This is a genomic window from Virgibacillus sp. DJP39, assembly GCF_049310925.1.
Taxonomy (GTDB): domain Bacteria; phylum Bacillota; class Bacilli; order Bacillales; family Amphibacillaceae; genus Virgibacillus_F.
In genome coordinates, this window is record NZ_JBMERP010000002.1 from 1 (window position 1) to 115343 (window position 115343).

At 36.6% G+C, this 115343-nt stretch carries 116 protein-coding genes, 1 riboswitch and 1 other annotated feature (1 of these 118 running past the window's edge); of the genes, 109 read left to right on the forward strand and 7 right to left on the reverse strand.

Annotated elements, in window-relative coordinates:
* Window positions 1–72: 72 nt before the first annotated feature.
* The 4 genes from ACOI1D_RS00960 (at window position 73) to ACOI1D_RS00975 (ending at window position 2645) form a co-directional block, all read left to right on the forward strand.
* A complete protein-coding gene (locus ACOI1D_RS00960; RefSeq protein WP_422498440.1) occupies window positions 73–603 on the forward strand; it encodes a YceD family protein in 531 nt (176 codons plus the stop codon).
* A gap of 53 nt (window positions 604–656) precedes the next feature.
* A complete protein-coding gene (gene rpmF / locus ACOI1D_RS00965) occupies window positions 657–830 on the forward strand; it encodes a 50S ribosomal protein L32 (protein WP_404452492.1) in 174 nt (57 codons plus the stop codon).
* A 476-nt stretch (window positions 831–1306) separates the two neighbouring features.
* A complete protein-coding gene (locus tag ACOI1D_RS00970) occupies window positions 1307–2068 on the forward strand; it encodes an enoyl-CoA hydratase/isomerase family protein (protein ID WP_422498442.1) in 762 nt (253 codons plus the stop codon).
* A 91-nt stretch (window positions 2069–2159) separates the two neighbouring features.
* Window positions 2160–2645: an RsfA family transcriptional regulator gene (locus ACOI1D_RS00975; RefSeq protein WP_422498444.1), complete on the forward strand. Its 486-nt coding sequence runs from the start codon at window positions 2160–2162 to the stop codon at window positions 2643–2645.
* Between the two features lie 153 nt (window positions 2646–2798).
* On the opposite strand, the gene ACOI1D_RS00980 is transcribed toward ACOI1D_RS00975, so the two are convergent.
* Entirely contained in the window at window positions 2799–3278 is a 480-nt protein-coding gene (locus tag ACOI1D_RS00980) for an N-acetyltransferase (protein ID WP_422498446.1), read from the reverse strand.
* A gap of 158 nt (window positions 3279–3436) precedes the next feature.
* Between ACOI1D_RS00980 and ACOI1D_RS00985 the strand changes: the two genes are divergently transcribed.
* The 37 genes from ACOI1D_RS00985 (at window position 3437) to pyrE (ending at window position 45103) form a co-directional block, all read left to right on the forward strand.
* Entirely contained in the window at window positions 3437–4315 is an 879-nt protein-coding gene (locus ACOI1D_RS00985; RefSeq protein WP_422498448.1) for a 2-dehydropantoate 2-reductase, read from the forward strand.
* 195 nt (window positions 4316–4510) lie between these two features.
* Window positions 4511–6136: a bacillithiol biosynthesis cysteine-adding enzyme BshC gene (bshC, locus tag ACOI1D_RS00990; protein ID WP_422498449.1), complete on the forward strand. Its 1626-nt coding sequence runs from the start codon at window positions 4511–4513 to the stop codon at window positions 6134–6136.
* 281 nt (window positions 6137–6417) lie between these two features.
* Window positions 6418–6849, forward strand: a complete 432-nt coding sequence (gene mraZ / locus ACOI1D_RS00995; RefSeq protein ID WP_422498451.1) for a division/cell wall cluster transcriptional repressor MraZ — start codon at window positions 6418–6420, stop codon at window positions 6847–6849.
* Between the two features lie 27 nt (window positions 6850–6876).
* Complete coding sequence (gene rsmH / locus ACOI1D_RS01000) at window positions 6877–7854, forward strand: 16S rRNA (cytosine(1402)-N(4))-methyltransferase RsmH (RefSeq protein ID WP_422498453.1); 978 nt, start codon at window positions 6877–6879, stop codon at window positions 7852–7854.
* Window positions 7854–8225, forward strand: coding sequence for a cell division protein FtsL (gene ftsL / locus ACOI1D_RS01005; RefSeq protein WP_422498455.1), 372 nt, complete (start codon window positions 7854–7856; stop codon window positions 8223–8225). Before rsmH ends, ftsL begins: the two co-directional genes overlap by 1 nt.
* 16 nt (window positions 8226–8241) lie before the next feature.
* Entirely contained in the window at window positions 8242–10470 is a 2229-nt protein-coding gene (locus tag ACOI1D_RS01010; RefSeq protein WP_422498456.1) for a penicillin-binding transpeptidase domain-containing protein, read from the forward strand.
* Window positions 10471–10564: 94 nt separating this feature from the next.
* Window positions 10565–12493 (forward strand): stage V sporulation protein D, encoded by a 1929-nt coding sequence (locus ACOI1D_RS01015; protein ID WP_422498458.1) that lies wholly within the window; start codon window positions 10565–10567, stop codon window positions 12491–12493.
* A gap of 142 nt (window positions 12494–12635) precedes the next feature.
* Entirely contained in the window at window positions 12636–14105 is a 1470-nt protein-coding gene (locus tag ACOI1D_RS01020) for a UDP-N-acetylmuramoyl-L-alanyl-D-glutamate--2,6-diaminopimelate ligase (RefSeq protein WP_422498460.1), read from the forward strand.
* Window positions 14106–14107: 2 nt separating this feature from the next.
* The gene (locus tag ACOI1D_RS01025; protein WP_422498462.1) at window positions 14108–15475 is read left to right on the forward strand and encodes a UDP-N-acetylmuramoyl-tripeptide--D-alanyl-D-alanine ligase; all 1368 of its coding nucleotides are present in this window, start codon (window positions 14108–14110) and stop codon (window positions 15473–15475) included.
* 44 nt (window positions 15476–15519) lie between these two features.
* Window positions 15520–16506, forward strand: a complete 987-nt coding sequence (gene mraY / locus ACOI1D_RS01030) for a phospho-N-acetylmuramoyl-pentapeptide-transferase (protein WP_422498464.1) — start codon at window positions 15520–15522, stop codon at window positions 16504–16506.
* Entirely contained in the window at window positions 16503–17852 is a 1350-nt protein-coding gene (murD, locus tag ACOI1D_RS01035; protein WP_422498466.1) for a UDP-N-acetylmuramoyl-L-alanine--D-glutamate ligase, read from the forward strand. The genes mraY and murD overlap by 4 nt, the downstream gene beginning before the upstream one ends.
* Before the next feature lie 75 nt (window positions 17853–17927).
* Entirely contained in the window at window positions 17928–19040 is a 1113-nt protein-coding gene (spoVE, locus tag ACOI1D_RS01040) for a stage V sporulation protein E (protein ID WP_422498468.1), read from the forward strand.
* A gap of 175 nt (window positions 19041–19215) precedes the next feature.
* The gene (locus ACOI1D_RS01045; protein WP_422498470.1) at window positions 19216–20007 is read left to right on the forward strand and encodes a cell division protein FtsQ/DivIB; all 792 of its coding nucleotides are present in this window, start codon (window positions 19216–19218) and stop codon (window positions 20005–20007) included.
* A 241-nt stretch (window positions 20008–20248) separates the two neighbouring features.
* Window positions 20249–21526, forward strand: a complete 1278-nt coding sequence (ftsA, locus tag ACOI1D_RS01050) for a cell division protein FtsA (protein ID WP_422498472.1) — start codon at window positions 20249–20251, stop codon at window positions 21524–21526.
* 67 nt (window positions 21527–21593) lie between these two features.
* Window positions 21594–22727: a cell division protein FtsZ gene (gene ftsZ, locus ACOI1D_RS01055; RefSeq protein ID WP_422498474.1), complete on the forward strand. Its 1134-nt coding sequence runs from the start codon at window positions 21594–21596 to the stop codon at window positions 22725–22727.
* Between the two features lie 311 nt (window positions 22728–23038).
* Entirely contained in the window at window positions 23039–23959 is a 921-nt protein-coding gene (spoIIGA, locus tag ACOI1D_RS01060) for a sigma-E processing peptidase SpoIIGA (RefSeq protein WP_422498476.1), read from the forward strand.
* Between the two features lie 70 nt (window positions 23960–24029).
* Window positions 24030–24749, forward strand: a complete 720-nt coding sequence (sigE, locus tag ACOI1D_RS01065) for an RNA polymerase sporulation sigma factor SigE (RefSeq protein WP_422498478.1) — start codon at window positions 24030–24032, stop codon at window positions 24747–24749.
* A 125-nt stretch (window positions 24750–24874) separates the two neighbouring features.
* Window positions 24875–25654 (forward strand): RNA polymerase sporulation sigma factor SigG, encoded by a 780-nt coding sequence (gene sigG, locus ACOI1D_RS01070; RefSeq protein WP_422498480.1) that lies wholly within the window; start codon window positions 24875–24877, stop codon window positions 25652–25654.
* A 406-nt stretch (window positions 25655–26060) separates the two neighbouring features.
* A complete protein-coding gene (locus tag ACOI1D_RS01075; RefSeq protein ID WP_422498482.1) occupies window positions 26061–26336 on the forward strand; it encodes a YlmC/YmxH family sporulation protein in 276 nt (91 codons plus the stop codon).
* Between the two features lie 56 nt (window positions 26337–26392).
* Window positions 26393–27199, forward strand: coding sequence for a peptidoglycan editing factor PgeF (pgeF, locus tag ACOI1D_RS01080; protein ID WP_422498484.1), 807 nt, complete (start codon window positions 26393–26395; stop codon window positions 27197–27199).
* Between the two features lie 28 nt (window positions 27200–27227).
* Window positions 27228–27908: a YggS family pyridoxal phosphate-dependent enzyme gene (locus tag ACOI1D_RS01085; protein WP_422498764.1), complete on the forward strand. Its 681-nt coding sequence runs from the start codon at window positions 27228–27230 to the stop codon at window positions 27906–27908.
* A gap of 9 nt (window positions 27909–27917) precedes the next feature.
* Window positions 27918–28355: a cell division protein SepF gene (locus ACOI1D_RS01090; RefSeq protein WP_422498486.1), complete on the forward strand. Its 438-nt coding sequence runs from the start codon at window positions 27918–27920 to the stop codon at window positions 28353–28355.
* Between the two features lie 6 nt (window positions 28356–28361).
* The gene (locus ACOI1D_RS01095) at window positions 28362–28637 is read left to right on the forward strand and encodes a YggT family protein (protein ID WP_422498488.1); all 276 of its coding nucleotides are present in this window, start codon (window positions 28362–28364) and stop codon (window positions 28635–28637) included.
* 3 nt (window positions 28638–28640) lie between these two features.
* Window positions 28641–29417, forward strand: a complete 777-nt coding sequence (locus ACOI1D_RS01100) for an RNA-binding protein (protein ID WP_422498490.1) — start codon at window positions 28641–28643, stop codon at window positions 29415–29417.
* 109 nt (window positions 29418–29526) lie between these two features.
* Entirely contained in the window at window positions 29527–30030 is a 504-nt protein-coding gene (locus tag ACOI1D_RS01105) for a DivIVA domain-containing protein (protein WP_422498492.1), read from the forward strand.
* Window positions 30031–30091: 61 nt separating this feature from the next.
* Window positions 30092–30321: a binding site (T-box leader), on the forward strand.
* Between the two features lie 211 nt (window positions 30322–30532).
* Window positions 30533–33286, forward strand: coding sequence for an isoleucine--tRNA ligase (ileS, locus tag ACOI1D_RS01110; protein WP_422498494.1), 2754 nt, complete (start codon window positions 30533–30535; stop codon window positions 33284–33286).
* Window positions 33287–33416: 130 nt separating this feature from the next.
* A complete protein-coding gene (gene lspA, locus ACOI1D_RS01115) occupies window positions 33417–33887 on the forward strand; it encodes a signal peptidase II (protein WP_422498495.1) in 471 nt (156 codons plus the stop codon).
* Window positions 33884–34795 (forward strand): RluA family pseudouridine synthase, encoded by a 912-nt coding sequence (locus ACOI1D_RS01120; protein ID WP_422498497.1) that lies wholly within the window; start codon window positions 33884–33886, stop codon window positions 34793–34795. Before lspA ends, ACOI1D_RS01120 begins: the two co-directional genes overlap by 4 nt.
* A gap of 204 nt (window positions 34796–34999) precedes the next feature.
* A complete protein-coding gene (gene pyrR / locus ACOI1D_RS01125; RefSeq protein WP_422498499.1) occupies window positions 35000–35542 on the forward strand; it encodes a bifunctional pyr operon transcriptional regulator/uracil phosphoribosyltransferase PyrR in 543 nt (180 codons plus the stop codon).
* A 128-nt stretch (window positions 35543–35670) separates the two neighbouring features.
* Entirely contained in the window at window positions 35671–36609 is a 939-nt protein-coding gene (locus tag ACOI1D_RS01130) for an aspartate carbamoyltransferase catalytic subunit (protein WP_422498501.1), read from the forward strand.
* Window positions 36557–37840, forward strand: coding sequence for a dihydroorotase (locus ACOI1D_RS01135; protein WP_422498503.1), 1284 nt, complete (start codon window positions 36557–36559; stop codon window positions 37838–37840). Before ACOI1D_RS01130 ends, ACOI1D_RS01135 begins: the two co-directional genes overlap by 53 nt.
* Entirely contained in the window at window positions 37833–38936 is a 1104-nt protein-coding gene (locus tag ACOI1D_RS01140) for a carbamoyl phosphate synthase small subunit (RefSeq protein WP_422498505.1), read from the forward strand. Before ACOI1D_RS01135 ends, ACOI1D_RS01140 begins: the two co-directional genes overlap by 8 nt.
* Entirely contained in the window at window positions 38929–42129 is a 3201-nt protein-coding gene (gene carB / locus ACOI1D_RS01145) for a carbamoyl-phosphate synthase large subunit (RefSeq protein ID WP_422498508.1), read from the forward strand. Before ACOI1D_RS01140 ends, carB begins: the two co-directional genes overlap by 8 nt.
* Window positions 42126–42881, forward strand: a complete 756-nt coding sequence (locus ACOI1D_RS01150; protein ID WP_422498510.1) for a dihydroorotate dehydrogenase electron transfer subunit — start codon at window positions 42126–42128, stop codon at window positions 42879–42881. Before carB ends, ACOI1D_RS01150 begins: the two co-directional genes overlap by 4 nt.
* A complete protein-coding gene (locus ACOI1D_RS01155; RefSeq protein ID WP_422498512.1) occupies window positions 42878–43792 on the forward strand; it encodes a dihydroorotate dehydrogenase in 915 nt (304 codons plus the stop codon). Before ACOI1D_RS01150 ends, ACOI1D_RS01155 begins: the two co-directional genes overlap by 4 nt.
* The gene (pyrF, locus tag ACOI1D_RS01160) at window positions 43789–44505 is read left to right on the forward strand and encodes an orotidine-5'-phosphate decarboxylase (protein ID WP_422498514.1); all 717 of its coding nucleotides are present in this window, start codon (window positions 43789–43791) and stop codon (window positions 44503–44505) included. Before ACOI1D_RS01155 ends, pyrF begins: the two co-directional genes overlap by 4 nt.
* A complete protein-coding gene (gene pyrE, locus ACOI1D_RS01165; protein WP_422498517.1) occupies window positions 44489–45103 on the forward strand; it encodes an orotate phosphoribosyltransferase in 615 nt (204 codons plus the stop codon). The genes pyrF and pyrE overlap by 17 nt, the downstream gene beginning before the upstream one ends.
* Before the next feature lie 22 nt (window positions 45104–45125).
* On the opposite strand, the gene ACOI1D_RS01170 is transcribed toward pyrE, so the two are convergent.
* Together ACOI1D_RS01170 and ACOI1D_RS01175 are read right to left on the reverse strand one after the other, a co-directional pair.
* Complete coding sequence (locus tag ACOI1D_RS01170) at window positions 45126–45992, reverse strand: hypothetical protein (protein WP_422498519.1); 867 nt, start codon at window positions 45990–45992, stop codon at window positions 45126–45128.
* Between the two features lie 113 nt (window positions 45993–46105).
* Window positions 46106–46867, reverse strand: coding sequence for a class I SAM-dependent methyltransferase (locus ACOI1D_RS01175; RefSeq protein ID WP_422498521.1), 762 nt, complete (start codon window positions 46865–46867; stop codon window positions 46106–46108).
* A 121-nt stretch (window positions 46868–46988) separates the two neighbouring features.
* On the opposite strand from ACOI1D_RS01175, the gene ACOI1D_RS01180 reads away from it, so the two are divergent.
* The gene (locus ACOI1D_RS01180; protein WP_422498523.1) at window positions 46989–47849 is read left to right on the forward strand and encodes a LysR family transcriptional regulator; all 861 of its coding nucleotides are present in this window, start codon (window positions 46989–46991) and stop codon (window positions 47847–47849) included.
* Between the two features lie 66 nt (window positions 47850–47915).
* Window positions 47916–48335 (forward strand): organic hydroperoxide resistance protein, encoded by a 420-nt coding sequence (locus ACOI1D_RS01185; RefSeq protein ID WP_422498525.1) that lies wholly within the window; start codon window positions 47916–47918, stop codon window positions 48333–48335.
* A 151-nt stretch (window positions 48336–48486) separates the two neighbouring features.
* Here the strand turns inward: ACOI1D_RS01185 and ACOI1D_RS01190 are convergent, their stop codons facing one another.
* Window positions 48487–50220: an Rqc2 family fibronectin-binding protein gene (locus tag ACOI1D_RS01190; protein ID WP_422498766.1), complete on the reverse strand. Its 1734-nt coding sequence runs from the start codon at window positions 50218–50220 to the stop codon at window positions 48487–48489.
* A 123-nt stretch (window positions 50221–50343) separates the two neighbouring features.
* Between ACOI1D_RS01190 and ACOI1D_RS01195 the strand changes: the two genes are divergently transcribed.
* The 14 genes from ACOI1D_RS01195 to spoVM all read left to right on the forward strand — a co-directional run bounded on the left by ACOI1D_RS01195 (window position 50344) and on the right by spoVM (window position 65829).
* Entirely contained in the window at window positions 50344–52998 is a 2655-nt protein-coding gene (locus ACOI1D_RS01195; protein ID WP_422498527.1) for a calcium-translocating P-type ATPase, SERCA-type, read from the forward strand.
* Window positions 52999–53329: 331 nt separating this feature from the next.
* Window positions 53330–53590 (forward strand): extracellular matrix/biofilm regulator RemA, encoded by a 261-nt coding sequence (gene remA / locus ACOI1D_RS01200; protein ID WP_422498529.1) that lies wholly within the window; start codon window positions 53330–53332, stop codon window positions 53588–53590.
* A gap of 14 nt (window positions 53591–53604) precedes the next feature.
* Complete coding sequence (gmk, locus tag ACOI1D_RS01205) at window positions 53605–54225, forward strand: guanylate kinase (protein WP_422498531.1); 621 nt, start codon at window positions 53605–53607, stop codon at window positions 54223–54225.
* Complete coding sequence (rpoZ, locus tag ACOI1D_RS01210) at window positions 54222–54419, forward strand: DNA-directed RNA polymerase subunit omega (protein ID WP_422498533.1); 198 nt, start codon at window positions 54222–54224, stop codon at window positions 54417–54419. The genes gmk and rpoZ overlap by 4 nt, the downstream gene beginning before the upstream one ends.
* Window positions 54420–54599: 180 nt before the next feature.
* Window positions 54600–55814, forward strand: a complete 1215-nt coding sequence (gene coaBC, locus ACOI1D_RS01215; RefSeq protein ID WP_422498535.1) for a bifunctional phosphopantothenoylcysteine decarboxylase/phosphopantothenate--cysteine ligase CoaBC — start codon at window positions 54600–54602, stop codon at window positions 55812–55814.
* Window positions 55811–58216, forward strand: a complete 2406-nt coding sequence (priA, locus tag ACOI1D_RS01220) for a primosomal protein N' (RefSeq protein ID WP_422498537.1) — start codon at window positions 55811–55813, stop codon at window positions 58214–58216. Before coaBC ends, priA begins: the two co-directional genes overlap by 4 nt.
* A 52-nt stretch (window positions 58217–58268) precedes the next feature.
* A complete protein-coding gene (gene fmt / locus ACOI1D_RS01225; RefSeq protein ID WP_422498540.1) occupies window positions 58269–59222 on the forward strand; it encodes a methionyl-tRNA formyltransferase in 954 nt (317 codons plus the stop codon).
* On the forward strand, window positions 59212–60555 hold the full coding sequence (gene rsmB, locus ACOI1D_RS01230; RefSeq protein ID WP_422498542.1) for a 16S rRNA (cytosine(967)-C(5))-methyltransferase RsmB: 1344 nt from the start codon (window positions 59212–59214) through the stop codon (window positions 60553–60555). Before fmt ends, rsmB begins: the two co-directional genes overlap by 11 nt.
* Window positions 60556–60681: 126 nt before the next feature.
* A complete protein-coding gene (locus tag ACOI1D_RS01235; RefSeq protein WP_422498544.1) occupies window positions 60682–61443 on the forward strand; it encodes a Stp1/IreP family PP2C-type Ser/Thr phosphatase in 762 nt (253 codons plus the stop codon).
* The gene (gene pknB, locus ACOI1D_RS01240) at window positions 61437–63497 is read left to right on the forward strand and encodes a Stk1 family PASTA domain-containing Ser/Thr kinase (RefSeq protein ID WP_422498546.1); all 2061 of its coding nucleotides are present in this window, start codon (window positions 61437–61439) and stop codon (window positions 63495–63497) included. The genes ACOI1D_RS01235 and pknB overlap by 7 nt, the downstream gene beginning before the upstream one ends.
* Window positions 63498–64379 carry a ribosome small subunit-dependent GTPase A gene (gene rsgA, locus ACOI1D_RS01245; RefSeq protein WP_422498548.1) on the forward strand — a complete coding sequence of 294 codons (882 nt, stop codon included), beginning with the start codon at window positions 63498–63500 and terminating at the stop codon, window positions 64377–64379. It abuts the gene before it with no gap.
* 1 nt (window position 64380) lies between these two features.
* Window positions 64381–65043: a ribulose-phosphate 3-epimerase gene (gene rpe / locus ACOI1D_RS01250; protein ID WP_422498550.1), complete on the forward strand. Its 663-nt coding sequence runs from the start codon at window positions 64381–64383 to the stop codon at window positions 65041–65043.
* A gap of 3 nt (window positions 65044–65046) precedes the next feature.
* The gene (locus ACOI1D_RS01255; protein WP_422498552.1) at window positions 65047–65694 is read left to right on the forward strand and encodes a thiamine diphosphokinase; all 648 of its coding nucleotides are present in this window, start codon (window positions 65047–65049) and stop codon (window positions 65692–65694) included.
* A gap of 51 nt (window positions 65695–65745) precedes the next feature.
* Entirely contained in the window at window positions 65746–65829 is an 84-nt protein-coding gene (gene spoVM, locus ACOI1D_RS01260; RefSeq protein ID WP_422498769.1) for a stage V sporulation protein SpoVM, read from the forward strand.
* Window positions 65830–66033: 204 nt separating this feature from the next.
* On the opposite strand, the gene rpmB is transcribed toward spoVM, so the two are convergent.
* Window positions 66034–66222 (reverse strand): 50S ribosomal protein L28, encoded by a 189-nt coding sequence (gene rpmB, locus ACOI1D_RS01265; protein WP_089062798.1) that lies wholly within the window; start codon window positions 66220–66222, stop codon window positions 66034–66036.
* A 330-nt stretch (window positions 66223–66552) separates the two neighbouring features.
* Between rpmB and ACOI1D_RS01270 the strand changes: the two genes are divergently transcribed.
* The 3 genes from ACOI1D_RS01270 to ACOI1D_RS01280 all read left to right on the forward strand — a co-directional run bounded on the left by ACOI1D_RS01270 (window position 66553) and on the right by ACOI1D_RS01280 (window position 69499).
* Entirely contained in the window at window positions 66553–66915 is a 363-nt protein-coding gene (locus ACOI1D_RS01270; protein WP_422498555.1) for an Asp23/Gls24 family envelope stress response protein, read from the forward strand.
* A 37-nt stretch (window positions 66916–66952) separates the two neighbouring features.
* On the forward strand, window positions 66953–68617 hold the full coding sequence (locus ACOI1D_RS01275) for a DAK2 domain-containing protein (RefSeq protein ID WP_422498556.1): 1665 nt from the start codon (window positions 66953–66955) through the stop codon (window positions 68615–68617).
* Between the two features lie 94 nt (window positions 68618–68711).
* A riboswitch (cobalamin riboswitch) is annotated at window positions 68712–68895 on the forward strand.
* A 133-nt stretch (window positions 68896–69028) separates the two neighbouring features.
* On the forward strand, window positions 69029–69499 hold the full coding sequence (locus tag ACOI1D_RS01280) for an acyl-CoA thioesterase (protein ID WP_422498558.1): 471 nt from the start codon (window positions 69029–69031) through the stop codon (window positions 69497–69499).
* 45 nt (window positions 69500–69544) lie between these two features.
* Here ACOI1D_RS01280 and ACOI1D_RS01285 read toward each other — a convergent pair whose 3' ends face one another.
* Window positions 69545–70822, reverse strand: coding sequence for an NCS2 family permease (locus tag ACOI1D_RS01285; RefSeq protein WP_422498560.1), 1278 nt, complete (start codon window positions 70820–70822; stop codon window positions 69545–69547).
* 136 nt (window positions 70823–70958) lie between these two features.
* Between ACOI1D_RS01285 and sdaAB the strand changes: the two genes are divergently transcribed.
* The 9 genes from sdaAB (at window position 70959) to rnc (ending at window position 79193) form a co-directional block, all read left to right on the forward strand.
* Complete coding sequence (gene sdaAB, locus ACOI1D_RS01290; RefSeq protein WP_422498562.1) at window positions 70959–71621, forward strand: L-serine ammonia-lyase, iron-sulfur-dependent subunit beta; 663 nt, start codon at window positions 70959–70961, stop codon at window positions 71619–71621.
* Window positions 71622–71644: 23 nt separating this feature from the next.
* Window positions 71645–72529: an L-serine ammonia-lyase, iron-sulfur-dependent, subunit alpha gene (gene sdaAA, locus ACOI1D_RS01295; RefSeq protein ID WP_422498564.1), complete on the forward strand. Its 885-nt coding sequence runs from the start codon at window positions 71645–71647 to the stop codon at window positions 72527–72529.
* Between the two features lie 6 nt (window positions 72530–72535).
* A complete protein-coding gene (gene recG, locus ACOI1D_RS01300) occupies window positions 72536–74569 on the forward strand; it encodes an ATP-dependent DNA helicase RecG (RefSeq protein ID WP_422498567.1) in 2034 nt (677 codons plus the stop codon).
* A gap of 112 nt (window positions 74570–74681) precedes the next feature.
* Window positions 74682–75275 (forward strand): transcription factor FapR, encoded by a 594-nt coding sequence (fapR, locus tag ACOI1D_RS01305; RefSeq protein WP_422498569.1) that lies wholly within the window; start codon window positions 74682–74684, stop codon window positions 75273–75275.
* Complete coding sequence (gene plsX / locus ACOI1D_RS01310; protein ID WP_422498571.1) at window positions 75259–76260, forward strand: phosphate acyltransferase PlsX; 1002 nt, start codon at window positions 75259–75261, stop codon at window positions 76258–76260. Before fapR ends, plsX begins: the two co-directional genes overlap by 17 nt.
* On the forward strand, window positions 76257–77195 hold the full coding sequence (gene fabD / locus ACOI1D_RS01315) for an ACP S-malonyltransferase (RefSeq protein WP_422498573.1): 939 nt from the start codon (window positions 76257–76259) through the stop codon (window positions 77193–77195). The genes plsX and fabD overlap by 4 nt, the downstream gene beginning before the upstream one ends.
* Before the next feature lie 2 nt (window positions 77196–77197).
* Complete coding sequence (gene fabG / locus ACOI1D_RS01320) at window positions 77198–77938, forward strand: 3-oxoacyl-[acyl-carrier-protein] reductase (RefSeq protein WP_422498575.1); 741 nt, start codon at window positions 77198–77200, stop codon at window positions 77936–77938.
* A 249-nt stretch (window positions 77939–78187) separates the two neighbouring features.
* The gene (gene acpP / locus ACOI1D_RS01325) at window positions 78188–78424 is read left to right on the forward strand and encodes an acyl carrier protein (RefSeq protein WP_422498577.1); all 237 of its coding nucleotides are present in this window, start codon (window positions 78188–78190) and stop codon (window positions 78422–78424) included.
* 85 nt (window positions 78425–78509) lie between these two features.
* A complete protein-coding gene (gene rnc / locus ACOI1D_RS01330) occupies window positions 78510–79193 on the forward strand; it encodes a ribonuclease III (protein ID WP_422498579.1) in 684 nt (227 codons plus the stop codon).
* Window positions 79194–79258: 65 nt separating this feature from the next.
* Here rnc and ACOI1D_RS01335 read toward each other — a convergent pair whose 3' ends face one another.
* Window positions 79259–79483, reverse strand: coding sequence for a DUF1128 domain-containing protein (locus tag ACOI1D_RS01335; RefSeq protein ID WP_422498581.1), 225 nt, complete (start codon window positions 79481–79483; stop codon window positions 79259–79261).
* Between the two features lie 202 nt (window positions 79484–79685).
* On the opposite strand from ACOI1D_RS01335, the gene smc reads away from it, so the two are divergent.
* From smc to fliM, 40 genes are all read left to right on the forward strand, one after another.
* Window positions 79686–83246, forward strand: a complete 3561-nt coding sequence (smc, locus tag ACOI1D_RS01340) for a chromosome segregation protein SMC (RefSeq protein ID WP_422498583.1) — start codon at window positions 79686–79688, stop codon at window positions 83244–83246.
* 20 nt (window positions 83247–83266) lie between these two features.
* Window positions 83267–84265 (forward strand): signal recognition particle-docking protein FtsY, encoded by a 999-nt coding sequence (gene ftsY, locus ACOI1D_RS01345; RefSeq protein ID WP_422498585.1) that lies wholly within the window; start codon window positions 83267–83269, stop codon window positions 84263–84265.
* A gap of 126 nt (window positions 84266–84391) precedes the next feature.
* A complete protein-coding gene (locus ACOI1D_RS01350) occupies window positions 84392–84721 on the forward strand; it encodes a putative DNA-binding protein (protein WP_422498587.1) in 330 nt (109 codons plus the stop codon).
* Between the two features lie 13 nt (window positions 84722–84734).
* Entirely contained in the window at window positions 84735–86078 is a 1344-nt protein-coding gene (gene ffh / locus ACOI1D_RS01355; RefSeq protein ID WP_422498589.1) for a signal recognition particle protein, read from the forward strand.
* 155 nt (window positions 86079–86233) lie between these two features.
* Window positions 86234–86506: a 30S ribosomal protein S16 gene (gene rpsP, locus ACOI1D_RS01360; protein ID WP_422498591.1), complete on the forward strand. Its 273-nt coding sequence runs from the start codon at window positions 86234–86236 to the stop codon at window positions 86504–86506.
* Between the two features lie 14 nt (window positions 86507–86520).
* Window positions 86521–86748 (forward strand): KH domain-containing protein, encoded by a 228-nt coding sequence (locus tag ACOI1D_RS01365; RefSeq protein ID WP_422498593.1) that lies wholly within the window; start codon window positions 86521–86523, stop codon window positions 86746–86748.
* Window positions 86749–86872: 124 nt separating this feature from the next.
* Window positions 86873–87262 (forward strand): YlqD family protein, encoded by a 390-nt coding sequence (locus ACOI1D_RS01370; protein WP_422498595.1) that lies wholly within the window; start codon window positions 86873–86875, stop codon window positions 87260–87262.
* Window positions 87263–87273: 11 nt separating this feature from the next.
* On the forward strand, window positions 87274–87789 hold the full coding sequence (rimM, locus tag ACOI1D_RS01375; protein WP_422498597.1) for a ribosome maturation factor RimM: 516 nt from the start codon (window positions 87274–87276) through the stop codon (window positions 87787–87789).
* A complete protein-coding gene (trmD, locus tag ACOI1D_RS01380) occupies window positions 87789–88532 on the forward strand; it encodes a tRNA (guanosine(37)-N1)-methyltransferase TrmD (RefSeq protein ID WP_422498599.1) in 744 nt (247 codons plus the stop codon). Before rimM ends, trmD begins: the two co-directional genes overlap by 1 nt.
* 158 nt (window positions 88533–88690) lie before the next feature.
* Window positions 88691–89044 (forward strand): 50S ribosomal protein L19, encoded by a 354-nt coding sequence (gene rplS, locus ACOI1D_RS01385; RefSeq protein WP_422498601.1) that lies wholly within the window; start codon window positions 88691–88693, stop codon window positions 89042–89044.
* A 139-nt stretch (window positions 89045–89183) separates the two neighbouring features.
* Window positions 89184–89753 (forward strand): signal peptidase I, encoded by a 570-nt coding sequence (lepB, locus tag ACOI1D_RS01390; protein WP_422498603.1) that lies wholly within the window; start codon window positions 89184–89186, stop codon window positions 89751–89753.
* 64 nt (window positions 89754–89817) lie between these two features.
* Window positions 89818–90663, forward strand: a complete 846-nt coding sequence (gene ylqF / locus ACOI1D_RS01395; protein WP_422498605.1) for a ribosome biogenesis GTPase YlqF — start codon at window positions 89818–89820, stop codon at window positions 90661–90663.
* Window positions 90664–90813: 150 nt separating this feature from the next.
* Window positions 90814–91587 (forward strand): ribonuclease HII, encoded by a 774-nt coding sequence (locus ACOI1D_RS01400; RefSeq protein ID WP_422498607.1) that lies wholly within the window; start codon window positions 90814–90816, stop codon window positions 91585–91587.
* A 15-nt stretch (window positions 91588–91602) separates the two neighbouring features.
* Complete coding sequence (locus ACOI1D_RS01405; RefSeq protein ID WP_422498609.1) at window positions 91603–93432, forward strand: hypothetical protein; 1830 nt, start codon at window positions 91603–91605, stop codon at window positions 93430–93432.
* Window positions 93429–93713: an EscU/YscU/HrcU family type III secretion system export apparatus switch protein gene (locus ACOI1D_RS01410; protein WP_422498611.1), complete on the forward strand. Its 285-nt coding sequence runs from the start codon at window positions 93429–93431 to the stop codon at window positions 93711–93713. Before ACOI1D_RS01405 ends, ACOI1D_RS01410 begins: the two co-directional genes overlap by 4 nt.
* A 255-nt stretch (window positions 93714–93968) precedes the next feature.
* Window positions 93969–95129 (forward strand): ADP-forming succinate--CoA ligase subunit beta, encoded by a 1161-nt coding sequence (gene sucC, locus ACOI1D_RS01415; protein WP_422498612.1) that lies wholly within the window; start codon window positions 93969–93971, stop codon window positions 95127–95129.
* Window positions 95130–95231: 102 nt separating this feature from the next.
* On the forward strand, window positions 95232–96134 hold the full coding sequence (gene sucD / locus ACOI1D_RS01420; protein WP_422498614.1) for a succinate--CoA ligase subunit alpha: 903 nt from the start codon (window positions 95232–95234) through the stop codon (window positions 96132–96134).
* 73 nt (window positions 96135–96207) lie between these two features.
* Window positions 96208–97107: a DNA-processing protein DprA gene (gene dprA / locus ACOI1D_RS01425; protein WP_422498616.1), complete on the forward strand. Its 900-nt coding sequence runs from the start codon at window positions 96208–96210 to the stop codon at window positions 97105–97107.
* A gap of 123 nt (window positions 97108–97230) precedes the next feature.
* On the forward strand, window positions 97231–99309 hold the full coding sequence (gene topA, locus ACOI1D_RS01430) for a type I DNA topoisomerase (RefSeq protein ID WP_422498618.1): 2079 nt from the start codon (window positions 97231–97233) through the stop codon (window positions 99307–99309).
* A 103-nt stretch (window positions 99310–99412) separates the two neighbouring features.
* Window positions 99413–99727 (forward strand): hypothetical protein, encoded by a 315-nt coding sequence (locus ACOI1D_RS01435; protein WP_422498620.1) that lies wholly within the window; start codon window positions 99413–99415, stop codon window positions 99725–99727.
* Between the two features lie 328 nt (window positions 99728–100055).
* A complete protein-coding gene (gene xerC / locus ACOI1D_RS01440) occupies window positions 100056–100964 on the forward strand; it encodes a tyrosine recombinase XerC (protein ID WP_422498771.1) in 909 nt (302 codons plus the stop codon).
* Between the two features lie 16 nt (window positions 100965–100980).
* Window positions 100981–101526 carry an ATP-dependent protease subunit HslV gene (gene hslV, locus ACOI1D_RS01445; RefSeq protein ID WP_422498622.1) on the forward strand — a complete coding sequence of 182 codons (546 nt, stop codon included), beginning with the start codon at window positions 100981–100983 and terminating at the stop codon, window positions 101524–101526.
* 17 nt (window positions 101527–101543) lie between these two features.
* Window positions 101544–102947: an HslU--HslV peptidase ATPase subunit gene (hslU, locus tag ACOI1D_RS01450; RefSeq protein ID WP_422498624.1), complete on the forward strand. Its 1404-nt coding sequence runs from the start codon at window positions 101544–101546 to the stop codon at window positions 102945–102947.
* 27 nt (window positions 102948–102974) lie between these two features.
* Window positions 102975–103754 carry a GTP-sensing pleiotropic transcriptional regulator CodY gene (gene codY, locus ACOI1D_RS01455; RefSeq protein WP_422498626.1) on the forward strand — a complete coding sequence of 260 codons (780 nt, stop codon included), beginning with the start codon at window positions 102975–102977 and terminating at the stop codon, window positions 103752–103754.
* A 281-nt stretch (window positions 103755–104035) separates the two neighbouring features.
* Complete coding sequence (gene flgB, locus ACOI1D_RS01460; RefSeq protein ID WP_422498628.1) at window positions 104036–104434, forward strand: flagellar basal body rod protein FlgB; 399 nt, start codon at window positions 104036–104038, stop codon at window positions 104432–104434.
* Between the two features lies 1 nt (window position 104435).
* On the forward strand, window positions 104436–104885 hold the full coding sequence (gene flgC / locus ACOI1D_RS01465) for a flagellar basal body rod protein FlgC (protein ID WP_422498630.1): 450 nt from the start codon (window positions 104436–104438) through the stop codon (window positions 104883–104885).
* A 19-nt stretch (window positions 104886–104904) separates the two neighbouring features.
* Window positions 104905–105207, forward strand: a complete 303-nt coding sequence (fliE, locus tag ACOI1D_RS01470) for a flagellar hook-basal body complex protein FliE (RefSeq protein ID WP_422498632.1) — start codon at window positions 104905–104907, stop codon at window positions 105205–105207.
* 61 nt (window positions 105208–105268) lie between these two features.
* Entirely contained in the window at window positions 105269–106864 is a 1596-nt protein-coding gene (fliF, locus tag ACOI1D_RS01475; protein ID WP_422498634.1) for a flagellar basal-body MS-ring/collar protein FliF, read from the forward strand.
* 12 nt (window positions 106865–106876) lie between these two features.
* Window positions 106877–107890: a flagellar motor switch protein FliG gene (gene fliG / locus ACOI1D_RS01480; protein WP_422498636.1), complete on the forward strand. Its 1014-nt coding sequence runs from the start codon at window positions 106877–106879 to the stop codon at window positions 107888–107890.
* Window positions 107883–108644 carry a flagellar assembly protein FliH gene (fliH, locus tag ACOI1D_RS01485; RefSeq protein ID WP_422498638.1) on the forward strand — a complete coding sequence of 254 codons (762 nt, stop codon included), beginning with the start codon at window positions 107883–107885 and terminating at the stop codon, window positions 108642–108644. The genes fliG and fliH overlap by 8 nt, the downstream gene beginning before the upstream one ends.
* The gene (gene fliI / locus ACOI1D_RS01490) at window positions 108645–109964 is read left to right on the forward strand and encodes a flagellar protein export ATPase FliI (protein WP_422498641.1); all 1320 of its coding nucleotides are present in this window, start codon (window positions 108645–108647) and stop codon (window positions 109962–109964) included.
* Window positions 109964–110410, forward strand: coding sequence for a flagellar export protein FliJ (gene fliJ / locus ACOI1D_RS01495; protein ID WP_422498643.1), 447 nt, complete (start codon window positions 109964–109966; stop codon window positions 110408–110410). Before fliI ends, fliJ begins: the two co-directional genes overlap by 1 nt.
* 5 nt (window positions 110411–110415) lie before the next feature.
* Window positions 110416–111024 carry a MotE family protein gene (locus ACOI1D_RS01500; protein WP_422498645.1) on the forward strand — a complete coding sequence of 203 codons (609 nt, stop codon included), beginning with the start codon at window positions 110416–110418 and terminating at the stop codon, window positions 111022–111024.
* 29 nt (window positions 111025–111053) lie between these two features.
* Window positions 111054–112370 (forward strand): flagellar hook-length control protein FliK, encoded by a 1317-nt coding sequence (locus ACOI1D_RS01505; protein ID WP_422498648.1) that lies wholly within the window; start codon window positions 111054–111056, stop codon window positions 112368–112370.
* Window positions 112371–112379: 9 nt separating this feature from the next.
* Entirely contained in the window at window positions 112380–112880 is a 501-nt protein-coding gene (gene flgD, locus ACOI1D_RS01510; protein ID WP_422498772.1) for a flagellar hook assembly protein FlgD, read from the forward strand.
* Window positions 112881–112882: 2 nt separating this feature from the next.
* The gene (locus tag ACOI1D_RS01515) at window positions 112883–113260 is read left to right on the forward strand and encodes a TIGR02530 family flagellar biosynthesis protein (protein ID WP_422498650.1); all 378 of its coding nucleotides are present in this window, start codon (window positions 112883–112885) and stop codon (window positions 113258–113260) included.
* A gap of 85 nt (window positions 113261–113345) precedes the next feature.
* The gene (gene flgG, locus ACOI1D_RS01520) at window positions 113346–114143 is read left to right on the forward strand and encodes a flagellar basal body rod protein FlgG (protein ID WP_422498652.1); all 798 of its coding nucleotides are present in this window, start codon (window positions 113346–113348) and stop codon (window positions 114141–114143) included.
* 59 nt (window positions 114144–114202) lie between these two features.
* Entirely contained in the window at window positions 114203–114421 is a 219-nt protein-coding gene (locus ACOI1D_RS01525; RefSeq protein WP_422498654.1) for a flagellar FlbD family protein, read from the forward strand.
* On the forward strand, window positions 114414–114836 hold the full coding sequence (gene fliL, locus ACOI1D_RS01530) for a flagellar basal body-associated protein FliL (RefSeq protein ID WP_422498656.1): 423 nt from the start codon (window positions 114414–114416) through the stop codon (window positions 114834–114836). The genes ACOI1D_RS01525 and fliL overlap by 8 nt, the downstream gene beginning before the upstream one ends.
* Window positions 114837–114871: 35 nt before the next feature.
* On the forward strand, window positions 114872–115343 hold the 5' portion of the coding sequence (gene fliM, locus ACOI1D_RS01535; RefSeq protein ID WP_422498658.1) for a flagellar motor switch protein FliM. It continues 524 nt past the right edge of the window; the window shows 472 of its 996 coding nt (coding positions 1–472); its start codon is at window positions 114872–114874; its stop codon lies beyond the right edge, outside the window.

A 115343-nucleotide genomic window follows, 5' to 3' on the forward strand; every position in this document is an offset into this window, starting at 1 on the left:
GTGTAAAGAAAATATGTTGACAAAAGTCTATTTTCCTTTTAAAATTACTCTTGTTGCCTAGAGGTGATAATTATGCAAATTGCTATTGGAAAGATTAAAAGAAGTTCATACAATGAACCCTTTCATTTCGAGGATAATGTTGATGTGTCAGAACTTGAGACATTAAACAATGATATACGTGAAATTGAACCCGTACATGTGAAAGGCAATTGTTATATTCAAGGAGATACTATTATTTCCTCTTTTAGGATAAAAGGTGAGATGATACTTCCGTGTGCAAGAACACTGGTAGATGTCCCGTTTCCCTTTATTATTCAAGCTGAGGAGACTTTTACTATATCTCCCTATTATGGTGATGAAGAAAGAGTTAATGAAATTCATCCTATTAATGGAGAAACACTTGACTTAACGCCGTATATAAAGGAAAATATTCTATTAGAGGTTCCTTTTCGTGTTTTTTCAGAGGATAAGGAAGCAACAGAAAATGCTCCTTTTAAGGGCAATGGTTGGGAATTTGTATCTCTTGAAGAAAAAAAACAAACCGTAGATCCTCGATTTAAGAAATTGGAGAACTTATTTAACGACAACGACAAAGACAAATAAGAATAGATTTTTTTTTCAAGTTTTGCTTTCGTCATTTGAAGGAGGTGTAAGTCATGGCAGTACCAAAAAGAAGAACGTCTAAAAAAGTAAAGAACCAACGTCGTACTCATAAAAAATTACACGTACCTGGCATGGTAGAATGTTCAAATTGTGGTGAATTAACTAAGTCTCACCATGTGTGTAAATCTTGTGGACATTATGGTGGAAAAGAAATTAAAGAAGCATAATTGATTAACAGGCTACTCGATGTAGTCTGTTTTTTTTATAAAAAGCTTTTTTCTAAAAATTGTTGTTGTGGACACAAAATCTATAGAATGCGACGTAGTAAAAATTTCTTTCGCCACCGTTTCGGCAGAATACTTCGCTTTCCATGGGCACGGCCTTAGTCTCCTCAGAAGCAAAGAACGCTTCTTCCGAGGTCTTCGGACGCGTGCTGTTCCCGTAGGAGTCTACGTATTCTGCCGGAACGACGTCACGAGGAGGCTGAAGCGTGCAACACAGAAAGCGAGTGTCTTTCCAAAGAGACGGTTGATATTTTTAGATAAAGGATGATATCTAGGCCATAACGGTTGATTCCTTGGAATGAGGACCTCCCGCGGAATGTGTATTTCCGTAGTTTTTACTACGTCGCAGTTTGTATCATCTGTGAAAATTAAAGAGCAACTTACGAAAAGAGTCTGTAAAAATAATTAGGGGGAACAATATGTTTAAAACGATACAGTTTGAAACGTTTTCAAAAGGTTATAGTGTTATTACATTAAATAGACCAGAAAAGAGAAATGCAGTTTCATTTGAAATGGTTGAAGAGCTTCGTGAAGCAATAAAGCAAGCTAGAGAAACGCAGATAAAGTTTTTGGTGTTCACCGGTTCTGGGGATAAAATGTTTTGTGCTGGAGGAGATTTGCAGGATTTACATGCAAACTTGACCCCACAGGATGCCTTTCACCACCTGTATGCTATGAAGGAAGTCCTATTTGATATTATATCTTTTCCAGTCCCGACGATTTGTATGTTAAATGGCGACGCGTTGGGTGGTGGTTGTGAACTTGCAACTGCGTGTGATTTCAGGATAGCTAAAGAAAGCACTAAATTTGGTTTTGTTCAAACGAGCATTGGTATAACTCCAGGTTGGGGAGGTGGAGTCATTCTTTACGAAAAAGTTCACCCATCTTTTGCTTATTCATGGTTGGTAGAGGCTGAAATACATGATGGATCTTTTTTACAGCAAATGGGATGGCTTCATAGAATTGTATCTATTGACATGTGGGATGACCGTGAGGATGTATTGTCTTCCTTTATTTCTAAGACATTACCTCAAATGGAGATACTGAGTAACCAATACAAACAAAAAGTCAGCGTACTTGGCTTATCTGCTTTGATGGATAATGAGGTGCGTAATTGTGCTAAATTATGGGATTCGAAAGAACATATTGAAGCGGTTAACCATATTTTAGCTAAAAACTGATTAGTAAAGAATCTAATGAAAATAGTCATCACTTAGTCTATCATCGCTACCTTTCGCATACATTTATAGCAAATAGTTAAGGAGTGGTGGTATGAATCGTACGCGACAGGATGCATGGTCGAGTGATGAAGATGTTATCTTAGCTGATACAGTTCTTCAGTATATAAGAGAAGGTAAGACACAACTAGAAGCGTTTAAAGATGTAGCTAAACAATTGTCAAGAACGTCAGCAGCTTGTGGATTTCGTTGGAATGCAACTATTCGGAAGAACTATCAGGACGTTGTTAACGTTGCAAAGGAAGAGCGCAAGAACAAAGCACATAAGGGCTCGACTGGCTTAAAAGGTAATATGCTAGAAGGTAACCAGGACACAATAGAGACAGCAATTCTATTACTGGAAAATATGAGGAATTCCTATTCAACTGAGCATAGTGTTCATAAGAAGGAACAGGAGGATGCTATAAGGAAATTAGAAGAAGAAAACAATCATCTTAGAACAGAACTACATCGATATGATGAAGCATGGAAAGAAATGGGTAACCTCTGGAGTTGGGTCAGATCCTCTGTGAAGAGCTAGTGGTGAGATAGATGCTTTGTATTCAAATATTTACCCAAAGAATATACAAAAGTGGCATGAATGATGTACTTCCATCAATCATGCCTTTTAGTAGTCTTTTAGTAAAAGAAGTAAATTACAGGATTATAGTTAAGTGATTTTTACTATAATGGATCAATCTTTTTTCTTTTCCTTTACTCCCTCAGGAAGCCAAATATATGGATTTTCGCCTAAATCTCGTTCCATATCATACTTTGCTTTTTGAAAGCCCATTTCTTCCCAGAAACCCTGTGAATTTATTCTTGGATTTGTCTTGATAGGTAGCTCATCCTGTTTAGCAAATTCTACTAAAGCTTTTCCATATCCTTTGCCTCGATAGTCTGGTAAAACTTCCAATTTCCAAAGTTCAAGATAATCGTGGGAAGGTTTAAAATATGCATCGTATTTAGCATTGACTTTGTATAAACTCATCCTGGCAACAAGATTATTTCCGAAATAAATACCATAGAATGGAGAGTCACTATCGTTTTCTACAATATTGCTTTCTAAGTCCTCAAGCATGGAAAGTTCTTGATTTCCGTATGCTTTAAAGTGTTTAAACTTTTCTAATGTTTTATAATTGATTAATAACTTTTCCACTTTAACATATTCCATAATTAATCTCCCTTTACAATAGAATTTCTCTTCATACTCTAATTATAGTATAAAAGGTAAAAGAATGAAATGAAATTGAAAAGGTAACCGATTTCGTTACAAGAGGGCATTTGTTTGCTACAATAAACAAATAAATGGATTTGGGAGGTTAGAGATAAATGAAAATTGGTATTATAGGTGGTGGATCGGTGGGGCTTTTGGTGGCCAGATACCTGTGTGAATATCATGATGTAACGGTTTATGTTAGGAATAAAGCACAAAAACAAAAACTTAATGATCATGGGTTATTTCTATCAAGTTGTACAACTCCCTGTAGAGTAAATGCACTATTGACATCAGAATTCGAGCAAGAAGATTGTGTTATTGTTTGTGTAAAACAACCGGAAATTAGTGCTGTTCTCCCGTTAATAACTCATCTAAATGAACAAACCCCGATCCTGTTTTTGCAAAATGGAATGAGTCATATAGAATTTATACAAAAAATCACACGACCAGTATATATTGGAATTGTTACGCATGGAGCGTTGCGTAAAAGCGATCATATTGTCATGCATACAGGAAAAGGTGTGATTAAGCTTGCAAATTTTAGTGGCAATGAAGAAGATTTGTTTGATTTGGTACAAAAGCTCAACAGTGAAGCTTTTCCATTCACAACCGAAACTAACTGGCACGAGATTCTAGCCAAAAAATTGGTTGTTAACGCGGTAATCAACCCCTTGACTGCTATTTTTGAGGTGCCTAATGGAGAAATAATACATAATACATATTTAATGCGGCTCGCGAAAGAATTGTGTCGCGAAGCATGCTTAGTTTTACAGCTAGATTTTATGGATCAGTGGAACACCGTGCAATCGGTAGCGGCTAATACGAAAGAAAACATAAGTTCTATGCTGCGAGATATAAAGACTAATCGAAAATCGGAAAATGATGCTATTTCAGGTTACCTAATCAAAAAATCAATTTCAGATATACCATACACTACATTTGTTTATAACAGTATAAAGGTATTAGAGATAAAAAAGGGAATTATTGAGTGAAAGTGTTGACCTTTGTTAGTTATGGTGCAATTTTTGTCCTTGTAATTTCTTTTAGTATTACTTATTTCACTACGTACTAAAGTGGAATACACGACTATTTATAAGCACTGTCAAACAGATTGCATGAAATATAATCAAAAATTATGTAGAATACAGAGAGCACAGTATGATTAACATTAAAGGAGCATGCAATTTATGCACGTTGATTCTATCAATTTACAAACAAAAAACAATTTAATCCAAGACTATAGAACTAAAAAAACATCTATCATGCAGTATTTTGATTATGACCCTTTTGAATCCGATGTTTTCAAAAAGCGTGCCCAGGATTTACAACATAAAAATGTTAATCGAGAACAATTGGCAGATGTATTACATATGATCAATACCGAATGGGATGCTCCTTCTAGTACAATAGAAAATATTAGGCGCTTTCGAGAGGGAAATACTTTGGTTGTTATCGGTGGTCAACAAGCTGGTTTATTGACCGGACCCATGTATACAATAAATAAAATAATATCTATCATTCAGCTTGCAAAACAGCAGGAAAAACAACTGAATACCCCGGTTATACCAGTCTTTTGGATAGCTGGCGAGGATCACGATTTTGATGAAATAAATCATATTTTCTTACAAGACAAGTCAAAGATGAATAAGTTTACATTATTACAGCGTGTTATTGAAAAGGAAGCTATATCAAATATTTCTATTCATAAGGAAAAAGCAAATGAATGGCTAAAAAGTCTTTTCCTGGAATTGGATGAAACACTACACACGAAGGAATTGTATGAAACATTAGCAACTTTTTTAAGCAAATCGGATACATACGTGGATTTCTTCGCACAGGTCGTTTTCTGGTTATTTGAAGAAGAAGGTCTCGTTTTAGTTGATTCCAATAATAGCCAGATAAGAGAATTAGAAAGCATCCACTTTACTGAACTTATATATAATCAAGCGAAGACAACAGGTGCAATTGAAAAATCTTTGAAAGAAGTTGAGGATCTTGGCTATTCACTTTCTGTAGAGGTTAATCGTAATGATGCAAATTTATTCTATCAAAACGGCAGTGAGCGAATTCTTTTAGTTCGTGATAACGATAATAATTGGGTTGGGAAAAATAGAGAAGTTAAATTTAGTACCGAAGAATTAGTATTTATTGCTGAAAACCAACCATATCTACTGAGTAATAATGTAATGACGCGACCACTTATGCAGGAGATGCTTTTTCCTTCTCTAGCATTTATCGGGGGACCGGGTGAAATTAGTTATTGGTCAGTTTTAAAGGGGGCTTTTCATGCGAATAATATGAAAATGCCACCAGTTATTCCGAGACTTTCATATACGTTTCTGGAACCAAATATAGAAAAATTGATATCAAAATATAATGTATCTGTTGAGAAAACGATAAATGTCGGTGTTACTGAAACGAAATGTAAATGGTTAGATGAGCAACAGAATCCACCCGTGAATCAATTGGCAAATAAACTTAAACAAACAATTGAGCAGGAACATCGACCAATTAGGGATTTGGCAAAATCAATCCGGGCTGATGTTGGGGGAGTAGCTGATAAAAACTTAGATTATTTAATGAGAGACATTGAATTTCTTGAAAAGCGGATTACAAAAACCCTTCAAGAGATATACGCCAGGGAATTGGATGAATTTAATCTATTACAAACTGCTTTGCATCCAAACGGGGGATTACAAGAAAGAATGTGGAATCCATTGCCGTTTATTAATCAATACAGCAAACGTTTTATTACCAACCTGGTTAATGAACCCTGTTCCTATGAAAATGAACATTATATCGTTTATTTATAATCAAGTTTTAATAAGACCCACTTTCCACCACATTTTTAAAAAGTGTTGATTTAAAAAGATTAAACAGAGTTAATATTCTTATGTTTTAAGATCTGCTAATTAAAGATCTTGAAATGTAGGAATATTTTTTTATGTAAAAAAAACCATAAAACAGCTATTTATAAGGATTATAGGGGACTTCATACTCATTTTTGATTTTGTTAATAAAAAGTTTAAAAATTAAGTGGTGAATAGTGGGGGAATGTGGTAACATGTTTATATGAAAGTGGGGGGAGAACCATATGTTCATGGGAGAATTTCAACATAACATTGACACTAAAGGAAGAATAATAGTGCCTGCCAAGTTCCGAGAAGATCTTGGGGATCGTTTTGTTGTTACTCGCGGATTAGACAAATGCTTATTCGCATATCCTATGAATGAATGGGAGATCCTTGAGGAAAAGCTAAAGAAACTCCCACTTACAAAGAAAGATGCTAGAGCTTTTACTCGATTCTTTTTTTCTGGAGCAATTGAGTGTGAGGTGGATAACCAGGGCAGAATAAATATTCCCCAGCCACTTCGTAATTATGCTGTCTTAAATAAAGAATGTGTTGTAATCGGTGTATCCAATCGAATAGAGTTTTGGGCTAATGAAAACTGGGAAGAATACTTTAATGATTCTGAGGAGTCATTTGCTGAGATAGCAGAAAATCTTATGGATTTTGATATATAATTTTTAAACTAAAAAGCGGGTGTATTGATGTTCAACCATTACAGTGTATTGAAGGAAGAAACAATTAGCGGGTTAAAGATAGACCCAAGTGGTACATATGTAGACTGCACAGTTGGTGGTGGTGGTCATTCTGAACAGATTGCAAGTAAGCTAAATAACAATGGGTTATTAGTCGCTTTTGATCAGGACGTTGAAGCGCTACATGCTGCAAAAGAAAAACTAGGTGATTATCAAGAAAGAATGCGTTTTATTCATACGAATTTTAGTAACTTAGAAACAGAACTAATTAAAAATGACATAAACCACATAGATGGATTTCTCTTTGACTTAGGTGTTTCATCACCGCAGCTTGACAGAGGGGAAAGAGGGTTCAGTTATCGACATGATGCATATCTCGATATGCGAATGAACCAGGATCAAACCCTTAATGCTCACGAAATCGTCAACACCTGGTCCTATCAAAGTCTGATAAAGATTTTTTATCAATATGGTGAAGAGAAGTTTTCTAAGCAAATTGCACGAAAGATAGAAGCATATCGTGAAAAAGAACCGATTAATACTACACACCAATTAGTAGAAATAATCAAGGATGCAATACCTGCTGCTGCTAGACGGACAGGTGGGCATCCCGCTAAGCGGATTTTTCAAGCATTACGCATTGCCGTAAACGATGAATTGGCAGTATTCAATGATGCATTACATCAGGCTGCTCGGATGGTAAGTGTTGGTGGAAGGATTGTAGTTATCACATTTCAATCGTTAGAGGACAGAATTTGTAAACAAGCCTTTAAGAGGTGGGGTACAACTAAACCGGTACCTAAGAACCTACCAATTATTCCTGAGACACATGAGGCGCCATTTAAAATCATTACAAGAAAGCCAATCATTGCAAATGAAAATGAACTAGAAGAGAACCGCAGATCAAGATCTGCAAAATTAAGGATAGTCGAAAAGGTTAAACCATGGGATTCAGAGTTTACCTATTTGGAAGGGTGGAAAAAATAATGAGTGCAAGTCATGCCCGTAGCTGGCAACAAACAGAAACTACCTCAATACCCCAAAAGGACAAGCAGGTTGTAATAAAAGTTAAAAAACAAAGCTGGATTTCTCAAGGTGAAAAAATTCTTTATTCTTTAGTAGGAACATGGTTGCTTGTTGCGGCGATCTACATGGTATCTTTTGCCTCAACAACAGATACAATGAACCGGGAATTACAGGCACTCCAAAATAATGTTCAACAGCAACATGTTCTAAATGAGAGTTTGCTTTTTGAAAAAAAAGAATTAAGCAGACCTGAAAGAATTATTAAAACTGCTAAAGAAAATGGATTGCAAATTCAAGATGCAGAGGTTAAGCAAGTTAGCGTATTAAATTAAGCAAGGTGGATTTGTGATGAAAAAAAATAAAACAACTCACTTAATGGCTGGTGTATTAATTTTTATATTTGTATCCATATTTTTAGTTTTAACAGGCAGGTTTATGTACATACAGGCTACTGGTGAAATTAATGGTATATCCTTGGAAGAATGGGCAGATAAAAAACGCACTTCTGCCTATACGCTTGATTCTGAAAGAGGGAAAATTTTAGATAGTAACGGAATGCCCCTTGCCTACGATCGACCAACATTTAAAATAAAAGCAATAGTAGATGAATCACACTCTAAAAATTTAGAGGAGCCACAGCATGTAAAAAATCCGGAAGAAACTGCGGATTTGCTGGCTCCTCTATTAGATATGAAGAAACAGGAGATACTTGACAGGATCAACTACGGAATTGATAATGATAAGTTTCAAGTCGAATTCGGAGCAAATGGAAAAGAACTTTCCCAGGAACTCAAAGAAAAAATTGAAAATCTTAATCTACCAGGTATCGAATTTACCAAGCAATCTATTCGTTATTACCCAAATGGTATGTTTGCCTCCCATATCATTGGTTTTGCTCAAAAAAAAGAAGGAGTAATAACTGGCATAGCAGGTATGGAAAGAGAAATGAATGACATTTTAAGTGGTAAAAACGGTCATATTTCCTATCAACGGGATAAATTTGGGGTAAAGTTACTTAACCCGAGTGAAGTGATTAAGCAACCACAGAATGGTGACAACGTATATCTAACAATCAATCAAAAAATACAAACTCTGTTAGAGGATACCCTAACACAAGTTAATAAGGAATATAGTCCAAAACGAATAACTGCAATAGTGATGAATCCTGAGACTGGTCAAATTGTTGCAATGGGTAACCGACCAAGCTATAACCCAAATAATCCATCAAATGTTGAGAACTGGTACAATGATGCCGTATCTACACCTTTTGAACCTGGATCAACAATGAAGATGTTCACTTGGGCCGCCGCGATAGATTCAGATAACTATAATGGCAACGCCTCCTTTTCATCTGGAAGTTATAGAGCTCAGCCGAACATTAAAAAAGTCGTGGATCATAATAGAAAAGGATGGGGAACAATCAGTTACGACGAAGGCTTCAGAAGATCTTCCAACGTAGCAGCTGCAAAATTACTTTGGGAAGTAATGGGTCCTGACGTTTACCTGGACTATTTCAAGTCATTTGATTTTGACCAGGAAACAGGTATTGACCTACCAAACGAAGTATCCGGAAAACTGGTATATAATTACCCAATTGAAAAAATTACTACTTCATTTGGTCAGGGAACTACTGTTACTCCTATCCAACAAATGAAGGCTGCAACCGCCATAGCAAATGACGGAAAGATGGTAAAACCTTATGTTATTAAAAAGATAGAGGATTCCAATACAGGTGATATATTAAAAGAGAAAACTTCAGAAGTCGTTGGTGAACCAATATCAAAAGAAACAGCTAAACAAGTAAGAGATTTGCTTGGAACCGTGGTAAACAGTGAAGGTGGAACTGGCTATAATTACAAACTTGATGACTACACTGTTGCAGGGAAAACAGGTACAGCTGAAATTCCTAATCCAGAAGGTCGTGGATATCTCTCAGGAAATGGGCAGTATATTTATTCATTTTTGGGTATGGCCCCTAAAGATGATCCCAAGTTGATGATGTATGTATCTGTTAAGCAACCAAAGCTAGATAACGAAGCTGGTTCTGTTCCGGTGTCATTTATCTTTAAGAACGTTATGAAGAATGGACTTCACTACTTAAATATTGAACCTGATAAGGATTATAAGGACAGTGCAACTACAGTAAAGATTCCACAATTAGTTGGACAGGATTCAAAAAAATTAAAAGACCTGTTATCAAAACTAGGTCTGACGCATACAATAATTATTGGTGATGGTAATAAAATTGTAGATGCCAGTGTAGAAAATGGCGAAGAAGTGTTATCCAATAGCCATATCCTGCTAATTACAAACAAACCTACTATGCCTGATATAACAGGATGGTCTATGCGGGAAGCGTATAAATTAGCAGACTTACTTGGGTTGAAGATTGAAACGGTAGGGAACGGTTATGTAGTTAAACAAAGTATTAAAAAGGGAATTGTTGTTAAGAAAAATGATAACTTAAGAGTTGAGCTTAAGATACCTGAAATTAAAAAAAATGTTAAGGAAGCCAAAAAGGAAAGTATAAAGGAAGAACAAAAAGAAGAAACAGAAAATGGGGCTTCCCAAGAGTAAATTTCAACAAATTTATGTAGTACAGACAGTGTTCTATTTTGTTTTTGTCAATCATATAGTTGATACAAGCCTACCTATGAAAAGGGGATGGAGTATGAAGCGTGTATCAACTGTAACAGTGAGAAAACGAATAGTCACTGTCTTTTTAATTGGCCTGTTAGTGTTTGTAGCGATTAATTTTCGTTTAGGTTATGTGCAATTTTTTCTCTCACATGAACTAATTGACAAAGCTAATGAATCCTGGAGTCGTGATATTGTATTTGAAGCGGAACGGGGGAAAATTTTAGATATTAACGGCAAGGTACTTACTAAAAATGTATCTGCTCCTTCTGTTATCGTTGTTCCAAGTCAGATTAAAGATCCAGAAGATACTGCTGGAAAATTAGCAAATGTTCTCGATATTTCTAAAGAAAAAGCTCTTGAATATGTAACGGAGAGAAGCAGCAAGGTTAGTATTCGTCCTCAAGGGATTAAGCTATCTAAAAAACAAGCGAAAGCCTTGCAAACATATAATATAGATGGTGTTTACCTGGCGAAAGATTCCAAAAGGTATTATCCACATGATGATTATCTTTCACATGTATTAGGGTTTACTGGAATAGATAACCAAGGATTAATGGGACTTGAGCTTTATTACGATGAGTATTTAAGTGGTACCCCGGGAAGTCTTTCGTATTTTTCGACCGCAAAAGGGAAACGTTTGGATGAACCTGCCGACGTATATAAACCACCTGTGGATGGATTAACGTTGAAGACTACTATAAATTCTAAGGTTCAAACGATAATAGAACGTGAACTGGATTTGGCTGTTGCAAAATATTCACCTGATGGCATATCAGCTATAGCTGTTAACCCTGATACGGGTGGATTAATTGCTATGGCATCGAGGCCCAATTTTATGCCAGGAAACTACAAAGAATTTGACCCTACTATTTACAGTAGGAATTTACCTATATGGAGTACGTACGAACCAGGTTCTACGTTTAAAATTATTACATTAGCAGCAGCTTTAGAGGAAGATATCGTTGACTTAACAGAGGATATATTTACTGACGACGGAGATATATCAGTAGGTGGTACTGAACTCCATTGTTGGAAATCAGGTGGACATGGGAAACAAACGTATTTAGAAGTTGTTCAAAACTCCTGTAACCCGGGGTTTGTAAACCTTGGAATGGAGCTTGGAAAAGAAAGATTATTTTCCTACATTCGTGAATTTGGATTTGGCAAAGAAACTGGTATTGATCTACAGGGAGAAAGCAGTGGAATACTATTTAAGCCGAAGCAAGTAGGCCCTGTTGAACTTGCAACTACTTCATTTGGCCAAGGTGTTTCTGTAACTCCGCTTCAGCAGGTTATGGCTGTTGCGGCTGCTATAAATGGTGGAGAATTAATGGAACCTCATATTGCTAAAGAATGGATTGATCCTGTAACCAAAGAAGTAGTAGAAACCATTGAACCGACTATAGTGGATAGTATAATCTCAGATGATACTTCAAAAACCGTCCGTAATGCTCTAGAAAGCGTTGTTGCAAAAGGAACTGGCCGTCCTGCTTTTGTTGAAGGCTATCGCGTTGGAGGTAAAACAGGTACTGCTCAAAAAGTAGGTCCTGATGGCAGATATATGCAAAACAACTATGTACTCTCATTCATTGGTTTCGCACCAGCTGATGATCCCGAAATTGTTGTTTATGTGGCAATTGACAATCCTAAGAACACGGTTCAATTTGGTGGGGTAGTTGTTGCCCCTATTGTAGGAACTATTATCGAGGATAGTCTAAGTGCAATGGGGGTTAAAAAACGGACTGACGGTTTGTCTAAGGAATACCTGTGGCCAGCCCAACCAAAGGTAACTGTACCTGAACTAATTGGTCTTAAGAAAGGTGAGCTAGTAGAGTTCCAAACAAACCTATCAATTAAAACAAGTGGTTCAGGCAACTATATTGTTGACCAGGAGCCAAGTGCTGGAACAAAGGTAGAGCAAGGTTCAAACGTCAGGATATATTTGTCAGATGAAAAGTAATCGTGATGTAGGTGAAATACTGTTATAATGCTCCTATACTAGGCCTTTATATATCGGGCTTTACTGGGTGAAAAAAGAGGGTGGGCTTCTACCCTCTTAAACACCTAATAGGATTAGAATATATATAGATAGGATGAATGCGATGAAGTTGAATGAAATTATTTCTATCATACCATTCTATGAGGTTGTGTATCTAGCAGAAGAAGTACTAATCAGTGAGATAAAAATGGACTCCCGAGCAGTTAAACCTGGCGATTTGTTTATTTGTATTAAAGGATTTACGGTAGACGGACATGATTACATTGAACAGGCAATTACTAACGGAGCTGTTGCTATTATAGCAGAAAAAAAAGTCCATACAAAAGTATCCACTATCGTTGTACCAGACTCTCTAAGAGCGCTTGCGATGATAGCAGCACATTTCTATGATTATCCCACCACGAAAATTCCACTTATCGGGATAACTGGAACAAACGGTAAAACCACCATAACTTATCTAGTTGAATCTATTTTAAATGAATACAAACGGAATACCGGGGTTATAGGTACAATCCAAATGAAAATAGGCAATCATTTATATCCAGTTCAAAACACCACACCAGATTCTTTATTTTTGCAAAAAAACTTTAATAAAATGGTAGAATGTAATGTGGAAGCTGCCATCATGGAGGTTTCATCACATGCATTAGACATGGGAAGAGTATATGGCTGTGATTTTGATATAGCAGTATTCAGTAATTTATCTCAGGATCACTTAGATTACCATGAAGATATGGATGAATATTTACGTGCAAAAAGTCTTTTGTTCTCACAATTGGGTAACACCTATAAGAAGACCAATCCAAAGTTCGCAGTCATTAATGCAGATGACCCGAATTTTGCCGTTATCGCTCGCAGTACAGCTCAACATATCATTTCTTATAGTTGCCAAAAGGAAGCCTCAATTACAGCGAAAGACATTCTGTTGGAAGCTAATCAAACTACTTTCTTATTAACCTGTCCTATGGGGGAGATAAGAATTAGCAGTAAGCTTATCGGAACCTTTAATGTATACAATATGTTAGCTGCGGTTGGAGTCGGTGTTGCACTCCATATACCTTTATTAACGATAAAAGCCGCACTCGAAAAAATAACAGGTATAAGTGGGAGATTTGAACCCATAGAAGGAGATCATTCATTTACAACTATTGTAGATTATGCGCATACACCTGACTCTTTAGAAAATGTTTTAAAGGTAATAACAGATTTTGCGAAAAATAATATCTATGTAGTTGTTGGTTGTGGTGGAGACCGCGATAAATCTAAAAGACCATTAATGGCGAGCATTGCACTAAAATATGCTGATAAGGTTATCTTCACTTCAGATAATCCAAGAACAGAGGACCCAAATGAAATAATAAAAGATATGGTTCGTGGACAAAAAGTAGGTAATTATGAAATAATAGAAGATCGAGAGCAGGCAATTACTCATATCATTAATCTTGCTCTTAAGGACGATATCATTTTAATAGCAGGTAAGGGACATGAAACGTATCAGTTAATTGGCCATTCCAAGTATGATTTTGATGATAGGCAAGTAGCGAAGAACGCAATACGATCTAAGGAGAAATAAATATGTTATTCAATACTAAATGGGTTTCCACTATTTTCCCTAACCACCAGGGGCTAGCGGAAGATAAAATACAAATTAATGAAATCGTTACGGATAGTAGGGTTCGCTCAAACAAGTCCCTTTTCGTCCCCATTCAAGGGGAAAACTTTGATGCTCATGATTATATTAAGCAAGCATTTGACAATGGTGCAGTGGCGGCAATGTGGAATAAAACAAAGGGACTACCTGCTTTTCTTCCAACTGATTTTCCTGTCTTTCTAGTAGATGATACATTAGAAGCATTACAAAATTTAGCTTCTAATTATCGAAAAGATGTTAACCCAACTGTAATAGGAATCACAGGGTCCAATGGAAAAACAACGACTAAAGATATTGTTGCTTCTATACTAAGCTCCTCGTACAGCACACATGCTACAAGTGGGAACTTCAACAATGAGGTTGGTCTTCCGTTGACCATATTGTCTATGCCCAGAGATACTGAAATGTTGGTACTTGAAATGGGTATGAGTAATTATGGTGAAATTGAAGCATTATCACGTATTTCTCAACCTGATTTTGGCATCATTACCAATATCGGTGAATCACATATTGAGTATCTTGGCTCACGAGCTGGAATAGCAAAAGCCAAATCTGAGATAGTGAAGGGTATGACAGGTAAGGGATTCTTATTAGTCGATGGAGATGAGAGTTTGTTAAAAAACTCCATCAAAGCAGGTGTTGCGGATGTTATAACATGTGGGTTTGAAAGTGAAAATAATGTGGAAATAACTAATGTAGCTATAACACATGATTATACAGAATTTGCTCTTTCAACTAGCAATAATACATATAGAATTCCTTTGTTAGGTAAGCATCATGCTTTAAATACTGCATTTGCAGTTACGCTTGCAAAAAAACTTGAAATTGATGAAAACAAAATTCAAGAAGCTCTTTTGACATTACAAGTAACGTCAATGCGATTTGAAATGATAGCTGGTAAAAATGGTATGTCTATTGTCAATGATGCATACAATGCATCGCCAACTTCAATGAAAGCATCCATAGAAGTAATAAAACAAATGGATGGGTTTGCTGAAAAAGTTTTAGTGTTAGGTGATATACTTGAATTAGGTGAACATTCACAAAGCATGCATGAATCAGTCAGTGAAGTAATCGATGAATCAATTTACGCTTTGTATACATTAGGAGATCAAGCAAAACATATTCATGATAAAGTGAAGTCTTTATCTGGTAATATAACTTGCAAACACTTTATTGATGCAGAAAATCTTATTCAGGATTTAGATCAATCCCTGAATAAAGATACACTAGTACTATTTAAAGCCTCTCGGGGTATGAAATTTGAGCAATTAGTTGAAAGAATTAAGTAATAGAAGTATTAATCTGGACGGTACATGTTTAAGGAGGGAAAACAGTGAATTTATCTGCATTATTACTAACTATCGCAATAGCATTTCTAATTACCGTCCTTTTATCCCCAATATTTATTCCTTTTTTAAGACGATTAAAATTTGGACAAAGTATACGAGAAGAAGGACCTAAATCACACGTGAAGAAAACAGGCACACCAACAATGGGAGGAATAATGATAGTTTTCAGCATTATTATTACTTCGCTAATTATGGGGTCGAAAGAAGAAACCCTGCAGTCCATTAACTATGAATTATGGCTTCTGATTTTTGTTATAGGTGGTTATGGACTTCTTGGATTTCTGGATGATTTTATTAAAGTTGCTCTAAAGCGAAACCTAGGCTTGAATTCCTGGCAAAAAATGCTCGGACAAGTAGTAATTGCATTGGTTTTTTATGTAATATTACGCATCAATGAGTTTGACACCTCGATTCATGTTCCTGGTACAACAATGGAATGGGACTTGGGATGGGGCTACGCAATTTTAATTATTTTCATGTTAGTTGGTACATCAAACGCTGTAAATCTAACAGACGGATTAGATGGACTCCTGGCAGGTACGGCAACTATCGCATTTGGAGCATTTGGAATACTAGCATGGTCAGGGGATCCCTTGAATATGGTAGCAATTTTTGCATTGTCGACAGTTGGAGCCCTTTTAGGGTTTTTAATTTTTAATGCACATCCTGCGAAAGTTTTCATGGGTGATACTGGATCATTAGCCCTGGGCGGGTCTTTAGCGGCTATCGCCATTTTAACGAAGCTTGAGATCTTGCTTATTGTCATTGGTGGTGTCTTTGTCATAGAAACCCTCTCCGTTATAATTCAAGTAATATCGTTTAAGACAACGGGTAAGCGAGTTTTTAAAATGAGCCCATTGCATCACCATTATGAATTAATGGGATGGACAGAATGGCGGGTAGTTACAACATTTTGGCTAGTTGGATTATTATTTTCCGCTTTAGGCGTTTATATCGAGGTGTGGTTATGAAAAAATTAACGAATTTTAATTATTCCCATGCGTTAGTATTAGGATTAGCAAAAAGCGGTACAGCTGCAGCAAAAATTTTGCTATCAAATGGCATAAATTTGCGAGTGAATGACAAAAATTCCAGTGAATCAGATGAAATAATTTTGCAACTAAGGGAAATGGGTGCTGAAGTAATTGTTGGGTCACATCCTCTAACAGTCCTAGATGATATAGATGTTGTTATTAAGAATCCAGGTATCCCATATGATAACCCTGTTACAGCAGAGGCTGTGAAAAGGGGTATTCCTGTGTTGACAGAAATTGAGTTAACGAATGGTTTAGTAGACGGTAATATTATTGGAATTACTGGATCAAATGGCAAAACCACTACGACAACCCTAATAACAAACATGATAGCTGAAAGTAACCTTCCAGTTAAAGCAGCTGGTAATATTGGCAAAGTTGCTTCAGAGGTTGCTCAAACTATGGAAGGTAATGAAACATTAGTTTTGGAATTGTCTTCGTTCCAGTTACTAGGAATCAAAGATTTTAAACCAAATATTGCAGTACTTTTAAATATCTATGAAGCACATTTGGATTATCATAAAACAATGGAAAACTATAAAAATGCAAAATATAATATATTCCTAAATCAAACAGCTGATGACTTTGTAATTTATAATGAGGATGACCCTTCATTAAGAGAAGCAATCAAGGCTTCTAAATCTATCAAAATACCTTTTTCTATTTCTGAGCGACTTGACAACGGGGCGTGGGCTGATGAAAATAGTGTTTATTTTAAAAATGAAAAGATCATAGATAAAAAAAATATTTTGTTAGTCGGAGACCATAATGTCGAGAACATCCTGGCAGCAATTTGTGCAGCTAAACTAAACGGTGCAACAAATGAAGCTATACAACACGTTCTAATGAATTTCACCGGTGTGGAACATCGCTTTCAATTTGTAGCTAGAATTGATGATCGTTTATTTTACAACGACTCAAAAGGCACAAATATCCTAGCAACCCAGAAGGCACTTGCCTCGTTTACACAACCAACTATCTTATTGGCGGGTGGTTTGGACAGAGGTAATGACTTTGATGAGCTACTTCCTTATTTAAAGCATGTTAAGGCGATGGTACTATTTGGACAAACGAAAGAAAAACTAAAACAATTAGCGGTTAAAGCCGGTATCAATAGTGTAGTAATAGCTGATGACGTTACAGACGCTGTTGGAAAGGCATTTACTTTATCTTTGCCAGATGAAATTATTCTGTTATCCCCTGCATGTGCTAGTTGGGATCAATATCGCAGTTTTGAAGAACGAGGGGACATGTTTGTTAAGGCTGTGCATACACTAGAATAGGGGCATAGAAAAATAGTTATAATCAATTTTAATTAAGATGCCCTAATTTCATGTATGTGGAAATGGGGTATTTGTTTGGTTCAAAAGTTAATTAAACAGCAAAATAAGCCAGATTATTTATTGTTAGGAATAGTTTTAGCGTTATTAATTATTGGAGTTATTATGGTTTATAGTTCTTCTTATGTTTGGGCTGATTATAAATACGGTGATTCACTATTTTACCTTAAACGCCAATTGCTTTTTGTTGGAGTAGGTATAGTAGCTATGTTTTTTCTAATGATGACACCCTATGGATTGTGGAAAAGTTATTCTAAGATAATATTGTTGGGATGCTTTGTTTTACTAGGTCTTGTAATGATCCCAGGGGTTGGTTTAGTTCGAGGCGGTGCCCAGAGTTGGATTGGAGTAGGCGCTTTTAGTATCCAACCTTCTGAATTTATGAAACTAGGATTAGTAATCTATCTTTCCACTTACCTTACGTTTAACCAGAAATATATTACATCCTTTAAAAAAGGTTTTTTTCCTTCGATTATACTTGTGTTTTCTGCGTTTGGGTTAATTATGCTTCAACCGGATTTAGGAACAGGTGTTGTTCTAGTCCTAACATGCATGGTATTAATCTTCACTGCTGGTGCTAAATTATCCCATTTTTTTGGACTAGCCAGTCTTGGAGTTGTAGCTTTTCTATTTCTAATCATATCAGCGCCATATAGAATAAAACGCATAACGGCATTTATAAATCCATGGGAAGATCCACTTGGGGATGGGTTTCAAATTATTCAATCGCTGTATGCTATTGGTCCTGGAGGTTTAATGGGTGTAGGTTTAGGTAATAGTATTCAAAAGTACTTTTATTTACCAGAGCCCCAAACAGACTTTATTTTTGCTATATTGGCAGAAGAACTAGGCTATATAGGCGGGACGGCAGTGATTGTTTTATTTGTCTTGCTTTTTTGGAGAGGGATTAAAATTGCACTAACCACACAGGATGAATTTGGAAGATATTTAGCCTTGGGTATTACCACAATGCTTTGTATTCAGGTGATGATAAATATCAGTGTTGTAATAGGGTTAATACCTGTAACAGGAATCACATTGCCATTTCTAAGCTATGGAGGATCGTCACTTACCCTTACACTTTGTGCAGTTGGAATTTTATTAAATATAAGCAAATCTTCATCAATCTAGTAAATTTATGGAAGAACCTAAATAGTTTACTACAATTTCTTAAAAAAAAACGGTTATTCTAGGTAATGTTTACTACATATTAGTTCGCGTAGTATGGTATAATTCATGTAACAAAAGCAAACGGCATTTAAGGTGCCGTTTAATTTTGCTAATTTGGAATAAAGGAAGAAATAGAATGAGTAAAAAGAAAGTTGTTTCGATTGAGGATCGTATTCCAAAGCTGAAACAAGCTCGTAAGAAAAAGGCAAACAGACGTCTAATAGTTTATCTTTCTATTTTTTTCTTATTACTGTCGGTTATTGTTTACTTGCAATCGCCTCTTAGTCATGTACACACAATTCAGGTAACCGGTAATCTTGCTTTATCAGACAAAGAAATTGTAAAAAAAAGTGGTCTGACTACTGATGCAAACATCTGGATGGTCAATCAAACTGAAATTAAAAATGAACTAACTAAAAACCCGATGATCGCATCTGTCCTGGTTAACAAAAAGTTACCGTGGACAGTAGAAATTACTGTTGAAGAGTTTAAAAGAGTTGGATACATAAAAAAGAATGGATTCTTTTATCCAATTCTTGGCAATAGTAAAGTATTAACTACATTAAAAAGTGATACAGGCAGTGGTGATGCTCCACTACTTATTGATTTTAGTGACAAAACCATTTTAAACAAAATGACTAAAGAATTAAAACAGTTGCCTCAAAACATTCGAAATTTGATTTCTGAAATTCACTGGAAACCAAAAGACTCAAATGAGAGTAAAATAGTACTCTATATGAGTGATGGTTATATAGTTGACGGTACCATTCGAAACTTTGCTGAAAAAATGAAAGTGTATCCTTCGATTGTTGCGCAGCTTGAACCTGGCAGCAAGGGTATTATACATATTGGAGTAGGCGTATACTTTGAATCGTTTGAGGATAGAACAAACAATGGAAAGAGTAAGAAGACAGAGACTCAAAACTAGATATTTTATAGTTGATTTTAATTTTAAGTCATATACTACTGTTTATTATCGAATGTCTCTGAATGCCAAAAGGTTAAATTAACATGAAAAACCAATAGAAAATTAAAGGATTTTCATAATTATTGTAGAATTACTCATTATATGTTTTAATTTTGCAGTATATTACGATAGAATAATAGATTATATAATCATATGAATTTTGAATAGTAAATTGCTGTTAGGAATTGGGAGGTGCCTTTCTTTGAATCAAAGTGAAATTTTAGTGAGTTTAGACATTGGGACGTCAAAAGTAAAAGTTATTATTGGTGAAGTTGTTAACGATTCTTTAAACATTATTGGAGTGGGTACTGCTAAATCAAATGGGATGAAAAAAGGTGCCATAGTTGATATAGATCAAACGGTTAATTCTATCAAGAATGCTGTTGAGCAAGCAGAACGCATGGTTGGTATGGAAATTGATAGAGTTATCGTTGGAATTAATGGTAATCACATTCAATTACAATCCTGCCATGGTGTGGTAGCCGTTCAAAGTGAAAATCGTGAAATTGGCAATGAAGACATTACCCGCGTTATTGATGCAGCACAAGTAATCTCCATTCCACCTGAACGAGAAATTATTGATGTTATACCAAAACAATTTATTGTTGATGGGCTGGATGAAATTACTGATCCGCGCGGAATGATTGGTGTTCGATTAGAAATGGAAGGGACAATTATCACGTGTTCTAAAACGGTCCTACATAATATTCTTAAATGCGTGGAGCGTGCCAATTTACAAGTCTCCGATATTTGTCTGCAACCACTTGCATCAGGATCAATAGCATTGTCAAAAGATGAAAAAAATCTTGGCGTAGCTTTGATAGATGTTGGAGGTGGATGTTCAACTGTATCAATATTTGAAAATGACCATTTAATCTCTACAAGTGTTGTTCCTTTAGGTGGGGACAATATAACAAAGGATCTATCAATTGGACTGCGTACTTCAACTGAAGAAGCAGAAGACATCAAAATAGATTATGGACATGCATTTTTTGATGAGGCACAAGAGAGTGAAACATTTGAAGTGTCAATTATTGGTAGTAACACGAAGCAGGTGTACAACCAGTTACAGATTGCAGATATGATTGAAGCAAGACTGGAAGAAATTTATGCCTTTGCTGAGCGTGAAATAAGAAAGTCTGGTTATCAAGGATTGCCTGGTGGTTATGTACTAACAGGTGGTACAATGAAAATGACAGGGGTACTGGAGCTTGCTCAAGACCTGTTCCAATCAAATGTAAGAATGGCTATTCCGGATTATATAGGCGTAAGAGAGCCACAATATACTGCAGGAGTAGGTATCTTGCAATTTGCCTATCGTAATGCGAAAATACAAGGGAAAGAATTGTACTCATCCGTAACCGAACGTGCTCTAGAACCAAAACAAAAACGCACCAAAAAAGAAAGCAATACAAAAGGATCGAATGAACCGAAAAAAGAATCAGGTATCGCTAATATATTCAAATATTTCTTTGATTAAAAAGTGAGTTTGATAGAAATCATTCAATAAATGACTCTTGTAATTTTGCAAATTAGGAGGAACAATAATGTTAGAGTTTGATACGAATATGGATCAATTGGCAACAATTAAAGTAATCGGTGTAGGCGGTGGTGGTAGTAATGCTGTAAACCGCATGATTGAGCATGGTGTAGAAGGTGTAGAATTTATAGCTGTTAATACTGATGCTCAAGCATTGAATTTATCAAAGGCTGAAATCAAAATTCAAATCGGTGGAAAATTAACACGTGGTCTTGGAGCTGGAGCTAATCCAGATGTTGGTAAAAAGGCTGCTGATGAAAGTAAGGAACAGCTTGAGGAAGTTCTGCAAGGTGCTGATATGATTTTTGTAACTGCTGGTATGGGTGGCGGTACAGGAACAGGAGCTGCACCAGTAATAGCGCAAATCGCCAAAGAAATAGGTGCTTTAACGGTTGGTGTAGTAACACGGCCATTTACCTTCGAAGGACGTAGAAGAGCTGTACAAGCAGTTACTGGAATAGACGCATTAAAAAATAGTGTAGATACATTAATTGTTATTCCAAATGATCGCCTGCTGGAAATTGTAGATAAAAATACACCAATGCTAGAAGCATTTCGTGAGGCAGATAATGTGCTGCGTCAGGGTGTTCAGGGAATATCAGATTTAATTGCTAAACCAGGCTTAATCAATGTCGATTTTGCCGACGTTAAAACTATTATGTTTGACAAGGGTTCTGCATTAATGGGTATTGGAGTCGCTACAGGTGAAAGTCGTGCAACTGAAGCTGCGAAGAAAGCAATTTCATCTCCTTTATTAGAAACGTCAATTGACGGTGCTCACGGTATTCTAATGAACATTACTGGGGGAGCTAATCTTAGTTTATATGAGGTACAAGAAGCTGCCGATTTAGTTACTTCTGCTGCAGACAACGAGGTAAATGTTATCTTTGGTTCAGTGATTAATGAAGAACTTAAAGACGAAATCATTGTTACAGTTATTGCAACTGGCTTCGATGAAAATCAAAAAAATGAAAATATACCAAAACAACGTCCTATTATTAACAAACAGGCACAATCTACTAATAGACAATTTGAGGAAAAGCCAAGGGAAGCTTCGCCACAACAATCAAATCGGGTAAAGCAAGAAGATGATACCCTTGACATCCCAACTTTCTTACGTAATCGCAATAGAAACAGATAAAACGTTAAATATAGTTTGAATAAACATTCTGGAAACCTCCAGAATGTTTATTTTTTTGGGCAGTAAGTAAAATATAAAAACTTTTTTTCCTGCATAATTGCAACTAAGGCCTGGCGATAAGCCAAGTTTTCTAACCTTCAAGTCTGAACTTGTATTCTACAATCTAGTTCTCCGACAATCTCCCCGATAAGAAATTAAAAAAAAACCCTTTTTGCTTACAAGAAGCGACAGACTTTTTTTAGAAACTCCCTTATACTTTTTAGTATTCAAGTGATTAAAAAAGAAATTTGAAATTGGAAAGGAAGGGAGAAGTGACAATTTATGTTGATGTAATCTGGTTACTCAATTTCCTATTTGACATGATGTTAATTATGCTGACACTTTTAGTAGGTAGAGAGAGTACCAGTAAAAGAAGAATACTATTAGGTTCATTTGTCGCTTCAATGATTGTTCCAATCTCAATCTATTTTCCCGAGTCGCTTTTTACAAGTGTGATAGGGAAATTCACTTATTCGATATTAATTATCCTATGTGTTTGTAGGTATCGATCCTTCTATCAAATTTGCAGGATACTTTTTTTATTTTACTTTGTAACGTTTACTGTAGGAGGTGGCTTGATTGCTTTACATTACATGTTGGAAAGCCCATTCGGCGTATCTTCTAATGGAATTCTAACGTTTAAGAATGGATATGGTGACCCGGTTAGTTGGGTGTTTGTAGTTATATGTTTTCCTGTCATTTGGCATTTTACGAAAAAGAGTATGGACAGGCACGCTATAGAAAAAATTCGCTATGATCAATTGTGCCCAGTTACAATGAAGATTAATGGTAAAACATTCTCGACGACTGGTTATATTGACAGCGGAAACCAACTAGTAGATCCACTAACTAAGAGTCCTGTAGTCATCTGTGATGAACCCTATTTAAAACAATGGTTTCTTCCAGATGAATGGGAAGCACTTAAGGAAGCATGTGATATCCTCGATTTTGATTCTATTCCAAAAAAGTTAGAGGGAAGAATACATATCGTTCCATTTCAAGGTGTAGATGGAAAACCTTCTTATATGCTCGCCATAAAACCTGATCACATCAAGATAGTATATGAACAAAAAGAAATTGTAACCAACAAATTGTTAATAGGGATTCAGTTCTCTAATTTAACAAAGGACCAACGTTATCATTGTTTACTGCATCCCCAAATTATAAAATTAGCAACTGTTCATTCAGCCTGACAATGAAAAGGTCATCAAGAAAAAAGGTAGAGTGATTCCGATACTTATTCGTGAAAAGGAGAGAATAACTTTGAAAATGTTGAAACTTCGTGTGCAATTATGGTGGTATAAAATATTAATTAAACTAGGTTTTAAAGCTGATGAAATATACTATATTGGTGGAAGTGAGGCATTACCACCACCACTTTCGAAAACTGAAGAGCAATCGTTACTAAAGAGGTTACCTACTGGTGATAAGGCTGCTCGCGCAGTGTTGATTGAACGGAACCTCCGTTTAGTCGTATATATTGCACGTAAATTTGAAAATACAGGTATAAATATAGAAGATTTAATAAGCATAGGTACAATAGGATTAATTAAGGCAGTAAATACATTTAAGCCTGAGAAACAAATTAAGTTAGCTACCTATGCGTCAAGATGCATAGAAAACGAAATTTTAATGTATTTGAGAAGAAATAACAAATTAAAATCAGAAATATCCTTTGATGAACCACTAAACATTGATTGGGACGGAAATGAGTTACTATTGTCAGATGTATTAGGTACTGAAAACGATGTTATAACAAAGAATTTAGAAAAAACTGTTGATAAAGATTTGTTGAAAAATGCTTTATCCCATCTAAACAGCAGGGAAAAACAAATTATGGAACTGCGGTTTGGGTTAATTGGCCAGGAGGAAAAAACTCAAAAAGATGTTGCTGATATGTTAGGGATTTCACAATCCTATATTTCCAGATTAGAAAAGAAGATTATTCGTCGTTTAAAAAAAGAATTTAATAAAATGGTATAGCCCTACTACCAGTTGAAATGCACTCATTTTTAACCCTTTTTAACACATTCGATTTTGCATAAAAAACCTTTTACGCGGAGATACTGTCCTTGAACAGCATCGCTAACTGGGAGGGCAGAATCGATATGATTAGACATAAGGTTGAGATATGTGGTGTTGATACATCGAAATTACCAGTACTAAAGAATGATGAAATGCGTAAATTATTTGTAAAAATGCAGGACGGAAATTTATCAGCCAGGGAAGAATTAGTAAATGGGAATTTACGATTAGTCCTAAGTGTTATTCAACGGTTTAACAATCGTGGGGAATATGTAGACGATCTATTTCAAGTAGGATGTATTGGATTAATGAAATCAATAGACAATTTTGATTTAGGTCATAATGTTAAATTTTCCACTTATGCAGTTCCAATGATTATTGGAGAAATTAGAAGATATTTAAGAGACAATAATCCAATTCGTGTATCACGATCATTGCGTGATATTGCGTATAAAGCATTGCAGGTCAGAGAGAGCTTGGTTAACAAAACATCAAAGGAACCCACATCAAAAGAAATTGCCGAGGAGTTGGGAATCCCTCAATCTGACATAGTTTTTGCATTAGATGCCATACAAGATCCTGTCTCATTATTTGAACCAATTTACAACGATGGTGGCGATCCGATTTTTGTAATGGATCAATTAAGTGACGATACGGATAAGGATTCCACCTGGGTAGACAAGCTTTCTTTAAAAGAAGGCATGCACCAGCTAAACGAACGTGAAAAGTTGATTGTTAACAAACGTTTTTTTCAAGGCAAAACACAAATGGAAGTCGCAGACGAGATAGGTATCTCACAAGCGCAAGTATCCCGTCTTGAAAAAGCAGCAATCAACCAAATGAACAAACAAATGTTTGAGTAAATAGAAAAGCGGAGGCGCCCGTTTAACGACGTATGGACTGGACTGACATGTTCAAGATAAAGGAAAGCCAAAAGTGCACTTCTTTTGTGCTTGACTTATCGAAGAACAGAGAAGGAAGTCCACTAGTCGTTGGGCGCAGCAGCTAGACAATAGAAAAGCGGAGGCGCCCGGTCTGAAGCGGACGCATAAGCAGAGAACCGAAGAACACATGGGTTTAAGTGTTCGAAGTGTTCAATGCTTATGACGACAGCTTCAAGGAGCAGCGATTTGGAAGTAATAACTGCAGCCTAAATAAGTGCTCTTAGAGAACAGATAACCTCGCATCTGTTCTTTTTTCTGTTTTACCGTATTTTTAATACAAAATATTGTTAGCCGTGCATATAGATTTAGTAAGGAAGGTGATTAAATGATAAAACTTTCAGAACTTCAGATGAAAGAAATTATCGTCATTGAAAATGGAACACGGCTAGGGCATATTTCAGATTTGGAAATCGATGCAGTAAACGGAAGAATCATAGCATTAATTGTGCTGATAAAAGAAGGAAAAAGTGGGATGTTTGCGAAGTCTGGTGAAATGATTATTAACTGGAACCAGATAGTCACTATAGGAGCAGATGTTATCTTGGTTCAGTTAAAGGAAAATAATACACTTCTTTTAAGTAGTAAACAAACTTGGAATTAAAGTAAAACATTAATTGTGATAAAATGAGTAAAGGACTTTTTTGTGGAGGAATTTAAATGGAAGCCTTTAATCAGGAAAATGAATCTTTTTTATCACTAACCAATTGGGAGCAAATAAAACCTTCTTTACGTGTTGGGTTTACCACGCGCCAAGGGGGGACTAGCAAGACACCCTTTGATTCACTTAATTTAGGGTTGCATGTACCAGATCGTTCACATGATGTAATTAGTAATCGGGAATATCTTGCACATAAACTGAATATACCGATTGAGCAATGGGTTAGCGGTCAACAGGTTCATGGGACTATTGTTGAGGTCATTAATGACAAAGTACAGGGTAGGGGTGGATTGTCTTATGAAGATTCTTTACCAGGAGTAGATGGTCTCATCACTAACCAAAAAGGAGTTTTATGTACAGCATTTTTTGCAGATTGTGTTCCGTTGTTCTTTTTTGATCCCGACACAGATTATGTTGGAATTGCTCATGCGGGTTGGAAAGGTACAGTAAATGAAATTGGTGTAGAAATGATTAAAAAGTTCCTTCAGTTGGGTGCTAATATCGAAACATTACGTGTAGCTGTTGGCCCTTGTATCTCACGAACCGCTTATGAGGTGGATGATCACGTTATAAAAAACCTATCTGCTGAACAGATAAAAAACACTACAGATAAACGAAACAATAGTCATTATCTGTTGGACTTGAAGAAATTAAATGTAGAAAATCTTTTACAAAGTGGTGTGTTACGTCATAATATAGAGATATCAAATTATTGCACATATCGTGAAAAGGATTTATTCTTTTCACATCGCCGTGATGAAGGCAAAACTGGAAGAATGCTTGGATTTATTGGTTTTCAAGAATGATTTTGTGTTGAAAGGAGATCTAGTAATCGTGCCAGTAGCTGATAATTTAAAAGAGATACGTGCCAATATAAACGCAGCATGTAAAAGAAGTAATCGAAATGCAGAAGATATTACGATTATTGGAGTAACGAAATATGTTACAATAGAAAGAACATTAGAAGCGGTTGGAGCTGGAATTAAAAATCTTGGTGAAAATCGTTTGGAAGGTTTTCAAGAAAAGTATAACCATTTCAGTGACAGCGTAAAATGGCATTTTATCGGTACACTCCAGTCAAGAAAAGTGAAGGATGTCATCTCCGAGATTGATTTTATCCATTCCTTGGACCGGAAATCATTAGCCAAAGAAATAGACAAGCGTTCTAAACGCCCAATTGATTGTTTTATTCAAGTAAATGTAAGTGAAGAGGAATCTAAGCATGGTGTGGCGTTAGGTGATGTTGAATTTTTTATTTCAGAACTTAAGAATTATTCAAACATTCGCGTGATTGGTTTAATGACAATGGCCCAACATACTGATGATGAAAATGTATTGCGACAAACCTTTGCATCACTTAGAGAAAAAAGGGATCAGATTATGTTAAAGGATTTATCCCATGCACCGTGTCAATATTTGTCGATGGGCATGAGTAATGATTATGAAATTGCCATTGAAGAAGGTGCTACTCATATACGCATTGGTTCAAAGTTAGTTGGATCAAAAAATCTGTGAGGTGTTAACGTGAGTATTAAAAATAAAATAAAAACATTTTTTACAATGGATGATGAGTATGAATATGTGGAAGAACAAGACGAAGAACAAGAACAGGAAGATAATTCTGCCAATCATAGTCAAAAACATTCACAAAACGTTGTGAGTTTAAAAAGTATGCAGCAAGCTTCATCGAAAATGGTATTAAGTGAACCAAGGTCATACGGAGAGGCTCAGGAAATTGCCGACAATATCGTAAACCGAAGAGCAGTTGTTATCAACTTACAACGGGTGGATAATGATCAAGGAAAGCGAATCATTGATTTTTTGAGCGGGACTGTTTACGCCATTAATGGTGATATTCAAAAGCTTGGCCCAGACACTTTCCTATGTACACCTGATAATGTAAATGTATCCGGTGTAATTACAGATACATATGAAGAAGACGAAATTGAAAAAGGATGGTAGCATACAATGGAAGCACTGTTTAAAATACTTTATTATGGATTAGAAATTTATAGTTTTGCAATTATCATATATATATTTATGTCATGGTTCCCAGGCTCTCGGGAAACAGCAATAGGTAAGTTCTTAACGAGCATAGCGGAACCATTTTTAGAACCGTTCCGTAAAATTATACCTCCACTTGGTATGATTGATTTATCGCCAATTGTTGCGATATTCGTACTATTTTTGGCTAGAGATTATGGTTTACCAGTATTTTTTAAAATGTTAGCAGGTTTATTCTAAAATATGGATATTTACCAACACTTTAGAAAAGAGGAACAGCCGTATATTGATCGTGTATTATCGTGGAAAGAACTAGTAGAGAGATCATATCAGCCGGTATTAACAGATTTTTTAGATCCTAGAGAGCAACAAATTATTAATTTGTTGGTTGGTGGAGATGACAACGATTTAAAACTCAATTTATTTGGTGGCGGAAATTTTTCCGAAAGAAAACGAGCAATAATCGTACCAGAGTATGAAGAAGTTGTGGAATCAGACTTTGGTATAATTATTTTACAGACAAATTATCATGAGAAGTTTGTTTCACTATCCCATGGAGATGTTATGGGATCTTTTTTATCACTAGGACTTGAACGAAAAAAGTTGGGTGATATCATTGTTAAGGACGGATTGGTCCAGATTTTATTAACAGATGATATCAGTACATATGTCGTAGCAAATCTAACATCAATAAAGAATACAAATGTAAATTTCGTATCAAAATCAATTAAAGAATTAGTCGAAAAAGAGTTGTACTGGATATCGGAAGACCACCTAGTTTCATCTATGCGATTAGACACAATCATAAAAAGTATATACGCTATTTCAAGGCAGACTGCTGCAGAAAGCATTTCTAAGAAATTAGTTAAAGTTAATTATCGAGTGGTAGATGATCGGTCATTCACTGTACAGGCAAATGATTTAATATCATTTAAAGGCAAAGGCCGCAGTAAGGTTGAAGGGATTAATGGAAAGACTAAGAAGGAAAAGCTTAAAATAACAACTTCGAAGTTAAAATAGTTTGAAAAACATGCAGGATTTCCATAGGAAACGTCGAATTAAGTCGTAATAGGAAAAATTTTAATTAATTGATATATTGTTTTCTAAATAAAGTAAGGAGGTGGCCCAAGTGCCATTAACACCACTAGATATCCATAACAAAGAATTCACAAAAGGCTTTCGGGGTTATGATGAAGATGAAGTTAACGAATTTTTAGACCAAGTAATTAAAGACTATGAAATGGTGATTCGGGAAAGAAAAGAACTGAAAGAAAAAATGGAACAACTAAATGAAAAACTAGGTCATTTTACTAATATTGAAACCACCTTAAATAAGTCAATTTTAATTGCTCAGGAAACTGCAGAGGAAGTTCGTGGTAACGCAACGAAAGAATCAAAGTTGATAATTAAAGAAGCAGAGAAAAACGCAGATCGTATTATTAACGAAGCACTTAACAAATCGCGCAGAATTTCCATGGATGTAGAAGAACTTAAAAAACAGGGTAAGGTATTCCGTACTAGACTAAGAATGCTTATTGAAGCACAGTTAGAAATGATTGGAACAGATGATTGGGATCACTTATTTGACGAAGAAATTGGCGAAGAACTTGAATTAGCAGAAAATAGATCTTAATTGTTGACGATTAAAGCAATATTAATCTATAATAAAATAAACTTAATTAATAAGTGAATAGTAACATACAAGGACGGAGACAGTATAATTGTTATACTCTGTTTAAAGCGAGCTGGGATACGGTGTAAGCCTGGTACAGAAAACATTTAGAACATCACTCCTGAGTATCCGATCGAATCTGTCAGAGGAGAATTGGACGTGTCGTTCACGTTACGAACTTCGAGTGAATTTAAGTTTTAATTAAGAATTTAAATTTATAAGGGTGGTACCGCGAGTCTTCTCGTCCCTTTTGGGATGTAGAGGGCTTTTTTTAATATTTTTAGAAAACTTGGCTTATCGCAAGCCTTTTGGCGAAAGCTTAGTGCAGCACTTATGCAGAAAGAAAGTTTATTGCTAAAAATAATTGCTACATAAAACTATTTCTTGATTACAATAACTATTTCTTGATTACAATAAATAAATGATCAAGGCTTATAGCAAGTTAACACTAGGAGGAACAATAATGGATTATAAAGACACATTACTAATGCCAAAGACAGAGTTTCCAATGCGAGGTAATTTACCAAACAAGGAACCTGTACGTCAACAGAAATGGGAAGAAGAAAATATATATGAAAAAGGGCAGGAACGTACAAAGGGCCGACCTTTATTTGTCTTACATGACGGACCACCATATGCAAATGGTGATTTGCATATTGGGCACGCATTAAATAAAATACTTAAGGATTTCATCACTCGTTACAAATCAATGACTGGTTTCAGTGCTCCATATGTGCCTGGTTGGGACACACATGGACTGCCGATTGAAACAGCTTTGACAAAGAAGAAAAAGATAAATCGAAAAGAACTTAGTATTGCTGAATTCAGAAAAATGTGTGCTGAGTATGCAATGGGTCAGATAGATAATCAACGTACACAGTTTAAACAACTTGGAGTCAGAGGAGATTGGGATAACCCATATATCACATTAAACAAGAACTATGAAGCAGCACAAATTAAGGTCTTTGGTGAGATGGCTAATAAAGGGTATATCTATAAAGGATTAAAACCAGTTTATTGGTCACCATCATCTGAATCAGCCCTTGCTGAGGCAGAAATTGAATACCATGATAAGCGTTCACCATCTATTTATGTTGGTTTTGAAGTAACGGATGGAAAAGGTCTACTCGATGGTGGAGAAAAGGTTATCATCTGGACTACTACACCATGGACTATTCCAGCAAATCTTGGGATTAGTTTACACCCAAAATTCGATTATGTTGTTGTAAAGGTAGAGAATGAAAAATTTGTTGTGGCACAGGATCTGCTTGAGACAGTGTCTAATGAATTGGATTGGGAAAATCCAGAAGTTATTAAAACATTTAAAGGCCAAGAGGCTGATAAAATCGTTACGAAGCATCCTTTTTATGACAGAGACTCTATTGTCATGTTAGGTGATCATGTGACAACAGATGCAGGTACAGGATGTGTTCATACTGCTCCTGGTCATGGTGAAGATGATTTTTATGTTTCAAAAGGATATGGACTAGAAGCATTATGTCCTGTTGATGACAAAGGTATTTTTACGAGTGAGGCTCCCGGATTTGAAGGATTATTTTATGATGAGGCAAACAAACAAATCACAGAAAAGCTTGAAGAGGTTGGGGCTTTATTAAAACTAACATTCATCACTCATTCTTACCCACATGACTGGCGTACGAAAAAACCAACAATTTTCCGTGCAACATCACAGTGGTTTGCGTCAATCAAGGACTTCCGCCAAGATATTTTAGAAGAAATTAAACGAGTTAATTGGTATCCAAGCTGGGGTGAAACACGATTATTTAATATGGTTCGAGACCGTGAAGATTGGTGTATTTCACGCCAACGAGCATGGGGAGTACCAATTCCTGTTTTTTACGCTGAAGACCAAACACCGATTATTACAGAGGAAACGATTGCACATATTTCTAAGTTGTTTGCTGAACACGGTTCGAACGTTTGGTTCGAGCGCGAGGCTAAGGATTTGCTACCAGAAGGATTTACATCTGATCATAGCCCAAACGGGAAATTTACAAAAGAAACAGACATCATGGATGTATGGTTTGATTCAGGTTCTTCCCATGAAGGAGTATTAGTTGGTCGAGATGACCATAGACGTCCTGCAGATATTTATTTGGAAGGAAGTGACCAGTATCGCGGGTGGTTTAACTCTTCCTTATCAACGTCTGTTGCGGTTACAGGGAAAGCACCATATGAGAATATTGTCTCTCATGGATTTGTTCTAGATGGCAATGGCCGGAAAATGAGTAAATCATTAGGCAACATTATGAGTCCATCAAAAGTTCAAAAACAATTGGGATCCGATATCCTTCGTTTATGGGTATCATCAGTGGACTATCAAGCAGATGTTCGTATTTCACAGGATATTTTAAAGCATGTGTCAGAGGCGTATCGAAAAATTAGAAATACATTCCGCTTTATGCTGGCAAACTTAGCTGATTTTAATCCTGAAACTGACCGTGTAAATGTAAGTGACTTGCAGGAAGTTGACCAATATATGCTACATCGTCTGCAGCAGATAAACAAAAATGTGAGATCAGGCTATGATAAATTTGAGTTTTCAACAATTTATCATCAGGTTCACAACTTTTGCGCAGTAGATCTTAGCTCATTCTATTTAGACTTTGCAAAAGATATTCTGTATATTGAAGCAGCGGATAACGCGCAACGCAGAAGTATTCAAACAGTTTACTATGATATCTTAACAACACTTGTTCAACTGTTAACGCCAATTATTCCACATACAACAGATGAAGTATGGGAATATATTCCTGGAACTAAGACTTCAGTGAACGTGCAGTTAACAGACATCCCAGATCCAATAGAGGTTTTTGACAATGAGGAACTACCAAAGAAATGGGATCACTTTATGAGTGTTCGCGACGATGTTTTCAAGGCATTAGAAGAAGCTCGAAACAAAAAAATCATTGGAAAATCCTTAGAAGCTAAAATAACCATTGTTGCAAAGGACGAAAACACGAAAGAAGTACTAAACGGTATTCAAAATCTGCATCAGTTATTAATTGTTTCAGAAGCAAATTTAAGTGAAGATAGTAATGGAACAACTGGGTATCGTTTTGTTGACGTTAAAGTCGAAAAACATCCAGGAGAAAAATGTGAACGTTGCTGGATTGCTTCAGAAACCGTTGGAGAAGATAAAGAACACCCAGAACTATGTACACGCTGTGCTGAAATAGTCAAAGAAAACTATTAAGTCAAAGAAAATGCCAATACGTTCAAAATTTTTGTGTGATTGATAGGAAAGAATCCTTCTCTTAAAGCAGAGAAGGATTCTTTATGATAATATGTTACTTAGAAACAAGTTTGGATTTGGGGGAAGATAAATGTACCCGTATTACATAGTTGCAGTAATTTTAGTAGTGATTGATCAAATCACAAAATGGATTGTTGTAAAAAATATGGAATTGTATGAACAAATTACAATTATTGAAAACTTTTTCTATTTCACTTCTCACCGTAATACAGGTGCCGCCTGGGGCATATTAGAAGGAAAAATGCTCTTCTTTTATATTGTAACTGTAATTGTTGTAATAGGCGTTATATACTATATGCAAAAGTATGCAAAGGACAACAAACTACTAGCAGTATCATTAAGCTTTATTCTAGGTGGAGCAATTGGGAACTTTATTGACCGTATTTTTCGCGGTGCAGTAGTTGATTTCCTGGATTTTATTATTATCAACTACGATTTTCCTATCTTTAATATTGCAGATTCGTCTTTAGTAGTTGGTGTTATTCTGGTATTAATAGCAACATTTATTGATGAGAAAAAGAAAGGAAATAAAACAGTATGACAGTAAATCAACATGAAGTGCAAGCCCATCAAAATAAGATTAGGTTAGATAAACTGTTAGCGGATATAAATCCGAATAATTCACGTTCACAAGTACAGACGTGGATTGCTGATGGTTTTGTCAAATTAAACAACGAAGAAGCAAAGCCTAACCATAAATGCCACACAGGAGATGTAATTGAATGGTCTGAGCCTCAACCAAAACCATTGGAAGTAGAAGCTGAAAATATTCCAATTGAGGTAATTTATGAAGATTCCGATGTTATTGTTGTAAATAAACCAAAGGGGATGGTAGTCCATCCATCTGCTGGACACGTCGGAGGAACACTTGTAAACGCATTGCTATACCACTGTAAAGACTTGTCCGGTATAAATGGGGTTGAGCGTCCTGGAATTGTTCACAGAATTGATAAAGATACGAGTGGTCTGTTAGTAGTTGCCAAAAGCGATATTGCACATACAAGTCTTGCAGAACAACTTTCAAGCAAGAAAGTAGAACGCAAGTATGAAGCTGTGGTTCACGGTGTTATTGAACACGACACAGGAATGGTGGATGCACCTATAGGACGAGATCCTAAGGACAGGCAAAGGATGGGAATTGTTGATAAGGGTAAACCAGCTGTAACCCATTTCAGCGTTTTAAATCGATATGATAACTACACACATGTAGAATGTCAATTGGAAACAGGAAGAACACATCAAATTCGAGTACATTTCAGGTATATTGGTTTTCCTCTAGTAGGTGATCCAAAATACGGTCAACGAAAAACATTGAAAGTTGACGGGCAGGCATTACATGCAAAATCTTTAGGCTTTACACATCCACGGACTAAAGAATGGATGAAGTTTGAGGTTAAACCTCCTCAAATATTTTTCGATCTTCTGGATCAGATTAAAATTATGTATTGACACATATACTGTAATTTGGCATACTTAAACAAATGAATAAAGAACCTTTAAAGATAGTCCTGAGAGACTAAAAAGGAGTCGGTTATGAGATAGACATAGGTCTGTCGTCTAAAAAATCCCTTTTTCTCTCATGAAAAAGGGATTTTTTTCTATTATAAACGCTTAAATCGATTCTTCTTATTTTGAAATGAGGTGGGCATAAACTTGGAAGAAAAAACAGTTGTATTAGATCAAGCAGCGATTAATCGGGCATTAACCAGAATAGCACATGAAATACTCGAGAAAAACAAGGGCGGAGAAAATCTAGTTCTTATCGGAATTAAGACTCGGGGTGTTCCAATCACGAAAAGATTACAGGAGAAAATAAAACAAATTGAAAATGTGACTGTTCCGATTGGAGAATTAGACATTACCTTGTATCGGGATGATTTGGAAAAAAGTGCACCTACAAACGAGCCAGAGTTAAAGGACACGAATATAAATGTAGATTTGACCAACAAAAATATTATTCTCATCGATGACGTTTTGTTTACGGGACGTACTGTACGTGCTGCAATGGACGCGGTCATGGATCTTGGCAGACCTGCTCAAATTCAACTAGGAGTTTTAATTGATCGGGGCCACCGTGAATTGCCGATAAGAGCTGATTATGTAGGCAAAAATATTCCTACCTCAGACAACGAAGTAATTGTAGTCAAACTAGATGAAATAGATCAACTCGATCAAGTTAGTATTTTTCAAAAATAAATAAGTAAACCTTTAATTGAATCCAGAGAGATTTAAAAGGTTGTCAATGTTACGTGACTGTACACGTATACCTCTTTGCGACCTTTTGCAAAGAGGTTTTTTAATGGAAAAAATTTGGAGGGTGGACAATGAAACATTTTCTATCAACAAAAGATCTTAGCTCAAATGAATTGATAAAGATTCTAGAGGTAGCGGAACAGTACAGTCAAAGTGGCCAGCCCAAATTTCAATGCCAGTTATTTGCAGCTAATCTATTTTTTGAACCAAGTACCAGAACTAAACTTAGTTTCCTTGTAGCTGAAAAAAAACTGGGTATAGAAACGTTGGATTTACAAATGGAAGCGTCTAGTTTAACAAAAGGCGAATCAATCTATGATACAGCAAAAACTTGTGAAGCAGTTGGAGCTAATCTACTGGTCATTCGTCATCAGGAAGACAACTGGTACGAGGAACTAGTAAACCACCTGCAGATACCCATAATCAATGCTGGTGCAGGTATAGGAGAGCATCCAACCCAATGTATGCTAGATTTGTTAACCATTTATCAGGATTTTGGGTACTTTAGTGGATTAAACATCGTTATAGTTGGAGACATCAAGCACAGTAGGGTTGCCAGGTCCAACGCACAAGCATTACACACTTTAGGTGCAAATGTATTTTTTGCTGCTGCCCCGGGATTTGAAGACAAGTCACTTGATTTTCCATATATCTCAATTGATGAGGCGGTAGAGATGTGTGACGTTTTAATGCTGCTAAGAATTCAACATGAACGTCACGAGGAAAAAAATTATGATTCAACCTCCTATCACGAAAAATATGGACTTACAATCAGGCGTGAACAAAAAATGCGGGATTCCGCAATTATCTTGCATCCAGCTCCAGTAAACCGAGGAGTCGAATTAGCATCTGAGTTAGTTGAGTGCAGCCGGTCAAGAATTTTCAAACAAATGAATAACGGTGTATATATAAGAATGGCAATAATAACAACATTATTAAAGGATTGGGGAATGCAAAATGAAATTATTACTCAAAAACGCAACTCGCTTAACGGAATCAAATGTAGCTGAAAACGTGGACATTTTAATTGTAGACAAATACATCAAGGAAATCTCCCGAAATATTTCAGATGATACTGCACAAGTTGTTGATTGCGAAAATAACATGGTCTTCCCTGGTTTTATCGATGTCCATATCCATCTCCGAGAGCCGGGTGGTGAGCATAAGGAAACAATTGAATCCGGTACGAAGGCTGCAGCCAGGGGTGGATTTACTACTGTTTGTGCTATGCCAAATACATCACCAGTTCCTGATAGTGAGGAATCAGTTAAAGCATTATTAAACAAAATTAATGAATCTGCAGTTGTACGAGTTTTACCATATGCAGCAATAACGAAAGACCTCAATGGTGAGGTATTGAATGATATTAAACAAATTGCCGATATGGGAGTATTTGCTTTTACGGATGACGGTGTTGGTATACAAACTGCCGACTTAATGCTCCGAGCAATGAAGGAAGCTGCTGCAGCTAATGTATCTGTTGTAGCCCATTGTGAAGATAATTCCATTGTATATAGCGGTGTCGTCCATCTAGGTAATGTAAGTGACCGTATAGATCTTCCGGGGATTCCGTCCCTAAGTGAATCAGTTCAAATCGCACGCGATGTATTATTAGCTGAAGCAACAGGAGCTCACTATCATGTTTGTCACGTAAGTACGAAAGAGTCTGTTCGTGTCATTCGTGATGCAAAAAAAGCAGGTATTCATGTTACTGCCGAGGTAACACCGCATCATCTGTTACTAAACGAAGATGCAGTATTGAAAGACGATACGAATTATAAGATGAATCCACCGCTTAGGAGCAAAGAAGATCAAGAAGCATTGCTAACAGGTTTATTAGATGGAACAATTGATTTTATTGCAACTGATCATGCTCCACATGCAGAATCAGAAAAAGCAAAGGGATTTTTAACATCTCCATTTGGAATTGTTGGATTAGAAACTGCATTTTCGCTTCTTTATACGTATCTAGTAAAATCAAATAAAATCACACTACGTCAATTAGTAGATTGGTTAACGATTAAACCTGCTGAAGTATTTGGGATGCCCTACGGAAAGCTTAAAGAGAAAGAAATTGCAGATATAACGATTGTAAATCTAGAAAAAGAAACCAAAGTTGATAAGCATAAGTTTCATTCAAAAGGGAAAAATACCCCGTTTGATAAATGGGAGATTACCAGTAAGCCAGTTTTGACTATTTCAGAAGGAAAAATAGTCTATAAGGAGGATATTCATGACTAAACGACAATTGATCTTAGAGGATGGAACAATATTTAGTGGAGAGGGCTTTGGAAGCTCCCGGAAAAGATCTGGTGAAATAGTATTTAACACGGGAATGACTGGCTACCAGGAGGTAATTACAGATCCTTCCTATTGTGGTCAAATCGTTATGATGACGTATCCTCTTGTTGGTAATTATGGAATTAATCGAGATGATTTTGAAACAGTAACACCGTTTATTCATGGATTTGTGGCAAAGGAAGTAACTGAATACCCTTCTAATTTCAGGAGTGAAGAAAGCCTTAGTTCCTATTTGGAAGCGAATGATATTCCTGGAATATCGGGAATTGACACTAGAAAATTAACAAAGATTATTCGTAAACATGGAACAATGAAGGCAATAATCGCTGATGCGTCAGAATCAGAAGAAGAGTTATTAAATGAATTAGCTAATGAGCCTGAAATGACTAATCAAGTGGAATTGACATCAGCTGTAAAACCTTATGTTGTTCCGGGGCGTGGACATCGTATTGTATTAGTAGATTTTGGTATGAAACACGGTATTTTACGCGAACTTACAAAACGGAATTGTCATGTTACGGTAGTCCCGTACAATTACAGCGCTGAAAACATACTAAGATTAAAACCGGATGGAATAATGCTGACTAATGGGCCTGGAGATCCGAAAGATGTTCCAGAATCGATTGAAATGGTTAGAGAGGTACTCGGAAAAAAACCACTATTCGGTATTTGCTTAGGGCACCAGTTATTCGCACTGGCATGTGGGGCTGACACAGAAAAAATGAAATTTGGTCATCGGGGTGCAAACCATCCAGTAAAAGATTTGAAATTAGACAAGACGTATTTAACATCACAAAACCATAGTTATGCTGTTAGAAAGAATACACTTAATAAAACGGATCTAATATTAACACAGATAGCATTAAACGATAATACTGTCGAAGGTATCAAACACAAAACCTTCCCTGCTTTTACGGTTCAATATCATCCAGAAAGTTCACCAGGACCAGAAGATACCAATCATCTATTTGATCAATTCATGACTATGATTGAACAGGTTAATGATAAACACGAGGAGGAGAAGACGTATGCCTAAGAATAAAGCAATAAAAAAAATTTTAGTAATTGGATCAGGTCCGATTGTTATTGGACAGGCAGCAGAGTTTGATTATTCGGGCACGCAAGGGTGCCAGGCACTAAAGGAAGAAGGATATCAAGTTATACTAGCAAATTCTAATCCTGCAACGATTATGACTGATTATACAGTTGCTGATAAAGTATATATGGAGCCATTAACGGTAGAATTTTTAACGAAAATCATTCGGAAGGAACAACCTGACGCATTACTGCCAACTCTAGGGGGGCAAACAGGTTTAAATCTGGCAGTAGCTCTAGAAGAGACCGGGATTCTGGCAGAATACAATGTTAATCTTCTTGGAACCTCACTAGAAGCGATTCAAAAAGCAGAGGACAGGGAATTATTTCGTTCACTAATGCATGAACTTAATGAACCAGTTCCTGAGAGTCAAATTGTAAATTCAGTTGACAAAGCTGTGGATTTTGCAAATGAAATAGGATTTCCACTTATAGTCAGACCGGCTTATACCTTAGGTGGTACTGGTGGAGGAATGTGTTATACCGAGGTGGAACTTCGTGATATTACACGTAATGGATTGTCATTATCACCGGTAAATCAATGTCTAATTGAACGAAACATTGCTGGGTTTAAAGAAATTGAGTATGAAGTAATGCGTGACAAAAAAGATCAGGCTATCGTTGTGTGTAATATGGAAAACGTTGATCCAGTTGGAATTCATACTGGTGATTCAATAGTCGTAGCACCATCCCAAACACTCAGTGACCGTGAGTATCAATTACTGCGGAATGCTTCACTTAAGATTATTCGTGCATTAAAAATAGAAGGTGGCTGTAATGTTCAATTAGCATTGGACCCAGATAGTTTTGACTACTTTATTATAGAAGTGAACCCACGGGTAAGTCGATCGTCAGCACTCGCTTCAAAAGCTACTGGCTACCCAATTGCTAAAGTAGCAGCAAAAATAGCGGTAGGATTAACTTTAGATGAAATCTTAAACCCGATCACAGGAAAAACGTATGCTTGCTTTGAGCCTTCTCTTGACTATGTTGTCACAAAAATACCGCGATTTCCTTTTGACAAATTCACATCAGGGGATCGTTATCTAGGGACGCAAATGAAAGCAACAGGCGAAATAATGGCAATTGGTCGCAACTTTGAGGAATCATTATTAAAAGGTGTTCGATCACTTGATATAGGTACAGAGGATTTATGGTTAAAATCATTAATTAAACTTTCCCTTGATGAATTAAAACACCGCTTAAAGAAAGCGGATGACGAACGTTTATTTGTTTTAGCGGAAGTATTTAGGCGTGGTATGTCACTAGATGAAATTTTTGACCAAACTAAAATTGATCGTTTCTTTCTCATCAAAATTAAACATTTAATCGAATTAGAAGAGAAATTAAGACTAAATATAAATAACCTTGAATTACTAGAAAAAAGTAAGAAATTAGGGTTTTCCGATTCCCATATTGCACGCCTATGGGAGACAACAGTGGATGAAATATATGAACTACGCATGGAGAGACAAATTAAACCAGTATACAAGATGGTTGATACATGTGCTGCTGAATTTGAATCTGAAACACCCTATTTTTATAGTACCTATGAAGATGAAAATGAATCAGTAAGATCAGACCGCAAGAAAATACTTGTTTTAGGCTCGGGACCTATTAGAATAGGCCAAGGAATTGAGTTTGACTATGCAACAGTCCATTCAGTATTAGCAATTAAAGAAATGGGCTATGAGGCAATCATTATGAATAACAACCCTGAAACAGTTTCAACTGATTTCAGTATATCGGATAAATTGTACTTTGAACCATTAACACTGGAAGATGTAATGCATGTCATTAATCTAGAAAACCCAGAAGGTGTTATTGTTCAATTTGGTGGACAAACGGCAATTAACCTGGCGGATGGGCTTCAACGACGCGGAGTTAATATATTGGGCACGAACCTGGAAGCAATAGATAAAGCAGAAGACCGAGACAAATTTGAACAACTGTTAAATGACCTTGACTTGTTACGTCCAAAAGGTAAATCTGTATTAAAATTGGATCAGGCCTTAGATACAGCAAATGAAATAGGATATCCGGTTTTAGTTAGACCATCCTATGTAATCGGTGGTAGCCGGATGGAAATTGTTTATAATGATGACGAACTAAATGCATATTTAGTAAAATCAAGTGATACTGAAGATAAGCATCCTATCTTAATCGACCAATATCTCACAGGAATAGAAGTGGAAGTAGACGCAATTAGTGATGGAGAAACAACTATCATACCTGGAATTATGGAACATATCGAACGTGCAGGTGTCCATTCAGGTGATTCGATTGCAGTATACCCACCACAAAGAATTAGTGAAACTGTCAAACAAAAGTGTATGGAAGCAGCAACGAAAATTGCACAGGAACTGCAGGTAAAAGGGTTGATCAATATTCAGTTCATTGTACGAAAAGATGATGTTTACGTGCTTGAAGTAAACCCAAGGGCAAGCCGAACCATCCCTTTCTTAAGTAAGGTAACTGGTGTAACAATGGCGAATCTCGCAACAAAATGCATACTAGGAGAATCGTTAAACGCAATGGGCTTCACTTCAGGAATTTTGCCAGAACAAGATAGTGTGTCTGTTAAAGTACCGGTGTTCTCGTTTGAAAAGTTGCGTAGTGTTGACACAATTTTAGGGCCGGAAATGAAATCAACCGGGGAAGCAATAGGCTATGATAAAACATTGGAAAAAGCGTTATACAAGGGACTGATTGCATCGGGTCTTAAGGTACCACAGGAAGGTTCTGTATTATTAACAGTTGCTGACAAAGATAAGGCAGAAGTTCTTGAAATTGCAGATCGCTTTCATCAGCTAGGTTTCCAACTGTATGCAACAGCTGGAACTGCTGACTTTGTAAAACAAAATGGGGTTCCAGTTAACGAGGTTGCGAAAATTGGATCAGATGAACCAAACGTGTTATCCATCATAGAAAATGGAGAGGTACAGTTTGTCATAAATACACTAACTTCTGGGAAAAAACCACGCTCAGATGGGTTTAGAATTCGTAGAGAAGCAGTTGAGCATGGAATTGCCTGTCTAACGAGTCTTGATACAGCTAATGCGATTTTAAATGTAATTGATTCAACAACGTTTAGTGCAAAACCAATGACGGATAAAAAGGTTGTATTAACATGAAACGAAAAGAAACATTGTTGATTAAAAGTGCGCATGAAATCGCCTATGAAACTACTGAAATGGTCCTGCAGAATGTCTATATTAGCGAAAATGCCAAGCCAGGACAGTTTTTACACATTGAAGTAGCAGGTCATACTCTCAGAAGGCCGATATCTATTGCAACAATTGATAAGGAGAATGAAACGGTGACGGTTTTATTCAAGCAGCTTGGAGAAGGCACGAAGGCGCTTGCAACGTATCAAGCTGGGATGGAAATCAATGCATTGGGTCCAAGTGGTAATGGGTTTCCGGATAGGGATACAACCGATACAACTGTTTTGTTAATTGGTGGGGGGATTGGTATACCCCCACTGTATTGCCTAGGTAAAAAGCTAGCTAAAGAAGGAGTGCAGGTAGTATCTGTACTTGGCTTTCAAAATAAAGCAAGCGTTTTTTACGAAGAAGCCTTCAATGAGTTGGGGAAGACTTTTATTACAACCAACGATGGTAGTTATGGAGAAAAAGGATTTGTAACCGATGTAGTAGAAAAAGTTGCAGACTTTGATTGCTATTATTCATGTGGTCCTCTCCCTATGCTTCAAGCAGTAACACAAAAGTTGAAAAATGAAAAAGGGTATATTTCACTTGAAGAGCGAATGGGATGCGGTGTTGGAGCATGTTTTGCATGCGTTATTCCGACGGATGATTTTGGTGGATACAAAAAAATATGTAGTGATGGTCCAGTATTTGACGCAAATGAGGTGAGCTTATGACAGATTTAGCGGTGAATTTACCTGGTTTGCAATTGAAAAATCCGATCATGCCAGCATCAGGATGTTTTGGCTTTGGTCGGGAATACAGTGAATTCTATGACCTGCAGCAATTAGGTGCAGTTATTATGAAGGCTGCGACCGGTACCAGTCGATTCGGCAACAATACGCCACGTGTAGCGGAAACGTCCGCTGGCATGTTAAACGCAATAGGATTACAAAACCCAGGCGTAGATAATATTATCGAAACAGAAGTATCTTTTCTTGCAAAATATAACATTCCGATCATTGCAAATGTGGCTGGTAGTACAATAGAAGAATATGAAAAGGTAGCTGAAGCGTTTAATCATACGAATTCTGTTCATGCGATAGAACTAAATATTTCTTGCCCAAACGTAAAAGAAGGTGGCATTCAATTCGGAACTGATCCGGAAATGGCTGCCAATGTCACAAGGGTCGTTAAAAAAGCTAGTAATCTACCAGTATACGTTAAACTATCACCAAACGTTTCGAATATCGTAGCAATGGCTAAAGCGGTGGAGGAAGCAGGGGCTGATGGTCTGTCAATGATTAATACGTTATCAGGAATGCAAATCCATCTATCTAGTAGAAAACCGATTCTTGCAAATAAAACTGGTGGATTGTCAGGACCAGCGATTAAACCAGTTGCTATTCGTATGATTTATGAAGTGAAACAACACGTTTCCATACCAATTATCGGCATGGGCGGTGTTTCTACAGTTGACGATGTGGTTGAGTTTTTGCTAGCAGGAGCAAGTGCGGTTGCGGTTGGAACAGCCAATTTCCAAAATCCATTAATTTGTCCAGAATTAATTGAAGCATTACCAGGAGCACTTGAAAAATATGGTTTCAGCTCAGTAGAAGAAGCGATTGGAAAGGGGCATGGAGCATGAATGGCAAAACGTATCTATCGTTAGACTTTCCCACTTGGGAAGAAGCAAAAAGATTTATTGATACACATAATTTTCGTGGTGTTCCAGTAAAAGTGGGAATGGAGTTATTCTACCGGGAAGGACCAAAAGTGATTGAGACACTAAAAGAAAATAATCATGCTATTTTTCTGGACTTGAAATTACACGACATCCCTACAACCGTCATGAAGGCAATGAAAAATATTGCTGCGCTTGAGGTGGATATGGTGAATGTACATGCTCTGGGTGGAAGTGAAATGATTAAGCGAGCTAAGGATGGATTAGTGTCAGGTTCCACTTCTAGCCATATCACTAAACTAATTGCCGTTACCATGCTTACGTCGATGGACGAACAAGAGATGAATGATGAGTTGAACATACCAGGAAAACTCCATGATAATGTACTTCACTTTGCAAATTTTGCTAACCAAAATGGTGCAGACGGGGTAGTATGTTCTGTCCATGAAGCAAAGGCCATTAAAGAAATTTGTGGACAAACATTTTTGACTGTAACACCTGGTATCCGTTTAGACGATTCTAATGCAAATGATCAAAAGCGTGTATCATCACCCGCATTTGCTCGAGAAAACGGATCAGATATATTGGTGCTTGGGCGTACTGTTACAAAAGCGGCAAATCCAAAAGAAGCCTACAATAAAGTTGTTGAGGAGTGGAAACATGGGATTAAGTCATGAAATAGCTAAGGATCTACTAGACATTAAAGCAATTCAAATTCGAACCGAAAATTATTTTACGTGGACATCTGGATTGAAATCACCAATTTATTGTGACAACCGTTTAACCATGTCCTATCCATCTGTTCGAAAGAAAATTGTTCAAGGATATAAACATCTGATTGAACAAATGGAAGTGAAGCCTGATCTGATAGCCGGGTGTGCTACTGCCGGGATTCCACATGCGGCCTGGCTTGCAGATGAACTTGATTTGCCAATGGTATATGTACGTTCAAAACCAAAAGGTCATGGAAATGGGAACCAAATTGAAGGACATATCAAACAGGGTCAAAAGGCCGTAGTTATCGAAGATTTAATTTCGACAGGGGGTTCTTCAATCGAAGCAGCTCAAGCACTTTTAAATGCAGGTGCTGAAGTTTTAAGTATATTGGCTATTTTTACTTACGGATTGGATAAATCAATTCAAAAATTTTCAGAAGCTGCGTTAACTTTTGCCACCATTACTAATTATGATGAAGTTCTTGCATTATTAGTAGGAGAGGGAACAATTAATGAGGCGGAGAAAGAGAAATTACAGGTTTGGAAACAAGAACTCTAATTAACAAAGATGACTATTATAGTCATCTTTGTTTCCTCTCAAACAAATCCGAATCAATCGATTCAAGCAAAGAATTTAGTTGGTCAAAATTAGTTGTTTTTTCCTTGTCTTCTTCGGTTAATTTGCCAGCATTTTCTATAATATAGGCTATCCATTCTGCTTCTAATTTTTCTGCTGGTTTACCGTATACATCCTGAAATTTCTTATTTAAATCGGCTTTATTATAGATTTGTTCAAATTTGTTTAATCCATAGGCATCAATTAAATAGGCTATAAATGAGCCGGCGTGAAGGTAGCTCATCGACCGGAGTAGATAATCACTTTGATCATTAATGACAGGTCTGAAAAAAGTATCATCATATCCTAAGTCTATTAATTTGTACAAGGGAATATTTTTATTTTTACTAATTAGATATTTCATGATTTTATTATTTGAAAGACCAAGATTAAGAGTTTTAGATTTATCGTGTTTATCTTCCAAGTACGTAGCAAATCCCTCTTGAGTGAAGAAACCTTTACTTCCATCATAATTATTCCCATAACCTAGTATGGTATGGCTCATTTCGTGTAAGATAGGATAATTATCTATGTCTGTTGCATACAACTTGATGTCTTCTCTATAGCCGGTAGATATTCCATTGCCCTTTAATAGATGAACGTTGACTTTTTCAGCTGGAACATAGTCTGTTTTAATCGAGTTTGTAACTATGTTGTATGACTTTACAATTTCTTTTTTTATTGTATCTAATTGCTGCTGTGAGGATTCTCTAGTATTAACGATTTTAAAGGTTAAACGACCATCTTCAGTAACCACTATGTTTTCTTTCGTTTTTTCCTTTGTCGGTTGTTCTTCTGGAGGTGAGGTCTTAGGTGAACATGCAAATAACACCAGTGTTAGAAAAATGATTCCAATAACTAGTCTGATAAATAGCCCTCCTATAAGAAATTTAATTGTTTTATATATACGGATAAAATTCTAATAAGTTTCACTGTTAGGATGATTTATTTTCTGCACAGAACCATCCACTCATCGATTGCAAATGATTGAATTCTATCATTTGTTACCTTCACTTGAAAATAGTCCTTTATTTCACTGGATGATTTTAATATATAAGAACTTACTTCATCTTTTTTCTGTTCAGTGTCTAGTGTCCGATTAATCCATTCTTTGTAAGGCAATGTCTTCATTCTGGTTTTTTCTTTAACTACAACTAATTTATATGTTGTTAGGTGTTCTTTCCATTCGCATACAAGTAGTGATCGTACATGACTATAATCACGCATTTTTTCTAATGTATTTACAAAGTTATTGAGTATTGGATCTCCAGGTGCAATGTTATCAATCAATATAAAATTTGCTCCAGGCTTTAGCACACGATAAACTTCAGAAATGAACTTTGCGGGATTAGGAAAATGGTGTGCAGCAATCCGGCAAGTCACGATATCAAAAGAATCATCTTCAAAAGGTAGCTTTTCAGCATCTGCTATGGAATAACTGATATTTTCATAGTCTTCTAAATGTTTTGCGGTATTTGTCAGCATTTCTTCTGTTAAATCCGAGGCTATTACTTTCGTAACATGGCTGGAAAGCTGTTTGGCAACATGCCCACCACCTGTTGCGATATCAAGTGCGACCATTGTTAAAGTAGGATTTAACCATTCAATTATTAATGGTAGATCACTCCCTGTTCCATGGGTGGAACTGGTTACATATGCATTATTATTTTTCCCAAAAGTTTTTTTCACATTTTCTTTTTCATTCATAAACGTTTCCCTCTTTCGTTTGTACAGTATACATGTATCATATGATTAAAGATGAAATAAGTAAAATATTCGTTTATAATCAATAGTAATAAACTATTACTTATCTATTCAGGAGGGAATTATGAAAATTGATGATTATATTTTGTTACTTAAGTTAAACGAAATAGGAACAATTCGTGGTACGGCTAAAGCCATATTAATTTCACAACCAGCTGTAACGCAACGCCTCAAATACATAGAAGAATATTTTGGTCAGATGATTTTTATTCGTACATCCAAGAGATTGATGCTTACACCTGTAGGGGAATTGATATTAAAACATGCAGAAACTGTAGTTGAGAGGGAAGAAGCAATAAAAAATAGTTTACTTGAGTCAAGCGACAAAGTTCAAGGAACACTATCTATTGCTTGCTCCTCACTTATTAGTCAACGCTACTTGCCTGCTATGCTTGCAGAGTATACCGGTGCATATCCCAATGTAGAAATTGACCTTGTAACTGGAATTAGTGAAGATATTAAACGTGATCATAAGAACTATCATGTATGCATTATTCGGGGAGAAAAATTAAAGGAAGGAATTTGTTCACCTTTATTTGAAGATCCCTTATACATATTTGATACTGAACCTTTTCCCGAAAAAAAACTCAAAGAGCGACCGCTAATTACATTTAAAAGTGATGATAGCATGCATGAACTGGTTGATAATTGGCTGTATCATCACCAAGATAATATTAAAGCATTGAAAACAATACGAGTTGATCAAATTGAAACCTGTAAACAATTTATGAAACAAGGGTTAGGCATGGCTGTGTTACCGAAAAGTGTCTCTGATACGATGATGGAAGAATATCCGCACGTAGCATTAATGTTAAACAATCAACGTGTGACGAGAAGTACCTGGCTTTGTTACCAGGACGATGTAAGGAAACTTCCTCAAGTCGAGAAATTTTTGGAGACGATTCTGAATAAGAAATATATATAATTGTTTAGTAAAGGAAACCTAGTGGAATAGTATGGATAGAGATGAAATTAAAAGGAGTGTTAAATTATGAGTAACGTAATATTTACATCAAAAGCAACAGCAAAGAACGGACGGGATGGTCATGTTAAATCTGACGATGGTTTAATTGATTTGAATTTGGTAAATCCAGCAAAAGACAAGGATGAAAAAGGCTCAAATCCGGAGCAATTATTCGCTGCAACATATGCCTCCTGCTTTGATGGGGCATTAAATTTAGTCGCCTCTAATCAGGATAAAAAAATTGATTCAGAAACAACTGCTGAAGTTAGTTTTTGCAAAGACGAAGAAGATGGTGGATTTAAAATTGCTGCAACCTTGAACGTTTCTATCAAAGGTGTCAGTCAAGAAGAAGCTGACAAGCTTGTGAAGGATGCACATAAAGTTTGTCCTTATTCTAAAGCAACACAAGGTAATATTGACGTAACCTTAAATGCAAAGGCTGTATAAAAATCTGAGAAAACTAGGCTTATCGCCAGACCTTAATGGCGGAAGCCCTGGTTACACTTATGCAGTAAGGAGAGTTTTTATCCTTTCCTTACTGCTAAAATGAAAACGGATGGCTCAAACTGAGTCATCCGTTTTTTCAATTGATTGCATCTTATTTATTTGCTTTTGATCTCTTGGCATTATCCCTTAAGAAGTCAACGATACCTTTGTCAGGTGTCACAAATAATGTTTTTTGGTTATCATATGTTACAAACCCAGGCTTTGCGCCATTTGGCTTCTTTACATGTCTGATCGATGTATAATCGACCGGAACAGAGGAAGATTGCTGTGATTTGCTAAAGTAAGCTGCTAAATGGGCCGCCTCTAACAATGTTTCCTCACTAGGTTTCATATCTTGAATGACGACATGCGAACCAGGGATATCTTTCGTATGTAACCATACATGATCACGGTGCGCTAGCTTGTTGGTTACATATTCATTCTGTTTATTATTTTTCCCTACAAGAATTGAAGTACCATCAGTAGCTTGATAGTTATCGGGTTTAGGCAACGTTTGTTTGTTTTTTTTCTTATTTTTCATACGCTGTCTTTTTAGATACCCTTCTTCCCGAAGTTCTTCACGTATTTCCTCTACGTCTTCTTCTCGAGCAACATCTATTTGCTGCAATAATTGGTCCAGATAATTAATCTCATTTTCTGTCTTTTTTATTTCTTTTTCTACTACTTTTTTTGACGTTTTTAACTTTTGGTAAGTTTTGAAAAATCCTTGGGTATTTTCACTTGGTGTCTTATTGGGGTTTAAATCAATAGTAATTTCATTTTGTTCAGGATCATAGTAATCTGTCACGATTACGGATTTATCGCCCTTTTTAACTAGGTGCATATTTGCAGTTAGTAGTTCACCCAAATGTTGAAATTTATCTGCATTTCCAGCTTTCTTTATGGTTTGGTTATGTTTTTTCATTTTACGTTCGTTTTTATCTTTCTCATTCTTTATAAATCGATATAAATCTTTAGCCTGTTGTTTGACACGGTCTCGTTCAGCTTTTCCTGAGAAAAAAGCATCAAGCATCTCGTTGGTAGTAGCAAAACTCTCTGAATCGCCTGATAAATTATTGAACTGTAACACATGGAAATCTTCTTTTTTGTTTCGGTAAATAGTTGGAGAAAAGTCATTGTTTGTAATCTTTTTTTGTAAATCTTTGAAAACATCCATGTATGTCTGCTGTGAACCAAGTTTTGCTCTTCCAACCATTTCACGAGCAACTAAGGGTGATACTCCGCTAAGTGCCTCAACTATCTGATTTTCTATTTTCCCTTGATTAAAGTCGATTTTTCGGATAAATTCTGACTCATTCGTCTCTAGAATATTTAGTTTATCCTGGTGTGGCGGAAGAATATATTCGTGTCCAGGTAAAATTGTACGGTGACGATTTTGTGCCAAGGACACATGTTTTAGACTATCAATGATATGTCCTTTTTCCTGATCAATCAGCATAAGGTTACTATGTTTACCCATTAATTCAATTACTAGTGATTTATGCGTAATGTCACCTATTTCATTTCTTGTTTTAAAGGTAAATGTTAGGATTCGCTCCATCCCATACTGACTAATGGATTCAATTACAGCTCCCGATAAATATTTGCGCAAAATCATGCAAAACATTGGCGCTTCTTTCGGATTTGTATATGTATCATTAGTGAAATGAATTCGAGCGTACATCGGATGAATAGAAAATAATAATGTATGATTTTTTCCATTACTTCGTATAGTGAAAACAATTTCAGTATCAGTTGGTTGATAAATTTTGTTTATTTTTCCGGGAACAATTTGTGTGTTCCACTCATTTGTTAATGCTCTTGTTACAATTCCATCAAATGGCATGTCAATCACCTCAGTGGTAATTATAGCATTTTTCAGGACAAGTCTGCATACATATCGATAAGAGAAGGCTGAAATTATCAATTAATTGGTAAGAATTTATAGCTTAAACTGGAGGGGTATGTTTTGCAGTGGTATCAATTAGACAAAGACACACTCGAACAAAAGCTGCACGTAACTACTGAACGTGGACTAACGGCTAAACAGGTAGAAAATAGGCGTAAACAGCATGGAACCAATGAACTAGAGGCAGGTAAACAAACTCCAAAATGGTTAATATTTATTAAACAATTTCAGGACTTTATGGTGTTGGTATTGCTGGCAGCGACTTTAATTGCGGGACTGTTAGGTGAATACATTGATGCAATAGCAATTCTAGTTATCGTATTTGTTAATGGTTTTATGGGATACTTTCAGGAACAGAAAGCTGAAAAATCATTGGCTAAGCTAAAAGAGCTGTCTGCACCATTTGCTTACGTTTTGCGTGAACAGAAATGGGAGCAGATACCGTCAAAGGATATTGTTGTTGGAGATGTAATTCAAATGAGAAGTGGGGATCGAATTCCTGCGGATATTAGAATTGTAGATTCGCAAAGCATGGAAACAGAAGAATCGACCTTAACTGGTGAATCGCTTCCCGTACCTAAATACGCTAAAGCTGTTAATAAAGAGGACTTGGGACCACAGGATCAATCAAACATGGCATTTATGGGAACTTTAGTTACAAGAGGCTCAGGAATAGGTATTGTTGTTGGAACTGGTATGAAAACAGTGATGGGCCAAATAGCTTCTCTTATGGTTAAGACGAAGAAGATTATTACGCCACTTGAAAATAAACTTGCTGAGCTTGGGAAAATACTGATTGTAATCGCTCTTGCTCTAACTGCTTTAGTAGTCATAGTTGGTGTTTATCAAGGTCAACCCGCTTACAATATGTTCTTAGCTGGTGTATCACTAGCAGTAGCAGCAATACCGGAGGGTCTTCCAGCAATTGTGACAGTTGCGTTATCTCTAGGTGTTCAACGCATGATCAAAAAGAATGCAATTGTCCGAAAGCTATCAGCTGTTGAGACACTTGGATGTGCATCAGTAATCTGTTCAGATAAAACAGGTACTATGACCGAAAATCAAATGACAGTTAAAGAAATATATGTTAATGACAACAAATTACATGTAACAGGTGATGGATATGATCTGATAGGGGACTTTTTTTCCAACAAGTCAAAAGTAAATGACTCGTTTCCCAACCTGCAGTCAATGCTTTTGTATGGAATGCTGTGCAACCATTCATCCATTATAGTTAAAAAAGGCAAAAATTTTATTAATGGTGATCCGACAGATGGAGCGCTTCTTGTAGCTGCAAGGAAATTAGGGCTAACACAAGCCGATGGGGAATCGTTTCGTGTTGTAAAAGAAATACCTTTTGATTCGACTAGAAAGCGCATGAGTATGGTAGTGGAAGATGAAAACAAACGACAATTTTTAATTACTAAAGGTGCTCCAGATGTTTTACTGCCAAGATCAACCTTTGTATTGACTAATAATGAAAAACGTCTGATGAAAGAAGCAGATCAAGATAGAATAAACAAAGTTATTAATGAAATGGGAGAAAAGGCTTTACGAACTATCGCTATTGCAATCAAGCCACTTTCATCAGGAAGCGAGCAGAGTGATGGCCTGTTAGAAAATGACTTAACATTTATTGGTTTGTATGGAATGATTGATCCTCCAAGGAAAGAAGTAAAAGCAGCAATAGAGGATTGTAAGAAGGCTGGAATTAAAACGGTAATGATAACAGGTGATCATGAGAAAACTGCTAGAGCCATTGCAACCAATTTAAACTTACTACCAAAAGATGGTCTTGTGTTAGATGGAAATCAACTAAATCAAATGTCTACTGAGGAGTTAAGAGAGATTATAGATCGCGTGTATGTGTTTGCACGAGTAACCCCAGAGCATAAGCTAAAGATTGTGGATGCCTTCCAACACAAAGGTCATATTGTAGCCATGACTGGCGATGGCGTAAATGATGCACCAGCCATAAAGGCGAGTAATATAGGAATTAGTATGGGGCGCAGTGGAACCGATGTAGCAAAAGAAGCATCTTCCTTAATTCTAATGGATGATAACTTCACGACAATTAAAGCTGCAATAAATGAAGGTAGAAACATTTATGAAAATATCCGAAAGTTTATCCGATATTTATTAGCTTCAAATGTTGGTGAAATACTGGTTATGTTGTTTGCGATGTTATTGGGACTTCCATTGCCTTTGGTACCCGTACAAATTTTATGGGTGAACTTGGTTACAGATGGTCTTCCTGCAATGGCTTTAGGGCTAGATCAGCCAGAAGCTGATGTAATGAGCCGAAAGCCAAGACATCCAAAAGAAGGTATTTTTGCCCGGGGGTTAGGCTTTAAGATAGTGAGCAGAGGTATTTTAATTGGTTTGGTTACCTTGGTTGCGTTTATGATGACCTATCAAAACAACCCGGATAACCTGGTTTATGGTCAAACAGTAGCATTTACTACGCTTGTAATGGCGCAGTTGATACATGTATTTGATTGTCGAAGTGAGCGTTCGGTATTTTCACGAAATCCTTTCGGTAACAAATACCTAGTACTTGCAGTGCTTTCATCACTTGCTATGTTGTTATGTGTTATTTATTTTGAACCATTACAACCTATATTCCATACTGTTTTCTTAGATCTTAGGGATTGGATCTTTATACTAGCATTAAGTGCAATTCCAACCGTATTCTTTGGTTTTACCAAAAAATAAGAAGCAGGAAAACAGGGATGATTAAAGTACACCTTGAGCTTAGAAAACTTGGCTTATCGCCAATTCTTATGGCGAATTCCTTAGTTGAACCTATACAGAAAGAAAGTTTTTATACTTTCTTGACTGCTTTAAAAAAGAATATTACTCTTTTCCTTAATTATTTTAGGAAAGGAGTTTTTCTTTTTTTAATAAAGTATGTATAATAGGTAGAGTTAGCAACGTTAAAAATTTGAGTTTTTCAGTCTTTATTGATTATACTATACTTAATAATTGGTAATATTGTATTTCAATGAAATACAGGCTTGATTGTACATACAAGGGGGAACTAAGATTGAGTTTGAGATTAATAAATATTGGTTTTGGTAATGTAGTATCTGCCAATCGTATTATTTCCATTGTGTCTCCAGAATCAGCTCCAATCAAACGGATTATCACTGTTGCAAGAGATACAAATAAATTAGTCGATGCAACCTATGGCAGACGTACACGCGCAGTAATCATTACTGACAGTGACCATGTTGTATTGTCTGCTGTCCAACCAGAAACAGTTGGCCAACGAGTACTAAGTCATGATGAGGTTTCAGACGAATAATAGGAGGAACTGCTTTGATTGATCAGAAAGGGATATTGTTTATACTTTCGGGTCCGTCCGGTGTAGGAAAAGGGACGGTTAGGAAAGAACTTTTTGACCAGGATACAGAGTTAAAATACTCTATATCTATGACAACGAGAAATATTCGACCAGGTGAGATAGATGGTATTGATTACTTTTACAAATCGAATGAAGAATTTGAAACCCTGATTCAACAAAAACAATTGTTAGAATACGCGAAATATGTTAATAACTACTATGGAACACCTAGAGAATATGTAGAAAAAACATTAGCGAACGGACACGATGTATTCTTGGAAATTGAAGTACAAGGAGCATTGCAGGTCAGGGAGAACTTTAAAGAAGGCGTATTTATTTTTTTGTTTCCACCAAGTTTGGATGAACTGAAAAACAGAATTGTAAACCGTGGAACCGAATCGCAGGAGCTTGTGATAAACCGATTGCGAGAGGCTAGAAAAGAAATTGAAATGATGGATGCATATGATTATGTAGTCGTCAACGATCGGGTTGATAATGCTGTTAGTAAGATTCAATCAATCATTCAAAGTGAGCATTGTAAGAGGGAACGTATTGAAAAACAATACAAACAACTACTGGAGGATGAAATCTCATGATGTTAGAACCGTCAATAGATAAGCTGCAAGAAAAAATTAACTCGAAATACACATTGGTTACACTGTCTGCTCGACGTGCTAGGCAAATGCTCGAATCTAATACTATGTTAATCGAAAATCCTAAATCATATAAACAGGTAGGAATTGCCTTAGAAGAGATTTTAGCTGACAAATTATACGTTACCAAAAATTAAGTAAAATCAAACCCCTCGCTTTAAAGCGAGGGGTTTTGGTTGTTTAAAGCTATTAATTTAAGGTTATAGATGGATTGTTCCAAAACCATTACTCAGATGCTTCGCTTTTTCTTTAGAAAATGCCATATTATATGGTATAACTGAAGGAGAACAAATAGTAGTAAAGGGGACTAGGTAAAAATGCAAAATAAAAATATTCTTTTAGGTGTATCTGGAGGAATTGCTGCCTACAAAGCTTGTTCTTTAACAAGTAAGCTTACACAGGCTGGAGCAAATGTCCGAGTAATGATGACTGAAAATGCCTCCGAGTTTGTTTCTCCACTAACATTTCAAGCTTTATCAAGAAATCCCGTTTATATAGACACCTTCGATGAAAAGAATCCTCAAAAAATTGCGCATATTGATGTCGCTGATTGGGCTGATATTGCAATTATTGCTCCTGCTACTGCAAACAGTATAGGGAAGTTAGCTAACGGTATAGCAGACGACATGCTTTCAACAACATTACTTGCAACTGAAGCAGATGTTTATATTGCACCAGCTATGAATGTTCATATGTACGCGCATCCAGCAGTAATTAAGAATATGAAACAGCTAGAGCAATGGAACTATTATTTTATCGAGCCGGGTTCGGGCTTTTTAGCTTGTGGCTATGTTGGAAAAGGACGTTTAGAGGAGCCAGAAAGCATTATAGATACAGTCGTCAATCATCAGAATTCAAAAAAAATTCAAGGCCCGATGAATGGTAAAAAAGTGTTGGTGTCAGCTGGTCCAACACGAGAGCAGATTGATCCGGTTAGATTTTTCACAAATCGATCCTCAGGGAAAATGGGTTTTGCTATAGCAGAGGCTGCTGCAGAATTAGGTGCTGAAGTAACGCTAGTAACAGGTCCTGTAAACCTAGAAACCAAAAATACTTCTATTAAAAGAGTAGATGTAATTACATCTGAAGAAATGTATCAAGCAATGCACGATCATTTCGATGATAAAGATGTGGTGATTAAAGCAGCAGCGGTTGCCGATTATCGTCCTAAGCATACATTTATTGAAAAGTTAAAAAAACAGTCTGGAAACTGGAATGTCGAAATGGAGCGGACTCAGGACATTTTGCAATCGTTAGGTGAGATAAAGAATAAACAATTTCTCGTTGGTTTCGCCGCAGAAACTACTCAACCATTAGAATATGGTCTAAAAAAACTACAAAAGAAGAATTTAGATGCGATTGTTATTAACAATGTTTCCAGTGAGGGAGCAGGATTTGAAGGTGACACAAATATCGCAACATATGTTAATGAGTCCCTAAACCCTGAGGAAATTCCCTTGACTACTAAAAAGGAAATGGCATTAAAGCTTCTCGAATTGATTTTACGTGATTTAAGGGATGATAAGTTGTGAGTATAGCAAAAGTTATCGTAGATGTGCCAGCAAAACAGATTAACCAGACTTTTGATTATACTATCCCCGCTAGACTTGAACATGTTATAGTACCTGGGATGCGCGTCACAGTACCATTTGGCCCAAGAAAAATCATGGGTTTTGTCATTGAGCTCACATCCACCTCATCACATACAAAGTTAAAAGAAATTGTAGACGTACTTGATCTTACTCCTGTGCTCACGGAGGAATTAGTAAGGCTAGGACAATGGCTTGCTAAAGACACTGTGAGTTTATATATTACGGCATTTCAGGTGATGCTACCACAAGCGCTTAAATCACATTACAAAAAAGAATTAGTGAGATTGGCCGAGGAACTTGATCCTATAATGGAATCATTATTTGCAGGTAGGGATTTCATTACATATGAAGAATTTTCAGAGTCAAAAGTTCGCTATCAGGAGCTAATTAAGGCTGTTAAAGATGGGGACATTGAGATAGAATACCTGGTTAAATCAAGAATTACCAGGAAGTTTGAAACGATGATTAAACCAGGAATGGCAGATTATTTATTAGAGGAAGCATACAATGATATGTCAAAAAAGGCAAAAAAACAACGTGAACTTCTCTCTTATTTCATTCAGCATAACGAGGCTATTCCAAAGAAAAAATTGATGGATAAAGTTAATACTAGTGCGTCTACAATAAAATCATTACTTGATAAGAAACTTTTGGTTTCAACTAAAATAGAAGTTTATAGAAATCCTTACGATGATGCTACCATAGTACAAACATCGCCTTTGTCACTAACGACTGAGCAAACAGATGCTATAAAACCTATTAAACAATCGATAGAAAACAATACACATGATGTATTTTTGTTACATGGTGTAACGGGTAGTGGCAAAACTGAAGTTTATCTTCAAGCGATTAGTGACGTAATTAAAAAAGGGAAGGAAGCAGTTGTTTTGGTTCCAGAGATATCTCTTACACCTCAAATGGTCCATCGATTTAAGGGGAGGTTTGGATCAGATGTTGCCGTAATGCATAGTGCTTTATCAAGTGGTGAGAAATATGATGAATGGCGCAAAATTTATCAGAAAGAAGTAAAGGTTGTGGTAGGAGCTAGATCCGCAGTCTTTGCTCCATTTGAAAATCTAGGTATTATTATTATTGATGAGGAGCATGAAACGAGTTATAAACAAGAGGATCAACCTCGTTATCATGCTAGAGACGTTGCGATTGAAAGAGGTAAGAATCACCAATGTCCAGTTATTTTAGGTAGTGCTACACCTACACTAGAAACATTTGCACGAGCTCAAAAAGGGGTATACAAACTTGCTACTTTAAGTAAACGGACTAATGAAAAAGCAATGCCAGAAGTAGAAATCGTTGATATGCGTAATGAATTGCATGAAGGAAACCGAACGATGTTTTCCAGAAGATTAAAAGAGAAAATTGAATTGTGCATAGAAAAAAAGGAACAGATAGTTCTTTTGTTAAACAGACGTGGGTATTCAACTTTTGTCATGTGCCGGGATTGTGGTCATGTAAAGGAGTGTCCACACTGTGATATAGCACTAACCTATCATAAAAACTCGAATAGGCTTAAATGCCACTATTGTTCTTACGAGGAGCCCATGCCAACAATATGTCCAGAGTGCTCAAGCGACCTAATTCGTTATTTTGGGACAGGCACACAGCGTGTTGAAGAAGCCCTCGCACAGCTGATTCCAGAAGCTAGGGTAATACGAATGGATGTAGACACAACACGCAGAAAAGGTGCCCATGAAAAGCTGTTGAACCAGTTTGGAAAAGGTGAAGCAGATATACTACTTGGAACACAGATGATCGCGAAAGGATTAGATTTCGAGAATGTTACATTGGTAGGTGTCTTAACTGCCGATTCCATGTTACATTTACCAGATTTTCGTTCTTCAGAAAAAACCTTTCAGCTGCTAACACAAGTAAGTGGTCGAGCTGGTCGGCATGAATTACCAGGTGAAGTTATTGTACAAACGTACACACCTGATCACTATAGTATTGAACTGGCGAGCACCTATAATTTTCCCGATTTTTACCAAAAGGAAATGGCTATGAGAAAGGCTTTTCATTATCCGCCCTATGTATTTCTTACATTAGTAACCGTTTCTCATCCTAATCAAGTAAAAGTGGTGCAAACAACCCAAAAAATTGTACAGGCATTATTGAAATCTGTTAAGGAAGAGACAGTTATATTAGGACCAACACCGTCACCAATGGCAAGAATCAAGGATAGGTATCGTTACCAGTGTATGGTAAAATACAAAAATGAACCAGGATTACGGGATATAATTCAAAACATATTAAATCAATTTGAGTCCGATATTCGTAAAGATGACTTGTTAATATCTGTTGATATGCAACCATATCAAATGATGTAAAGAAAATTAAAACCAGATGTAAGTAATGAAAGAACAGAAAGTAGGTTTTATGATGAAAAAAATCGTATTCATGGGTACACCAGATTTTTCAGTTCCAATCTTACGCAAGCTTGTTGAGGAAGCATATGAGATTATATTGGTCGTCACGCAACCAGATCGACCTAGAGGGAGAAAAAAAGTAATGACTCCTCCACCTGTAAAGACGGAAGCTGAAACACATAATATTCCAGTGTTTCAGCCGGAAAAACTAGCTAAAGATTATCAAAAAATTGTTGATCTTCAGCCCGATCTAATTATAACCGCTGCCTATGGACAGTTGTTACCAGCGTCATTGCTGGAAGTTCCAACATATGGATGTATTAATGTTCATGCTTCCTTATTACCTGAATTAAGGGGTGGAGCACCTATTCACCATGCAATTTTGCAGGGGAAAGAAGAAACAGGAATAACAATTATGTATATGGTAGAAAAGCTTGATGCAGGTGATATTTTAACACAGGAGAAAATTGCTATAGAGAGTAAGGACAATGTTGGTACAATGCATGATAAGTTGGCAGCTACCGGGTCAGCATTACTGATTAATACTCTACCTAAACTGTTCAGAGATGAAATAACACCAGTAGAGCAGGATCATGAGAAGTCCACATTTGCAAGCAATATTAAGCGTGAGCAAGAGGAAATTAACTGGCAAAAAGCAAATAGTGAAATCTATAATCAAATTCGGGGACTGAACCCTTGGCCTGTAGCATTTACGACCTATAATGGAAAACCTCTAAAAATATGGGTTGCTGAACTAGACCAGAATGAATATAACGGATACCCAGGTGAAATAGTAGATACTAGTAACAATGAATTTTTATTAGTAGTTTGTGGTAATAAAAAAGGATTAAGAATAACAGAAATTCAACCATCTGGAAAAAAGAGAATGGCGGTAAAAGATTATTTACTTGGCTCACCAGATCGTTTGAAAATTGGAACAGTATTGGGTGATAGTATTGAAAAATAAACTGCGTGAGACAATTTTAGATTTGCTGCTACGTATAGAAAGTGATAGTGGATTTAGTCATTTAATTATTGATCAGGAAATTAGAACGAATCAACTACCGGACCGAGACGTCAGTCTTTTGACAGAAGTTGTTTATGGAACATTGCAACGAAAACTAACGTTAGATTATTATTTAGAACCATATATGAATTCAAATAAAAAACCAAAGCCTTGGGTAACGATGCTACTGCGAATGTCAGTCTATCAAATGGCTTTCCTGGATAAGGTACCAGATCATGCAATAATTCATGAAGCAGTTGAGATTTCAAAACGAAGAGGTCATAAAGGTATAGCTTCATTAGTTAATGGTGTATTGCGCAATGTTCAAAGGAACGGCTATCCGGATACTTCTAAGATTGATAACGTGGTAAAAAGGTTATCGATTGAAACGAGTCATCCAGAGTGGCTTGTAGACCGATGGTTAAATATGTATGGAATTGGAACTACAGAGCAAATGTGCAAATCAAATCTTGCAAGGAAGCATACATCTATTCGAGTACAACCCTTGAAAATCACAAGGGATAAGGCAATAAGAAAGCTTGAGGAACTTGATTTTGATGTGGAAGAATCAGTGTTTTCCTCACAAGGAATAGTGATCACCAAAGGAAACATATTGAAAACCGATTTATTTAAAGAAGGGTTTTTAACAATCCAGGATCAAAGTTCTATGCTGGTCGCAGAAATGCTGGATGTTAAACATGACATGCAAGTATTAGATACATGCAGTGCTCCGGGAGGTAAGGTAACCCATGTTGCTGAAATAATGGGGAACAAAGGAAACATTTATGCTTATGATTTACACGCCAAAAAAGCAAGACAAATTAATGACAGAGCTGAACAGTTGGGTCTGACGAATATTGAAGCAAATCAAGCAGACGCTCGTACCTTACAGAATGTCCATGAGGATGAGAGCTTTGATCGCATATTAGTTGATGCACCATGTTCTGGTCTCGGGGTAATTCGAGGAAAACCGGAGATTAAATACAATAAAGAAGAATCCGATATTCATAACCTAGCACAAATTCAAGTTGATATTTTAGCAGGGGTTGCCCCATTACTAAAGAAAAATGGTCGATTAATGTATACAACTTGTACGGTTGATAAAGAAGAGAATAACGAAGTGGTAAAAAAGTTTTTGGAAAAACATTCAGACTATACTGTAGACCAAACATTCTTCGATGAACTACCTCAATTTTTAACTAATAATGAGGGTATTTCAAAAGAAGGTTTACAGATGTTTCCTCATACACATAATACCGATGGATTTTTTCTGACTCGTTTAATAAAAAACTAGTGGTAGTTCTTTTTTATTGATAAGCTTCATGTAATAATAGAAAAAGATAGCTTCATGTAAAGGATTGACTAGTTAGTTTTAGTTTTCAGCTCAAAGGCACTTACGCTTTTTTGAAGGGGTGAAAGAATGAAAGGGCAATATGCAACTGATCAGGGTCGCGTTCGAAATCATAATGAAGATGCTGGGGGTATATTTAAGAATAATTATAACCAGTATTTATCTATTGTTGCCGACGGTATGGGTGGACATCAAGCAGGTGATGTAGCAAGTCAGATGGCCACTTCAATTATTGAAGAAAAGTGGCAGGAAACGGATCAGATAAGTAAACCAGAGGAAGCTGAGATGTGGTTAAAAGCGACTATAGAGCAGGTTAACAAAGAAATATATGAAAAGTCAATAAAAGAAGAATCGTGTAAGGGTATGGGTACGACAGTTGTAACTGTTATTCATACCCAGGACTTCGTTACGGTAGCACACATTGGTGATAGTAGATGTTATTTAAAAAATGAAGCTGGATTCAGTCAAATAACTGAAGATCATTCTCTAGTAAATGAACTGGTTAGATCTGGTCAAATATCAAATGAAGATGCAGAACACCATCCTCGTAAAAACGTACTGTTAAAGGCGTTAGGAACAGAGGAAGTCATCTATCCTGATATTCAAACTGTTACATGGGAAACAGACAACATGATTTTACTTTGCTCAGATGGTTTATCAAATAAGGTTTCTGATAGCGAATTACAATCATTTATAACGGGTGATGAATCTTTAGTGGATAAAGTCCAGGGCTTAATAGCATTGGCAAATGAACGTGGAGGCGAGGACAATATTTCACTCGTAATTGTACATCATGAATTGCTAATGGAAGAAGGTGAGAAATCGTGTTAAACGGTCGCCTTTTAAATGAACGTTACAAGGTTAAAGACACCATTGGTGGCGGAGGTATGGCTAACGTTTATTTAGCAAGAGATATTATTTTAGAGCGTGATGTAGCGCTAAAGGTTCTTCGTTTAGAATATGTAAATGATGACGAATTTATCGCTCGGTTTGACCGAGAAGCACAATCAGCCACTAGCCTATCACATCCAAATATCGTTAACATTTTTGATGTCGGTGAAGAAGAACATATTTTATACATGGTAATGGAATATGTTGATGGATTGACTTTAAAAGAATATATTAAAAAATATGGCCCAATAGATGTGGATAAAGCATTAGACATAATGAAGCAAATTAGCTCAGCTATTGGTCATGCACATGCAAATAACATCGTACATAGAGACATTAAACCACAAAATATTCTAATTGATTCATACGGGCAAGTGAAAGTAACTGACTTTGGAATTGCAATAGCATTAAGTGCAACTGCTTTAACCCAAACAAATTCCATATTGGGTTCTGTTCATTATCTATCACCTGAGCAAGCCCGTGGAGGGATGGCAACTAAAAAGTCAGACATTTATTCACTAGGTATTGTTTTATTTGAATTGTTAACAGCCCGATTACCATTTTCCGGACAATCACCTGTTAGTATTGCTTTAAAGCATTTGCAAACTGATACACCTTCAGTAAGGAGATTCAATCAAAATGTTCCACAAAGTGTTGAAAATATAGTGCTAAAAGCTACAGCAAAAGACCCGTTCAATCGTTTTAACACTGTATATGATATGGAGGATGCATTATCCACTGCACTGGAGCCTGAAAGATTAAATGAGGACAAGTTTATACCACCTGTTGGAGTAGGTGAAGAAACAAAGGCAATACCGATTATTACAGATGACCAGATGCATGATAACAGTAATCAAAACACGATTATTCATCAAGCAAACGGTGCAACAAAAGCGTTTGTAGCAAATGATATGGATGTCACAAACGAAAACAAAAGTGATAAGAAAAATGGAAAGAAAAAGAGTAAGAAAAAGAAAATAGTTTTGATTGTTATTCTATTGTCAATTTTATTTGCTTCAAGTGTTGCTGCATTATTTATTGTTCCAAGTCTCATGCAACCTAAGGATGTCACTGTTCCTGATGTGACAGGAATGGAATATGAAAAAGCAGTTGAAAAAGTTGAAGCGTTGAATCTAGATACGGAAAAGGAACTGGCTTTCTCCGAGGATGTTAAAGATGGTGTTGTTATAAGAACAAACCCACCATCTGATAGAATAGTGAAAGAAGAAACAACGATTACGCTTTTTGTAAGTAAGGGTAAGGAAACTGTATCTTTTTCTGATTATGTTGGAAAAGATTTTAGTCAAATTAAACAACTACTAATAGATAAAGGTTTCAAAGAAGAAGAAATAAGTGCTTATGTTAAAACTTCTGATCGTTCACCTGGAATAATTATTGCTCAGGTACAACCTGCTCCAGAAACAGATGTTGTTCCAAGTGAAACTCGGGTAATATTTGAAATAAGTGGAGGACCTGAACTAATACAGGTTGCGAATCTTGAAGACCTCACCAAAAAAGAGGCAGTTGACTACTTACAGGATCAAGGCCTTGTGGCTAATGTAATTGAGGAGTATTCAGAGAGTACTTCAAAAGGTGAAGTGATTAGACAGGAACCTGTAGCAGGTACAGAATTAGAAGAAGGGAAAACGGTAAACATATATATTTCCAAAGGGCCAGAAGAAAAACCTCCTGTCTCACACACTGTAACTTTCACAGTTCCGTATAATCCTGATCAACAACCAGACGATGGTGATGGGGCAACAGATGATCCAAATAAAAAAGATGAGTCACCTGTTGAACAAACAGTAAAGATCTACATTAAAGATGCTCAACATCCATCTATAACTGAACTTTATCAGGAGGATACTATCACGAAGGACAAGGAGTATGAGATAACACTGACAATCGCACCAAATCAAACAGCTGAATACAAGGTTTTTCGTGATGATAAGTTATTTTTAGATAGAACAGTACCATACGAAGGAGTTGAATAAATGGTCGAAGGCAGAATTACTAAGGCGTTAAGTGGGTTCTATTACGTACAGTCCGGTGATGATGTTTATGCATGTAGAGGTAGGGGATTGTTCAGAAATCAAAACATTACTCCTCTAGTTGGGGATTTTGTGGATTTTGATATTAGAGATGGAATGGAAGGCTATTTGATTAACATCAAACCAAGGACTAATGAATTAATTCGTCCGCCTATCGCAAATGTTGATCGGGCTTTCATTATAAGTTCCGCAATTGAACCATCGTTTAGTACCTTATTATTGGATCGATTTTTAGTTCTAATTGAGTCCAAGGATATTCAACCTATTATTATTATTACAAAAATGGATGTCTTGTCTGAACAGGAAAGGGAAAGCATCGAGAATCATGTACAAGCGTACCTGGATATTGGCTACAAAGTTGAAAAAGTGTCGTCTAAGGAACCTTTTGATATTAAAGGAATGGAAAAACATTTCAATGAAGGCGTATCTGTGATTGCAGGACAATCTGGTGTTGGAAAATCATCCTTGCTAAATGCGCTCAAGCCAGAGCTTCAGATCAAAACTGATGATATCTCAAAAAGTCTGGGTCGAGGCAAACATACAACTCGACATGTAGAGCTATTACAACTTTTCGGAGGTTTGGTAGCAGATACCCCTGGGTTTAGCGCGTTGGAATTTAATGAAATTGATTTGGATGAATTAGGCGATTGCTTTCCAGAGATAAGAGACCGTAAAGGTGAGTGTAAATTCCGCGGCTGCATGCATAATAAGGAACCAAAATGTGCTGTCAAGCAAGCTGTAGAGCTAGGCGATATTTCACAATTTCGATATGACCATTATTTAAATTTTTATGAGGAAATACAATCTAGAAAGCCGAGGTATTAATATGACTAAAATTGCACCTTCTATACTTGCATCAGATTTCTCTAAACTTGGACAAGAAGTTCAAGATGTTGAAAAAGGTGGTGCAGATTATATCCACGTTGATGTTATGGATGGACATTTTGTACCGAATATAACCATAGGACCATTAATTGTTCATGCTCTAAAACCGATTACCAACTTACCTTTGGATGTACATTTAATGATTGAAAATCCAGATGCATATATCAAGGAATTTGCAGATGCAGGCGCGTCTATTATTACAGTACATCAAGAGGCCAGCCCACATTTGCATCGGACAATTCAACTGATAAAAAGTTATGATGTAAAGGCAGGAGTCGTCATAAACCCTGCAACACCAGCATTTATGATAAAGGAAATTCTCGCTGAAGTTGATCTAGTATTGCTGATGACAGTTAATCCTGGATTCGGAGGTCAGTCATTTATTTCCGCTGTTATTCCTAAGGTAAAAGAAATTGCAAAATGGCGTGAAGAGCTAGGCTTGTCCTTTGAGATAGAAATTGATGGTGGTGTGAATGTTGATACCGCTAAATTATGTGTTGATGCTGGTGCGGACGTTTTAGTAGCAGGGAGCGCTGTCTATAATAAGCCTGACCGTAAGCAAGCAATACAGGATATTCTTAAAGCAACTTTACAGCCGGAGTAAACAATGAAAACAGTAGGTATTGTTGCAAACGGCCCTTCAGAATTAATTCCCGATTTAACTGGGTATGAGGATGAAGTAGACATATGGATTGGTGCAGACCGCGGTGCATTAACTATTATTAAGTTTGGTATTGATCCTGATTATGCGCTAGGGGACTTTGATTCTATTACAATACAAGAAGAAAAAAGTATTAAAAATAGATCTAAGCATTTTACTAGATACCCTGTTGAAAAGGATCAAACGGACATCGAAATCGCGGTTGAAAAAGGAATGGAATTTGGAAGTGAATTGATTTATTTCTTTGGAGTGACAGGTGGCAGGTTAGATCATGAACTTGTTAATATTCAATTATTATATAGGCTAAAGAAGAGAAACTACTCTGCCATTATTGTTGACCAACTAAACCAGCTTGAAATTTTCACACCTGGAACATACCGAATTGATTCTAATGAAGCATTTCCATACATATCATTTGTTCCAATCTCTGAGCATGTTATAGGGATGTCGTTAGATGGCTTTTACTACCCGCTGAAAGATTTTACTTTGTCATTGGGTTCAACTCGTTGCATTTCAAACAAGCTTCTTTTAAATAATGGTACTTTTTCTTTCAGTGAAGGCATACTATTACTTATAAAGAGTCGTGATGGGTAGGATTAAACGATTCCAAATTAGTTGTGTTTGCAAATGGAGGAGGGGGAACTCATGAAATTTTATACTATTAAGCTCCCAAGGTTTGTCGGTGGATGTGTAAGGCTTGTGATAGGTATGTTTAAGAAAGATAAATAGTTACCTAGGCTTTTGTCATATGACAGAAGCTTCTTTTTTTGTAGACAAGTTTAGAAAATTTGTCCTATCGTCAAGCTTTGATGGTGAAAGCATTAGTCGCATTTAAACTGATATCCAAAAACGTGCTTATCAATGTAAAAAAGCACCCTAAAACATAGGGTGCTTTTTAACCATTTACTAATGTGGTTGTACTTAAAAGGTATATTATACGCGCTCTACTTTACCTGACTTAAGTGCGCGAGCAGAAACATAAACTTTTTTAGGTTTGCCGTCTACCATAATACGTACTTTTTGTACATTAGCTTTCCAATTACGCTTGCTGGAATTCATAGCGTGAGAACGTTGATTTCCACTGTGAGTTTTACGTCCAGTTACAACACATTTTCTAGCCATGTTAATCCCTCCTACTCATACATGTGTCATTTTAATTACTTATATAATTTATCATAATAACTGCAATAACGCAACGAAAAATAGTAGAAAGAGTATGTATAGCTAGAGAAACTAAAAATAACAGGAGTACATAATCTTAGACAAAACCGGTTTACATGCACTGATATAAGCAATGTATCAACCAACCCATCAAGAAAAATGTCTTGACAGAACAAAGGATTTCGTCCATTGTAATAAGAGGATTTGTGTGCTAAAGTACCTGTGCTTTAAAAAAATGCATATTTATAGTAGAATATCCTTAGTAATAGTGGGTATCAAAGGAGGATAACTATGTCCATTGAACTTAACACAAATGATGGTCAGGTAACAATTACAAATGATGTCATAGCAACAATTGCGGGTGGCACAGCTGTTGAATGTTATGGAATTGTTGGAATGGCGTCCAAAAATCAAATTAAAGATGGAATATCTGAGATTTTAAGAAAAGAAAATTTTGCACGAGGTGTTATTGTTCGTCAAGAAGAAGATCATCTCCATATCGACATGTATATTATAGTCAGTTATGGTACAAAAATATCCGAAATAGCACACAACGTGCAATCACAAGTGAAATATACAATGAATAAATCTTTAGGACTGTCTGTAGACTCAGTCAATATCTATATTCAAGGAGTACGTGTAGAAAAAGATTGATCCTTTGTTTATTTGTAGTGAAAGAGGAGGAAGTATAGTGACAGTACGCAAGTTAGATGGTATTGTTTTTGCACAAATGGTACGTTATGGAGCCCACCATTTAGCAAGCAATGCCAAACAAATTGATGCTCTAAATGTATTCCCGGTCCCCGATGGAGATACAGGTACAAACATGAATCTGTCAATGACCTCGGGAGCAAGTGAAGTGAAGAAGTTGGATAGCGCTAATATTTCTGAAGTATCTCTGGCCTTTTCAAAAGGCTTGCTTATGGGCGCCAGGGGCAATTCAGGTGTTATTTTATCCCAAATTTTTCGTGGTTTTGCAAAAGGAATAGATAAGAAAGAAAGCTTAACGACTAAAGATATAGCACATGCATTTGATATAGGTGTTGCTACGGCTTATAAAGCAGTAATGAAACCAGTAGAAGGAACAATCCTGACTGTTGCTAAAGATGCTGCAACAGCTGCGAATCAATCTGCAAAAACAGAAGAAGATGTAATCGCTTTAATGGAAGCAGTTCTAAAAGAAGCAAAAGCATCACTAAAGAGAACCCCTGATCTATTACCTGTTTTAAAAGAAGTTGGAGTAGTTGATTCTGGTGGACAAGGTCTAGTTACAATTTATGAAGGATTTCTATCAGCGCTAAAGGGGGAGGAACTTCCTGATGGTGTAACAACAGAAGTTCATATGGATGAAATGGTTAATGCACAGCACCATAAAATCGCCCAAGACTTCATGGATACAAGTGACATTGAATTTGGTTATTGCACTGAGTTCATGGTTAAATTTGAAGAAGACAAAACTAAAGCAAATCCATATGATGAAGATAACTTCCGCAACGAATTAAGCGAACTAGGTGATTCTTTATTAGTTGTTTCAGATGAAGATGTTATAAAAGTTCACGTTCACGTGGAATATCCTGGTGACGCCATGACGCTTGGTCAGCGTTACGGTAGCTTGATTAATATGAAAATAGAAAACATGCGCGAACAACACACAGCCTTAATTGGAGATGATCCTAAGCAAATAAAGTCTAAGGAAAAAGAACCTTTTGCCATTGTGACAGTTGCAATGGGTACAGGTTTAAAATCTTTGCTTAAGAGTTTAGGAGCCTCAGTTGTTATTGAGGGTGGGCAAACTATGAATCCAAGCACACAGGATATAACAAATGCAATTCTAGAAGCAAACGCAGAAAATGTACTTATTTTACCTAATAACAAAAATATCATAATGGCAGCGGAACAGGCAGCAGAGATAGCAGAGGTTAAAGCAGCTGTAGTTACTACCAAAACGATTCCACAAGGCATTAGTGCGATGCTCGCTTTTCATCCTGATTCTGATATTGAAAAAAATAAGGAAGCAATGCAGGATGCTGCCGGACAAGTCAAGACTGGACAAATTACGTATGCAGTTCGTGATACAAAGATAGATGGAATTACAATTGAAAATGGAAATTTTATGGGAATTGCAGACGGGAAAATAATCGCAACCCATCAAGATCAGGTTGAGACAGTTAAATTGCTGTTAAATGATATGATAACAGCAGAAGATGAAATCCTTACAATTCTTCAAGGAGAAGATGTAAGTGACCAAGAAGTAAGTGAATTGGTACATTATGTAGAGGCAACATATGAGGACATAGAAGTTGAAGTTCATAATGGAAATCAACCAATTTATTCGTATATTTTTTCAGTAGAATAAATTTAATATGATACGTTACTTAACAGGCAGAGGGTAAGCTCTATGCCTGTTTTTTGTTTTTGGATGCTTGCGTTTATAATCTGTTATAATAAATTGAATGAATATACTTTATGGTGACTTGAAAAAGTTGAAAAGGGAAGTTGGTGTGAATCCAACGCGGTCCCGCCACTGTTAATGAGTAGAATCTTTTGCTGACCACTGTTTCTGGGGAGAAATGGGAAGGGAAAAAGATTCAATTACTTATAAGCCAGGAGACCTGCCATAAGGAAGTACATTTTGTCCTACGGGAGATAGGGGGGTGTTTACGTACATAAACTTTCAAGGAAACAAGTTTATTAATGTAGCCATTTTAACATCTTCTTTTTGTAGAGGGTGTTTTTTTGTGTTTAATTTCAAAGAGGGGGGATTAACGTGGAAAATCTAGCTTTACCAACTTCAAAGACGATTCAGACTCGCTTGGTATTACCGCCTGATACAAATCATTTAAATACAATATTTGGAGGTAAGGTACTAGCATATATTGATGAAGTTGCAGCATTAACAGCAATGAAGCATTCAAATAGTGCAGTGGTTACCGCGTCCATAGATTCTGTTGATTTTCTTTCTTCTGCTAAAGTAGGTGATTCGTTAACAATTGAAGCATATGTGACCTATACCGGGATAAGCTCAATGGAGGTCTATGTTAAAGTAATAGCGCGTGACTTGATCAATAACAATGAAACATTAACAACCGAGTCATTCCTAACAATGGTTGCTGTTAATCAGGCTGGTAAACCAATTCCTGTACCAAGGGTTCTGCCACAAACGGATGAAGAAAAACAATTGTATGATACGGCTCCAGCAAGAAGAGAATACAGAAAGAACCGTTCATCACTGCGTTAATCTAGATCAAAAAAACGAGCCTGGTAGAATTACCAGGCTCGTTTTCTAATACCCTATAACCTTCATGAAAAAGTCAAACAGGAATAGGGAGGATATAATCATTAATGCAAAAGAAAGTTCTTTTTGCTTTCCAAGTGCTATTTTTACAATTGGATAAGCAATAAATCCGAATGCCATACCATCAGCAATGCTGTAGGTAAATGGAATCATAACTGCTATAAGAAATGCCGGTAATGCCTCTGATAAATCGTCTAAATAAATGTGACGAATATTTTGGGCCATTAATACACCTACAATTATTAAAATTGGACTTATGGCCGTATTTGGTATGACCGATATCCAAGGAATAATAAATATAGTTGCAAGAAACAGGAGGCTTGCAGTAATGGCTGCTCTTCCTGTTTTTCCATCTGAAGCTATTACTGCTGCATTTTCAGCCGCAGAGACAGTAGGTGACGTACCCAGGAACGCACATGCTAGAGAAGAAAAAGCAGTGACATGATATGCTTTTGTATAACTTTTTTCTCTTTTTAGCATATGAAGCTGTCCATGCAACAGTCCCATATTTTCGAAAATAAGAATCATAGCCAATGGGAAAATTGCTAGCCAAAAGGACAGTTCATCTATAGCAGAAAAAGACGGCATAAATACTAATTCAGATGGATTAACGTTGACTGGATCGCCCTTATTGGAATCCAGAATACCAAAAAAGTATGCCAGGACAGTTCCACTTATCATCGTAATCAGAAAGTTTGCAGGAATATTTTTAACAAATAAAAATATTGCCAGAAATAGTGTTAGTAAACTAACAATTACTGTCGGAGATGAAAAGTCTCCAATTGCTATAATGGTATGTTCACCACTAACAACAAGTCCACTTTTTTCCAGACCGATTAAAATCAAGAAAAATCCTAAACCAACTGTAATAGCGTGTTTAAGTGAACCTGGAATAGCTTCCTTTAATATTAATCCCAAACGACTAAAGGCCGTAATGACAAATATTAGGGATGCAACACATACAACTGCTAGCCCTTCCTGAAAACTTAGCCCTGCACCTTCTACAATAGAATATGCGAAAAGTGCATTTATTCCCATCCCAGGTATTAGAATTAACGGTAGCTTAGCATATAGTCCCATTACGATTGTTCCTACAAAGCTTGCTAAAATAGTTGCCATCATTCCGCTTTCTACCGAAATCCCAGCTTCACTTAGGATAGACCCATTGACGGCTACGATATATACTGTAGTAAGATAACCAATTAACCCTGCAATAATTTCCTTACGCCATGTTCCTTTGGATGTTGTGTTCTTGCTATAAGGCATGTAATCTCCTCATATTCTTTCTATCCCTCTCCCACCCGATTATAAAATTCATAATCCACAAATGATTATTATAAAGGTTTTTGGTATAATTGACAATAGAGCATTACGCACAAATAAAATTTAGGTGGTGGCAGTTATGAAATTTAATTCAGTATTCGATATTATTGGCCCAGTTATGATTGGGCCGTCAAGTTCACATACAGCCGGCGCAGCTAGGATTGGTAAGGCTGCACGTAATCTATTTGGCGAAGAGCCGAAATGGGCGAGGATTTATCTATATGAATCTTTTGCCAAAACTTATAAAGGGCACGGTACTGATTTTGCGTTAGTTGGTGGTTTACTAGGATTTGAGACAGATGATACAAGGATGAGCCAATCACTTGTAATTGCGAAAGAACATGGTATGGAGATAGAGTTCGTGGAGGAAAACATCGCTTCGGAACACCCAAACACTGCTAGATTAGTTATCGGAAATGAGAAAGATGAAATGGAACTTGTTGGGATTTCCATTGGTGGGGGGAAAGTTGAGATTACCGAGTTAAATGGTTTTGAATTGCGGTTATCTGGTAATCATCCTGCAATTTTAATTATGCATAATGACCGCTATGGAGCTATTGCTTCAGTTACTAAGATTCTAGCAAAATATGAGATTAATATTGGTCATATGGAAGTGAATCGTAAAGATGTTGGAAAACAAGCGTTAATGGTTATAGAGGTTGATCAAAATGTAGAAGATGTGGTTTTGAAAGAATTGGAAGATGCAGATCACATCATTCAAATATCTAAAATTGTAAGTTAACATCACAGAAGGAGGATAAAATCATGTTTCGTACAGTTGCAGAATTAGTAGAAATCGCTAAAAAAGAAAATATATTAATATCTGAGGTAATGATCCGACAAGAGATGGATGTCAAGAACATTTCCCGTGAAGAAGTTTTTGCCAATATGGAAAGAAACCTAGACGTTATGGAAAAAGCAGTTGAGGAAGGATTGGCTGGGGTCGAATCAGTCACAGGATTAACTGGTGGAGATGCCGTCTTAGTTCAAAAGTATATGAAAGAAAAAACGCCATTATCTGGTAATCTAATGATGGATGCTGTCAGCAAAGCTATGGGAACGAATGAGGTAAATGCTGCAATGGGAACTATCTGCGCAACACCAACAGCAGGTAGTGCCGGCTGTGTACCTGGTACATTATTTGCAGTAAAAAACCAGTTGAATCCAACGCGTGAACAAATGGTTCGTTATTTATTCACATCAGGTGCATTTGGTTTAGTGGTTGCAAATAATGCATTTATTTCGGGCGCAACTGGTGGTTGTCAAGCGGAGGTAGGGTCTGCTGGAGCAATGGCCGCTGCAGCTATTGTAGAGATGGCTGGTGGAACACCACAACAATCATCTGAAGCTTTTGCAATGACGCTTAAGAATATGCTTGGTCTTGTTTGTGATCCAGTTGCTGGGTTAGTGGAAGTACCGTGCGTTAAACGAAATGCTGCAGGTTCATCTTTAGCGATTGTATCTGCCGATATGGCACTGGCAGGTGTCACAAGCAGAATACCTTGTGACGAAGTAATTGGGGCCATGTATAAAATCGGAAAGTCAATGCCCTCTGCTCTCCGCGAAACAGGTGAAGGGGGACTGGCCGGAACACCTACTGGTCAAGCTATTAAGGAAAAAATATTTGGAATGTCCTCCAAGAAAGTGTGATCGACCTTGTTAAATGAACCTGTTACAACTGTTAAAGGTGTCGGTGGAAAGTTTGCGGAAGCGTTGGCACTTGTTAATATTTATACAATAGAAGATCTATTTTACTATTTCCCGTATCGTTACGATGTCTTTGAAATTAAACCTCTGGGTGAACTAATTCATGAAGACAAAGTAACCATTGAGGGAAGGATAATTCATGATCCTTCCCTTTCTTTTTTTGGGAAAAAGAAATCACGCCTGACATTTATGGTGGAAACAGAAGGTGTGGCGGTTAAAGTGGTTATGTTTAACCGGGCATTTGCTAAAAAACAACTGAATCAAGATGATGTTGTGACCCTTACAGGAAAGTGGGACGCACACCGACTGCAAATTACCGTAAGTAATTATAAAGTAGGGCATGCAGAAGAACAGGCGACTATACAGCCTATGTATTCTTTGAAAGGCGATTTAACCAACATCAAATTAAAAAAAGCAATGAGTACCGCTGTCAGAGATCACATAAATGACATAGAGGAAATTATCCCTGATACTTATTTAAAAGCCTACAAAATTCCGGATCGTAAACACGCTATATTAGCTATGCACTTTCCAAAAGATAGACAACTTCTGAAACATGCCAGAAGAAGGTTTACATATGAAGAATTTTTGATATTCCAACTAAAAATGCAGCTAATCAGAAAGCTTAACCGAGAATCTACCACAGGGAACACACAACATTATAATCCTAGTAGTTTGCAGGAATTCATACAGTCTTTTCCCTTTGAACTTACTAAGGCTCAAACACACACCTTAAACCAGATATTGGCTGATATGAAATCACCTTATCGAATGAACCGGCTTTTGCAGGGAGATGTTGGATCAGGAAAAACAGCCGTTGCGGCTATCTGTCTATATGCAACAATTACAGCTGACAGACAGGGAGCTCTAATGGTACCCACAGAAATCCTAGCCGAGCAGCATTACAAATCGCTATCTGAAATGTTTGGGGATCGAGCCTCAATAGTTCTTTTAACAGGCTCAGTGAAGGGGAAGAAAAGAAGAGAAATAACTGAAGCAATAAAGTCTCACCAAATTGATATTGTGGTTGGAACCCATGCTTTGATACAGGGAGATGTTATTTTTGCAAATCTAGGCCTAGCTATTGTGGATGAACAACACCGCTTTGGAGTGGAACAGAGAAGAGTTTTAAGGGATAAAGGATTACAGCCAGATGTCTTGTTTATGACTGCGACCCCGATCCCTCGAACATTGGCTATAACAGCTTTCGGTGATATGGATGTTTCTGTTATCGATGAAATGCCACTGGGAAGAAAAGAAATAGATACGTACTGGACGAAAGAAAACACTTTAGACAGGGTGCTTAACTTTATAGAAAAGCGAGTTTCGGCAGGGGAACAAGCATATGTTGTTTGTCCACTAATCGAAGAATCCGACAAGCTGGATATTCAAAACGCCGTTGACCTTTATAATCAGCTACAGGTTTTCTATCCTTCTACAGTACAGGTTGGGTTAATGCACGGTCGATTATCTTCTGCTGAGAAAGAAGAAGTGATGAATAAGTTTGCTGCTAATGAGCTACAGGTTCTTGTGTCAACAACAGTCGTTGAAGTAGGGGTGAATGTGCCGAATGCAACGGTAATGGTTATTTATGATGCAGAACGTTTTGGTTTATCGCAATTACACCAGCTTAGAGGACGAGTAGGCAGGAGTGATAAACAAAGTTACTGTATTTTAATCGCCGATCCTAAGGGAGAAGTTGGTAAAGAGCGAATGAAAATCATGACAGAAACAAATAATGGATTTGAACTATCTGAACAGGATCTAAAGCTTAGAGGACCAGGTGATTTTTTTGGTAAGAAGCAAAGTGGTCTTCCAGTGTTTAAGGTAGCTGATATGGTACATGATTATAAAGCGCTTGAAACTGCTCGAGTAGATGCTCAAGAGATTATCGAGTCAAATAAATTGGTTGAGGATCAGCAATACCAGGAGCTATACAAACTACTGGAAAATGACTCATATATGAAAAGTAAACTGGACTAAGGATTGCTTGCATAATTAGTAGTCCTATTATATATTACTATTAGGACCAAGTCTTAAATATAATAAGCATGAAATAAAAGTTTTATTGCCCTTATACTGGATGGTGTTACAATTGAAACGAACTAAATCTGAGAGACAGCGTTTATTACTAGAAACAATTGATGAAACTCCATTTATAACTGACGAAGATTTAGCACGAAAGTTTAATGTCAGTATTCAAACCATTCGATTAGATCGAATGGAGCATGCCATACCTGAATTACGTGAAAGAATTAAATCTGTAGCTACTCATGAATGGAACGAAACTGTCAAAGCATTGTCATTGGATGAGGTAATTGGAGAAATTATCGACCTTGAGCTTGACAGTCGCGCTATTTCAATTCTTAATATTAGAGCTGAGCACGTGTTTTCCAGGAATAGAATAGCCAGAGGACATCACTTGTTTGCGCAGGCAAATTCGCTAGCCGTTGCGGTAATCAATGACGAACTCGCACTTACAGCAAAAACAGAATTAACATTTACTCGCCAGGTAAAAGAAGGAGAACGTGTTGTTGCTAAAGCATTAGTGGAAGGTACGAATGATAAAGGACATACGGTCGTTCGTGTTTTAAGTTACGTTAATCAGGAAATAGTTTTTAAAGGGCTGTTTTATATGTACAGGTCAAACCAACAAAAAGGGGAACAAACAAATGAGATTAGCCATTGATGCTATGGGCGGAGATCATGCCCCGAAAGAGATTGTACTTGGCGCGATGGACGCTATTGAATCCAACTTAAATTTAGAAATTACTTTAATAGGCGACCAGGAGAAAATTAATTCTTATTTAACTAACCGGGCAAGAATAACTGTTATACATACAGATGAAGTAATCACAAGTGATGATGAACCAGTTCGTGCTGTTCGTAAAAAGAAAAATGCCTCCCTCGTGTTAATGGCTAAAGAAGTGAAAGAAGGGCGCGCTGATGCCTGCATTTCAGCTGGAAATACTGGGGCTTTAATGAGTGCAGGACTATTTGGCGTCGGTAGAATAACTGGTGTCGATCGACCAGCTCTAAGTCCGACTCTACCGACAATAGATGGCAAAGGGTTTTTACTGCTTGATGTTGGAGCAAATGTCGATGCGAAGGCTCAGCATCTTCTTCAGTACGGAATAATGGGATCTATCTATACAGAGAAAGTAAGAGGAATACAAAGTCCTACCGTTGGATTATTGAATGTTGGAACGGAAGATGGAAAAGGTAATGAGTTAACAAAAAAAGCTTTTTCTCTTTTAAAAGAAGCACCGGTTAATTTTATTGGAAATGTCGAAGCTCGGGATCTATTAAGTGGTGCTGCTGACATAGTGGTAACAGATGGATTTAGCGGTAATATTGCTTTAAAAACAATTGAAGGTACAGCTGAAACCGTTTTTCACATGATAAAAGAAACATTTATGTCTTCTTTTAAAACGAAAATTGCAGCTAGTATGATTAAGAGTGACTTAAAGGGATTAAAGGGAAAACTTGATTATAGTGAGTATGGTGGTGCAGGGTTATTTGGGCTTGCTTCACCTGTAATAAAAGCACATGGCTCTTCAAATAGACGAGCAATCTATAGTGCAATTAAACAAGCGTGTCATATGGTTGAATTTAACGTAACCGAAACCATCAGAGACACGATTGCAGAAATGGAAGTGGGGGAAAAAGAATGAAGCGTGTAGCATTTATGTTCCCTGGGCAGGGTTCACAGGATATTGGTATGGGTAAATCATTTTATGATGCTTATCCTGAAATAAAGGAAATGTTCGAAGAGGTTGACAAAGTTTTAAATTTTTCATTATCTGATATTATGTTTAATGGACCAAAAGAGACGTTGACAGAAACAGAGATTGCACAACCAGCATTACTACTAAATAGTATTGCTGTACATACAATGCTATTAAAATCTGAAGTGCAACCAGTTATGGCAGTTGGTCATAGCCTTGGTGAATATAGCGCTTTAGTAGCAGCAGGTTCAATTTCATTGGAAGAGGCAGTACAGTTGGTAGCTACTAGAGGAAGGTTGATGGAAGAGGCCTATCCCTCTGGGCTAGGTGCAATGGCCGCAGTATTAGGATTATCTGAGGAAAAAGTAGAAGAAACGTTAGCATCGATAGAAACAGAAGAAATTGTTGATCTGGCAAATATCAATTGTCCCGGTCAAATAGTTATCTCTGGAACGAAAGCAGGTATCGAACAGGCGTCGACTGCATTGAAGGAGAATGGAGCAAAACGCGTATTATCTCTAAATGTTAGTGGACCATTTCATTCCAGATTAATGAAAGCGGCGAATGAGAAATTCGCAGAGAGTCTTGAAACAGTCTCTTTAACCGATGCAACAATTCCTATATACGCGAACGTAACGGCATCTCCAGTTACAGAGCATGAAGAAATTAAAGATCTTTTAATTAAACAACTATACTCACCGGTACGATTTGAAAAATCAATCCAGAATATGTTGGATAAGGGCGTCGACGCGTTTGTAGAAGTTGGAAATGGAAAGGTTCTAAGTGGTTTGGTTAAGAAAATTGATAGGACAGTACCAACTTTCGCTATTCAAGATCCAGATTCCATGGAAGAATTTATAACATGGTACAAGGGGGATTAAGTATGTTAAAAGGAAAAAATGCTCTAGTAACTGGTGCCTCCAGGGGGATTGGTAAAGCAATTGCACTAGAGCTGGCAAAACAAGGTGCAAATGTAGCGGTTAACTTTGCAGGCAGTGAAGCAAAAGCACAGTCTGTGGTAGAGGAAATTGAAAAAACGGGTGTAAAATCTTTTAAAGTACAGGCGGATGTGGCGAATGAGGCCGAAGTAAAAGAAATGGTCAAAGAAGTCATAAGTGAGTTTGGCAGTCTTGACATTCTTGTAAATAATGCTGGGATCACAAGAGATAACTTATTAATGCGTATGAAAGAAGAAGAATTTGATCAAGTTATTAACACAAATTTAAAAGGCGTGTTTATTTGTACAAAAGCAGTTACTCGTCACATGATGAAACAAAAAAGCGGAAAAATTGTAAATGTATCTTCAATAGTGGGCGTAAGTGGAAACCCTGGTCAAGCAAATTACGTAGCTGCTAAAGCTGGAGTTATTGGTTTAACAAAATCAACTGCCAAAGAGCTCGCATCACGAAACATTTTTGTCAATGCAGTAGCTCCTGGGTTTATTGCTACTGATATGACTGATGAGTTGACGGAAGAACAACGCGCAGGTATGCTTGCCATGATTCCATTAGGTAAATTAGGAGAAGCAGAAGACGTAGCAAAAGTTGTGCGCTTCCTTGCTTCTGAAGACGCAAACTACATGACAGGTCAAACATTGCACATTGACGGCGGAATGGTAATGTAGTAAGAAAAGCGGAGGCGACTGTTCAGAAGCGGACGCATAAGTAAGGGACCGTAGAGCACAAGGTTTTGCTGCTCGGAGTGTCAATTACTTATGACGGCAGCTTCTAGGAGCCACAGCTAGACAAAGAAAAGCGGAGTGGGCTTGATAGCGGCGACATGCGTAAGCAAGGGACCGCAGAGCACAGGGACTTGGTGCTCGGAGTGTCGTCTATTGACTACAACTCAAAACTTTGAAGGGAGGTGAATTACTGTGGCAGACGTATTTGATCGTGTAAAAGAACTTATTGTTGAACGTTTAGAAGTAGAAGAAGCGAAAGTAACAATGGAGGCATCTTTTAAAGATGATTTAGATGCAGATTCACTTGATGTAGTTGAATTGGTTATGGAACTTGAAGATGAATTTGACATGGAAATTGCTGATGAAGAAGCTGAAAAGATTAATACAGTTGGCGATGCTGTTAACTACATAAACAGTATTAAGTCCTAATAATTATAAAGTAATTAAAAAGTGAAAGTCTCGCAAAATTATGCGAGACTTTCCGTATATACAATAGAAGCAGGTGACTCTAAAAATGAATGTTAAACAACTTGAAGAACAACTTCATGTTACATTTAATGACCATAAATTACTGGAACAGGCTTTTACACATTCATCGTATGTGAATGAGCATCAGGAAAAAACATCCTCGGATAATGAACGATTAGAATTTTTGGGTGATGCAGTACTAGAACTTGGTGTATCCCAATATTTGTATCGAAATAATGAGACAATGCCCGAAGGAGAAATGACCAAGCTACGTGCAGCGATAGTTTGTGAGCCGTCTCTGGAAAACTTTTCGCGTGATTTAGGGTTTGGTGACCATATTTTACTTGGACGAGGCGAAGAGCAAACAGGCGGACGAGACAGGGCAGCGCTTTTAGCTGATGTTTTTGAATCTTTTCTTGGAGCGCTTTATCTTGATCAAGGTTATGAGCATGCGATAAGCTTTCTAAACGAATTTGTTTTTCCGAAAATAAGTACAGGTGCTTTTTCGCATGCGATGGATTACAAAAGTCAATTGCAAGAACTTGTGCAACAATATAAAAATCAAAGTATTGAATATAAAATAGTAGATGAAAAAGGTCCATCACATAACAAGGAGTTTGTTACGGAGGTTTATGTTAAAAATAAACTAGCAGGATCGGGCGTGGGCCGTACAAAAAAAGAAGCAGAACAACGAGCAGCTAAGCATGCTTTAGATACTTTCAATACGTAAAATTTTTATTCAAAAGCTGTTTCTCGATACACGAAAAACAGCTTTTGAATTTCATGGGATTATTTTTAGCTTTTTCTCACAGATCTTAACTCATCGATGAAAGCTTGTGTTTCGGAGGCACTAAGGTGACCCTTCTGCACTACCATATCATACATAAATTTTAGTTCATCATACTTTTCTAAATCATAATCCTCTGGATCCAATAGGCTGCGGTTAGCTACCTTAAGACGATCAGCTAATTCATCTAATAATATTTTCAGGTTTTCTTCAGATGGTTGCTCAAGATTCATTTTTTACACCTCACATATTAAATTATTTTAAAGAAGAACGGATATGTAGTATGCAAAACCTATTACTCTCTTCTTTTGTTTCTAAGTATATGATAAAATAAATGCTGTCAAAAGCCAAATTTTTGTATAACGAAAGACTATAAAATTGTTAAAGGCACTACGAATCGGTGATTACCTTCGTTTCATTTAGGAGAATGTAAAAATGTATTTAAAACGGTTAGAAAGTATTGGATTTAAGTCATTTGCTGAACGTATACATGTGGATTTTGTCCCTGGTGTTACAGCAGTAGTGGGTCCAAATGGTAGTGGGAAAAGTAACATTACTGACGCGATACGTTGGGTACTCGGTGAACAATCAGCTAAATCTCTTCGTGGTACTAAGATGGAAGATATAATTTTCCAAGGTAGTGATACAAGAAGAGCGTTAAATGTAGCGGAAGTCACCTTGGTACTTGACAACAGCGACAGGAAAGTGCCACTCGATTACGAGGAAGTAAGTATAACGAGACGTGTATATCGTTCCGGAGATAGTGAATTCTATATAAACAAACAAACGTGCAGATTAAAGGATATTGTTGACTTATTTATGGACTCTGGACTTGGTAGAGAAGCTTTTTCTATTATTAGTCAAGGTAAAGTAGAAGAAATTTTAAGCTCAAAAGCAGAAGAAAGGCGTACTATTTTTGAAGAGGCTGCTGGAGTTTTGAAATATAAGCAACGAAAGAAAAAAGCTGAATATAAATTAGCTGAAACACAGGAAAATTTGAATCGCGTGGAAGATATTATTCATGAAAATGAGCAACAGATAGGTCCACTAAAAGAACAAGCAGAGACAGCAAAAAAATATAATGTTGAAATGGAACGGTTAAAACAACAGGAAATTTCGTTAATGATTACTGAAATTGCTCAGTTACACGAACAATGGCAGCAGATACTAAATGAACTTGAAAAAGATAAATTGAGTGAGGTATCTGTAAAAACTATTATTCAGAAAAAAGAAGCAAGCCTTGAAGAAGAACGTAGTAAAATGAATGCATTAGACGTTGAAATAGAAGAGATGCAGGCTGATTTATTAGAAGTCACCCAAAAACTTGAACAGTTTGAAGGAAAAAAGCATGTACTGTACGAGCGTATGAAACATTTTGAAGATAATAAATCAAAATTGGAGTCGGAAAAACAGGATGCGCGACAAAGAATAAATGTACTTGAACAAGAGCTCGAAAAGGAAAAAGAAGAGCTAACCTTGTTATTAAATGAACGTAATAAGATTAAAGAAAAGGTAATGGAGTTAGAGAAACAACTTACTGTAGATAAAGAGTCTATTACAGATCGAATTGAAGAACTTAAATCAGATTATATTGAGTATCTTAATAGCCGAGCAGCAAATCGAAATGAATTGCAATCAATTGAACAACAATTAAACCAGTTAACAGCTAAAAAGCAAAAACAAGATAATAAAAATAGTGATATCGTATTAACACGTAAAGAGTTAGAAACAGATAAATCAACTATTGTTACCGAACTTAACAAATTACAAAGTCATCATTCCTCAAATAAAAGTGAAGTTAACAGAATTAAAGATGCACTTCAAAAAGAAAAAAATCAGTTTCAGGAGTTACAGGATAAGCTTAATCAAGCGTTCCAATACATAGAGAAAATGAAATCCAAAAAAGAAATGCTTGAAGAAATGAAAGAGGACTTTCAAGGTTTTTTCCATGGAGTAAAGGCAGTACTAAAAGCGCGAGATGAAAATAGTTTAAAGGATATTCATGGGGCAGTTATTGAACTGATTGACGTACAAAAGGAGTATGTTGATGCGATTGAAACTGTGTTAGGTGGACAAGCCCAGCATGTTGTTGTAAACGAGGACCAGAGTGCGCGGGAAGCAATTAAGTGGTTAAAAACGATGAATCAGGGTAGAGCAACTTTTCTACCACTTAAATCTATTCAACCAAGATACATTTCAGAGAATTTACTGATTAAAATAAAGAATCATCCAGGATTCATCGGTGTTGCCTCAACGCTTGTCAAATACGATGTAGAGTATCAAAAAGCTGTTGAGCATTTGATGGGTCACGTTATCATTACCAAAACCTTGAAAGATGCGACTGAAATCGCAAAATTGGTTATGCGTAAATTTCGTGTTGTTACACTTGAAGGGGATGTCGTAAATCCTGGCGGTTCAATGTCTGGTGGTGCAACTAAAAAAACAAATCAATCTCTCTTCACACGTGACAGAGATTTACAGGAAATAACGAAAAAACTTGCAGACTTTCAAATGAAAACCGATAAATTTGAAAAAGAAGTTCAAACCGCAAAAGAAGCAATTAAACTAAATGAACAAAAGTTAGAAAAAGCCGTGGAGATGGTTCAATCCAGCCAACAGTCTCTTCAAAATAAGCAAGCTGCGTATAGTGAAGTAGAAATGAAGTTGACTTCAGTCAATAATAATTTGGCTTTCTATGATCAAGATAAGAAACAATTCGAAGTTGAAGAAAGCGAATTAATAGCGCGCAGTAAACATTTATCTGAGGAACTAAAAAATACGGAAAATGAAATTGAATCAATCCAAGGAACAATTGACGAGTTGAGTGAACAAGAAAATAAACTGAGACAAAATAAAGAACAAATTTCGAACGATTTTCATCAAAATCAAATTTTGTTGGCTGAGCTTGAGGAACGCGTGAAAAACCAGCGCAGTAAAACTAAATCTTTAGGAGAAGATATTGAAGAAGAAAGAAAACAATTCGACGAGCACAGTCTGAGATTGCAGGAGTTAATTGATTTGAAAGAAAGTGAGGTTACAGAAGATCAAATAACTTCTGATATTGGTAAATACCAAACTAAGAAAGATGAAATTACAGGCGACATTAAAAAGAAAAGACAGAATCGCAGTAATATAACCCAATCTGTTCAGGACGAGGAAAGAGAAATAAAGGAACAAAATAAATCTCATCAGACAATCGTAAGGCAAATCCAGGACAAGGAAGTTAAATCGAATCGCTTAGACGTTGAACTTGAGAACCACCTCACCCATTTGCAAACCGAATATACCTTAACGTATGAGCGAGCAAAAGAAACATATAACAAAACAGACGATCTTGAAAAAACAAGAGTAGATGTACAACAAATTAAACAATCGATAGAAGACTTAGGAACTGTTAATTTAAGAGCAATAGAAGAATATGAGCGGATTATGGAGCGTTATAGCTTTCTTACTGAACAAAGAGACGACCTTGTACACGCGAAAGACACTATGTTTGCGGTTATTGCAGAAATGGACGATGAAATGCAGAAACTTTTTGGGTCCACTTTCAACCAAATTAAAGACGAGTTCGCAATTGTATTCAGGGAATTGTTTGGTGGAGGAAATGCAGAATTAAAATTAACAGAACCCAAAAACCTGCTTGAAACAGGTGTAGAAATAATAGCAAAGCCTCCAGGTAAAAAACTGCAGCATCTTGGACTTCTCTCTGGTGGGGAACGTGCGTTGACTGCAATTGCTTTGTTATTTGCAATTTTACGCGTTAGACCTGTTCCCTTCTGCGTGTTAGATGAAGTCGAGGCAGCACTAGACGAGGCTAATGTAGTGCGATTCGCAAAATATGTAAAGATGTATAGTAAGGAGACACAATTTATTGTGATAACCCATCGAAAAGGTACAATGGAGGAAGCGGATGTATTGTACGGTGTTACAATGCAGGAATCGGGTGTTTCCAGATTAGTATCCGTTAGACTAGAGGATACGAAAACGCTGGTATAGTTTTAAGGAGGAACAGTTTAATGGGATTTATGGATAAATTAAAAAATAAATTTAAGCAAAATGATGAAGAGGAAATATCAACCAAATATAAAGAGGGTATGACAAAAACCAGAAACTCCTTCTCAGGTAAAATTAATGATTTGATTGCCCGGTATCGTAAAGTTGATGAGGATTTCTTTGAAGAATTAGAAGAGGTTTTAATAACTGCTGATGTTGGTGTAATGACAGTAATGGATTTAATTGAAGAGTTGAAAATGGAAGTAAAACGTCGTAATATCAAAGATACGAAAGAAGTTAAAGATGTAATTTCTGAAAAACTGGTGGAAATTTATTATGGTGATGATGAGGCTAGTGTCGAAGAACTAAATATTCAAGACAATGAATTAACAATTATGTTGGTAGTTGGGGTTAATGGTGTAGGTAAGACGACGTCAATTGGAAAACTAGCACATCAGCTCAAATCAGATGGAAAAAAAGTTGTGTTAGCCGCTGGTGACACCTTCCGCGCAGGCGCTATTGAACAGCTTGAGGTTTGGGGAGAACGTGCGGGCGTTGATGTTATCAAGCAAAAAGCTGGTAGTGACCCAGCAGCGGTTATTTTTGACGGGATTAAAGCAGCAAAGACACGTGGTGCAGATGTGTTAATTTGTGATACAGCTGGCCGCCTGCAAAATAAAGTGAATTTAATGAACGAGCTAGCAAAGGTTAAACGTGTCATTGAGCGTGAAGTACCAAACGCGCCACATGAGGTATTGTTAGTGTTGGATGCCACAACGGGTCAAAATGCGATGAGTCAGGCAAAAACATTTCTGGAGGCAACAAACGTTACTGGTATTGTATTAACCAAGCTTGACGGTACTGCTAAAGGTGGAATTGTTTTAGCTATTCGAAATGAACTGCGTATACCAGTGAAATATGTTGGCTTAGGAGAGAAAATAACTGACCTTCAAAAGTTCAACGCACAAGCCTTTGTATTTGGTTTGTTTGCTGATATGCTAGAGGATGATACTGATTATTAGTTCGTACTTTTTTAAACGATACCTTCTCTCCCAATGAGAAGAACAACGCGCTTTTGGCTTGACAGGGCAAAATGAATTTGGTTAAGATGTATTGTAAAGGTATTTCACTTAACAAGGGGTGTTTGGATGTTAGAAAAGACTACTCGTATCAATTACTTGTTTGATTTTTACCAGGCACTACTAACACCTAAACAGCGTAATTATATGGAAATGTATTATTTAGAGGATTATTCATTAGGTGAAATATCTGAACTGTCACAGGTTTCCAGGCAAGCGGTTTATGACAATATTAAACGCACTGAAAAGATGCTAGAGTCATATGAGGAAAAGCTTCTTTTATACGATAAATTCAAATCCCGCGTTCAGATATTGGATGAGATCGAAAAGGGTATTGACAAGAATACAATCACAAGTGATATGAAACGCATGCTTGAAAAATTAAAAGAAATAGATTAGGGGGACACCTTCTATGGCATTTGAAGGACTGGCCGACCGTTTACAAGGGACAATAAAAAAAATTACTGGTAAAGGTAAAGTATCTGAACAGGATATTAAAGAAATGACAAGAGAAGTCCGTCTGGCACTACTTGAAGCAGATGTAAACTTTAAGGTTGTAAAAGATCTAATTGCACGCATAAAAGAACGTGCATCTGGTCAGGAAGTTATGGAAAGTCTCACACCAGGTCAACAGGTAATAAAAGTTGTAAAAGATGAATTATCTGAGCTAATGGGAGGCGAACAAAGTAAAATTGCTGTGGCCGACAAATCTCCTACTGTTATTATGATGGTTGGTCTTCAGGGTGCAGGTAAAACTACTACCACTGGAAAACTAGCAAATTTACTTCGAAAAAAATATAATCGCTCGCCTTTGCTTGTTGCTTGTGATATCTATCGCCCAGCAGCTATCCAACAACTTGAAACACTTGGTGGACAGCTGGATATGCCTGTTTTTTCAATGGGAACTGAAGCTAATCCCGTTGATATTGCAACAAAGGCAATTGAAAAAGCGAAAGAGGAACATAATGATTATGTGATTATCGATACTGCAGGTCGTTTACATGTTGACCAGGATTTAATGAGTGAGTTACAGGAGATAAAAACCAATGTAAAACCAGATGAAATATTTCTTGTAGTTGATGCGATGACTGGTCAAGATGCAGTGAATGTAGCAGAGAGCTTTAACGAACAACTTGATATATCTGGAGTTGTCCTAACGAAGCTTGATGGTGATACGCGTGGTGGTGCGGCGTTATCAATTAAAGCAGTAACGGATAAACCCATTAAATTTGCAGGTATAGGTGAAAAACTGGATGAATTTGAAGCTTTTCATCCTGATCGTATGGCATCCCGTATTCTTGGTATGGGAGATGTTCTAACCTTAATTGAAAAGGCTCAAACCAACGTTGATGAAAAGCAGGCAAAAGCATTAGAAGAAAAAATGCGAACAATGTCATTTACTTTTGACGACTTTTTGGAACAAATGGGTCAAGTGAAAAACATGGGACCGTTGGATGATCTTATGGCAATGATTCCAGGTGCAGGTAAAATGAAGGGTTTAAAAAATGCCCAGTTAGATGAAAAACAACTTTCACATGTAGAGGCTATCATCCAGTCTATGACTAAAAAAGAGCGACAGGAACCTAGTTTAATGAATGCCAGTCGCAAAAAGCGTATTGCTGCTGGATCAGGTACATCTGTTGCTCAGGTTAATCGTTTGTTAAAACAATTCGATGAAATGAAAAAGATGATGAAGCAAATGACCAATATGCAGAAAGGCAAAAAAGGTAAAGGAATGAATTTTCCGTTCATGTAATAAAACAAAAACGTTTTATTAATAATAATTGGACAATGCCATAAAGGCGGTAGTAAAACAATTTTTTCATTGTAATGTAAAAACACTTTACAGACAAACAGATATCTGATAGAATCTAAAATTGTGTAAAACATTTTTATTGGAGGTGCAAGAACATGGCTGTTAAAATTCGTTTAAAACGTATGGGATCAAAAAGAAATCCATTTTATCGTGTAGTTGTAGCTGATTCACGTTTTCCACGTGACGGACGCTCTATCGAACAAATTGGAACATATAACCCAGTTGTTAATCCGATTGAGGTTAAGATAGATGAAGAGAAAGCATTAGACTGGATGGCAAAAGGTGCAAAACCAAGTGATACAGTTCGCAATCTTTTCTCAAAAGAAGGCATCATGAAAAAATTCCACGACTCTAAAAATCAAAAGTAAAGTAGTGTGATCTCATGAAAGCCCTAATTGAATCCATTGTAACGCCACTTGTTGATTATCCTGATGATATAGTTATCACAGAGACAGAAGAAGAAACCAAAATCATTTATCACCTTACTGTTAATCAAGAAGATGTTGGCAAGGTTATTGGCAAGAATGGACGTATTGCAAAGGCTATCCGCACGGTTGTTTATGCAGCCAAGTCGGATGCAAACAAACGTATATATTTGGACATCATGTAAGGGGAAGGGGATACCTTTCCCCTTTACTCGTTTTTTTATCTAGCATCTAGTCAACATCAAAGTGTGTAGGTGCTCACGTGGTATGTTTTATTTATTCTTCTAAGTTAAGAGGATGTGAGATCGTTTGGAGATAATTAGAAAAGTACTAATCAAACAAGTAATCACTGATAAAAGCAAAGAGGATCTGAAGCGAAACTTTACAGACCATAAAATGCGACTTGAACAAGAGTGTCAACAATTGTTGTTTGAACAACGGAAATTCCAAAATAAATCTGGGGTATCAAAAGAAGAGGTTTATCAGCGCTTTCAACAAGAGGTTAAAAATCGTAAAGAAAAAATGAAGCTAGTTGATTTCAAAATTGAACAATTGGATACGTTAGAAATAGGTAGTGAAATTACTGAAAAAGAAGTTGAAGCTCTTGTTGAAGTTAAAGTTGGATCGCATTTGGACCATATTATGGATGAAACAGCAATTATTGTTAAAGATGGTGTAGTCATCCGAATCGATGAATAGTAGGTGATAAAATGGAAGATAAGATGTTTAATATAGGCAAGATTGTAAACACTCATGGTATACGAGGAGAAGTGAAAGTTCTAAGAATAAGTGACTTTGAAGAACGTTTTTCAGTTGGTAAAACAGTGTATTTGGTAAGAGATGCAGAAAACCCTATTAAGCTTACAATTGCAGGTCATCGTATTCATAAAAACTTTGATTTAATTTTCTTTGAAGACCTCGACAATATTAATAAAGTTGAACATTTCAAAGGAGCTCACCTCAAAATTCATGAAAATCAATTAACTGATTTAGGTGAAGAAGAATATTATTATCACGAAATCATTGGGTGTGAAGTTTTTACGGATAATGAAGAAAAAATAGGAACGATTAAGGAAATATTGTCCCCAGGGGCTAATGATGTATGGGTAGTTCAACAACCAAAAGGTAAAGACTTATTAATTCCATATATCGAGGATGTTATTAAGGTAGTAGATATTGATGCTAAAAAGGTTTTTATAAACCCAATGGAAGGACTATTAGATTAATGCATATTGACGTATTAACGCTCTTCCCGGAGATGATTGAAGGAGTGCTCAACTCCTCCATATTGAAAAAGGCCCAGGACAAAAATAAATTTAGTTACAATCTGGTCAATTTTCGTGATTTTTCGGATAACAAACATAAGAATGTTGATGACTATCCTTATGGTGGGGGCGCCGGAATGGTTTTAACTCCACAACCTATATTTGATGCAGTTGAATCAGTCACCAAAAGTAACTCGAGCAAACCACGTGTTATTTTGATGTGTCCCCAAGGTGCAACATACAATCAGAAGAAAGCTGAAGAGTTGGCTAAAGAAGATAGTCTAGTATTTATTTGTGGCCATTATGAAGGGTACGATGAACGTATTAGAGAGCACTTGGTTACTGATGAGATATCGATAGGGGATTATGTTTTAACAGGTGGAGAACTAGGTGCAATGACAGTTATTGATAGTATAGTACGCTTGTTACCTGATGTGTTAGGTAATCAGGAGTCTGCCCCTGAAGATTCTTTTACCACTGGCTTATTAGAACACCCACATTATACAAGGCCAGCAGTTTTTCGTGGAATGAGTGTGCCGAATGTGTTGTTATCTGGTGATCATGGTAAGATCCGTGATTGGAGAAAAAAGCAATCACTCAAACGCACTTATGAACGAAGAAGAGAATTGATTGACTCACGTACATTGTCGATTGATGAAAGCAAGTTTCTTGATCAAATCATAAATGGTGATGACAATCTATAACTTCAAATGAAGCTAGCTTCATTTGAAAAAGTAGTTGAACTAGTTTTGCGTATATGGTATATTAATAATTGTGCTTAAGTTGGATTCTTAGGCATTATAAACGATGTTCCGCTGTCCTTAGTGAGTTATGAACATTAGTTTGGAAGGAGAGAGATATAATGCAAAATTTAATTGCAGATATTACAAAAGATCAAATCCGTGCAGACCACCCAGACTTTCGTCCTGGTGACACTGTAAAAGTACATGTTAAAGTTGTCGAGGGTACTCGTGAGCGTATCCAGGTTTATGAAGGTGTTGTAATTAGACGTCAAAATGGTGGAATAAGTGAAACATTTACAGTAAGAAAAATTTCTTACGGTGTAGGCGTGGAGCGTACATTCCCATTTCATTCACCTAAAATTGATAAAATTGAAGTTTCAAGACGTGGTGTTGTTCGTCGTGCGAAGCTTTATTATCTACGTAACCTACGTGGAAAAGCAGCACGTATTAAAGAACGTCGTGTACATCGCTAATCATAAATTAGTGGTAGAAGAGCTTGGCATTGTATGCAAGCTCTTTTTTTACTTTATACTAAGTTTTTAGTTGCTATCAGTATAATTTTCTAATAGCGTAATCGTGATGCATATTTTAAATATTTCGGAGGAAAACCATATGTCTAAGCTGAAAAATGAGTGGTTTGACTGGATAAAGGCTCTATTGATTGCTTTTGCTTTAGCCTTTATCGTGCGGATGTTCTTTTTTGCTCCAATTGTAGTAGATGGACCATCGATGCAGCCCACATTACATAATCAGGATCAAATGATAGTTAATAAATTCATCTATTCAATAGATGATCCAGAGCGCTTTGATATTATAGTATTTCATGCTAACGAAGAGCAGGACTTTATAAAGCGGGTAATTGGGTTACCTGGAGAACATGTGGCAGTAAAAGATGACGTTTTATTAATTGACGGTGAACCTATCCAGGAGAACTTTTTACAACAAATAAAATCACAAAAAGAACCTAACCAGACATTAACAGAAGGTTTCCGACTAGAAGATTTACCTGGTGGATATAAGGAGATACCTGAGGGGTACGTATTGGTATTAGGAGATAATAGAAATAATTCATCTGATAGTCGTGTATTAGGATTGATTCCACAAGACACAATAGTTGGTAAAACAAGCTTAATTTATTGGCCATTAAATCGAATAGATATTTTGAATACTGATGACGTTTAATCTATTTGAAAGTATAGAAAAAATAAGTGACAAGTCAATTTTTTAAGAAGAATAGGGTGTTAACATGACAATACAGTGGTTTCCAGGGCATATGGCTAAGGCGCGCAGACAAGTAGAGGAAAAATTGAAGCTTGTGGATTTTATAATGGAATTAGTGGATGCAAGAGCTCCATTATCATCTCAAAATCCAATGCTCCAGCAGGTCTTACAAAGTAAACCGAAAATGATAATTTTGATGAAAAAAGATTTGGCAGATAATCGTGAGACTGACAAGTGGATTACTTATTTTCATGAACGAGATATAACTGCAATTGCTGTCAATGTCAATGATAAAGGCGATATTCAAAAGGTAATTCACCAGGCAAAGGTACTTGGTCAAGTGAAAATGGATAAATTAAAGAGAAAAGGAATAAAACCAAGAGCATCAAGAGCAATGATAGTTGGTATCCCGAACGTAGGCAAGTCCACACTAATTAATCGTTTAGCAAATAAAAAGGCAGCAAAAACCGGGGATCGCCCTGGTATTACTAAACAGCAACTATGGATTAAAGTTAAAAAAGACTTTGAACTTCTTGATACTCCTGGAATTCTATGGCCTAAATTTGAGGATGAAAAGGTTGGATTGCGTTTAGCCGCACTAGGAACAATCAAAGATCAATTACTCTCACTTCAGGATATAACCATATTTGTTATTAATTATTTTCAAGAACATTATCCTACTTTACTTCAACAACGTTACAATATTGAAGATGACCATAAGGATATAGTTGATATATTTGAAGCAATTGGAAGGAAACGTGGTTGTCTTGAGGGTGGTGGAAATGTTAACTACGATAAAGTAGCTGAAGTAGTTATCCAGGATTTACGCTCCGGTAGATTAGGGCCGATAACATTAGAAGCAGTAAAATAACAGTGGCATTGCATCTTAGGATGGGTGCCACATTTTTTATCTAAAATGGTTTATACTGCAAAACAGGTGAAAGCCGATAAAAGAAAGAGAGATTTACTTTATAAACTAGGTACGAAATAATGTAAAATAAACCGATAAAGAAGGTAACGTATGAAAAATAAATCAATTGCTGAAATCAAACAATTACTAGATCAAGGTAGTCTTACCAACTCGGACATTTCAATTATACAACATGACCCTAGAAAAGGGGTACAACAGTTATGGAAGTCCTATCAAAAAAAAATAGAGAAAAAACAGGCATTAGAACTTCGCTTTACTGAAATGAGTCAGTTTGAAGAAAAAAGCTATTCAAGTGGTGCTAATCATATTGCGGGAATTGACGAGGCTGGAAGAGGGCCGTTGGCAGGACCTGTGGTAGCTGCGGCGGTTATTTTGCCTAGGAATTTTAAATTATTAGGATTAGATGATTCCAAACAGTTAAATGAAATCAAGCGAAACGAATTTTTCTCGATTATCAAAAATGAGGCAGTTAGTTACGGAATAGCAATTATAAGTAATCAAACAATTGATGAAGTGAATATCTATGAAGCAACAAAGATTGCAATGCTTGACGCGTTAAGCCAGCTGGAACCAAGTCCAGATCACGTTTTAATTGATGCTGTCCCACTTGAAAACGTTTCTTGTACTTCAGAATCCATTGTAAAAGGTGATCAAAAGAGTATTACAATTGCTGCGGCAAGCATTTTAGCAAAAGTAACACGAGATACAATTATGAAAAAAATACATAAAGACTTCCCTTATTACGATTTCAATTCCAATATGGGTTATGGTACTAGAAATCACATAGAAGCGCTACATAAATATGGTATTACACCATTCCATCGAAAATCATTTGCACCAATTAGAAGTGAAATTATTCGATAAAAGGAGGTATCTATGTTGAGTATACAAGATGTTCTGTCTAAGCGATTGAGCACAACCAAAGTGAGCCATACATTGCCATCTTTTAAGCCTGGACAAATTGTTCAAGGGAAAATTGTTAAACTATTTCTTAACAATAAGGCACAAATACAAATAGGTTCACATTCGATGGTTGCTCAATTAGAGGCCTCATTAACAATTAGTGAAAACTATCACTTTCAAGTGAAATCAAATACAGACGTTACCCATTTGAAGGTGATTGGTCAACAACTGCAGCGTAATATGAATGCTGATACAAATGCACTATTGAAAGATTTAGGTTTAAAAACGACCAGGCTAAATATGGCCCTTACACAGCAGTTAACGAAAGATAAGGTGCCCTTTGATAGGGAGCAGCTAGTTAAAGCATTTCATCTTCTAGAAGGTTCTAGCAACAAGCCACAAGCACTTTCAGTAATTAAGAATATGATTCAAAGCAAATTGCCATTAAATGAGGCCGTTTTTCAAGCTATATCAACAAAATCTACAACTGGTTTTACTGAGCAACTTTCCGGTTTACTCCAACAAATGAGACAAGACCCAAAGCCAACTCCGTTGAAACAGATGTTGGTGGAAAAATTATCTAATTTTACAAATCAAACTGACTTAAACAAGGGTTTACTAATTAAACATATAATGGCAGAGATAGAAGCTAACCAGACAAATTTTTTAACATCAGCCAAAACTATAGGTCTCGTGGACGAGAAAGTGGACTTTTCATCCTGGAAAAATGAGTGGCAAAATTTAGTGAGAAAAAATGTTGGAGATGTACCTGTCCAAACAGTCAAAACGACAAATCAATCACTAACTTCCTTTTCTTTACCTTTTAACCTGAATAATTCCGAAGTACTGACGTTCTTGGGTGAAATAGTAGAAAATAAAGAACCTATTATAAGACAGACGCAGACAATTTTGCAACAGTTCTCAGCAGCCATTAAGAAGGCCACTATCTATCAAACTCCACTGGCTGATGATGATTTTTTGAAACTGAAAATACAAATTGAGAGCAAGCTTTTGCCACTAATGCCAGATAAACAACAATTACATGTAGAAACTCTTTTGAAAAATAACCCAACATCCTTAGCGGCATTGGAATCAACACTTAAAACATTGTCAAGTAAGCAGAACTATGAACAAATTGAACAGCTTGTAAACAATACAAAGCGAGGAAATGAATTGTTATTGAGTAAGCCAAATGAGCAGTTTTTATCTCAGATTAATCGCGTGTTACAATCAGCTGGATTTGCTCATGAATATAACATAGCAAATGATTTGCCAGAACAGCAAACTGCTACTATAAAGTCAATGATTATCCAGTTATTGCAGCAAAGTGATGGAGCGATAAATGAAAGAGCCCAGCAACTCCTTCATTTTATTAACGGTATGCAAATACAATCCGTAACTGAGACGCCCAATTTTTTGCAGGCAAGTCTATTGGTTCCAGGTGAAAAGCTATCACTAAACAAAGACTTGCAACTTGAATTTAAAGGAAAAAAAACAGAGTCGGGAAAAATTGACCCCGACTATTGTCGAATTTTGTTTTATTTAGATTTAACCAATTTACGTGAAACTGTTATAGATATGAACGTACAAAAGCGAGCTGTTTCAGTTACTATTTTCAACGATAATACATCTATATTAGAAGGTGCTCAAGCAGTAAAAGCTGTGCTAAAAGAAGGTCTAGGTAAATTGGATTATCATTTGTCAACTGTCTTAGTAAAACCTTTGAAGCAAATGGATCCTGATAAAGAAAGAGCAGCAGTAAAGACAGAAAACAATTCCTACCAAGGGGTGGACTATCGAATATGAGCGAGAAACGAACGAAAGCAGCTGCCCTTCGCTATGATCAAAATAGCAATCATGCACCAACAATTGCAGCTTCAGGCAAAGGAATAATTGCAGAAAATATTATCGAAAAAGCCAAACAGAATAATGTTCCAATCCAGGAGGACGCCTCTCTTGTTGAACTATTAGCAGAATTAAACATAAATGAAACTATCCCGGAAGAATTGTATCAGGCGGTTGCCGAAGTGTTTGCATTTGTCTATCGTGCAGATAAAAAGGCAGATTCTGCTAATAAAATATTTTAGCACTTCTAAAGTTTGGTCTCTTACTTATGCGTCTGCTTCTGAACAGTCGCCACCGCTTTTCTTGTCCAGCTGTGGCTCCTAGCAACTAGCAATTAGATTAGTCCTGATGATCGTACGTACAGTTCAACGTACTTTTCACCGGCCTATCTAATTGTACGTCGCTGAACAGTCGCCACCGCTTTTCTTTATTCCTTGTGAATTTTGTTGTTTTTTAATACAATAGGAATGCAGTGAATTTTGATGGGAGGATGAAAGATGAACATTCATGAGTATCAAGGCAAAGAAATTTTGCGAAGCTATGGTGTAAATGTTCCAACTGGACATGTTGCATATACAGTAGACGAAGCTGTAGAAGCTGCTAAGAAATTAGGGTCTTCTGTAACAGTGGTGAAAGCACAGATCCATGCTGGTGGACGTGGTAAAGCTGGCGGAGTGAAGATTGCTAAAAACTTGGACGAAGTTCGTACATATGCGGATGAGATTTTAGGTAAAACTCTAGTTACACACCAAACTGGTCCAGAAGGTAAGGAAGTTAAACGCTTGCTTATTGAAGAAGGATGCGATATTAAAAAGGAATATTATGTAGGTCTTGTTCTTGACCGTGCTACTTCAGCAGTTGTTATGATGGCTTCGGAAGAGGGCGGAACAGAAATTGAGGAAGTTGCTGCAGAAACACCTGAGAAAATCTTCAAAGAGGTAATTGATCCAGTGGTTGGACTATCTGGATATCAAGCTCGTAGACTAGCATTTAATATCAATATTCCAGATGAGCTACTTGGAAAAGCGGTTAAGTTTATGATGGGTCTTTATCAAGCATTTGTTGAGAAGGATTGCTCAATTGCAGAAATTAATCCATTAGTTACAACTGGTGATGGTGAAGTGCTAGCTTTAGATGCCAAGTTAAATTTTGATGATAATGCATTATTCCGTCAAAAAGACGTTCAAAATTACCGCGACTTAGACGAAGAAGACGAAAAAGAAGTTGAAGCATCTAAGTATGATTTAAGCTATATTTCATTAGATGGAAATATAGGTTGTATGGTTAATGGTGCTGGTCTTGCTATGTCTACAATGGACATTATTAAGCATTATGGCGGCGATCCCGCTAACTTCCTTGATGTAGGGGGCGGCGCGACTGCGGAGAAAGTTACTGAAGCTTTTAAAATTATTTTGTCAGATCCGAATGTAAAAGGAATATTCGTTAATATTTTCGGGGGTATTATGAAATGTGACGTTATTGCTGACGGTGTCGTAGAGGCAACTAAACAAGTTGGTCTAGAAATTCCATTAGTTGTACGTTTAGAAGGTACAAACGTTGATTTAGGTAAGAAAATATTAAACGAATCAGGCTTAAATATTACTTCAGCTGACTCAATGGCTGACGGTGCTGAAAAAATCGTTTCAATGGTAAAGTAAGAGCCTAAAATTACTTGTTCAGTGCGTTTATACTGAACAGGTAAACTGCTTCTGATTGTTATGAGAAAACGTATAATGATTGCGTAGAAAGGACGGACGAAAATGAGTGTATATGTTAATAAAGATACAAAAGTAATTGTCCAAGGAATCACTGGTGGTACAGCTCGATTCCATACCAAGCAAATGCTTGAATATGGTACGAAAATCGTTGGTGGAGTAACACCTAAAAAAGGCGGTACAGAGGTTGAAGGAGTACCTGTATTTAATACAGTAAGAGATGCTGTTGATCAAACCGGAGCTAATGCATCTGTAATTTATGTTCCTGCTCCGTTTGCTGCTGATGCAATCATCGAAGCTGTGGACGCAGGACTTGATCTTGCTATCTGTATTACTGAACATATCCCGGTACTTGATATGGTTAAGGTAAAACGTTACATGCAGGGTAAAAAGACGCGTTTAGTCGGACCAAACTGTCCAGGTGTAATTACACCTGAAGAATGCAAAATTGGAATTATGCCAGGTTATATTCATAAAAAAGGTCATGTTGGAGTCGTTTCACGTTCAGGAACATTGACTTACGAGGCAGTTCATCAATTATCTGAGGCAGGGTATGGCCAATCAACAGCTGTTGGTATAGGTGGAGATCCTGTAAATGGAACGGACTTTATTGATGTATTATCAGCATTTAACGATGACCCTGAAACTGAAGCTGTTATCATGATTGGTGAAATTGGCGGTACTGCTGAAGAAGAGGCTGCTGAGTGGGTAAAAGCCAATATGAAGAAGCCAGTAGTTGGATTTATTGGAGGAGCAACTGCACCTCCTGGCAAGCGCATGGGACATGCTGGTGCAATCATCTCAGGTGGTAAAGGTACTGCAGATGAAAAAATCCGTGTAATGAACGAATGTGGTATTAAAGTAGCTGAAACCCCAGCAGTTATGGGAGAAACGATGATCAAAGCATTAAAAGAAAATAATTTACAGGATAAGTGTAAAACACATTAAATTTTTAGAGGAACCAAGGATATTTTGTCCTTGGTTCCTTATTCCAATAGAAAATTTACAAGGAAGTGGTTAGTTGGCATCATTACGGAATCGAATTATCCATTTAAATCGTTGTAGAGGCATCACTAGGCGAACCATCATGTACATGCTTACTATTGACCCCAGGCTATCTACTATATACAATCTATCCTTGTCTCAGCTTACCAGTCGGTTTGCTATTCCCCCAAACAATGCTAGACCACTTCATCATGATCTTCACGACCTTACCCTCCAAAAGGAGATTATCAGAGATCTTAACTCCTATACTATCTTGACAGTAGTTGACGAGTCATATCCAGCTGTGTTAAAAACAATAAAAGATCCTCCACTAGTCATATATACGCGTGGTGATGTGTCGATCCTGAGGCATACACCAGCTTTAAGTATTATTGGAACCAGATCACCATCAAAACATGCGTTGACTAAGATGAATCTGGTTTTACCAAAACTTATCCAGGAAGATTGGGTAATTATAAGTGGTATGGCAAAGGGGATAGACAGTTATGCTCATCAATTTGCCTTGAGATTTAATGGCAAAACCATTGCAATATTAGGTGGTGGTTTTGAACATATTTATCCCAGGCAAAACGTCGCATTGTTTGACCGAATAACTAAAGAAGGCTTAGTATTATCAGAGTACCCCCCGAATAAACCGCCAGCCCGGTTTCATTTTCCTGAAAGAAACCGGATCATAAGTGGTTTAAGCTTTGGTACCTTAGTTATAGAAGCTAAGGAACGGAGCGGTACACTTATCACAGTTGATCAGGCACTGGATCAGGGAAGAGAAGTATATGCGGTTCCTGACTCGCCAACTGTTCCTGAATCTATTGGTTGTAATAGAATGATTCAGGACGGAGCCAAATTAGTAATCAGCCCTGAAGATATAATGGAAGATTGGAGCAGGGGAAAGGAAAATTGGATTAATCAGTGGTAGGCAATTTTATGAATTTAGAAAAAAATTAGAAATAGCATGTTTGACAAATAAGAAGTATATATTTACTATTAGTGAAGATTTAAACTTAAAACTAGGGACCTCATTTTATAGGAGGATGAATGGATGTCAGATTATCTTGTAATCGTTGAATCGCCTGCTAAAGCAAAGACGATTGAACGATATTTAGGGAAAAAATATAAAGTAAAAGCTTCCATGGGTCATCTTCGTGATTTACCTAAAAGCCAAATGGGCGTTGATACAGAAGATGGATTTAAACCAAAATACATTACTATTCGCGGTAAAGGGGATGTACTAAAGTCCCTAAAGAGCGCAGCTAAAAAGGCTAAAAAAGTATATCTCGCAGCTGACCCGGACAGAGAAGGTGAAGCTATTGCATGGCATCTGGCGCATAGTCTTAATATTGATGAAACGTCAGAATGCCGAGTTGTTTTTAATGAGATTACAAAGGACGCGATTAAAGAATCATTCAAACATCCGAGATCGATTAATACTGACTTAGTGAACGCGCAGCAAGCAAGAAGAATTTTAGACCGATTAGTAGGTTATAACATAAGTCCATTACTTTGGAAAAAGGTTAAAAAAGGACTAAGTGCTGGTCGAGTTCAGTCGGTAGCAGTCAAAATGATTATGGACCGTGAAAAAGAAATCGAAAAGTTTACCCCTGAAGAGTACTGGTCAATAGAAGCTAATTTCATGAAAGATAAAGAGGTATTCGAAGGAACTTTTTATGGAATCGATAACAAGAAAAAAGAATTAAAAACCGAAGAAGAAGTTAAGGAAGTATTAAACCAATTAAAAGAAAAAAGTTTTAAAATAGACAAAGTCAATAAGCGTGAAAGAAAAAGGAATCCAGCCGTACCATTTACAACTTCCTCCATTCAACAGGAAGCTGCAAGAAAATTAAACTTCAGAGCAAAAAAAACAATGATGGTTTCACAACAACTATATGAGGGAATTGATTTAGGTAAAAAAGCTGGTGGCATTACAGGTTTAATAACCTATATGCGTACAGACTCTACTCGTATATCAGAGACTGCAAAAACAGAAGCAAAAGATTATATTGAAGAGAAACATGGCAAGGAATTTATTGGTCAATCCAAGCCGGTAAAACAAAAAGAAGGCGCTCAGGATGCACACGAAGCAATTAGACCGACATCTGTTATGCGTGACCCGAAATCCTTAAAACCACAATTATCTAACGATCAATATAAGCTTTACAAATTAATCTGGGAACGATTTGTTTCAAGTCAGATGGCACCTGCAATTATGGATACAATGACGGTACACATGATTAACAATGGTGTTGAGTTTCGGGCAACTGGATCAAAAATTAAATTCAAAGGATTCATGTCTGTTTATATTGAAGGAACAGATGATGGCAAAAATGAGGACAGTAAATATTTGCCGGATATAAAAGAGGGTATGGAAGTAACTACCAACGAAATAAATCCTAATCAGCATTTCACGCAGCCGCCTCCAAGATACACGGAAGCACGGCTAGTGCGTTCAATGGAAGAACAAGGAATAGGACGACCATCAACGTTTGCTCCAACACTTGATACGATTCAACGTAGAGGGTATGTGAGCATAGATAATAAAAGATTCATACCAACCGAACTTGGAAGTATCGTAATTGAGCTACTCCAGGAATTTTTTCCGGAAATAATCGATGTTGATTTTACGGTCAAAATGGAAGGTGAATTAGATTCAATTGAAGATGGTAAGAGTGATTGGGTAACTATACTTGATGGATTCTATTTAGGCTTTAATAAGCGTCTGGAAGTTGCAGAAAAAGAAATGGAAAAAATTGAGATCAGAGATGAGCCAGCAGGTATTGATTGCGAAAACTGTGGGCATGAAATGGTATATAAAATGGGAAGATACGGAAAATTCCTTGCTTGTTCAAATTTTCCGGAATGCAGAAATACAAAGCCAATTTTAAAAGAAATCGGTGTAAAATGTCCGAATTGCAAAGAAGGAAATGTTGTAGAGAGAAAATCAAAAAAACGTCGCATGTTTTATGGGTGTGATAGATTTCCGGAATGTGAATTTGTTTCTTGGGATAAACCAATAGCAAGACCATGTCCTAAATGCGAGTCATTATTGGTAGAAAAAAAGAGCAAAAAGGAAACACAGATTCAGTGCACAAATTGTGACTACAAAGAAAAGACTCAAAATTAAACATTCAAAATTATGAAGGACTGTTCAGTTAATGAGCAGTTCTTTTTTTATAGTTTTAGTTTTTCGCTAAAGGGGGAAGTACAAAATAGAGGAGGTAATAAAAATGACCGAAAAAAAACATTATTTTGTAACTGTTGATACAGAAGAAATAAGACAATTCTCAATCCCGGGGAATGGGGTTGAATATGAGATCGTTGCTAATCATGATGAAGTTAAAGAGGTTGAGATGTTACTTCTTGAAAAAGAAAAAAATGGCAAACAAGCTACAGATTATTTAAACAAACCATTTGATGAATGGGGCGTGGATGATGAAAGAAAGAAATATGACCAGGATTTGATTAAGCTATATCAAAAGCTTTATGAACTTGGTACTAAATCGACTAAAGAAAAAATAACTGAAATAGGGTTATTAAAATAGTTTTTTGTCAATAATATAAAAACTTCCCTTTAACAAGGTTGTAAAAACTTTTTCGAATACTTGAATAGTTACTGATTGACTATTATATTTGAAGAAGTTATAATTACGAATTGGTAAGGCTAATATACTTGACAGTGATTTTAATCAGGAATCTTTCGTTGATCAGTGACAATGTAAGTTCTGAAGGAGTTTCAAGAATTGGTTTTCAAATTTTTAAAAGTTAAAAAAACTTGCATCAATTCAGAATTTTGTTATAATTTTGTGTATTCCGTTGCTTTATAATTTGGAATGTGGTATGATTTATTCGCTGATAAATGGGGTGACAAATTTGTACCAATTAGAGGATTATAGCAAAGCATTCATGGAGTATTTGCAAATTGAAAAAAACGCATCTCCATATACTGTAAAATATTATCTGAATGATCTGGAAACTTATCATCGGTTTCTAAAAAGTGAAGCAATTAAAAATCTGTCTGAGGTAGATCAGCGCACAGTTCGTGTTCTTTTAAATTCATTATATGAAAGAAAGTTAAGCAGGCGAACTGTTTCGAGATTGATCTCTAGCTTACGCAGTTTTTATCGTTTTTTAGAACGAGAAAATAAGGTAACAAACAACCCTTTTTTACAGATTACTTTGCCAAAAGCAACTAAACCTATTCCAGGTTTTTTATATCGTGAAGAGTTGGAGAAGTTGTTCGAAGTAAATGATATGAATGATCCATTAGGTCAGCGTAATCAAGCATTGCTAGAAACGTTTTATGCTACTGGAATACGGGTTAGTGAGTGTGAAGGCCTATCAATCCAAGATATAGACTATACAATTGGAACGATGCTTATACTTGGTAAAGGAAGAAAAGAACGCTACGTACCTTTTGGGCGTTTTGCTGAGATTGCACTTGAAACCTATATGAATGAAGGTAGAAAAACACTGCTTAAAAAGTCAAATGCACCAACAGATGCAGTATTTTTAAATTCGAAGGGCACACCTTTAACAGCTAGAGGAATGAGACTTATTTTGAATAAAATGGTTGAAAAAGCATCATTGACTATTCATGTTCACCCACATAAATTACGTCATACATTCGCAACACATATGCTTGATGAAGGTGCTGACCTAAGAACTGTTCAAGAATTGTTAGGTCATGAAAGCTTATCGTCTACACAAATATATACACATGTAACGAAAAATCAGTTGCGAAATGTGTATATGAAGGCTCATCCAAGGGCCAATAATTGATTATGAGGTGATGCAGGTGTCAAATCAGATGCATGCAACAACTATTTTTGCAATTGCGCACAATGGTCAATGCGCAATGAGTGGAGATGGCCAGGTTACTCTAGGAAACGCAGTTGTTATGAAACATAAGGCTCGTAAAGTACGTACATTGTTTAATGGGCAAGTGTTAGCTGGCTTTGCTGGTTCAGTAGCAGATGCATTTACTCTCTTTGAAAAGTTTGAAAGCAAGCTTGAAACCTATAATGGTAATTTGGCTAGAGCGGCAGTTGAACTTGCTAAAGAGTGGAGAAGTGATAAGGTCTTACGAAAACTAGAAGCTATGCTTATCGTCATGAACAAGGAAAACATGTTTCTTGTATCTGGTACTGGAGAAGTTATTGAGCCTGACGATGGTATTCTAGCTATAGGTTCAGGTGGTAACTATGCATTAAGCGCCGGACGTTCATTGGTAAGGTTTGCAGATAACCTGACTGCTAAAGAAATCGCCCACGCGGCTCTTACAATTGCTGGTGAAATCTGTGTTTTCACAAACGATCAGATTACACTGGAAGTACTAGAGTGATAAGGAGGTCTAAACCTATGGGGAATGATTACACTCCAAAGCAGATAGTAGAACAACTTGATCAGTACATAATTGGTCAGCATCAAGCCAAAAAATCTGTTGCTGTAGCTTTGCGGAATCGTTACCGCCGTATGAAGTTAGATGATTCTATTAAGGACGAAATTGTACCTAAGAATATTTTAATGATCGGTCCAACAGGTGTCGGTAAAACCGAAATAGCTAGAAGGTTAGCGAAACTGGTTGGGGCACCTTTTGTAAAAATTGAGGCCACAAAATTTACTGAGGTTGGTTATGTTGGTCGTGATGTAGAATCAATGGTACGTGATTTAGTTGAAATGTCGATTAGAATGGTTAAAGAAGAAAAGATGAATGAAGTTGAGGAAAAAGCTGTGGAAGAGGCCAACAAAAAGCTGGTATTACTGTTAGTGCCTCAAGTGAAGAAAGACACAGGCAACAAAAATCCTTTTGGAATGTTATTCTCAAATTCATCTAATGATGATGAAGATGATGAAGATGATGAAGACAATGAGGGTAATGAGGAAATCAGGAATAAGCGACAGCGGACTCAGCAGAAACTAGCGATGGGTGAGCTAGAGGATCATTTAGTACAGGTGGATATTGAAGAATCACCTCAATCGATGTTTGATATGCTGCAGGGTTCCGGGATGGAACAAATGGGTATGAATATGCAGGATGCTTTTGGACAATTCATGCCAAAGAAAAAGAAAAAGAGAAAATTACCAGTCTCAGAAGCAAGAAAGATCCTAACTTTACAAGAAGCACAAAAACTGGTCGATATGGATGAAGTAGCACAAGAAGCAATATCTCGATCAGAACAATCTGGGATAATATTTGTTGATGAAATTGATAAAGTTGCTGGCAAACAGGAGAATTCAGCAAATGTTTCCAGAGAAGGTGTCCAGCGTGATATTTTGCCTATTGTAGAAGGATCAACTGTTGTGACAAAACATGGTTCAGTAAAAACAGATCATATGTTATTTATCGCAGCAGGGGCTTTTCATATGGCAAAACCATCGGATTTAATTCCGGAGTTACAGGGTAGATTTCCAATAAGAGTTGAACTCGAAAAATTAACAGTAAATGATTTCAAGCGGATTTTACTTGAACCATCAAACGCCTTACTGAAGCAGTACCAGGCAATGATTAAGACTGAGGGTATAAATGTAGTCTTTACCGACGAAGCTGTAGATAAAATAGCTGAAATAGCTTTTGAAGTAAATCAAGAAACAGATAACATTGGTGCACGTCGCTTACACACTATATTAGAGAAGTTGTTAGAAGATTTATCATATGAGGCTCCAGATATTACGATGGATAAAATTGAAATCACGTCGGAGTATGTTGATAAAAAACTAAGTTCTATTGTAAAGAATAGGGATTTAAGCCAATTTATACTATAAATTAAAATAATGAAATGGAGGATTATTATGGAACTTTTAAATCGCGCAAGAAAAATTAATGCTATGTTACAAAAAGCAACGGGGAAATCGGTGGACTTTAATGAGATGTCTGCTTCACTTAGGGATGTTATTAAAGGGAATGTGTTTATCTTAAGTCGCCGCGGTAAACTTTTAGGTTTTGCAATTAATCAGGAGATTGAAAATGATCGTATGAAGTCAATGTTAGAGGACAGACAGTTTCCGGAAGAATATACACAAGGGTTGTTCTCAATTTATGAAACAACTCCCAACTTGGATATCAATAGTTCATTTACGGCATTCCCAGTTGAAAACCGTGAGTTGTTCCAAAACGGATTAACTACGATAGTGCCAATTATTGGCGGTGGAGATCGTCTTGGTACACTAATATTAAGTAGATTGGAAGAAAGTTTCAGTGATGATGATTTACTTCTAGCTGAATACGGTGCAACAGTTGTTGGAATGGAAATTCTACATGAAAAAACAGAAGAAATAGAAGTAGAAGCACGCAGCAAAGCTGTCGTTCAAATGGCAATTAGCTCTCTTTCGTACAGCGAACTTGAAGCAATTGATCATATTTTTGAAGAGTTAAACGGTAACGAAGGTTTACTAGTAGCAAGTAAGATTGCAGATCGTGTTGGTATAACACGTTCAGTTATAGTAAATGCATTGCGTAAACTTGAAAGTGCAGGCGTTATCGAGTCTCGTTCGTTAGGTATGAAAGGAACTTATATTAAGGTTCTTAATAATAAATTCTTAGTTGAGCTTGAAAAACTTCGCTCTAGATAAGCTTAGAATTTGTTACCCAACAATCTTCAATTTTATATAATAATTAAGTTAAAAAAAGGAATCAAACTGGTAAACAATACCAGTTTGATTCCTTTTTTATTTTAAATATCTGAAAAAACAGGTATAAAGTCCTGATTAATATTAACTATTTTATATTCCCAAGTCGCAATATGTCGAAATTACATAGACAATACTTCTACTATAATTTACAATGTTCGTAAGTGTTAAGCAAATTATGACTGTCAAAAAAAAATAGTCTTTGCTGAATTAGGAGGGGTCATGTGGGTTTATTCGGAGGAACGATTAATAGTCTAGAGAATTCCTTAGATTATTCATCGGCTAAAAATAGAATTATTTCAAGTAATATCGCAAATATTGATACACCTAATTATCAAAGTAAAGAAGTTAACTTTAAAAACGTGTTAAACAGTGCTATGACATCAACGTTTGATGCAAAAAAAACAAATCCAAAACACCTATCCTTTTCAAATGAATCCTCTAATACTTCATATCAAATAAGAGATTCAAAAGATACTATGTATAATCATAATGGAAATAATGTTGATGTAGATAAGGAAATGGCAGAGTTGGCAAAGAATCAAATCTATTACCAAGGATTAGTGGACAGACTAGCTGGAAAGTTTAGCAGTCTACAAACAGTAATTAGAGGAGGGCGTTAAAATGTCAATTTTTGGTGCATTAAATACTAGTGCGAGTGCACTCACCGCACAAAGATTGCGAATGGACGTAGTGTCTTCGAATATTGCAAATGCGCAAACAACAAGGGCTACTGTAAACGAGAACGGCGAAGTGGAACCATATAGAAGAAAAATGGTTGCGTTAGAGCCTGCACAAGGAAGTTTTAAATCCTTTCTACATAAAGCTAGTAACTCTACTAATAGTGCTGGAGTTCAAGTTTCACAAATAGTAGAAGATGAATCACCGTTTAAATTGGTTTATAATCCAGACCATCCGGATGCAAACCCTGAAGGTTATGTACAACTGCCAAATGTTGATCCATTAAAGGAAATGGTAGATTTAATGAGTGCAACTAGATCTTATGAAGCAAATGTAACAGCCTTAAATGCTACAAAAGGCATGTTGTTAAAAGCATTAGAAATCGGAAAATAGTATAAAGAGGTGAACTATCATGTCACAGTTTATAGATGGAATATCAAAATCAATTATGCCAGTAAATCAAACCACAAACCAAATATCCCCTGGTGATGCACAGGCGAATTTTGCAGATACCTTAAAAACAGCTATAAGTAGTGTAAATAAGTCACAAGTAGTATCTAACCAAAAGACTGAAGCTTTCGCACGAGGCGATGTTGAAAATCTTCATGACGTAATGATTGCTGCGCAAAAAGCCAGTATAACACTGGAAACTTCCGTACAAGTTCAGCGCAAAGTTATTGATGCTTACAATGAAATCATGCGTATGCAGGTCTAATTTTGTTAGCAGGTCCTAATATATACTATTATTTTTTACTTGAAATTTGGCGGGGGAATATATGAAAGAAAAAATACTGAAATGGAAAGATTCAGCTAAATCCTTTTGGATAAACCGGTCGAAAAGTCAAAAAGGAATCTTTTTGGGATCGATTGCAATTATTGTTTTTCTCATTATAGGAATAGCACTTTTCTCAAATAAATCAAATTTAGTCCCGTTGTATAACAATTTGTCTCTACAGGAAGTCGGGCAAATTAAAACGGAGTTAGATTCTAGAGGTATTCAATACGCTCTAGAAGATGGCGGTACAACGATAATGGTACCTGAAACAGATGTAAATGGTTTATTAGTAGATTTAGCTGGGCAAGGGATCCCTAATAGTGGAAACATCGATTACTCGTTTTTTAGTCAAAACGCTTCATGGGGGATAACAGACAATGAATTCAGCATGATTAAGCTAGATGCCATGCAAACAGAATTAGCTAATTTAATTAAAGGGATTAAAGGTATTGAAGATGCTAAAGTTATGATCAATATGCCTAAAGACCCTGTTTTTGTTAGTGATTCAGGGCAACTTGCAAGTGCCTCAATTGTTGTCGAGACCCAGCCAGGCTATGAGTTTCAAGGAAACCAGATAGAGACTTTATATCATTTGATATCAAAAGCAGTTCCAAAACTATCACCTGAGAATATTGTTATTATGAATCAATACTTTGAATACTTTGACCAAAACGCACAGAATACTGGCAATAACCAGGATGTTTATACATATCAGCAGTCCGTAAAGGAAGATATTGAGCGCGACATCAGAAGAAGATTGCAACAAATGCTAGGCGCTATGGTAGGACCAGAGAATGTCATCGTTTCAGTGACTTCAGACATCGATTTCACTAAAGAAAACCGTGTAGAAGAAATTGTTGAACCAGTTAACCTTGAAACAATGGAAGGTTTACCAGTCAGTATTGAAACAATCCATGAAACATATTCGGGTTACCCGGGTATGGGCGGAGTAGTTGGCACAGGTGATGAAGATATACCTGGATACCAAGCAGTCGAAGGTGAAGGCGGAGAATACGAGTTAGTAAAAGAAACGATTAACAATGAATATAATAAGATAAGAAAAGAGATTGTCGAAAGCCCATATAATATTAGAGATTTAGGAATACAAGTAGCAGTTAATAATGTTAAGAGTCGTAATGGTGAGGAAATACAATACTTATCAGAACCCGATATTACTGCTGTAGAAGAAGGGATATCCTCAATTCTTAACTCGATGGTAACGACTTCAATTGATGCGGAATATGGTGAAGTCCAACCTGAGGATAAGGTATCTATTGTTTTCCAGGAATTTAGCGAAAGTACAAAATTACCTGATAACAAGTTACCAGTGATACCTTTGTGGATGTATATTGCTGGTGGAATATTACTGCTGATCATTATTGTTTTAGTGGTGATGTTGTTACGCAATAGAAAAGATAAAGAAGAAAGAGTAGTAGAGGAATCTGAAACAGTGGCACAGGAATCCAAAGAACTACCAGAAATGAATCAAGAAAAGGATTCGGAATCAGTTATTCGTAGAAAACAACTTGAAAAGATGGCAAATGACAAGCCGGAAGAATTTGCTAAATTATTACGCAGCTGGATTTCAGAGGACTAGGAGGGATTAATAATGGCACGCACAAAACAAGAATTAACCGGGAAGCAAAGAGCAGCAATATTATTAATTTCTCTAGGGCCAGATGTATCTGCACAGGTTTACAAGCACTTATCAGAAGAAGAAATTGAAAAACTCAGTTTGGAAATTTCTTCTGTAAAGAAGGTCGAATCAAAACTTAAAGAGGATGTTTTAGAGCAATTTCACCAAATAGCTCTTGCACAGGATTTTATTTCACAGGGTGGAATAGGCTATGCGAAGACAGTTCTGGAAAAAGCTTTTGGCAAGCAAGAAGCGTCAAGTATCATCAACAGATTAACTTCTTCAGTCCAGGTAAGACCTTTTGATTTTGCTCGTAATGCGGACCCGCAACAGGTGCTTAATTTTATTCAAAGTGAACATCCTCAAACAATTGCCTTAGTCTTATCTTATCTTGACCCTGAACAGGCAGGAATAATACTGTCAGCATTGCCACAGGAAATGCAAGCAGATATTGCTAGGCGGATTGCCACTATGGACTCGACTTCACCCGAAATAATTAGTCAGGTAGAACAGGTGTTAGAAAGGAATATATCTACTTCGTTAACTGAGGATTATACGCAAACTGGTGGCCTTCAATCTGTTGTTGAAGTATTAAATGGTGTTGATAGAAGTACAGAGAGAACTATATTGGATGCACTGGAGATACAGGATCCTGAGTTAGCTGATGAAATTAAAAAACGTATGTTTGTCTTTGAAGATATTATTATTTTAGACAATCGTGCTATACAACGAATTATACGTGAGGTGGAGAACGAAGACTTAAGGTTATCACTTAAAGTATCAAGTGATGAAGTTAAGGACCTTGTCTTTAAAAACATGTCACAACGAATGGCTGATACGTTTAAAGATGAAATGGAATACATGGGTCCAGTACGCCTGCGTGACGTAGAAGAGGCACAATCCAGAATTGTAGCCGTCATCCGCCGTTTGGAAGAAGTTGGAGAGATCGTTATCGCACGAGGTGGAGGTGACGATATAATTGTCTAACAACAACCTGAACGATATTTATAAACAGAAACAAATTAAGATTAAACCAGTAGAATTATATAAAAAAGAACCTGTGTCTATATCACCAACTGAATCAATTGATGAACAATTAAGAGCAAAAGAACAAGAATTACAAGAGTTAAACAAAAAGTCGGTTCAAATTAAGCAGGAAATTGAAGCGCAATTAGCAAAAACGCAGGAAAAGATTAAGGTTGAAAAGGAAAAATGGGATGAGGAAAAAAGACAACTTGTAGAAGAAACGAAAAAACAAGCAAGTGAAGAAGGTTTTCTATCTGGAAAGCAGGAAAGTTTGAATTATTATGCTGAACTACTTAATAAGGCAACAGAAATCGTTGACTCTGCGAGTGATGATTACCATGCAACAATAGAAAGCAGCGAGGAAACAATATTAAAACTTGCAGTTGATTCAGCAGAGAAAATTCTACTCAGCGAGCTTGACCACAAGCCGGAAAAATTCATGCACATTATTAAAGCAGCAATTAAGGGTATCAAGGAACAATCAATCGTTTCGATTTACGTACATCCTGACAATTATAGATTAGTGTTAAGTCAAAAAGACGAACTAAGCAGATTGCTAGAATCAGATTCTAAGCTTTCTATATATGTCAAAGACGATGTAACGGTAAACAGTTGTCTGATCGAGCATCCTTTTGGTCAAATAGATGCTAGTATAGACATTCAATTAAAGCAGCTACGTGCAATTCTACATGAAGTCTACATGGAGAACAGGTAAATGGAAGTAGAAAAGTATTTAGAAGCAATTGACCATGCAAATACATATAAAAAGTTTGGAAAAGTGTTGCGTGTTGTAGGGTTAATGATTGAATCCCGTGGTCCAGAAGCTAATATAGGAGAGGTTTGTTATATCCATAGTGCTTTAATGAGTAAAAAACCAATACTAGCAGAGGTTGTTGGATTTCATAACGAGAAAATAGTTCTCATGCCATATTCCGCTGTAACTGAACTAGGCCCTGGTTGCTTAGTGGAATCAACCGGTAAACCATTAACAATAAAAATTGGTCGGGGCTTAATAGGAAAGGTGGTTGATTCTATTGGTAAACCGTTGGATGAAACGAAACTACCAAAAGGATTATCAAATTTCACAACTGAACAAATGCCTCCAAACCCGTTATCAAGACCAAGAATCACAGAAGCAATTCAAGTAGGCGTTAAAGCGATTGATACACTACTTACGGTAGGTAAAGGACAAAGGGTTGGCATATTTGCTGGAAGTGGCGTTGGGAAAAGCACCCTGCTCGGGATGATTGCCAGAAACAGTGATGCTGATATCAATGTGATTGCATTGATAGGAGAAAGAGGAAGAGAAGTAAGAGAGTTTATAGAGAAAGACCTAGGAGAAGAAGGATTAAAAAAGTCCATTGTAATAGTAGCAACTTCTGATCAGCCTGCACTCATGAGAATTAAGGGAGCATATACCGCAACAGCAATCAGTGAGTACTTTAGGGATTTAGGCTATCATGTCAATTTAATGATGGATTCGGTTACTAGAGTTGCTATGGCACAACGAGAGGTAGGGTTAGCAACTGGTGAGCCCCCTACAACCAAGGGTTATACACCTTCAGTATTCGCTGTTCTACCTAAATTACTGGAAAGAACAGGTACTAGTGCAGACGGAACGATAACAGCCTTTTACACAGTTTTAGTAGACGGTGATGATATGAATGAACCGATAGCCGATACAGTGAGAGGAATACTTGATGGGCACTTTGTTCTTGATAGAAAGTTAGCCGAACAAGGACAATTTCCAGCAATTAATATATTGAAATCCATCAGCAGGGTAATGACACAAATAGCAGACAAAGACCATCTTGAAACTGCTCAACAAATCCGCTCGCTACTTGCAATATATGAAGAAAATAGTGAACTAATACAAATAGGAGCCTATAAACGTGGGACCAATCAGGAAATAGACCGCGCAATTGCATTTCATCCTAAAATACAGAAATTTTTGAAACAGGACATTTTAGAGCATCTATCTATAAATGATTCAATTAAAAATATGAAAGCAATTCTTTCAGGAGGGATTAGTTAATGGGCGAAATTCTAGCTTTATCAAAAATACTCAATATACGAGAAAGAGAAAAGAATGATGCCCAGAAAATCTATCGCCAATCAATTGAATATTTTGAAGGGGTTGCCACTCAGCTTTACAATTTGCTTAAAAGAAAAGAAGAAGCAGAGGGCATACAGGAAAAGTACTTACAAAATACTATTCCTATCGACAAAATTAGAGAACAACTAATCTATATTGAAAATTTAAGTAAGCAAATTACTCAACTTCAAAAAGAAGTGCAATCTGCAAGAAGTGAAATGGAGTCAAAGCAGGAAAAACTAAGTGAAGCACATGTCGAGGTTAAGAAATTCGAAAAGATTATAACGTTCCGACAAAATGAACAAGAAGAAATCATTAAGAAAAACGAGAAGCTGATGATGGACGAAATATCAGTTCAGCAATACTTAAATCAAAAAAACAGGTGAATGCAGTGACTAAGAATTCTGATAATAAAATTAAAACTAAATCAAACCCAATCCTTTGGTTTCTTTTCGCAATAATTGTTCCTTTGGTAGTTGCTGTAACAATTATTGGTATAATTTTTTCGGTGGCCGGTTTTAATGTTATCGATTGGGTAAAGACCACCGGTAACAGTATTCCAGTTGTTTCTTCAGTTATAGATACAGAAGAGGAAAAAACCCAGCAACGAACTAAGGATGACTATAAAGACAAGATTAATAAAAAAGATGAAAAAATAAATGAACTTAAAAAAGAAGTTGGAACCCTTGAAGGCACGGTTGAACGCCTAGAACAGGAAATAATAAAGTTAGAGAGTGCTGATTCACCAAAATTGATTGATGAAACCGCAGAGGAAAGTTCTAATGAGAACGAAAAGAACAGTCAATTAAAGTCCTTAATTGCATCTTTTGAAAAAATCGACCCAGAAAAAACAGCACTAATTTTAAAAGATCTAGAAGAGGGAATTGTAATAGCTATATTAAAAGGATTACCTGAAGATATACGTGCGGCAATTTTTGAAGAAATGGAACCAGAACAAGCCGCTCAGTATACTAAAGCCTATCTAAATAGCAGAAGTTAAACTTTTAATAATTGAAGGGAGGTGAAAAGATGAATACGACTGGTGTACAAGTACAAATGCCGCTTCAGGGAAAAACAATTGCACGGGAAAAGATACCTAGTGAACTTTCTGGTGTATTTAAAAATTTACTTTCAAATATAAAACTGCCTGTAGCAACAGAAGCTAAACTGGTTGAAACAAAAGTGCCGATTGAACAGAAGAACCATGAAGACCCTCTGCAAGGATTGCTCGACAGCCTTCCGGAAGAATTAAAAGCAAAGCTCGTAACATTGTTAAATGACAAAACAGAAATTAAAGAAATTCATCAAGCAATAGAAGGTATGAATTTGCCAGAGAAATTACTTGAACAATTAAAGGAATTACTTCAGCCAATTAAAATTAATACCAAATTAAGCCCAGTACAATCTGATGTTGATATGGCGACAATTATACTGAATGTTAATCCGACCACTACTCAGCCAAGCCAAAAAGAGATCATACTACAACTTGAAGAAGTAAGTAAAAAAGCAGAGTTGCTGCTGTCTGGCATTGCTGATTCAAAAAGCACAAAAAAACTTGCAGCAGAAATTCAAAAGCTTTTGGAACGATGGACAAGTTTAGACAAAAAGTTGTCTGGTTCCAATGAATTAAAGACGCAAATTGGAAGCCAAGCAACTTCAAATGCGTCAAAAGCACAAAATGTTTGGCATGAGTTAATTAACACATATCAAAAAAGGAATCAACTTGTCACATCACAGCAATATAATTCAAGTGCAAAAGTAACGAGTGGTGATGTAGCAAAATGGATTGACAACGCACTCACAAAAACTACTGGAGCTGATTCTTCCATAGTGACACAAGCTAACTTGACATCAATGCCTGCAACTAAGGTGGAGCAATATGTTATTCACTTAAATCAGTCACAGACTAACCAAAGTAAGGGGCAACAGTTGGTAGAAAAATTTCAAAAGGTTGTTCAATCGAGTAAATTTCTTACAATGAACAACGGTTCGACACAATTATCTCTGTCTTTGCGACCAGCAAATCTTGGAGAAATGATGGTTAAGCTTACTCAGATCAATGGTGAAATGACAGTGAAAATCATTGTGGCATCTGCCGCTGCTCGCGATATGCTGGAGTCTAATATGCAACAGCTTAAGCATATGTTTTCGCCACAACAAGTTGTAATTGAAAAGCAGGATATCCATACAAACCAGACACAAAGTATGCAACAGAACAAAGACCAGCAAGCGATGAATAAAGAGAACCAAAGCCAATCCGAACAATCTGAAAGCGATGAACAAAAACAATCAAATGATGATTTTGAAAAACAATTTCACGAAATACTAATGAATGAGAAAGTGTAGGTGATTGATTTGGCAAGAATTGATCCATCTTATTATTTACAAAACCAGCCTACATCAAGACAACCCAGTCCAGAATTAGGTAAAGACGAATTTTTGCAGATATTAATGACACAACTGCAAAACCAGGACCCTACTAAACCAATGGATGATCGTGAATTTATTTCGCAGATGGCTACATTTTCATCGTTAGAACAAATGACGAACATGTCGCAATCAATTGATACATTGGTACAAAGCCAAATGGTTTCTCCAGTTATTAAGTATAGTCATATGATTGGTAAAGATGTATCTTATCAAAATTATGATGAAGAAACCGGGAAAAAATTAGACATTGGATCTAGTAAAGTAATTGCAGTTAGTCAGCAAGAGGGTTGGGCAGTACTAGAATTAGAAAATGGTAAAAAGGTATATGCCGATGCCATTTTGGAAATTAGAGACCCGAGTGCAAGTGTAAATGAAAACACTGAATCTACGGTAGAGGGACCGGTTAAGACAGAAGGAAGTGAATAATTATGGATCATCGCATCCTTCAAACACAATCACATGCCTTGCAATTTCCGAATACACGAAAGCCTGTATTACAACAACAAGAAACATCGAACAATTTCAAAGATATGCTTATAGATGCTCAGTTAGTAAAGGTTAGCAAACATGCAAAAGAACGTTTGCAGGAAAGAAATATAACGATTAACGATAAGCAATGGCAATTAATCACAGAAAAAATGGTCGAGGCAAAAAATAAAGGCATTACAGATTCACTAGTTGTAACAGATAATGCAGCACTTCTTGTAAGTACAAAAAACCATACAGTAGTTACAGCAATGGATCGAGAAGAAGCGACAAACAAAATTTTTACGAACATTAACGGAACCATTTTAATTAACGAATAGGCTGGACCCAAGACTTGGGAGGCCAAGAAGCTGTTGACTGATTGATACAGCTTACTACATTTAACCAATGAAGGGATGAAAAGTTATGTTGCGTTCCATGTATGCAGGTATTTCAGGTATGAAGGGGTTTCAAGCAAAACTAGATGTTATAGGTAACAATATTGCAAACGTAAATACAGTTGGATTTAAAAAAGGAAGAGTGACATTCCAGGATATGATGAGTCAAACTACTTCCGGAGCTCAAGGACCAACCGCCACTCGTGGTGGTGTCAATGCTGCGCAGGTCGGATTAGGGTCACAGTTAGGATCAATTGACAATATTCACACGCAAGGGTTTCGTCAAACAACAAATAATCCACTAGATTTAGCATTAGAGGGAGACGGAATGTTTGCACTAGAAGCAAGTGGAGAAACCATGTATACACGGGCTGGAAACTTCTATTTAGATAGTGAAGGAAGCGTTGTGAATGCAGACGGCTACTATCTATTACAGCAAGACGGAACATCACATATAGAAATTCCGGATGATGCACAAAGCTTTAGCATTCAGACTAACGGAACAGTAAATTATATTGATGCTACTGGTGCAACACAAACGGCTGGGCAGATTGGGGTAGCAAATTTTTCCAACCCAGCCGGTCTACAAAAAGCTGGTAGTAACCTATTTCTAAATTCAGAAAACGCTGGTTTAGCTGCTGCATTGCGTGTACCTGAATCGGCTGGTACTGCTTCCATCATCAGTGGTTCCCTTGAAATGTCAAACGTAGACTTGGCAGAGGAATTCACGGAAATGATCACTGCACAGCGTGGATTTCAGGCAAACACAAGAATTATTACAACTTCTGATGAGATACTACAGGAGCTTGTTAATCTAAAACGATAGATGAGGAGGTAGGGGATGTTGCGGTGTAGGATACTACTCGCACATCCCCCCACCATATTATGATTCAATTAACACGATTAAACGATGATTTATTTACGTTGAACGCTATCATGATTGAGCAGATACAATCCCATCCGGATACAACAATTACACTGATAAACGGTAAGAAAATTGTTGTGAAGGAACCTGAAAACGAGGTTACTAGTTTGGTAGCAAGTTTCTATCGTAAACTTGGAATTAGAGAATGTGTAAAAAGGGTTGGTGGTGAAAATGAGTAGCGGTTTAGTGAAAACAATGGTTACCTCACTAATCATTATTTTGCTTGGTGGCGTAGTTGCACTCGTAGTTGTACTTAATATGACTGGGGATAAACAAAAAGGTAATGCACAATCTATCGATGAGATTGTAGAACATTCCTATAAATCAACAGAAATAACGACTGATTTACAGGGTGGAAACTTTGTACGAATCCAATTTCAGATTGTAACAGGTAGTGAGGATGCAAAAGAAGAAGTGGAAAAAAGAGAGTTTCAGCTGAGAAATATTCTTATTAAAGAGCTATCTAAGATGAACGCAGAAGATTTTAAGTCTGGATTAGAAAACTTGGAAGATATTGTCAAACTCAGACTTAATGAGGTAATGACTAGTGGGAAAATTACTGATGTTGTTACTATTAATAAGATATTGCAATGACTATAAATACTCCATAATGGAGGTGAGGTTTTTACGTGGAAGAAGTATTATCACAAAACGAGATTGATGCGTTATTGTCAGCCATTTCATCTGGTGAAATGAATGCAGATGAATTAAAAAAAGAAGAAAAAGAGAAGAAAGTTCGAGTCTATGATTTTAAAAGAGCACTACGTTTTTCTAAAGATCAAGTTAGAAGTCTATCAAGGATACACGAAAATTATGCCCGCTTATTAACTACATTTTTTTCGGCACAACTTAGAACCTATGTGAACATAACTGTTGCCTCAGTGGATCAAATTCCGTATGAAGAATTTATTCGGTCTGTACCTAAGATGACTATTTTAAACATTTACAGTGTTGCTCCATTAGAGGGTCGTATACTGATGGAAGTAAATCCTAATATTGCGTATGGCATGCTTGATAGGGTTTTAGGTGGTAAAGGAAGCAGTGTGAATAAAGTTGATAATTTAACAGAAATTGAAACCATGTTAATGTCTCAACTGTTTG

Bases quoted from the DNA above. Each gene is read 5' to 3' on its own strand.
- ACOI1D_RS00960 (WP_422498440.1), top strand. From the start codon at position 73: ATGCAAATTGCTATTGGAAAGATTAAAAGAAGTTCATACAATGAACCC.
- rpmF (WP_404452492.1), top strand. From the start codon at position 657: ATGGCAGTACCAAAAAGAAGAACGTCTAAAAAAGTAAAGAACCAACGT.
- ACOI1D_RS00970 (WP_422498442.1), top strand. From the start codon at position 1,307: ATGTTTAAAACGATACAGTTTGAAACGTTTTCAAAAGGTTATAGTGTT.
- ACOI1D_RS00975 (WP_422498444.1), top strand. From the start codon at position 2,160: ATGAATCGTACGCGACAGGATGCATGGTCGAGTGATGAAGATGTTATC.
- ACOI1D_RS00980 (WP_422498446.1), bottom strand. From the start codon at position 3,278: ATGGAATATGTTAAAGTGGAAAAGTTATTAATCAATTATAAAACATTA.
- ACOI1D_RS00985 (WP_422498448.1), top strand. From the start codon at position 3,437: ATGAAAATTGGTATTATAGGTGGTGGATCGGTGGGGCTTTTGGTGGCC.
- bshC (WP_422498449.1), top strand. From the start codon at position 4,511: ATGCACGTTGATTCTATCAATTTACAAACAAAAAACAATTTAATCCAA.
- mraZ (WP_422498451.1), top strand. From the start codon at position 6,418: ATGTTCATGGGAGAATTTCAACATAACATTGACACTAAAGGAAGAATA.
- rsmH (WP_422498453.1), top strand. From the start codon at position 6,877: ATGTTCAACCATTACAGTGTATTGAAGGAAGAAACAATTAGCGGGTTA.
- ftsL (WP_422498455.1), top strand. From the start codon at position 7,854: ATGAGTGCAAGTCATGCCCGTAGCTGGCAACAAACAGAAACTACCTCA.
- ACOI1D_RS01010 (WP_422498456.1), top strand. From the start codon at position 8,242: ATGAAAAAAAATAAAACAACTCACTTAATGGCTGGTGTATTAATTTTT.
- ACOI1D_RS01015 (WP_422498458.1), top strand. From the start codon at position 10,565: ATGAAGCGTGTATCAACTGTAACAGTGAGAAAACGAATAGTCACTGTC.
- ACOI1D_RS01020 (WP_422498460.1), top strand. From the start codon at position 12,636: ATGAAGTTGAATGAAATTATTTCTATCATACCATTCTATGAGGTTGTG.
- ACOI1D_RS01025 (WP_422498462.1), top strand. From the start codon at position 14,108: ATGTTATTCAATACTAAATGGGTTTCCACTATTTTCCCTAACCACCAG.
- murD (WP_422498466.1), top strand. From the start codon at position 16,503: ATGAAAAAATTAACGAATTTTAATTATTCCCATGCGTTAGTATTAGGA.
- ACOI1D_RS01045 (WP_422498470.1), top strand. From the start codon at position 19,216: ATGAGTAAAAAGAAAGTTGTTTCGATTGAGGATCGTATTCCAAAGCTG.
- ftsZ (WP_422498474.1), top strand. From the start codon at position 21,594: ATGTTAGAGTTTGATACGAATATGGATCAATTGGCAACAATTAAAGTA.
- sigG (WP_422498480.1), top strand. From the start codon at position 24,875: ATGATTAGACATAAGGTTGAGATATGTGGTGTTGATACATCGAAATTA.
- ACOI1D_RS01075 (WP_422498482.1), top strand. From the start codon at position 26,061: ATGATAAAACTTTCAGAACTTCAGATGAAAGAAATTATCGTCATTGAA.
- pgeF (WP_422498484.1), top strand. From the start codon at position 26,393: ATGGAAGCCTTTAATCAGGAAAATGAATCTTTTTTATCACTAACCAAT.
- ACOI1D_RS01095 (WP_422498488.1), top strand. From the start codon at position 28,362: ATGGAAGCACTGTTTAAAATACTTTATTATGGATTAGAAATTTATAGT.
- ACOI1D_RS01100 (WP_422498490.1), top strand. From the start codon at position 28,641: ATGGATATTTACCAACACTTTAGAAAAGAGGAACAGCCGTATATTGAT.
- ileS (WP_422498494.1), top strand. From the start codon at position 30,533: ATGGATTATAAAGACACATTACTAATGCCAAAGACAGAGTTTCCAATG.
- lspA (WP_422498495.1), top strand. From the start codon at position 33,417: ATGTACCCGTATTACATAGTTGCAGTAATTTTAGTAGTGATTGATCAA.
- ACOI1D_RS01120 (WP_422498497.1), top strand. From the start codon at position 33,884: ATGACAGTAAATCAACATGAAGTGCAAGCCCATCAAAATAAGATTAGG.
- ACOI1D_RS01130 (WP_422498501.1), top strand. From the start codon at position 35,671: ATGAAACATTTTCTATCAACAAAAGATCTTAGCTCAAATGAATTGATA.
- ACOI1D_RS01135 (WP_422498503.1), top strand. From the start codon at position 36,557: ATGAAATTATTACTCAAAAACGCAACTCGCTTAACGGAATCAAATGTA.
- ACOI1D_RS01140 (WP_422498505.1), top strand. From the start codon at position 37,833: ATGACTAAACGACAATTGATCTTAGAGGATGGAACAATATTTAGTGGA.
- carB (WP_422498508.1), top strand. From the start codon at position 38,929: ATGCCTAAGAATAAAGCAATAAAAAAAATTTTAGTAATTGGATCAGGT.
- ACOI1D_RS01150 (WP_422498510.1), top strand. From the start codon at position 42,126: ATGAAACGAAAAGAAACATTGTTGATTAAAAGTGCGCATGAAATCGCC.
- ACOI1D_RS01155 (WP_422498512.1), top strand. From the start codon at position 42,878: ATGACAGATTTAGCGGTGAATTTACCTGGTTTGCAATTGAAAAATCCG.
- pyrF (WP_422498514.1), top strand. From the start codon at position 43,789: ATGAATGGCAAAACGTATCTATCGTTAGACTTTCCCACTTGGGAAGAA.
- pyrE (WP_422498517.1), top strand. From the start codon at position 44,489: ATGGGATTAAGTCATGAAATAGCTAAGGATCTACTAGACATTAAAGCA.
- ACOI1D_RS01175 (WP_422498521.1), bottom strand. From the start codon at position 46,867: ATGAATGAAAAAGAAAATGTGAAAAAAACTTTTGGGAAAAATAATAAT.
- ACOI1D_RS01180 (WP_422498523.1), top strand. From the start codon at position 46,989: ATGAAAATTGATGATTATATTTTGTTACTTAAGTTAAACGAAATAGGA.
- ACOI1D_RS01185 (WP_422498525.1), top strand. From the start codon at position 47,916: ATGAGTAACGTAATATTTACATCAAAAGCAACAGCAAAGAACGGACGG.
- ACOI1D_RS01190 (WP_422498766.1), bottom strand. From the start codon at position 50,220: ATGCCATTTGATGGAATTGTAACAAGAGCATTAACAAATGAGTGGAAC.
- rpoZ (WP_422498533.1), top strand. From the start codon at position 54,222: ATGATGTTAGAACCGTCAATAGATAAGCTGCAAGAAAAAATTAACTCG.
- coaBC (WP_422498535.1), top strand. From the start codon at position 54,600: ATGCAAAATAAAAATATTCTTTTAGGTGTATCTGGAGGAATTGCTGCC.
- fmt (WP_422498540.1), top strand. From the start codon at position 58,269: ATGAAAAAAATCGTATTCATGGGTACACCAGATTTTTCAGTTCCAATC.
- ACOI1D_RS01235 (WP_422498544.1), top strand. From the start codon at position 60,682: ATGAAAGGGCAATATGCAACTGATCAGGGTCGCGTTCGAAATCATAAT.
- rsgA (WP_422498548.1), top strand. From the start codon at position 63,498: ATGGTCGAAGGCAGAATTACTAAGGCGTTAAGTGGGTTCTATTACGTA.
- rpe (WP_422498550.1), top strand. From the start codon at position 64,381: ATGACTAAAATTGCACCTTCTATACTTGCATCAGATTTCTCTAAACTT.
- ACOI1D_RS01255 (WP_422498552.1), top strand. From the start codon at position 65,047: ATGAAAACAGTAGGTATTGTTGCAAACGGCCCTTCAGAATTAATTCCC.
- spoVM (WP_422498769.1), top strand. From the start codon at position 65,746: ATGAAATTTTATACTATTAAGCTCCCAAGGTTTGTCGGTGGATGTGTA.
- rpmB (WP_089062798.1), bottom strand. From the start codon at position 66,222: ATGGCTAGAAAATGTGTTGTAACTGGACGTAAAACTCACAGTGGAAAT.
- ACOI1D_RS01270 (WP_422498555.1), top strand. From the start codon at position 66,553: ATGTCCATTGAACTTAACACAAATGATGGTCAGGTAACAATTACAAAT.
- ACOI1D_RS01285 (WP_422498560.1), bottom strand. From the start codon at position 70,822: ATGCCTTATAGCAAGAACACAACATCCAAAGGAACATGGCGTAAGGAA.
- sdaAB (WP_422498562.1), top strand. From the start codon at position 70,959: ATGAAATTTAATTCAGTATTCGATATTATTGGCCCAGTTATGATTGGG.
- sdaAA (WP_422498564.1), top strand. From the start codon at position 71,645: ATGTTTCGTACAGTTGCAGAATTAGTAGAAATCGCTAAAAAAGAAAAT.
- plsX (WP_422498571.1), top strand. From the start codon at position 75,259: ATGAGATTAGCCATTGATGCTATGGGCGGAGATCATGCCCCGAAAGAG.
- fabD (WP_422498573.1), top strand. From the start codon at position 76,257: ATGAAGCGTGTAGCATTTATGTTCCCTGGGCAGGGTTCACAGGATATT.
- fabG (WP_422498575.1), top strand. From the start codon at position 77,198: ATGTTAAAAGGAAAAAATGCTCTAGTAACTGGTGCCTCCAGGGGGATT.
- rnc (WP_422498579.1), top strand. From the start codon at position 78,510: ATGAATGTTAAACAACTTGAAGAACAACTTCATGTTACATTTAATGAC.
- ACOI1D_RS01335 (WP_422498581.1), bottom strand. From the start codon at position 79,483: ATGAATCTTGAGCAACCATCTGAAGAAAACCTGAAAATATTATTAGAT.
- smc (WP_422498583.1), top strand. From the start codon at position 79,686: ATGTATTTAAAACGGTTAGAAAGTATTGGATTTAAGTCATTTGCTGAA.
- ftsY (WP_422498585.1), top strand. From the start codon at position 83,267: ATGGGATTTATGGATAAATTAAAAAATAAATTTAAGCAAAATGATGAA.
- ACOI1D_RS01350 (WP_422498587.1), top strand. From the start codon at position 84,392: ATGTTAGAAAAGACTACTCGTATCAATTACTTGTTTGATTTTTACCAG.
- ffh (WP_422498589.1), top strand. From the start codon at position 84,735: ATGGCATTTGAAGGACTGGCCGACCGTTTACAAGGGACAATAAAAAAA.
- rpsP (WP_422498591.1), top strand. From the start codon at position 86,234: ATGGCTGTTAAAATTCGTTTAAAACGTATGGGATCAAAAAGAAATCCA.
- ACOI1D_RS01365 (WP_422498593.1), top strand. From the start codon at position 86,521: ATGAAAGCCCTAATTGAATCCATTGTAACGCCACTTGTTGATTATCCT.
- rimM (WP_422498597.1), top strand. From the start codon at position 87,274: ATGGAAGATAAGATGTTTAATATAGGCAAGATTGTAAACACTCATGGT.
- trmD (WP_422498599.1), top strand. From the start codon at position 87,789: ATGCATATTGACGTATTAACGCTCTTCCCGGAGATGATTGAAGGAGTG.
- rplS (WP_422498601.1), top strand. From the start codon at position 88,691: ATGCAAAATTTAATTGCAGATATTACAAAAGATCAAATCCGTGCAGAC.
- lepB (WP_422498603.1), top strand. From the start codon at position 89,184: ATGTCTAAGCTGAAAAATGAGTGGTTTGACTGGATAAAGGCTCTATTG.
- ylqF (WP_422498605.1), top strand. From the start codon at position 89,818: ATGACAATACAGTGGTTTCCAGGGCATATGGCTAAGGCGCGCAGACAA.
- ACOI1D_RS01400 (WP_422498607.1), top strand. From the start codon at position 90,814: ATGAAAAATAAATCAATTGCTGAAATCAAACAATTACTAGATCAAGGT.
- ACOI1D_RS01410 (WP_422498611.1), top strand. From the start codon at position 93,429: ATGAGCGAGAAACGAACGAAAGCAGCTGCCCTTCGCTATGATCAAAAT.
- sucC (WP_422498612.1), top strand. From the start codon at position 93,969: ATGAACATTCATGAGTATCAAGGCAAAGAAATTTTGCGAAGCTATGGT.
- sucD (WP_422498614.1), top strand. From the start codon at position 95,232: ATGAGTGTATATGTTAATAAAGATACAAAAGTAATTGTCCAAGGAATC.
- topA (WP_422498618.1), top strand. From the start codon at position 97,231: ATGTCAGATTATCTTGTAATCGTTGAATCGCCTGCTAAAGCAAAGACG.
- ACOI1D_RS01435 (WP_422498620.1), top strand. From the start codon at position 99,413: ATGACCGAAAAAAAACATTATTTTGTAACTGTTGATACAGAAGAAATA.
- hslU (WP_422498624.1), top strand. From the start codon at position 101,544: ATGGGGAATGATTACACTCCAAAGCAGATAGTAGAACAACTTGATCAG.
- codY (WP_422498626.1), top strand. From the start codon at position 102,975: ATGGAACTTTTAAATCGCGCAAGAAAAATTAATGCTATGTTACAAAAA.
- flgC (WP_422498630.1), top strand. From the start codon at position 104,436: ATGTCAATTTTTGGTGCATTAAATACTAGTGCGAGTGCACTCACCGCA.
- fliE (WP_422498632.1), top strand. From the start codon at position 104,905: ATGTCACAGTTTATAGATGGAATATCAAAATCAATTATGCCAGTAAAT.
- fliF (WP_422498634.1), top strand. From the start codon at position 105,269: ATGAAAGAAAAAATACTGAAATGGAAAGATTCAGCTAAATCCTTTTGG.
- fliG (WP_422498636.1), top strand. From the start codon at position 106,877: ATGGCACGCACAAAACAAGAATTAACCGGGAAGCAAAGAGCAGCAATA.
- fliI (WP_422498641.1), top strand. From the start codon at position 108,645: ATGGAAGTAGAAAAGTATTTAGAAGCAATTGACCATGCAAATACATAT.
- fliJ (WP_422498643.1), top strand. From the start codon at position 109,964: ATGGGCGAAATTCTAGCTTTATCAAAAATACTCAATATACGAGAAAGA.
- ACOI1D_RS01505 (WP_422498648.1), top strand. From the start codon at position 111,054: ATGAATACGACTGGTGTACAAGTACAAATGCCGCTTCAGGGAAAAACA.
- ACOI1D_RS01515 (WP_422498650.1), top strand. From the start codon at position 112,883: ATGGATCATCGCATCCTTCAAACACAATCACATGCCTTGCAATTTCCG.
- flgG (WP_422498652.1), top strand. From the start codon at position 113,346: ATGTTGCGTTCCATGTATGCAGGTATTTCAGGTATGAAGGGGTTTCAA.
- ACOI1D_RS01525 (WP_422498654.1), top strand. From the start codon at position 114,203: ATGATTCAATTAACACGATTAAACGATGATTTATTTACGTTGAACGCT.
- fliL (WP_422498656.1), top strand. From the start codon at position 114,414: ATGAGTAGCGGTTTAGTGAAAACAATGGTTACCTCACTAATCATTATT.